The 115343-nt window shown below is 67.8% G+C and carries 100 protein-coding genes and 1 other RNA gene (2 of these 101 running past the window's edge); 64 read left to right on the plus strand and 37 right to left on the minus strand.

The window, feature by feature from the left end; genetic code table 11:
• The 5 genes from rfaE2 to VHP37_10160 form a co-directional block, all read right to left on the minus strand.
• Nucleotides 1–299 carry the 5' portion of a D-glycero-beta-D-manno-heptose 1-phosphate adenylyltransferase gene (gene rfaE2 / locus VHP37_10140; GenBank protein HEX2826694.1) on the minus strand. It extends 202 nt beyond the left edge of the window, so 299 of the gene's 501 nt are visible here — the first part of the coding sequence; its start codon is at nt 297–299; its stop codon lies beyond the left edge, outside the window.
• A gap of 10 nt (nt 300–309) precedes the next feature.
• Complete coding sequence (locus VHP37_10145; GenBank protein HEX2826695.1) at nt 310–882, minus strand: BON domain-containing protein; 573 nt, start codon at nt 880–882, stop codon at nt 310–312.
• Complete coding sequence (locus VHP37_10150) at nt 879–1469, minus strand: phosphoheptose isomerase (protein ID HEX2826696.1); 591 nt, start codon at nt 1467–1469, stop codon at nt 879–881. The genes VHP37_10145 and VHP37_10150 overlap by 4 nt, the downstream gene beginning before the upstream one ends.
• 64 nt (nt 1470–1533) lie before the next feature.
• Nucleotides 1534–1881 carry a YraN family protein gene (locus VHP37_10155; protein ID HEX2826697.1) on the minus strand — a complete coding sequence of 116 codons (348 nt, stop codon included), beginning with the start codon at nt 1879–1881 and terminating at the stop codon, nt 1534–1536.
• Complete coding sequence (locus VHP37_10160) at nt 1878–2972, minus strand: penicillin-binding protein activator (GenBank protein HEX2826698.1); 1095 nt, start codon at nt 2970–2972, stop codon at nt 1878–1880. The genes VHP37_10155 and VHP37_10160 overlap by 4 nt, the downstream gene beginning before the upstream one ends.
• On the opposite strand from VHP37_10160, the gene rsmI reads away from it, so the two are divergent.
• The 3 genes from rsmI to VHP37_10175 all read left to right on the plus strand — a co-directional run bounded on the left by rsmI (nt 2958) and on the right by VHP37_10175 (nt 5615).
• Nucleotides 2958–3839, plus strand: coding sequence for a 16S rRNA (cytidine(1402)-2'-O)-methyltransferase (gene rsmI, locus VHP37_10165; GenBank protein HEX2826699.1), 882 nt, complete (start codon nt 2958–2960; stop codon nt 3837–3839). The genes VHP37_10160 and rsmI overlap by 15 nt on opposite strands.
• 91 nt (nt 3840–3930) lie before the next feature.
• The gene (gene pyrC, locus VHP37_10170; protein ID HEX2826700.1) at nt 3931–4959 is read left to right on the plus strand and encodes a dihydroorotase; all 1029 of its coding nucleotides are present in this window, start codon (nt 3931–3933) and stop codon (nt 4957–4959) included.
• Between the two features lie 32 nt (nt 4960–4991).
• Nucleotides 4992–5615 (plus strand): gamma-glutamylcyclotransferase, encoded by a 624-nt coding sequence (locus VHP37_10175; protein ID HEX2826701.1) that lies wholly within the window; start codon nt 4992–4994, stop codon nt 5613–5615.
• A 90-nt stretch (nt 5616–5705) separates the two neighbouring features.
• Here VHP37_10175 and VHP37_10180 read toward each other — a convergent pair whose 3' ends face one another.
• Nucleotides 5706–6224 (minus strand): DUF1269 domain-containing protein, encoded by a 519-nt coding sequence (locus tag VHP37_10180; GenBank protein ID HEX2826702.1) that lies wholly within the window; start codon nt 6222–6224, stop codon nt 5706–5708.
• A 107-nt stretch (nt 6225–6331) separates the two neighbouring features.
• On the opposite strand from VHP37_10180, the gene rnpB reads away from it, so the two are divergent.
• The 18 genes from rnpB to lpxC all read left to right on the plus strand — a co-directional run bounded on the left by rnpB (nt 6332) and on the right by lpxC (nt 25879).
• An RNA gene (gene rnpB, locus VHP37_10185) (RNase P RNA component class A) lies at nt 6332–6767 on the plus strand.
• A 394-nt stretch (nt 6768–7161) separates the two neighbouring features.
• Nucleotides 7162–7608, plus strand: a complete 447-nt coding sequence (gene mraZ / locus VHP37_10190) for a division/cell wall cluster transcriptional repressor MraZ (GenBank protein HEX2826703.1) — start codon at nt 7162–7164, stop codon at nt 7606–7608.
• Nucleotides 7605–8540, plus strand: coding sequence for a 16S rRNA (cytosine(1402)-N(4))-methyltransferase RsmH (gene rsmH, locus VHP37_10195; GenBank protein ID HEX2826704.1), 936 nt, complete (start codon nt 7605–7607; stop codon nt 8538–8540). Before mraZ ends, rsmH begins: the two co-directional genes overlap by 4 nt.
• A gap of 2 nt (nt 8541–8542) precedes the next feature.
• On the plus strand, nt 8543–8839 hold the full coding sequence (gene ftsL / locus VHP37_10200; protein HEX2826705.1) for a cell division protein FtsL: 297 nt from the start codon (nt 8543–8545) through the stop codon (nt 8837–8839).
• Entirely contained in the window at nt 8836–10560 is a 1725-nt protein-coding gene (locus VHP37_10205; GenBank protein HEX2826706.1) for a penicillin-binding protein 2, read from the plus strand. Before ftsL ends, VHP37_10205 begins: the two co-directional genes overlap by 4 nt.
• On the plus strand, nt 10557–12029 hold the full coding sequence (locus tag VHP37_10210; protein HEX2826707.1) for a UDP-N-acetylmuramoyl-L-alanyl-D-glutamate--2,6-diaminopimelate ligase: 1473 nt from the start codon (nt 10557–10559) through the stop codon (nt 12027–12029). The genes VHP37_10205 and VHP37_10210 overlap by 4 nt, the downstream gene beginning before the upstream one ends.
• On the plus strand, nt 12029–13405 hold the full coding sequence (murF, locus tag VHP37_10215) for a UDP-N-acetylmuramoyl-tripeptide--D-alanyl-D-alanine ligase (GenBank protein ID HEX2826708.1): 1377 nt from the start codon (nt 12029–12031) through the stop codon (nt 13403–13405). Before VHP37_10210 ends, murF begins: the two co-directional genes overlap by 1 nt.
• Nucleotides 13396–14481: a phospho-N-acetylmuramoyl-pentapeptide-transferase gene (gene mraY, locus VHP37_10220; GenBank protein HEX2826709.1), complete on the plus strand. Its 1086-nt coding sequence runs from the start codon at nt 13396–13398 to the stop codon at nt 14479–14481. Before murF ends, mraY begins: the two co-directional genes overlap by 10 nt.
• A complete protein-coding gene (gene murD / locus VHP37_10225; GenBank protein HEX2826710.1) occupies nt 14478–15872 on the plus strand; it encodes a UDP-N-acetylmuramoyl-L-alanine--D-glutamate ligase in 1395 nt (464 codons plus the stop codon). Before mraY ends, murD begins: the two co-directional genes overlap by 4 nt.
• Entirely contained in the window at nt 15869–17047 is a 1179-nt protein-coding gene (gene ftsW / locus VHP37_10230) for a putative lipid II flippase FtsW (GenBank protein HEX2826711.1), read from the plus strand. Before murD ends, ftsW begins: the two co-directional genes overlap by 4 nt.
• Nucleotides 17044–18111: an undecaprenyldiphospho-muramoylpentapeptide beta-N-acetylglucosaminyltransferase gene (murG, locus tag VHP37_10235; GenBank protein HEX2826712.1), complete on the plus strand. Its 1068-nt coding sequence runs from the start codon at nt 17044–17046 to the stop codon at nt 18109–18111. Before ftsW ends, murG begins: the two co-directional genes overlap by 4 nt.
• 28 nt (nt 18112–18139) lie before the next feature.
• Nucleotides 18140–19540, plus strand: coding sequence for a UDP-N-acetylmuramate--L-alanine ligase (murC, locus tag VHP37_10240; protein ID HEX2826713.1), 1401 nt, complete (start codon nt 18140–18142; stop codon nt 19538–19540).
• 4 nt (nt 19541–19544) lie between these two features.
• On the plus strand, nt 19545–20501 hold the full coding sequence (murB, locus tag VHP37_10245; protein HEX2826714.1) for a UDP-N-acetylmuramate dehydrogenase: 957 nt from the start codon (nt 19545–19547) through the stop codon (nt 20499–20501).
• A complete protein-coding gene (locus VHP37_10250) occupies nt 20498–21412 on the plus strand; it encodes a D-alanine--D-alanine ligase (protein HEX2826715.1) in 915 nt (304 codons plus the stop codon). The genes murB and VHP37_10250 overlap by 4 nt, the downstream gene beginning before the upstream one ends.
• The gene (locus VHP37_10255) at nt 21402–22229 is read left to right on the plus strand and encodes a cell division protein FtsQ/DivIB (protein HEX2826716.1); all 828 of its coding nucleotides are present in this window, start codon (nt 21402–21404) and stop codon (nt 22227–22229) included. Before VHP37_10250 ends, VHP37_10255 begins: the two co-directional genes overlap by 11 nt.
• Nucleotides 22226–23464, plus strand: coding sequence for a cell division protein FtsA (ftsA, locus tag VHP37_10260; GenBank protein ID HEX2826717.1), 1239 nt, complete (start codon nt 22226–22228; stop codon nt 23462–23464). Before VHP37_10255 ends, ftsA begins: the two co-directional genes overlap by 4 nt.
• Nucleotides 23465–23633: 169 nt before the next feature.
• Nucleotides 23634–24803: a cell division protein FtsZ gene (gene ftsZ / locus VHP37_10265; protein HEX2826718.1), complete on the plus strand. Its 1170-nt coding sequence runs from the start codon at nt 23634–23636 to the stop codon at nt 24801–24803.
• A 158-nt stretch (nt 24804–24961) separates the two neighbouring features.
• Entirely contained in the window at nt 24962–25879 is a 918-nt protein-coding gene (gene lpxC, locus VHP37_10270) for a UDP-3-O-acyl-N-acetylglucosamine deacetylase (GenBank protein ID HEX2826719.1), read from the plus strand.
• A 49-nt stretch (nt 25880–25928) separates the two neighbouring features.
• Here lpxC and VHP37_10275 read toward each other — a convergent pair whose 3' ends face one another.
• Entirely contained in the window at nt 25929–26519 is a 591-nt protein-coding gene (locus VHP37_10275; GenBank protein ID HEX2826720.1) for a DciA family protein, read from the minus strand.
• 35 nt (nt 26520–26554) lie between these two features.
• Here VHP37_10275 and VHP37_10280 point away from each other — a divergent pair, with 35 nt between their 5' ends.
• The 5 genes from VHP37_10280 (at nt 26555) to VHP37_10300 (ending at nt 33552) form a co-directional block, all read left to right on the plus strand.
• The gene (locus VHP37_10280) at nt 26555–27472 is read left to right on the plus strand and encodes a M23 family metallopeptidase (GenBank protein HEX2826721.1); all 918 of its coding nucleotides are present in this window, start codon (nt 26555–26557) and stop codon (nt 27470–27472) included.
• A gap of 97 nt (nt 27473–27569) precedes the next feature.
• A complete protein-coding gene (gene secA, locus VHP37_10285) occupies nt 27570–30410 on the plus strand; it encodes a preprotein translocase subunit SecA (protein ID HEX2826722.1) in 2841 nt (946 codons plus the stop codon).
• A 67-nt stretch (nt 30411–30477) separates the two neighbouring features.
• A complete protein-coding gene (gene argJ / locus VHP37_10290) occupies nt 30478–31707 on the plus strand; it encodes a bifunctional glutamate N-acetyltransferase/amino-acid acetyltransferase ArgJ (GenBank protein HEX2826723.1) in 1230 nt (409 codons plus the stop codon).
• Nucleotides 31708–31721: 14 nt separating this feature from the next.
• Nucleotides 31722–32597, plus strand: a complete 876-nt coding sequence (locus VHP37_10295) for an ATP-binding protein (GenBank protein HEX2826724.1) — start codon at nt 31722–31724, stop codon at nt 32595–32597.
• Nucleotides 32590–33552 carry a Nudix family hydrolase gene (locus tag VHP37_10300; protein ID HEX2826725.1) on the plus strand — a complete coding sequence of 321 codons (963 nt, stop codon included), beginning with the start codon at nt 32590–32592 and terminating at the stop codon, nt 33550–33552. The genes VHP37_10295 and VHP37_10300 overlap by 8 nt, the downstream gene beginning before the upstream one ends.
• Nucleotides 33553–33606: 54 nt before the next feature.
• Here VHP37_10300 and yacG read toward each other — a convergent pair whose 3' ends face one another.
• The 7 genes from yacG to ccsA all read right to left on the minus strand — a co-directional run bounded on the left by yacG (nt 33607) and on the right by ccsA (nt 39727).
• On the minus strand, nt 33607–33837 hold the full coding sequence (gene yacG / locus VHP37_10305; GenBank protein ID HEX2826726.1) for a DNA gyrase inhibitor YacG: 231 nt from the start codon (nt 33835–33837) through the stop codon (nt 33607–33609).
• Nucleotides 33803–34558, minus strand: coding sequence for a cell division protein ZapD (zapD, locus tag VHP37_10310; GenBank protein ID HEX2826727.1), 756 nt, complete (start codon nt 34556–34558; stop codon nt 33803–33805). The genes yacG and zapD overlap by 35 nt, the downstream gene beginning before the upstream one ends.
• Nucleotides 34559–34633: 75 nt before the next feature.
• Complete coding sequence (coaE, locus tag VHP37_10315) at nt 34634–35242, minus strand: dephospho-CoA kinase (GenBank protein ID HEX2826728.1); 609 nt, start codon at nt 35240–35242, stop codon at nt 34634–34636.
• A gap of 9 nt (nt 35243–35251) precedes the next feature.
• Nucleotides 35252–36124, minus strand: coding sequence for an A24 family peptidase (locus VHP37_10320; GenBank protein HEX2826729.1), 873 nt, complete (start codon nt 36122–36124; stop codon nt 35252–35254).
• Between the two features lie 63 nt (nt 36125–36187).
• The gene (locus VHP37_10325) at nt 36188–37414 is read right to left on the minus strand and encodes a type II secretion system F family protein (GenBank protein ID HEX2826730.1); all 1227 of its coding nucleotides are present in this window, start codon (nt 37412–37414) and stop codon (nt 36188–36190) included.
• A 109-nt stretch (nt 37415–37523) separates the two neighbouring features.
• Nucleotides 37524–38783, minus strand: a complete 1260-nt coding sequence (locus VHP37_10330) for an HlyC/CorC family transporter (protein ID HEX2826731.1) — start codon at nt 38781–38783, stop codon at nt 37524–37526.
• 119 nt (nt 38784–38902) lie between these two features.
• Nucleotides 38903–39727: a cytochrome c biogenesis protein CcsA gene (gene ccsA / locus VHP37_10335; protein HEX2826732.1), complete on the minus strand. Its 825-nt coding sequence runs from the start codon at nt 39725–39727 to the stop codon at nt 38903–38905.
• A gap of 23 nt (nt 39728–39750) precedes the next feature.
• Between ccsA and ffh the strand changes: the two genes are divergently transcribed.
• Complete coding sequence (gene ffh, locus VHP37_10340) at nt 39751–41103, plus strand: signal recognition particle protein (protein HEX2826733.1); 1353 nt, start codon at nt 39751–39753, stop codon at nt 41101–41103.
• A gap of 111 nt (nt 41104–41214) precedes the next feature.
• On the opposite strand, the gene VHP37_10345 is transcribed toward ffh, so the two are convergent.
• Complete coding sequence (locus VHP37_10345) at nt 41215–42063, minus strand: nitroreductase family protein (GenBank protein HEX2826734.1); 849 nt, start codon at nt 42061–42063, stop codon at nt 41215–41217.
• Nucleotides 42064–42242: 179 nt separating this feature from the next.
• On the opposite strand from VHP37_10345, the gene rpsP reads away from it, so the two are divergent.
• From rpsP to VHP37_10370, 5 genes are read left to right on the plus strand one after another with little or no spacing between them, the layout of a single operon-like run.
• Nucleotides 42243–42515, plus strand: coding sequence for a 30S ribosomal protein S16 (rpsP, locus tag VHP37_10350; protein ID HEX2826735.1), 273 nt, complete (start codon nt 42243–42245; stop codon nt 42513–42515).
• Complete coding sequence (gene rimM, locus VHP37_10355) at nt 42475–43029, plus strand: ribosome maturation factor RimM (protein HEX2826736.1); 555 nt, start codon at nt 42475–42477, stop codon at nt 43027–43029. The genes rpsP and rimM overlap by 41 nt, the downstream gene beginning before the upstream one ends.
• 2 nt (nt 43030–43031) lie before the next feature.
• A complete protein-coding gene (trmD, locus tag VHP37_10360) occupies nt 43032–43781 on the plus strand; it encodes a tRNA (guanosine(37)-N1)-methyltransferase TrmD (GenBank protein ID HEX2826737.1) in 750 nt (249 codons plus the stop codon).
• 2 nt (nt 43782–43783) lie between these two features.
• Nucleotides 43784–44194, plus strand: coding sequence for a 50S ribosomal protein L19 (gene rplS / locus VHP37_10365; protein HEX2826738.1), 411 nt, complete (start codon nt 43784–43786; stop codon nt 44192–44194).
• A 31-nt stretch (nt 44195–44225) separates the two neighbouring features.
• Complete coding sequence (locus VHP37_10370; protein ID HEX2826739.1) at nt 44226–45902, plus strand: hypothetical protein; 1677 nt, start codon at nt 44226–44228, stop codon at nt 45900–45902.
• A gap of 139 nt (nt 45903–46041) precedes the next feature.
• Here the strand turns inward: VHP37_10370 and VHP37_10375 are convergent, their stop codons facing one another.
• A complete protein-coding gene (locus VHP37_10375) occupies nt 46042–46800 on the minus strand; it encodes a GntR family transcriptional regulator (protein HEX2826740.1) in 759 nt (252 codons plus the stop codon).
• A 176-nt stretch (nt 46801–46976) separates the two neighbouring features.
• Here VHP37_10375 and VHP37_10380 point away from each other — a divergent pair, with 176 nt between their 5' ends.
• The 14 genes from VHP37_10380 to VHP37_10445 all read left to right on the plus strand — a co-directional run bounded on the left by VHP37_10380 (nt 46977) and on the right by VHP37_10445 (nt 59476).
• Entirely contained in the window at nt 46977–47258 is a 282-nt protein-coding gene (locus VHP37_10380) for a UxaA family hydrolase (GenBank protein HEX2826741.1), read from the plus strand.
• A 107-nt stretch (nt 47259–47365) separates the two neighbouring features.
• Nucleotides 47366–48535: a UxaA family hydrolase gene (locus VHP37_10385; GenBank protein ID HEX2826742.1), complete on the plus strand. Its 1170-nt coding sequence runs from the start codon at nt 47366–47368 to the stop codon at nt 48533–48535.
• A gap of 23 nt (nt 48536–48558) precedes the next feature.
• A complete protein-coding gene (locus VHP37_10390) occupies nt 48559–49284 on the plus strand; it encodes a succinate dehydrogenase/fumarate reductase iron-sulfur subunit (protein HEX2826743.1) in 726 nt (241 codons plus the stop codon).
• Nucleotides 49281–49637 carry a succinate dehydrogenase gene (locus VHP37_10395; protein ID HEX2826744.1) on the plus strand — a complete coding sequence of 119 codons (357 nt, stop codon included), beginning with the start codon at nt 49281–49283 and terminating at the stop codon, nt 49635–49637. The genes VHP37_10390 and VHP37_10395 overlap by 4 nt, the downstream gene beginning before the upstream one ends.
• Nucleotides 49634–49981, plus strand: a complete 348-nt coding sequence (gene sdhC / locus VHP37_10400) for a succinate dehydrogenase, cytochrome b556 subunit (protein HEX2826745.1) — start codon at nt 49634–49636, stop codon at nt 49979–49981. The genes VHP37_10395 and sdhC overlap by 4 nt, the downstream gene beginning before the upstream one ends.
• Before the next feature lie 41 nt (nt 49982–50022).
• Nucleotides 50023–51438, plus strand: coding sequence for a sulfatase-like hydrolase/transferase (locus VHP37_10405; protein ID HEX2826746.1), 1416 nt, complete (start codon nt 50023–50025; stop codon nt 51436–51438).
• A gap of 19 nt (nt 51439–51457) precedes the next feature.
• Nucleotides 51458–52423 carry a tripartite tricarboxylate transporter substrate binding protein gene (locus VHP37_10410; protein HEX2826747.1) on the plus strand — a complete coding sequence of 322 codons (966 nt, stop codon included), beginning with the start codon at nt 51458–51460 and terminating at the stop codon, nt 52421–52423.
• 131 nt (nt 52424–52554) lie between these two features.
• Complete coding sequence (locus tag VHP37_10415) at nt 52555–53430, plus strand: fumarate hydratase (GenBank protein ID HEX2826748.1); 876 nt, start codon at nt 52555–52557, stop codon at nt 53428–53430.
• Nucleotides 53431–53585: 155 nt separating this feature from the next.
• Nucleotides 53586–54200, plus strand: a complete 615-nt coding sequence (locus VHP37_10420) for a FumA C-terminus/TtdB family hydratase beta subunit (GenBank protein HEX2826749.1) — start codon at nt 53586–53588, stop codon at nt 54198–54200.
• Nucleotides 54197–55087 carry an FkbM family methyltransferase gene (locus VHP37_10425; protein HEX2826750.1) on the plus strand — a complete coding sequence of 297 codons (891 nt, stop codon included), beginning with the start codon at nt 54197–54199 and terminating at the stop codon, nt 55085–55087. The genes VHP37_10420 and VHP37_10425 overlap by 4 nt, the downstream gene beginning before the upstream one ends.
• Nucleotides 55084–56808, plus strand: coding sequence for an FAD-binding protein (locus VHP37_10430; protein HEX2826751.1), 1725 nt, complete (start codon nt 55084–55086; stop codon nt 56806–56808). Before VHP37_10425 ends, VHP37_10430 begins: the two co-directional genes overlap by 4 nt.
• The gene (locus VHP37_10435; GenBank protein HEX2826752.1) at nt 56808–57815 is read left to right on the plus strand and encodes an Ldh family oxidoreductase; all 1008 of its coding nucleotides are present in this window, start codon (nt 56808–56810) and stop codon (nt 57813–57815) included. Before VHP37_10430 ends, VHP37_10435 begins: the two co-directional genes overlap by 1 nt.
• A 60-nt stretch (nt 57816–57875) precedes the next feature.
• A complete protein-coding gene (locus VHP37_10440; protein ID HEX2826753.1) occupies nt 57876–58346 on the plus strand; it encodes a cupin domain-containing protein in 471 nt (156 codons plus the stop codon).
• Nucleotides 58347–58531: 185 nt separating this feature from the next.
• On the plus strand, nt 58532–59476 hold the full coding sequence (locus VHP37_10445; GenBank protein HEX2826754.1) for a 2-hydroxyacid dehydrogenase: 945 nt from the start codon (nt 58532–58534) through the stop codon (nt 59474–59476).
• Here VHP37_10445 and VHP37_10450 read toward each other — a convergent pair whose 3' ends face one another.
• Both VHP37_10450 and VHP37_10455 read right to left on the minus strand, forming a co-directional pair.
• On the minus strand, nt 59477–60514 hold the full coding sequence (locus VHP37_10450) for a cysteine synthase A (protein ID HEX2826755.1): 1038 nt from the start codon (nt 60512–60514) through the stop codon (nt 59477–59479). It abuts the gene before it with no gap.
• A gap of 156 nt (nt 60515–60670) precedes the next feature.
• A complete protein-coding gene (locus VHP37_10455) occupies nt 60671–62590 on the minus strand; it encodes a beta-propeller domain-containing protein (GenBank protein ID HEX2826756.1) in 1920 nt (639 codons plus the stop codon).
• 70 nt (nt 62591–62660) lie between these two features.
• Between VHP37_10455 and VHP37_10460 the strand changes: the two genes are divergently transcribed.
• Nucleotides 62661–63452 (plus strand): DUF72 domain-containing protein, encoded by a 792-nt coding sequence (locus tag VHP37_10460; protein HEX2826757.1) that lies wholly within the window; start codon nt 62661–62663, stop codon nt 63450–63452.
• Here the strand turns inward: VHP37_10460 and VHP37_10465 are convergent.
• From VHP37_10465 to VHP37_10475, 3 genes are read right to left on the minus strand one after another with little or no spacing between them, the layout of a single operon-like run.
• Entirely contained in the window at nt 63449–64006 is a 558-nt protein-coding gene (locus VHP37_10465; protein ID HEX2826758.1) for a DUF4124 domain-containing protein, read from the minus strand. The genes VHP37_10460 and VHP37_10465 overlap by 4 nt on opposite strands.
• Nucleotides 64007–64050: 44 nt before the next feature.
• The gene (locus VHP37_10470; GenBank protein ID HEX2826759.1) at nt 64051–64890 is read right to left on the minus strand and encodes an aldo/keto reductase; all 840 of its coding nucleotides are present in this window, start codon (nt 64888–64890) and stop codon (nt 64051–64053) included.
• A gap of 41 nt (nt 64891–64931) precedes the next feature.
• Nucleotides 64932–65897, minus strand: coding sequence for a tripartite tricarboxylate transporter substrate binding protein (locus VHP37_10475; protein ID HEX2826760.1), 966 nt, complete (start codon nt 65895–65897; stop codon nt 64932–64934).
• 95 nt (nt 65898–65992) lie between these two features.
• On the opposite strand from VHP37_10475, the gene VHP37_10480 reads away from it, so the two are divergent.
• Nucleotides 65993–66694 carry an SDR family NAD(P)-dependent oxidoreductase gene (locus tag VHP37_10480; GenBank protein HEX2826761.1) on the plus strand — a complete coding sequence of 234 codons (702 nt, stop codon included), beginning with the start codon at nt 65993–65995 and terminating at the stop codon, nt 66692–66694.
• 101 nt (nt 66695–66795) lie between these two features.
• On the opposite strand, the gene VHP37_10485 is transcribed toward VHP37_10480, so the two are convergent.
• Nucleotides 66796–67092 (minus strand): hypothetical protein, encoded by a 297-nt coding sequence (locus VHP37_10485; GenBank protein HEX2826762.1) that lies wholly within the window; start codon nt 67090–67092, stop codon nt 66796–66798.
• 124 nt (nt 67093–67216) lie between these two features.
• Here VHP37_10485 and VHP37_10490 point away from each other — a divergent pair, with 124 nt between their 5' ends.
• On the plus strand, nt 67217–68410 hold the full coding sequence (locus tag VHP37_10490; protein ID HEX2826763.1) for a CaiB/BaiF CoA-transferase family protein: 1194 nt from the start codon (nt 67217–67219) through the stop codon (nt 68408–68410).
• Nucleotides 68403–69335 carry a PaaI family thioesterase gene (locus tag VHP37_10495; protein HEX2826764.1) on the plus strand — a complete coding sequence of 311 codons (933 nt, stop codon included), beginning with the start codon at nt 68403–68405 and terminating at the stop codon, nt 69333–69335. The genes VHP37_10490 and VHP37_10495 overlap by 8 nt, the downstream gene beginning before the upstream one ends.
• Before the next feature lie 13 nt (nt 69336–69348).
• Here the strand turns inward: VHP37_10495 and VHP37_10500 are convergent, their stop codons facing one another.
• From VHP37_10500 to VHP37_10510, 3 genes are all read right to left on the minus strand, one after another.
• Nucleotides 69349–69921 carry a DUF4124 domain-containing protein gene (locus tag VHP37_10500; protein HEX2826765.1) on the minus strand — a complete coding sequence of 191 codons (573 nt, stop codon included), beginning with the start codon at nt 69919–69921 and terminating at the stop codon, nt 69349–69351.
• 196 nt (nt 69922–70117) lie between these two features.
• Nucleotides 70118–71074 (minus strand): cyclase family protein, encoded by a 957-nt coding sequence (locus VHP37_10505; protein ID HEX2826766.1) that lies wholly within the window; start codon nt 71072–71074, stop codon nt 70118–70120.
• Nucleotides 71075–71146: 72 nt separating this feature from the next.
• Nucleotides 71147–72142: a quinone oxidoreductase gene (locus VHP37_10510; protein ID HEX2826767.1), complete on the minus strand. Its 996-nt coding sequence runs from the start codon at nt 72140–72142 to the stop codon at nt 71147–71149.
• Nucleotides 72143–72170: 28 nt separating this feature from the next.
• Between VHP37_10510 and VHP37_10515 the strand changes: the two genes are divergently transcribed.
• Together VHP37_10515 and VHP37_10520 are read left to right on the plus strand one after the other, a co-directional pair.
• Complete coding sequence (locus VHP37_10515) at nt 72171–73481, plus strand: malonyl-CoA decarboxylase (GenBank protein ID HEX2826768.1); 1311 nt, start codon at nt 72171–72173, stop codon at nt 73479–73481.
• A 26-nt stretch (nt 73482–73507) separates the two neighbouring features.
• Complete coding sequence (locus tag VHP37_10520) at nt 73508–74473, plus strand: tripartite tricarboxylate transporter substrate binding protein (protein ID HEX2826769.1); 966 nt, start codon at nt 73508–73510, stop codon at nt 74471–74473.
• Nucleotides 74474–74570: 97 nt separating this feature from the next.
• Here the strand turns inward: VHP37_10520 and VHP37_10525 are convergent, their stop codons facing one another.
• The 5 genes from VHP37_10525 to VHP37_10545 all read right to left on the minus strand — a co-directional run bounded on the left by VHP37_10525 (nt 74571) and on the right by VHP37_10545 (nt 79542).
• Nucleotides 74571–75587 (minus strand): amidohydrolase family protein, encoded by a 1017-nt coding sequence (locus VHP37_10525; GenBank protein ID HEX2826770.1) that lies wholly within the window; start codon nt 75585–75587, stop codon nt 74571–74573.
• Between the two features lie 141 nt (nt 75588–75728).
• Entirely contained in the window at nt 75729–76583 is an 855-nt protein-coding gene (locus VHP37_10530; protein HEX2826771.1) for an aldolase/citrate lyase family protein, read from the minus strand.
• Between the two features lie 90 nt (nt 76584–76673).
• Nucleotides 76674–77924: a CoA transferase gene (locus VHP37_10535; protein HEX2826772.1), complete on the minus strand. Its 1251-nt coding sequence runs from the start codon at nt 77922–77924 to the stop codon at nt 76674–76676.
• Nucleotides 77925–77941: 17 nt separating this feature from the next.
• Nucleotides 77942–78547 (minus strand): methyltransferase domain-containing protein, encoded by a 606-nt coding sequence (locus VHP37_10540; GenBank protein ID HEX2826773.1) that lies wholly within the window; start codon nt 78545–78547, stop codon nt 77942–77944.
• On the minus strand, nt 78544–79542 hold the full coding sequence (locus tag VHP37_10545; GenBank protein ID HEX2826774.1) for a tripartite tricarboxylate transporter substrate binding protein: 999 nt from the start codon (nt 79540–79542) through the stop codon (nt 78544–78546). The genes VHP37_10540 and VHP37_10545 overlap by 4 nt, the downstream gene beginning before the upstream one ends.
• Before the next feature lie 84 nt (nt 79543–79626).
• On the opposite strand from VHP37_10545, the gene VHP37_10550 reads away from it, so the two are divergent.
• From VHP37_10550 to clpX, 3 genes are all read left to right on the plus strand, one after another.
• Nucleotides 79627–80055, plus strand: coding sequence for a type II 3-dehydroquinate dehydratase (locus VHP37_10550; protein HEX2826775.1), 429 nt, complete (start codon nt 79627–79629; stop codon nt 80053–80055).
• A 20-nt stretch (nt 80056–80075) separates the two neighbouring features.
• Nucleotides 80076–81134 (plus strand): 2-dehydropantoate 2-reductase, encoded by a 1059-nt coding sequence (locus tag VHP37_10555; protein HEX2826776.1) that lies wholly within the window; start codon nt 80076–80078, stop codon nt 81132–81134.
• Nucleotides 81135–81275: 141 nt separating this feature from the next.
• Entirely contained in the window at nt 81276–82271 is a 996-nt protein-coding gene (gene clpX / locus VHP37_10560; protein HEX2826777.1) for an ATP-dependent Clp protease ATP-binding subunit ClpX, read from the plus strand.
• On the opposite strand, the gene VHP37_10565 is transcribed toward clpX, so the two are convergent.
• Entirely contained in the window at nt 82265–83185 is a 921-nt protein-coding gene (locus VHP37_10565; GenBank protein ID HEX2826778.1) for a hypothetical protein, read from the minus strand. The two genes, clpX and VHP37_10565, sit on opposite strands and share 7 nt — an antisense overlap.
• Before the next feature lie 92 nt (nt 83186–83277).
• On the opposite strand from VHP37_10565, the gene VHP37_10570 reads away from it, so the two are divergent.
• Nucleotides 83278–84039 carry an ABC transporter substrate-binding protein gene (locus tag VHP37_10570; protein ID HEX2826779.1) on the plus strand — a complete coding sequence of 254 codons (762 nt, stop codon included), beginning with the start codon at nt 83278–83280 and terminating at the stop codon, nt 84037–84039.
• 207 nt (nt 84040–84246) lie between these two features.
• On the opposite strand, the gene VHP37_10575 is transcribed toward VHP37_10570, so the two are convergent.
• The 6 genes from VHP37_10575 to VHP37_10600 all read right to left on the minus strand — a co-directional run bounded on the left by VHP37_10575 (nt 84247) and on the right by VHP37_10600 (nt 90436).
• A complete protein-coding gene (locus VHP37_10575) occupies nt 84247–84552 on the minus strand; it encodes a cytochrome c (protein ID HEX2826780.1) in 306 nt (101 codons plus the stop codon).
• Nucleotides 84549–86216, minus strand: a complete 1668-nt coding sequence (locus VHP37_10580; GenBank protein HEX2826781.1) for a PQQ-dependent dehydrogenase, methanol/ethanol family — start codon at nt 86214–86216, stop codon at nt 84549–84551. The genes VHP37_10575 and VHP37_10580 overlap by 4 nt, the downstream gene beginning before the upstream one ends.
• 170 nt (nt 86217–86386) lie before the next feature.
• Nucleotides 86387–87037 (minus strand): hypothetical protein, encoded by a 651-nt coding sequence (locus VHP37_10585; GenBank protein ID HEX2826782.1) that lies wholly within the window; start codon nt 87035–87037, stop codon nt 86387–86389.
• 48 nt (nt 87038–87085) lie between these two features.
• Entirely contained in the window at nt 87086–87469 is a 384-nt protein-coding gene (locus VHP37_10590; protein HEX2826783.1) for a hypothetical protein, read from the minus strand.
• A 69-nt stretch (nt 87470–87538) separates the two neighbouring features.
• Nucleotides 87539–88270 carry a Crp/Fnr family transcriptional regulator gene (locus VHP37_10595; protein HEX2826784.1) on the minus strand — a complete coding sequence of 244 codons (732 nt, stop codon included), beginning with the start codon at nt 88268–88270 and terminating at the stop codon, nt 87539–87541.
• Nucleotides 88271–88423: 153 nt separating this feature from the next.
• A complete protein-coding gene (locus tag VHP37_10600; GenBank protein ID HEX2826785.1) occupies nt 88424–90436 on the minus strand; it encodes a bifunctional diguanylate cyclase/phosphodiesterase in 2013 nt (670 codons plus the stop codon).
• Between the two features lie 315 nt (nt 90437–90751).
• Between VHP37_10600 and VHP37_10605 the strand changes: the two genes are divergently transcribed.
• The 8 genes from VHP37_10605 to VHP37_10640 all read left to right on the plus strand — a co-directional run.
• The gene (locus VHP37_10605; protein ID HEX2826786.1) at nt 90752–100594 is read left to right on the plus strand and encodes an Ig-like domain-containing protein; all 9843 of its coding nucleotides are present in this window, start codon (nt 90752–90754) and stop codon (nt 100592–100594) included.
• Nucleotides 100591–102156, plus strand: coding sequence for a sensor domain-containing diguanylate cyclase (locus VHP37_10610; GenBank protein HEX2826787.1), 1566 nt, complete (start codon nt 100591–100593; stop codon nt 102154–102156). Before VHP37_10605 ends, VHP37_10610 begins: the two co-directional genes overlap by 4 nt.
• Nucleotides 102157–102306: 150 nt before the next feature.
• The gene (locus VHP37_10615) at nt 102307–104148 is read left to right on the plus strand and encodes a TolC family outer membrane protein (protein ID HEX2826788.1); all 1842 of its coding nucleotides are present in this window, start codon (nt 102307–102309) and stop codon (nt 104146–104148) included.
• Nucleotides 104149–104155: 7 nt separating this feature from the next.
• Nucleotides 104156–105613, plus strand: coding sequence for an HlyD family efflux transporter periplasmic adaptor subunit (locus VHP37_10620; GenBank protein ID HEX2826789.1), 1458 nt, complete (start codon nt 104156–104158; stop codon nt 105611–105613).
• 3 nt (nt 105614–105616) lie between these two features.
• Nucleotides 105617–107761 (plus strand): PqqD family peptide modification chaperone, encoded by a 2145-nt coding sequence (locus tag VHP37_10625; GenBank protein HEX2826790.1) that lies wholly within the window; start codon nt 105617–105619, stop codon nt 107759–107761.
• Between the two features lie 15 nt (nt 107762–107776).
• Entirely contained in the window at nt 107777–109735 is a 1959-nt protein-coding gene (locus VHP37_10630; protein ID HEX2826791.1) for a prepilin peptidase, read from the plus strand.
• An 11-nt stretch (nt 109736–109746) separates the two neighbouring features.
• Nucleotides 109747–110661 carry an efflux RND transporter periplasmic adaptor subunit gene (locus VHP37_10635; protein ID HEX2826792.1) on the plus strand — a complete coding sequence of 305 codons (915 nt, stop codon included), beginning with the start codon at nt 109747–109749 and terminating at the stop codon, nt 110659–110661.
• A gap of 94 nt (nt 110662–110755) precedes the next feature.
• A protein-coding gene (locus VHP37_10640; protein HEX2826793.1) for a cadherin-like domain-containing protein crosses the window boundary here: on the plus strand, nt 110756–115343 show its beginning. It continues 5567 nt past the right edge of the window; only the first 4588 of its 10155 coding nucleotides appear in the window; the start codon lies at nt 110756–110758; its stop codon lies off the right edge, out of view.

A 115343-nucleotide genomic window follows, 5' to 3' on the forward strand; every position in this document is an offset into this window, starting at 1 on the left:
GAGACCGAGTCCAGCGCCGCCGCGACCGCGGCGCGGTCGGGGAGGGTGTTGACCGGGCGGTCGTCCCCTTTCCCCAGCCGTCGCACCGACGCGTCGGCGTTGAGCGCGAGCACGAGGCTCGCGCCGAGCGCGCGCGCCTGCGCGAGGTACGTGACGTGTCCCCGATGCAGGATGTCGAAGACACCGTTGGTGAAGACGAGGGGGCGGGGAAGAGCGGCGACGCGCGCGATCAGCGCGTCCGGCGCGCAGATCTTGGCTTCGAACGAAGGCGTGCCGTAACGCCGCCCTTCACCCTTCACCCTTCATCCTTCACGGCTGTATTTCGAACAGCCTCACCACCCGCTGCACGCCGCTCGTGGTGCGCGCGAGCTCGGTCGCGTCGTCCGCCTCCTGGCGCTTGACCAGCCCCATGAGATAGACCGTTCCCGACTCGGTCACCACTTTCACGTGGACCGGGTTGAAGCGCCGGCCGTCGAGGAAACGCGTCTTGACCTTGGAGGTGATGTACGAATCGTTGGCGCGCGCCGACAGCGCGGTGGGCGGGCCGACGGTGAGCTCGTTGTAGGTGCCGCGCACGCCGTTGATGCCGCGCACGATACGGTCGGCTTCGGCCTTGGCGGCGTCGTTCGGCACTTCGCCCGAGAGCAGCACCAGCTTGTTGTAAGAGGTCGTGTTGATGTGCGCGTTGGGGAATTTCTCGGCCACGCGGTTCTGCGCGCGCAGCTCGATGCCTTCGTCGTCGGTCATGACGGCACTGGACCGGCGATCCTCGCCGACGAGATAACCGCCGGCGGCCGCGCCGCCGACCGCGGCGGCGACACAACCGTTGAGAACCGGGACGAGGGCGATGGCGCAGGCGGCGAGCAAAAGTCGCATAGTCATTGGACTCCGAGTAAGAGACAGTCGATCGCGTCGCAGATGCAGTGCAGCGCGAGCAGATGCACTTCCTGTATGCGCGCGGTGCTGTTCGCGGGCACGCAGATGTGGATGTCGTTCGGTTCGAGCACTTCGGCCATTCTCCCGCCGTTGCGGCCGGTCAAAGCGACCACGCGCATGTCGGCTTCGTGGGCGACCTCGATCGCGGCGATGACGTTGCGCGAGTTGCCGCTGGTCGAGATCGCGAGCAGCACGTCCTCGGCGTGGCCGAGCGCGCGCACCTGTTTCGCGAAGATCTGGTCGAAGTCGAAGTCATTGCCGATGGACGTGAGCGTCGAAGTGTCCGTCGTGAGTGCGACCGCGGCCAGCGGCGGACGTTCCATCTCGAAGCGATTGAGGAGCTCGGCGGCGAAATGCTGGCTGTCGGCGGCCGAGCCGCCGTTGCCGCACGCGAGGATCTTCCCGTCGCGCTTGAGCGCCTGCACCATGAGCTCCGCGGCATCGGCGATCGGCCCCGCGAGCGCGTCCATGCTCTGCAGCTTCAGGTGCGCGCTCTCCGAGAAGTTCTCGCTGATGCGGCTGATCAAGTCCATGGCGGCATATTGTACAAGGACGATCCGCGGCGGCCGCAAGTGTCTGCGGCCGGAGACACCGCCGTCATGCGCCGAAGGCGTCGCGTATCCAGTCGATGCGGGGCGGGTCGCCTTCGATGAGCAGCGCGTCGAAGCGGCACGCCGGCGTCGTGCGCTGGCGCGAGAGATAGAAGCGCGCGGCGCGCAGGAGCTTGGTGCGCTTGGCGGACGTGATGCTCGCCGCCGCGCCGCCGAAAGCGCGGGAAGAGACGCGCCGGCGCACTTCGACGAAGACGGTCGTATCGCCGTCGCGTGCGATCAGGTCGATCTCCCCGAGGCGGCACTGGAAATTGCGCTCGAGCACGCGCAGGCCTTTGCGCTCGAGGAACGCGGCGGCCATCGCTTCGGCTTCGGCGCCGCGGTGCGGTTTCATTTCGGCGGATCGGGAAGCACGCTGACCTGACCGCCGTTGATGACCGCCACCGGCAGCACCCGGCGTATCTGGCCGTCGGGAGCGAGCGAGAGCCGCCCGGTGACGCCGTCGAGCTCGGCGAGGCGCTTGCCTTCGTACAACGTCTCGGCGATGCGAAAGGCGTCGATGCCGAGGGCGCGCAGGCGCTCGATCTCGTCGGGTCCGCGAGGACCGGGCCGCGAGTAGACCATCACCGCCGGATGGTCGGGCTGGAGCAGCCACGGCATGTCGACGAAGCGCAGGTCGTCGAGGTCGATGAAGTTCGCCGCGTTCGTACCCGGGTCGATCTGCGACGTGCCGTACGCCGGCAGCGTGGAGACCTGCGGGCGTACCGCCCGGGCGCGGCCCGCGTCGAGCGCGAGGAACACCATGTCGACGGCGCCCGTCGCCGCGGCCTGGCGCAGGCGTTCGAGGGTGCCCGCGTCGGTCGCGTACGGATAGTCAGCGATGCGGAAACCGCCGCCGCGCTCGAACTCGTCGACGAAAGCGTCGCGCATGCGGCGGCCGAGCGGCGACGGATCGGTGATGGTCAGCGCCTTGCGGCGCCCGTCCTTGAGCGCGACCTGCGCGATCTGCCGCGCTTCGGACTCGATCTGCAGCGACAGCGTATAGAGATTGGGCGGATTGGCGGCAAGGCCGTCCGCGACGTTGAGCGCGAGCGTGGGCACGGGCAGCGGATTGATCGCGGTCGCGATCGCCGTCACGCCGTTACGCGTGAGCGGCCCCACCACGATACGCGCGCCCGCACCCGCGGCTTCGCGATAGGCGGCGGCGAGCTGCCTGGGATCTTCGGTGACCGGGTAGAGGCGGATCGTCAGCGGAGGGCCGACGTGCTTCTTCGAGGCTTCGGCAAAACCTTCGCGCACCGCATCGGCCGCCTTGCCGAACGCGTCCGAGCCGGTCGGGAGGAGGAGCGCGATGTGCGGCGGCTTGATCGGCTGGGGCGCAGGCTGGAGCGGCGGCAGCGGAGCATCCGTAGCCGCGAAGACGGGCGCCCCGTATATTAGAAAGGCAAACCACCAGAGAATCGATGCGCGATGGCTGCGGAGCATGAGAACACGCGGGGCACAAAGGCCACATTATATGTAGTCGCTACGCCCATCGGTAACCTCGCGGACGTGACGCTGCGCGCGCTCGACGTCTTGCGCCAGGCCGATGTGATCGCCGCCGAGGACACGCGCGTCACGTCGCGGCTCCTCAATCACTACAACATCGACGCGCGGAGGCTGGTGGCGCTGCACGAGCACAACGAGCAGCGCAGCGCGCCGCGCATCGTCGCGGAGCTCGAGGCCGGCCGCTCGGTCGCGCTCGCGAGCGATGCGGGCACGCCTGCATTCTCCGATCCCGGCGCGCGCATCGTGCGCGCCGTGCGCGAAGCGGGCTTCGACGTCGTGCCGATCCCCGGCCCCAACGCGGCTGCGGCCGCACTGTCGGTGAGCGGCTGCGACGGGCCGCGCTTTCTCTTCTGCGGCTTTCTCCCGGCGAAACCGGCGGAGCGGCGCGCCGCGCTCGAAGAGATCGCGCTTCTCCCCTACGCGCTGGTGTTCTACGAAGCGCCGCATCGCGTCGTCGAAGCGGTCGAGGACCTGGCGAAGCACCTCGGTGGGCCGCGCCGCATCGTCATCGCACGCGAGCTGACCAAGCTCTTCGAATCGATCCACGAGTGCGCTCTCGAAGAAGCGGGCGCGTGGCTCGCCGGCAATCCGGACCGGGTGAAAGGCGAGTTCGTGCTGATCGTCGAAGGCGCGCGGCCGGACGCCGACGCCGAAGCGGCCGAAGCCAGGCGGGCGCTGCAGATCCTGCTCGAAGAGCTGCCGGTGAAGCAGGCCGCGGCCCTGGCCGCGAAGATCACCGGCGCGCGGAAGAACGATCTGTATGCGCTGGCGCTGGAGATGAAAGGCGTGAAACGTGAAGCGTGAAACGTGAAATGTGAAACGTGAAACGTTCTAATATGCGGCAGTGCCGTGGCCGCTGGCGGCCCGGCGTTCGGTTCACATTTCACGTTTCACGATGAAGCTCACCCTCATCCTTCCCGACGACTGGCACCTGCACCTGCGCGACGGCGCGCACATGAGCGCGGTGCTGCCGCACACCGCGGCGCGCTTCGGGCGCGCGATCGTCATGCCCAACCTGCGCCCGCCCGTGACCACGACCGAAATGGCGCTCGCGTATCGCGACCGCATCGTGGCGGCGCTGCCCCAGGGCTCGCGCTTCACGCCGCTGATGACGCTGTATCTCACCGACAACACCCGGCCGGAGGAGATCGGCAGGGCGCGCGCGAGCGGCGCGGTCCACGCGGTGAAGTATTACCCGGCGGGGGCGACGACGAACTCGGACTCGGGCGTCACCGATCTCGGGCGCTGCCACGGCGTGTTCGAGGCGATGGCCGAGCACCGCATGCCGCTGCTGGTGCACGGCGAAGTCACCGATCCCGCGGTCGACATCTTCGACCGCGAGCGCGTTTTTCTGGAGCGCATCCTCGAGCCGCTCGCGGCGCGCTTCCCGAAGTTGCGTATCGTCGTCGAGCACATCACCACGCGCGAGGCGGCGGCGTTCGTGCGCGCGGCGCCGGCGAACATCGGCGCGACGATCACCGCGCACCACCTGCTGCTCAATCGCAATGCCTTGTTCGTCGGCGGCGTGCGGCCGCATCACTATTGCCTGCCGGTGATCAAGCGCGAGATCCACCGCGAGGCCTTGCTGGAAGTCGCGGTGAGCGGCGATCGCAAGTTCTTCCTCGGCACCGACAGCGCGCCCCACGCGCGGCACACCAAGGAGACGACCTGCGGCTGCGCCGGCATCTATACCGCGCACGCCGGCATCGAGCTCTACGCCGAGGCGTTCGAAGCCGCGGGCGCGCTCGACAAGCTCGAGAGCTTCGCGAGCCGTTACGGCGCGGAGTTCTACGGGCTGCCCGTGAACGAGACGCGCATCACGCTCGAAAAAGCGGACACGCCGGTGCCCGACGAGGTGCCGTTCGGCGATGATGCGCTCGTGCCGTTCAGGGCGGGAGAGCGCGTCGGCTGGCGGATCGTGTAAGCGATTCGTGAGTCCGCGGCGTTAGCCCTTCCATGGATACCCGCGGCGAGGAGGGCTTTCGAGAAGTCGAGCACGAGTGCTGCCCGAAGCTCCCGTCGGGCGACCTGTGGGTCTTCGGCTACGGCTCGCTCATGTGGGATCCCGGATTCGATTACGTGCGCTCTCAGCCGGCGCTGCTCCGGGGTTATCACCGCGCGTTCTGCGTCACGTCGACGCGCTATCGCGGAACGCCCGAGCGGCCGGGGCTCGTGCTGGGTCTCGATCGCGGCGGGTCGTGCCGGGGCATCGCGTTCCTCGTGCCCGATGCCAACGTGGAACCGGTGCTGCACGCGCTGTGGGAGCGGGAGATGCCGGGCCGCGTGTACAGCCCGCGCGTCGTCTCCATCGATCTGGGCGGCGCAAGAGCGAGCGCGCTCACCTTCGTCGCGGACCGCGGTCAGGACGGGTATATGGGGAGACTGGAAGTCGACGAGATGGCCCGCACGATCGCCGACTGCAGCGGCGCGCGCGGACCGAACGCCGATTATCTCTTCAACACCCTGCGTCACCTCGATGCGGCGGGCATACGCGAGCGCCGGCTGTATGCGCTTGCGCGCGCGGTGCAGGCGCTGCAGAAACCGCGCACTCACACTCCCGAGCGGGGGTGCGAGCGCTAGCGAGCCAAGGGAAAGGAGGCCCCGGAGGGAAACCGTAGGTTTCCCTCCGGGGCGTTCTTCGGCGCGGAAGCGCAGCGCCCGCTAGCGGCGCTACGGGAAAGCGGGAATCGTCGGCTCGAAACCGCCCGCGGCTGCTTCCGGATGCCGGCGCACGATCATGTCGTAGATCTCCTGCTGCTTGCGCATCGGCACGTCGACCATCATCAGGACCTTGCCCGCCTCCATGTCGCGCTCGAACGCCTTGAGCCGGGAGTTCGGGACAGAGCTCGCGACCATGCTCGACACCCACGCGCCGAACGCCGCGCCGCCGAGCGCCACCGCCAGCACGGTCATCAGCGCGAGCGTCGCGCCTTCGGGCGGGAAGAAAACCAGCAAACCGCCCGCGACGGCGCCGACGATGCCGCCGATGCCGATGCCCATCTGGGCGCCGTGCACGATGTCGGTCTTCTGGAGCACGTTCGCCTGCGGCAGATCGTCGGGCAGCGAGCCGCGCCGGGACAGGAAGTGGATGTGCCTGCACTCGATGCGCGCCAGCAACAGGTCGTTCAGCATTTGCCGCGCGCAATCGACGTCCGGTAGTACGAAGTAGAGCCTCCGCCTCATCAGCATGAATCCCTCCTTCGGGCCGGGGAAAGTGCCGGCCCCGTAAGCACCACTCTAATCCCGACAAGACGAGTCGGGAACCATTCGCAGGCCACGCTGTAAAATAAAGCGACGAAGCCGGCCAGGCAGCCGCTGCGTGCGGGTCTTAACCGGTGTGTTGCAAACATCGCTCCGCACGTGGAGGAAAGTCCGGGCTCCACAGGGTACGGTGGCGGGTAACACCCGTCCGTCGAGGTAGGCCGGACTTTGCCGCCGCAAGGCGGCAAAGTCTCGAAGCGTAAGCGGGTGCGGTGACGCGCCCGCGCGCGCGGAGAGAGCCGGCCGCCGAAGACGAGGAATAGGGCCACAGAGACGAGTCCCGTGTCGTTCCGCGCAAGCGGACGGCGCGGGGGTGAAACGCGGCAACCTCCACCGGGAGCAACACCAAATAGGCGAGCGATGACGCGTCCCGCCGAGCTCGCGGGTAGGTGGCTCGAGCCTCCGGAGCAATCCGGGGCCCAGAGGAATGGCTGTCCACGACAGAACCCGGCTTATCGGCCGGCTTCGTTCTTTCCCTGGCGAATCCGTTACTTACGGACTCCGCCTTCTCCCACTCCGGCCGTAGCGCAGGCGCCTCGCCTGCCGGGGCCGTACTCGGAAGTGTCCGCAGGCGTGGGCGCCTGCGCTACGCAAATCTCCCACCTGTCCCGTACTTGAGGTTCTACTTTAAGTACGCAGTACAGCCTATTGCGGTACCAACCCAAAGATTGTGCGCCCGTTCACTTCTGAAAAACTGACGCAGGATTCGCCGGTAAGTGTTTGTCGCCAAACCAGAAAAGTGTACGAAAACGCTTGACCCTCCCTTGTACTTTCAATATAGTGGGACGAAGTGGTAGAAAGTGGGAGAAAGCGCGTTTTCCAGATTTGAGGGAGGCGCCGCCGGGCCCCACGAGTGAGGGAGCTCGTGTTCCGCGGCATTTCGCAATTAAATCTGGACGTTAAGGGCAGGCTGGCCGTGCCGGCGCGGCACCGCGACGCCCTGCTCGAGCGCTGCGCGGGGCACCTCGTCATCACCGCCGACGCCGACCGCTGCCTTCTCGTCTACCCGCTCCCCGACTGGGAGCTCATCCAGCAGAAGCTCGAAGGCGCGTCCAACCTCGACCCCCGAGTTCGCGAGCTGCAGCGCCTGCTCATCGGTTTCGCCGTCGACGTCGACATGGACGGCGCCGGACGGGTGCTGATCTCCCCCGCGCTGCGCGAGCACGCCGGGCTCGACAAAGCGGTGGTCCTGGTGGGGCAGGGCAAGAAATTCGAGCTGTGGGCGAAGGAAACGTGGGAGGCGACGATCGCCAAGGCGAAACCGCTCACGGCCGACAGCCTGCCGCCGCAGCTCGACGGGTTCTCCCTGTGAGCGAAGCCGGGTTTCATGCCCCCGTGCTGCTCGAGGAGGCTGTCGACGCGCTCGCAGTGCGTCCCGACGGCACTTACGTCGACTGTACGTTCGGCCGCGGCGGACACAGCCGCGCGATTCTCGCCAGGCTCGGCGCGGACGGCCGACTGGTCGCGCTCGACCGCGATCCCGAAGCGGTGAGCGCCGCGGCGGCGATCGCCGATCCGCGCTTCACGATCCTGCACGGCGCTTTCGGCCGCGTCGCGGAGCTGCTCGCGGCGCTCGGCCTCTCGCGCGTGAACGGCATCCTGCTCGACGTGGGGATCTCTTCGCCGCAGCTCGACGAAGCGCGTCGCGGATTCTCGTTTCGCCACGACGCGCCGCTCGACATGCGCATGGACACCACAACAGGAACAACGGCGGGGGAGTGGCTCGCAACCGCGAGCGAATCCGAAATCCGGGAGGTCATCAGAGACTATGGCGAAGAACGGTTTGCTAAACAGATTGCAGCAGCGATTGTTGCGGCTCGAGCGCGAGGGCCGCTCGGCACCACACGGCAGCTTGCCGCGCTCGTGGCAGAGGCCGTACCCACGCGCGAGCCACGGCAGGACCCGGCGACGCGCACGTTTCAAGCTCTACGGATTCACGTCAATCGGGAGCTTGAGGAGCTATCGCTAGCGCTGCCGCAATGCGTCGACCTGCTCGAGGCGGGCGGGCGGCTGGTGGTGATCAGCTTCCATTCGCTCGAGGACCGCATCGTCAAGCGCATGTTTCGCGACCAGTCGACGGCGGACAAGCTGCCGCCGCGGCTCGCGGTGCGTGCGCGCGACCTGCCGGAGCCTCGCCTCAAGCTCGTCGGTAGAGCGCGGCGGCCCGCCGAGGCCGAGGTCGCCGCGAACCCGCGTGCGCGCAGCGCGATCATGCGCGTCGCGGAGCGCACTCGCGCCGCATAGGCATGACCAAGCTCAACCTCATCCTGCTCGGCATCCTCGTCGGCTGCGCGCTGATGCTCGTCACCTCGCAGCATCAGGCGCGCAAGCTCTACGTCGAGCTGCAGAAAGAGCAGGAGCTCGCCAAGCAGCTCGACATCGAATGGGGGCAGCTCCAGCTCGAGCAGAGCACGTGGTCGACCCACTCGCGCATCGAGAAGATCGCGGCGCGCAACCTCAACATGCGCATGCCGCCGCCTTCGCGCGTGCAGGTGATCGGGACGATGGCGGGCAACGTGGCGCAGGCGGAGGCCGCGAAGTGAGAGTGTCGTCGCCGCACCTCGCGCTCAAGTTCGCGCCGTGGCGCTCGCGCCTGCTCCTGATCGTCATCGTCGGGTGGTTCCTCGCGCTCGCCGCGCGCGCGATCTACCTGCAGGGGCTGCACAACGACTTCCTGCAGGCGAAAGGCGAGTCGCGGTATTCGCGGCAGCTCTCGCTGGTCGCGACGCGAGGCATGATCGTCGACCGCAACAACGAGGCGCTCGCGATCTCCACGCCGGTCGAGTCGGTCGCGGCGAGCCCGTCGGACATGGACGCGTCGGCCTCGCAGCTCGCGCGCCTCGCGAAGCTGCTCGACATGGAGCCGCGCGAGCTCACCAAGAAGCTCGTCGACACGCGGAAGGACTTCGTCTATCTCAAGCGCCAGCTCCCGCCCGAGGAAGCATCGAAGATCGTCGAGCTCGGCATCCCCGGCGTCTTCCTCCAGCGCGAGTACCGCCGCTACTACCCGGCGGGCGAGGTGATGGCGCACCTCATCGGCTTCACCGACATCGACGACAAAGGCCAGGAAGCCCTCGAGCTCGCGTTCAACGACGCGCTCACCGGCAAGCCGGGCAGCCGCCGCGTGATCAAGGACCGCCGCGGCCACATCGTCGAGGACATGGACAGCATCCGCGAGCCGCAGAACGGCCAGAAGCTCGTGCTGTCGATCGACGCGCGCGTGCAATACCTCGCGTTTCGCGAGCTCAAGCAGGCGGTCGTCGACAACAAGGCGAAAGCCGGCGCGGTCGTGGTGCTCGACACGCAGACCGGCGAGATCCTCGCCATGGCGAACCTGCCGACGTACAACCCCAACAATCGCAGCAAGGTCGACCCGAGCCGCACGCGCAACCGCGCGGTGACCGATCTCTACGAGCCGGGCTCGACGCTGAAGCCTTTCACCGCCGCGGCCGCGCTCGAAGCGGGGAACGTCAGGCCCGAGACGATCATCCAGACCGCGCCCGGCTATCTGACGATCGGCAACCGCACGATCCACGACGCGCACCCGCAGGGCGCGCTCACGGTCTCGCAGGTCATTCAGAAATCGTCGAACGTCGGTGCGGCGAAGATGGCGCTGGCGCTGTCGCCGGAATTCATGTGGACGCTGTTCAAGAATGTCGGGTTCGGCACGCCTCCGCACACCGTGTTTCCCGGCGCCGCATCGGGCAAGCTGCGCGCGTACTCGACGTGGAAGCCGATCGAGCAGGCGACGATGTCGTACGGCCACGGCATCTCGGTGTCGCTGCTCCAGCTCGCGCGCGCCTACACCGTCTTCGCCAACGACGGCGAGATCGTTCCGATCACGCTGGTGAAGCGCGAAGCGCCGCCCGAGCGCACGCGCGTGCTCAAGCCCGAGACCGCGCGCGCGGTGCGCTCGATGCTCGAGCTCGCGGTGCAGCCCGGCGGGACCGCGCCGAAAGCGCAGATCGCCGGCTATCGCGTCGGCGGCAAGACCGGCACCGCGCACAAGCTGATCGGCCGTTCGTACGCGAACAAGTACGTGTCGTCGTTCGTCGGGCTCGCGCCCGCCTCCAACCCGCGGCTCATCGTCGCGGTGATGATCGACGAGCCGTCGGCCGGGGTGTACTACGGCGGCAGCGTCGCGGGCCCGGTCTTCAACCGCATCATGACCGGCACGCTGCGTCTTTTACAGATCCCGCCCGACGCGCCGGTGAACAACGTGGTGCTCCCGCCGCCTTCCGAAGAAGTGAAGGAGGAAGTGTGAGCTCGGGCGTCGAAGCGCTGGACATGAAGCGGCTCGTCACCGACAGCCGTCAGGTCCAGCCCGGCGACACGTTCGTCGCGTATCCGGGCGAGACGCTCGACGGGCGGCGGTTCATCCCGCAGGCGATCGAGCGCGGCGCCGCGTCGGTGCTGTGGGAGCGCCGCGATTTCCGCTGGCGCCCCGCGTGGAAGGTGAAGAACCTCGCCGTCGACGATCTGAAGCGCCACGCCGGCGAGATCGCCGCCGACGTCTACGGCCGCCCCAGCGGCAGGCTGTGGATGGTCGGGATCACCGGCACCAACGGCAAGACGTCGTGCAGCCACTGGGTCGCGCAGTCGCTGACCAGGCTCGGCAGGCGCTGCGGCGTCGTGGGCACGCTCGGCAGCGGCTGGCCGGGCAGGCTCGAGCCGATCGCGAACACCACGCCGGACGCGGTGTGGCTGCAGGGACGTCTACGCGATTTCGTCGCGCAGCGAGCGCGTGCGGTCGCGATGGAAGTGTCTTCGCACGGCCTGGTGCAGGATCGCGTCGCGGGGGTGGAGTTCGACGTCGCGCTGCTGACCAATCTCACGCGCGACCACCTCGACTATCACGGAACGATGCGCAATTACCGCAACGCGAAAGCGCGGCTCTTCCGCGCGCCGGGCCTTCAAACTGCAGTGCTCAACCTCGACGATGCGTTCGGCGTATCCCTCGTCGAGACCACCCGCCGCCGCAAGGTGAACACGATCGGCTACGGCTTCAACCGCGCAACGCCGCCGGCCTTGCGCGGGCGGCGTGTCCCGCGCGTGGTCGGCAGCAATCTGGCGCTGCGCGCGGACGGCGTCGCGTTCGACGTGGCGTCGCCGTGGGGCAGGAGCCGCGTCGAGAGCAGGGTCATCGGCCGCTTCAACGCGGCGAACCTCCTCGGCACGCTGGCGGTGCTGCTGGCGAGCGACCACCCGCTCGACGCATCGGTCGCGGCCTTGCGCAGCGTCACGCCCGTGGCCGGCCGCACCGAGCGCTACGGCGGCGGGCGCAAGCCGCTGGTGGTGGTCGATTACGCGCACACGCCCGACGCGCTCGAGAACGTGCTGAGCACGCTGCGCGATCTGCTCCGTTCTTCGCGCACCGGCGGCAGCCTCGTCTGCGTCTTCGGCTGCGGCGGCGACCGCGACCGCGGCAAACGGCCGCAGATGGGGCGCATCGCGACCACGCTCGCCGACGAGACCGTCGTCACGAGCGACAATCCGCGCAGCGAAAAGCCCGAGGCGATCATCGCCGACATCCTCGCGGGCGTGAACGGACCGGTCGAAGCCATCGAAGACCGCACGACCGCCATCGAGACCGCGGTGAAGCGCGCGCAGGCCGGCGACGTCGTGCTCGTCGCGGGCAAAGGTCACGAGCAGTACCAGGAGATTGCCGGGGTGCGCCATCCGTACAGCGACGCCGCGGTCGTTCGCGCCGCGCTTTCGAGGGCGCGCGGGTGATGACGCTCTCCCAGGCCGCCGCCGCGATCGGTGGGCGCGTGCACGGCGCCGACGTGACCTTCGCGCGCGTCTCGACCGACACCCGCACGCTTCAGGACGGCGACCTCTTCGTCGCGCTGCGCGGCGAGTGCTTCGACGGGCACGCGTTCGTGGCGAAGGCGGGCGAAGCCGGCGCCGTTGCGGCGATGGTCGACGCGCAGAGCGCGGTCGACGTGCAGCACGCGCTGCCGGTGCTCGTCGTCGACGATACGCGTCTCGCCCTCGGCCGCCTCGCCGCGCACTGGCGCAGCCGCTTCGATTTTCCGGTGATCGCGCTCACCGGCAGCAGCGGCAAGACGACGGTGAAGGAGATGATCGCGGCGATCCTGCGTGTAGCGGCCGGATCCGGGGACGCCGTGCTCGCGACGCGCGGCAATCTCAACAACGACATCGGCGTGCCGCTCATGCTGCTCGAGATGAAGGCGGGGCAGCGCTACGCGGTGATCGAGACCGGCATGAATCACGCAGGCGAAATCGACTATCTGGCGAAGCTCGCCGCGCCCGACGTCGTGCTCGTCACCAACGCCGGCCGTGCGCACATCGAATATCTCGGCAGCGAAGAGGCGATCGCGCGCGCCAAGGGCGAGATCTTCGAAGCCGCGCCGGCCGACGCGGTCGCGGTGATCAACGCCGACGATCGCTACGCGCCGCTGTGGCGCGGGCTCGCCGGCTCGCGGCGAACGATCGAGTTCGGCCTGCAGGGCGCAGCGGTCACCGGGACTTACACACTGCGCGACCTCGACAGCGAGATCGTGCTGAAGACGCCCGCCGGCGTAGCGACGACGACCGTCGAGGCGCCGGGCGTGCACAACGTGCGCAATGCGCTCGCGGCCGCGGCCGCGGCGGTCGCCCTCGACATTCCGGTGTCCACGATCGCCCGAGGTCTCGCGCGCTACCGCGGCATCAAGGGGCGGCTCCAGCGCAAGGCCGCGGCGAACGGCGCGGTGGTGATCGACGACACGTACAACGCCAATCCCGAGTCGGCGCGCGCGGCGATCGACGTGCTCGGGCAGGTGGCGGGCACGCGCATCCTCGTGCTCGGCGACATGGGCGAGCTCGGCGCGGATGCGCCGCGGCTGCACGAAGAGCTCGGCGCCTACGCGCGCAGGGCCGGCGTCGATCGACTGCTCGCGCTCGGCGAGCACGCGGCGCTGACCGCGGCTGCGTTCGGCGGCGGGGCGCGGCATTTCACAAAAATAGAAGAGCTCGTCGCCGACGTGCGCGCGGCGCTGGGGAAAGACGTGACGGTACTGGTGAAGGGTTCGAGGTTCATGAAGATGGAGCGCGTCGTCGACTCGATCGCGGCCGACGCCACGGGAGGCCCCGCATGCTCTTAGAGCTCGCCCAGTTGCTCGCGAAAGACATCCGCGCGTTCAACGTCTTCAACTACATCACGCTGCGCGCGGTGCTCGCGTGCCTGACGGCGCTGGTGCTGTCGTTCGTCGTCGGCCCGGCGATGATCCGCAAGCTCACCGCGTACAAGATCGGCCAGGCGGTGCGCGACGACGGCCCGCAGACCCACCTCACCAAGGCCGGGACGCCGACCATGGGCGGCGCGCTCATCCTCGTGTCGGTCATCGTCACCTCGATGCTCTGGGCGGACCTCACCAACCGCCTGGTGTGGGTCGTGCTGGTCGTGACCGTCGCGTTCGGCGCGGTCGGCTGGGTCGACGACTATCGCAAGGTCGTGCATCGCAATCCCAAGGGGCTTTCGGCGAAAGCGAAGTTCTTCTGGCAGTCGGTGTTCGGCCTCGGCGCGGCGTTCTTCCTCGCGTACTCGACCAACCTGCCGGCGCAGACCGAGTTCATCGTGCCGTTCTTCAAGCAGCTCGCCTATCCGCTCGGGACGATCGGCTTCATCGGCATGACTTACTGCGTGATCGTCGGGACCAGCAACGCGGTCAACCTGACCGACGGTCTCGACGGGCTGGCGATCATGCCGACGGTGATGGTCGGCAGCGCGCTCGGCGTGTTCGCCTACGTCGCGGGTCACGCGGTGTTCTCGAAATATCTCGGCTTTCCGTACATCCCCGGCGCGGGCGAGCTCGTCGTGATCAGCGGCGCGCTCGCAGGGGCGGGCCTCGCGTTCCTCTGGTTCAACGCCTATCCCGCCGAAGTCTTCATGGGCGACGTCGGCGCGCTCGCGCTCGGCGCGGCGCTCGGCACGATGGCGGTGATCGTGCGGCAGGAGATCGTGCTGTTCATCATGGGCGGGGTGTTCGTCGTCGAGACGCTGTCGGTGATGCTGCAGGTCGCCTCGTTCAAGCTCACCGGCAAACGCATCTTCCGCATGGCCCCCCTGCATCACCACTACGAGCTCAAGGGCTGGAAAGAGAACCAGGTGGTGGTGCGGTTCTGGATCATCTCGATGATGCTGGTGCTGATCGGGCTGTCGACGTTGAAGCTGCGGTGACCGACTGGAACAACGCGAAGGTGCTCGTGCTCGGACTCGGTGATACGGGACTGTCGATGACGCGCTGGCTGGCGCGCCGCGGCGCGCGCGTGGCCGTGGCGGACAGCCGCGCCGAGCCGCCGCACGCGAAGGCGGTGCGCGCGGAGCTGCCGGACGTGTCCATCGCGGCCGGCGGTTTCGATCGCGCGCTGTTCGAAGGCATCGACGCGATCGCGATCAGCCCCGGCATCGACCCGCGTGAGAAGCCGATCGCCGAAGCGAAAGCGCGCGGGGTGGCGATGATCGGCGACGTCGAGCTCTTCGCGTCCGCGCTCGCGCGCGTGACGTCCGATCGCGGCGCGGCGAGGCCCAAAGTCATCGCGATCACCGGCTCCAACGGCAAGAGCACGGTCACCGCGATGGGCGGTTCGGCCTGTCGCGCGGCGGGGCTGGCGACGGTCGTCGCCGGCAACATCGGCCTGCCGGTGCTGGATGCGATCGCGGACATCGAAGCGGGCGCGGCGCTGCCGGGGGTCTTCGTGCTGGAGCTCTCGAGCTTCCAGCTCGAAACCACCGCGACGCTGGATCCCGACGCGGCGACCGTCCTCAACGTGACCGAAGACCATCTCGATCGCTACGACGGCATGGACGATTACGCCGCGGCGAAAGCGCGCATCTTTCAGGGCGGCGGCGTCCAGGTCCTGAACCGCGAAGATGCGCGCACCCTGGCGATGGCACGCCCCGGCCGCGAGGTCGTCACCTTCGGCGCGGACGCGCCGCACGGCGACCGCGAATGGGGCATCGCCGGTGACGCGCTGCGTCACGGCGAGCGTGTCCTGCTGGGCATCGACGAGCTTCCGGTCGCCGGTCTGCACAACGCGGTGAACGCCCTCGCCGCGCTCGCGCTCGGCAGCGCGGTCGGTATCGATCCTTCGCGCATGGCGCCGGGGCTGCGTACGTACCAAGGTCTTCCTCACCGCCTGGAGAAAGTCGCGCAGATCCGCGGCGTCACGTTCTACGACGATTCCAAGGGCACCAACGTCGGCGCGACCGTCGCGGCGCTCAAGGGCATGACCACGCCCGTCGTGCTGATCGCCGGCGGCGACGGCAAAGGCCAGGATTTCTCGCCGCTCGCGCCCGCGGTCGCGGATAAAGCGCGAGCGGTCGTGCTGATCGGCCGCGACGGTCCCCGCATCGAGGCCGAGCTCAAAGGCGGCCAGGCGCCGCTGATTCGCGCCGACACGTTCGAGCAGGCGGTCGATCGGGCTTACGGCGCGGCGCAGCCCGGTGACGCGGTGCTGCTCTCCCCGGCGTGCGCGAGCTACGACATGTTCAGGAGCTACGTGCACCGCGGCCAGGTGTTCGTCGAGCTGGTGCAGGCGCTCGCGGCGCGGGAAAGGGCGAAGCCGTGAGCGAAGCGAAGTCGATGTACTACCGCGAGACCAAGAAGCGCGCCGCGCAGCCGGAATACGATCGCGCGCTCGTGTGGTGCACCATCCTGCTCCTCGCGCTCGGCCTGGTGATGGTGTATTCGGCGTCGATCGCGATCGCCGAAGGCGGCCGCTCGACCGGCCACAACCCGACGTACTACCTCGTGCGGCACGCGTTCTTCGTCGCGATCAGCCTCGTGCTCGCGGTGGCGGCGTTCCAGGTGCCGCTGCGGCTGTGGCAGCAGGTCGCGCCGATGCTCTTCGTCGCCGGGCTCGTGCTGCTGATACTGGTGCTGATCCCGGGCATCGGCCGCGAGGTGAACGGCAGCCGGCGCTGGATCTCGCTGGGGATCGCGAACCTCCAGCCTTCGGAGATCGTGAAAGTCTTCGTCGTCCTGTACGCGGCCGATTACACGGTGCGCAAAGCCGCGTTCATGCATTCGCTCAAGCGCGGCTTCCTCCCGATGTTCGTGGTCATGCTGCTCACCGGCGGGCTGCTCTTGCGCGAGCCCGATTTCGGCGCTTTCGCGGTGATCTGCGTCATCGCGATGGGCGTGCTCTTCCTCGGCGGCATGAACTGGAAGCTCTTCGCCGGGTTGTTCGTGCTGCTGGTGATCGGCTTCCTGCTGCTCATCTGGAGCTCGCCCTATCGCATGCAGCGCATCGTCGGCTTCATGGATCCGTGGGCCGACCCGTACGGCAAGGGCTACCAGCTCTCGCACGCGCTCATCGCGTTCGGACGCGGCGAATGGCTCGGGGTCGGCCTCGGCGGCAGCGTCGAGAAGCTGTTCTACCTGCCCGAAGCCCACACCGACTTCCTGCTCGCGGTGATCGCCGAAGAGCTGGGCTTCGCCGGTGTCGCGGTGATCGCGCTCCTCTTCGGCTGGATCGTCATGCGCGCGTTCGCCATCGGGCGCCGCGCCAGCATGCTCGAGCGCTATTTCTCCTCGCTCGTCGCCCAGGCGATCGGCCTGTGGATCGGCGTGCAGGTGATCATCAACATGGGTGTGAACATGGGGATACTCCCCACCAAGGGCCTGACGCTGCCGCTGCTGTCGTTCGGCGGCAGCGCGCTCGCGGCGACGTGCGTGGCGCTCGCCATCCTGTTGCGGGTCGACTGGGAGAATCGCCAGTTGGCGCGGGGGCTCACGGTATGAACCGCACCCTCATGATCATGGCGGGCGGCACCGGCGGCCACATCTTCCCCGCGCTCTCGGTCGCGGAGCACGCACAGGCCGCGGGCTGGAAAGTGGTGTGGCTCGGGTCCAAGGCCGGCATGGAAGCGCGCCTCGTCCCTCCACAAGGCTATGAGATGGCGTGGATCCGCTTCTCGGGCGTGCGCCGCAGCGGCCTCGTGCCGATGGTCATGCTGCCGCTCAACCTCCTCGTCGCTTTCTTCCAGAGCGCGCGGGCGATCTTCGCGCACCGTCCCGACGTCGTGCTCGGCATGGGCGGTTACGTCGCTTTTCCGGGCGGGATGATGGCGAGCTTCTTCAAGCGGCCGCTCGTCATCCACGAGCAGAACTCGATCGCGGGGCTGACGAACCGCGTGCTCGCCGGCGTTGCCGACAAGGTCCTCGCGGGCTTCCCGGGCGCGTTCGGCAAGCGCAAGGCGGAGTGGACCGGCAACCCGGTGCGCGCCGACATCGCGGCGATCGCGGCGCCGGCCGCGCGCTACGCCGGCCGCACCGGACCGCTCCGCGTGCTGGTGCTCGGCGGCAGCCAGGGCGCGAAAGCGTTGAACGACACGGTGCCGGCGGCGTTGTCCCTGCTGTCGGAAGGCGAGATGCCGGAAGTGATCCACCAGGCCGGCGCGGCGCATCTCGAAGCGGTCCGCGCGGCTTACGCGAAAGTCGGCGTCCCGGCGACGATCATCCCGTTCATCGACGACATGGCGGCGACGTACGCGGCGGTCGATCTCATGATCTGCCGGGCGGGCGCCTCGACGATCGCCGAGCTCGCCGCGGCGGGCGTGCCGGCGATCCTCGTCCCTTTTCCGTATGCGGTCGACGACCACCAGACGCACAACGCGCGCTTCCTCGCCGAGCGCGGCGGCGCGGTGCTCGTCCCGCAGGGCGAGCTCACGCCCGAGCGTCTCGCCGGGCTGCTGCGCTCGTTCAACCGCGAGAAGCTCGTCGCGATGGCGAGCGCGGCGCGCGCCGCCGGCAAGCCCGACGCGACGCGCGACGTCGCCGAAGCGTGCATGAGGCTCGCGGCATGAGTTACGACAACGAACAAGTGCGGTTCGTATGAAGCACAAAGTCAAACACGTGCACTTCGTCGGGATCGGCGGCATCGGCATGAGCGGCATCGCCGAAGTGCTGCTGAACCAGGACTACAAGGTGAGCGGCTCGGATCTCGCCGAGAACGCGGTCACGCGTCGCCTGCAAAGCCTCGGCGCGACGGTGTTCAAAGGCCACGCCGCCGAGAACATCGGCACGGCGGATGCCGTGGTGATCTCGAGCGCGGTCGCCGAAGACAATCCCGAAGTGCAGGCCGCGCGCGCCAGGCTCGTGCCGGTCGTTCCGCGCGCCCAGATGCTCGCGGAGCTGATGCGCCTGAAGCAGGGCGTCGCGATCGCGGGCACGCACGGCAAGACCACGACGACGAGCCTCACCGCCGCGGTGCTCGCCGAAGGCGGGCTCGATCCGACCTTCGTGATCGGCGGCCGCGTCGAAGCCTTCGGCTCGAACGCGCGCGTCGGCAAAGGCGATTTCATCGTCGTCGAAGCCGACGAGTCGGATGCGTCCTTCCTCTTTCTCCAGCCGTGCCTGTCGGTCGTCACCAACATCGACGCCGACCACATGGCGACGTACGACCATTCGATCGACAAGCTGCGGCAGGCGTTCGTCGATTTTCTGCAGCGTCTTCCGTTCTACGGCGTCGCGGTGCTGTGCATCGACGATCCGGGCGTCCGCGAGATCCTGCCGCGCGTGGCGAAAACCCTCGTCACCTACGGCCTGTCGCCCGAAGCCCAGGTGCGCGCGATCGAGGTCACGCCGAACGGCGGACAGATGGCGTTCAAGGCGGTCGTCGCGGCGAAAGCCGGCCAGCCGGAGCTCACGCTCGACGTGACGCTCAATGTGCCGGGCGTGCACAACGTGCTGAACGCGCTCGCGGCGATCGCCGCCGGCCTCGAGCTCGGTGTGGCGCCGGACCGGATCGCCGCGGCGCTCGCCGGCTTCAAAGGCGTCGGCCGGCGCTTCCAGCGTTACGGCGAGGTCGCGGCCGAAGGCGGCGGCACGTTCACCGTCGTCGACGACTACGGCCATCACCCGGTCGAGATGGCCGCGACGCTCGCCGCCGCGCGCGGCGCGTTCCCCGGCCGGCGGCTGGTGCTCGCGTTCCAGCCGCATCGCTATACGCGCACGCGCGACTGCTTCGACGATTTCGCCAAAGTGCTGTCGACCGTCGACGCGCTCGTGCTCGCCGAGGTCTATCCGGCCGGCGAGGCGCCGATCGTCGCGGCGGACGGCCGGGCGCTCGCGCGCGCGGTGCGCGTGCTCGGCAAGGTCGAGCCGATCTTCGTGGAGACGGTGGGAGAAGTGCCCGACGCGATACGCGCGATCGCGCGCGACGGCGACGTGGTGCTGACCATGGGCGCGGGTTCCATAGGCGGTGTTCCGGGATTGCTGGCGAATGCGGAGTGAAGCGTTGATCCAGACCAGCCCGCTGCGAGGCGAGCTCAAACGTGACGAGGCGATGGCCCGCCACGTGAGCTGGCGCGCCGGCGGCAGCGTCGACCGCGCGTACCGGCCCGCCGATCTCGACGATCTCGCCGCGTTCCTGCGCTCGCTCCCCGCCGCGGAGCCGGTGTACTTCGTCGGGCTCGGCAGCAACCTCCTGGTGCGCGACGGCGGGCTGCGCGGCACGGTCGTCTTCACGCACTGGGCGTTTCGCGAGATCGAGCTGGCCGATTTGAACGAAACCGAAGGCGAGATCCGCGCCGACGCCGGCGTCGCGAGCCCGAAGGTCGCGCGCTTCGCCGCACTGCACGGACTGGTCGGCGCCGAGTTCCTCGCGGGCATACCGGGGACGATCGGCGGCGCGCTCGCGATGAACGCCGGCTGTTACGGCGGGGAGACCTGGAACGTGGTGCGCCGCGTGGTGACGATCGACCGCTCGGGCGAGCTGCACGAGCGCACGCGGGCGCAGTACCGCATCGGCTATCGCACGGTCGTGCGCCGGTGCAGCCAGATCGCGAGCGTGGCGGCGCCCGACGCGATCAAGCGCCGCGCCGGGGTCGACGAGTGGTTCGTCTCGGCGGTGATCGCGCTGCCGCGCGGCGACGGGGACGAGTCGAGGCGGAAAGTCAAAGAGCTGCTCTCGCGCCGCATCGCGACGCAGCCGCTGGGCGAGCCGAACGCGGGATCGGTGTTCCGCAATCCGCCGGGCAGCTACGCCGCGAAGCTCATCGAAGACTGCGGTCTCAAAGGCCGCGCCATCGGCGGGGCGGTGATCAGCGAAAAGCACGCCAACTTCATCGTCAACAAGGGCGGTGCGCGCGCGGCGGACATCGAGGCGCTGATCGAGCTCGCGCAATCGAGCGTGAAGACCAAGTTCGGGATCGAGCTGGAACGCGAAGTCCGGATAGTCGGTGAGGCGGCATGAGCGCGAAATACGGAAAGGTGGCGGTGCTCCTCGGCGGCCGTTCGGCCGAACGCGAAGTCTCGCTCAGGAGCGGCGGCATGGTGCTCGACGCGCTCAAGCGCAAAGGGGTCGACGCGCACGCGTTCGATCCCCGCGACCAGGGGCTGGAACAGCTCATCGCGCAGCGCTTCGACCGCGTGTTCATCGCGCTGCACGGCCGGTTCGGCGAGGACGGCACGGTGCAGGGCGCGCTCGAGTACCTGGGCCTGCCGTATACCGGCAGCGGTGTGATGGCGAGCGCGCTCGCCATGGACAAATGGCGCACCAAGCTGCTGTGGCAGGCGGCCGGAGTGTCGACGCCGCCGTACGAGATGCTCACCCGCGACAGCGATTTTGCCGCGGTGGCGCAGCGTATCGGGCTGCCGCTCATGGTCAAGCCCGCGCGCGAAGGCTCGAGCATCGGCATGAGCAAGGTGCAGACGGTCGAGAAGCTGGAGGCCGCCTACGAGGTCGCGGCGCAGTACGACGACACGATCATCGCCGAGCGCTTCGTCGACGGCTTCGAGGTCACCGCTGCGATCCTCAACGACGAGCCGCTGCCGCTGATCAAGCTCGAGACCCCCCGCGTCTTCTACGACTACGAAGCGAAGTATTTCGCGAACGACACGCGCTACATCTGTCCGTCGGGGCTGCCGGCCGAGCAGGAGCGCGCCATCCAGGCCGAGGTCCTGCGCGCCTTCCGCCTGGTGGGCTGCAAGGGCTGGGGCCGCGTCGACGTCATGGTCGACGGCGCCGGCAAGGCCTACCTGCTCGAGATCAACACGATCCCGGGCATGACCGATCACAGCCTGGTGCCGATGGCGGCCAAGGCACGCGGCCTCTCGTTCGACGATCTGTGCCTCGCGATCCTGGACTCGGCGCATGTGGGATAGGCCCGACCTCCTCAACCGCATCGCGAACGCGCTGGTGGCGACCGCGGTGCTGCTCGCGCTGTTCGGCGCCGGCTGGTACGTCGTGCACCTGCCGGCCTTCGCGCTGCGCGAGCTCGAGATGGTCGGCGACACCGCCCACGTCACGCGCGCGCAGGTCGAGACGATCGTGAAGAACGAGCTGCAGGGCACCTTCTTCACGCTCAACCTGCCGCGCCTGCGCGTCGCGTTCGTGAAGCTGCCGTGGGTGCGCGAAGTCACGCTGCGCCGGCGCTGGCCCGCGAAGCTCGAGGTGTCGATCGCCGAGCACGTGCCGCTCGCGCGCTGGGGCAATTCGGCGCTGGTGAACACGCACGGCGAAGTTTTCGACGCCGCTTACGACGGAAAGCTGCCGATTTTCATCGGACCCTCTGGTACTTCGAAGGAAATCGCGATTCAATACGATTTCTTCAGACGAGTACTGGCGAGCATCGATGCGAAACCGGTCATGGTGCAGGTGACACCGCGGCGCGCGTGGCAGGTGAAGCTCGAGAACGGTCCGACGCTCGAGCTCGGACGCGAAGACGTCGAGGCGCGTCTCGCGCGCTATATCCAGGTGCACGAACGCACCGTCGGCGTGTTGAAGCGCCGCGTCGATTACGTCGATCTGCGCTATCCGAACGGCTTCGCGGTGCGCATACCCGGGCTCAAGGGGGAGCCCGAACCGGGAGCCAAGCCGAAACCTGCGGTGAAACAAAAGAAAGTACGTAGCGCCGAAAGGCGCATAGGGGGGCCGTTAGCGGCCGAAGCGAAGCGAAGGACGGCGTACCTTTATTCATGAGCAGAAGCAAGGACAACAAGAAACTGGTCGTCGGCCTCGACATCGGCACGTCGAAGATCGCGTGCATCGTCGCCGAGATCACGCCCGAAGGGGGTTTCGAGATCGTCGGCATGGGCAACTGCCCGGCCAAAGGCCTGAAGAAAGGCGTCGTGGTCAACATCGAGACCACGGTGCAGGCGATCCAGCGCGCGCTCGAGGAAGCCGAGCTGATGGCCGACTGCAAGATCAAGGACGTCTACACCGGGATCGCCGGCAGCCACATCAAGAGCTTCAACTCGCAGGGCATGGTCGCGATCAAGGACAAGGAGGTCGGCCAGGCCGACATCGACCGCGTCATCGAGACCGCCAAGGCGGTGCAGATCCCGAACGACCAGCAGATCCTGCACATCCTCAACCAGGAATTCATCATCGACGGCCAGGAGGACGTGCGCGAGCCGATCGGCATGTCCGGCGTGCGGCTGGAGGTGAAAGTCCACATCGTCACCGGCGCGGTGTCGGCCGCGCAGAACATCATCAAGTGCGTGCGCCGCTGCGGGCTGGAAGTGAGCGATCTCATCCTCCAGCCGCTCGCCTCGGCGATGGCGGTGGTCTCCGAGGACGAGAAAGACCTCGGCGTGGCGCTCGTCGACATCGGCGGCGGCACGACCGACCTCGCGATCTTCACCCACGGCGCGATCCGCCACACCGCGGTGATCCCGATCGCCGGCGACCAGATCACCAACGACATCGCGATGGCGCTGCGCACGCCGACCAAGGACGCCGAAGACCTGAAGCAGGCCTACGGCTGCGCGCTGTCGCAGCTCGCCGACCCGCAGCAGATGATCGAAGTGCCCGGCATCGGCGACCGCGGCTCGCGCGAGCTGTCGAGGAAGACGCTGGCCGAGGTGATCGAGCCGCGCGTCGAGGAGCTCTATTCGCTGGTGCAGGCGGAGCTGCGCCGGAGCGGTTACGAGGAGCTGCTGTCGTCGGGGATCGTGATCACCGGCGGCTCCAGCCTCATGCAGGGCATGGTCGAGCTGGGGGAAGAGATCTTCCACATGCCGGTGCGCGTCGGCGTCCCGCATTACAACGGCGCGCTCGCCGAAGTGGTCAAGCACCCGCGCTACTCGACCGCAGTGGGGCTGCTCGTCGCGGGCAAGGAGCAGCACCGCCAGCGCGAGCTCGCGCACATGCACATCAGCTCGTTCCAGCAGCTCATCGACAGGATGAAGGCATGGTTTACCGGCAACTTCTAACGGAGAGGTCGCACGCACGCTGGCGCGAGCGACCCGCGCTTCTAGGGGTGCGCTCGCGCGACGCGTCGCGTTCACGAGCGCTGGACGGTTCAGGACACGAAGTCAAAAGCAGCCAGAAAAGCAGATGTACCGATACGGAATCAACACATAAGCGGAAAAGGAGAAGTCCATGATTGAGCTCATCGATGCAGGATCTCAAGAAGCGGTGATCAAGGTGATCGGTGTCGGCGGCTGCGGCGGTAACGCGGTCGACCACATGATCGCGCAGGGTGTCGGCGGCGTGGAGTTCATCGTCGCCAACACCGACGCGCAGGCGCTCAAGCGCAACCAGGCGAAGATCCAGCTCCAGCTCGGCACCGAGGTCACCAAGGGCTTGGGCGCGGGCGCCAACCCCGCCGTCGGCCGCGAGGCCGCGATGGAAGACCGGGACCGGATCTCCGAGCTCATCACGGGCGCGGACATGCTGTTCCTGACCGCCGGCATGGGCGGCGGCACCGGCACCGGCGCGGCGCCGGTCGTGGCCGAAGTGGCCAAGGAGCTCGGCATCCTGACCGTCGCGGTCGTCACCAAGCCCTTCGCGTTCGAAGGCAAGCGCCAGCGCATCGCGCAGGAAGGCCTCGACGAGCTCGCGCAGCACGTCGATTCGCTCATCGTCATCCCGAACGACAAGCTGATGCAGGTGCTCGGCACGCAGGTCACGCTGGACGAGGCGTTCCGCTCGGCCAACGACGTGCTGCACGGTGCGGTGGCGGGTATCGCCGAGATCATCTCCTGCCCCGGCATGATCAACGTCGACTTCGCGGACGTGCGCACCGTCATGGCCGAGATGGGCATGGCGATGATGGGCTCGGCGAAAGCCGGCGGCCCGGACCGCGCGCGTGTCGCCGCGGAACAGGCGGTCGCGTGCCCGCTGCTCGAGGACATCAACATCTCCGACGCGCGCGGCGTGCTGGTCAACATCTCGGCCAACCGCACCAGCTTCCAGCTCCAGGAGATGTACGACGTGATGGAGACGATCAAGGCCTTCGCGGCCGAATCGGCGACAGTCATCGTCGGCACGGTGTACGACGAGGCGCTCGAAGACCAGCTTCGGGTGACGATCGTCGCGACCGGCCTCGGCAAGCCCAGCGTGCGCCAGCAGCCCAAGCCCCAGATCTCGGTCGTCACCCAGCGCACCGGGACCGACAACCACGGGGTCGAGGTCGAGATCGACTACGACGCGCTGGAGCAGCCGGCGGTCATCCGCCGCCGTAACCGCGACGCGACGGTCGAGGCGATGCGGCAGTCGGGGGTGGATATGCTCGATATCCCGGCGTTCCTGCGCAAGCAGGCGGACTGAGGGGGACGTGAAGGGTGAATGTGTGAAGGGTGAAGGGACGGTGTCCCCGCCCTTCACCCTTCACGCCGCTCTTGTAACCACCTGTAAAGCTTTTTGCGGTGCGGCAATTGCACATGCTAAACTTCGCGCCCTAAAAATATGAGTCCAGAGCACTTTTAGTGATCTACCAGCGTACGCTCAAAAACTCGATCCGCGCGACCGGCGTCGGGCTGCATACGGGAGAGAAGGTCTATCTCACGTTGCGGCCTGCCGCGGTCGACACCGGCATCGTGTTCCGCCGCATCGACCTGCCGGATCCGGTCGAGATCAAGGCGGAGCCGTACGCGGTCGGCGATACGCGTCTCTCATCGTGTCTGGTGAAAGACGGCGCGCGCGTCGGGACGGTCGAGCACCTGATGTCGGCGCTGTCCGGGCTCGGCGTCGATAACGCTTACGTCGATCTCACCGCGGCCGAAGTGCCGATCATGGACGGCAGCGCGGGTCCTTTCGTCTTCCTGATCCAGTCCGCGGGCATCGAAGAGCAGAAAGCGTTCAAGCGATTCATCCGCGTCAAAAAGCGCGTCGAGGTGCGGCACGGCGACAAGTGGGTGCGCTTCGATCCGCACAACGGCTTCAGGCTCGACCTCGCGATCGACTTCGATCACCCGGTGCTCGAGCGCACCAAGCAATCCCTCACCGTCGATTTCGCGACGACGTCGTACGTGAAGGAAGTGAGCCGCGCCCGCACGTTCGGCTTCATGCAGGAAGTCGAGTGGATGCGCGAGCAGGGCCTCGCGCTCGGCGGCAGCCTCGACAATGCGATCGTGATGGACGAGTATCGCGTGCTCAACAGCGAGGGCCTGCGCTACGACGACGAGTTCGTGAAGCACAAGATCCTCGATGCGATCGGCGACCTGTATCTCCTCGGCCACCCGCTGATCGGCGCGTTCTCCGGCTACAAGTCCGGCCACGCGCTCAACAACGCGCTGCTGCGCGCGCTGCTGGAAGAGCAGGATGCGTGGGAGTTCGTGAAGTTCGAGCGTCCGGAAGACGCCCCGGCGTTCCTGCCGTGGCAGTCGCACGCCGCTCCGGCCTGACCTCGCGCGGCGCGCCTGACGCGTGCTGGTCCTTCGTTTCGTCGTCGTACTAGGACTGCTTGCGGTCGCGCTTTCGGTCGGCCTTTACTTCTACACCCGCGACCGGCGCTACCTCGCGTGGGCGTGGCGCGTCGTGCAGTTCGCGTTCGTGGTCGTGATCGTCGCGATGCTTCTTTACGTGCTCGAGCGGCTGGTCCTCATCTAGCGCCGCCTGGTGTCGCGCGGCGAGCCGCGCGACCGCCGCCTTCAGAGGGCCCTCCGGCATCGTCTGGGCGAGCGCCCCGAAGCGCCGCACGGTCGCTTCGGAAAGCGGCTTCTTGCGCGACGTAGCAAACGAAACGCCTTGCCGCCCACGAACTTGCACCTCTATCCGGATTTGGTTAATCTCGGCCTCGGTTTCGCGTATCGCGGCCAATAAACGCGGTGCCAGTTGCTTCAGCTTCGCCGCAACCGCCGCATTATCAGCAAAGACAAAAAGCGTTCCCGCCCGGCACCCTTTCACCCGGCTCGAGCCAGCGAGTTCCCGGGGGGCGGTTCTGACATATAACGATTGCAGCTCCGCAAGGCGTTTCACGCGCGCCTTCAGCGCTTTGAGCGTTTCGGTCGTGCCGAACAATTGACCGAACGTGGTGAGCGGCATTTTGGGGAGCGCGGGGTAGTGGGAGGGTCGAGACGATGGACATCATTCTAGTCTCCGGACGACTCGCCAGAGCGAAGACCCTGACGGTAAGCCTGCCCAAGCTCGCGCTTGCGGGGGTGCTGGCGCTGGGTCTCATCGTCACGGCGACGACCGCTGTCAACCTCGTGGCGCTGCGCTACGCCGCCGAACTCAAAGTCCCCTTTGTGAACCGCCTGTTCTCGCTCGCCGAGCCCGGCCAGCCCCAGCGCGAGCTCGACGTCCGCGAGAACCTCAACGCGATGGCGATGCGCCTCGGCCAGATGCAGGCGCAGCTCCTGCGGCTGGACACCCTCGGCGAGCGCCTCGCCAAGCTGGCCGGCTTCCGCCCCCAGGACCTCATGTTCGGCCAGACGCCGGGTCAGGGCGGCGCCCCGTCGACCATCCCCAGCCAGGACCTGTCCTTCGGCGACCTGTCGCGGCAGCTCGACGCGCTCACCCGGGCGCTCGACGACCGCGGCGACAAAATGGGCGTGCTGGATTCGCTGTATACGATGGACAGCGCGAGGAAGAAGCTCATCCCGACGGTGCTTCCGCTGGTGATGGGCGGATGGAACTCGTCGAACTACGGCTGGCGCATCGATCCCTTCAACGGCCAGCGCGCGTTCCACGAAGGCATCGACTTCATCGCGCCCGCGGGCACACCGATACGGGCCGCCGCGGGCGGGGTGGTCGTCTACTCCGACTTCCACCCGCAGTATGGTAATATGGTCGAGATCGACCACGGGAACGAGCTCGTGTCGCGTTACGCGCATGCCTCGAAACGCCTGGTCAAGGTTGGAGACGTCGTATTGAGCGGCGCGCTGATCGCCGAAGTCGGCCGCAGCGGACGCTCCACGGGAACACATCTGCACTTTGAGGTCCGGCACCGCGGCGTTCCGCAGAATCCAGCGCACTTTCTGCGAGCGCCCGGCTAAGCTCAAGGACCATCAACGAACCTAGGGTGGGGCATCTTCCCCACCCTTTTTTTATGAATCCGCGTATGCGCCGCGGGTTGCCAGGCTGGGTCTAGCGATGATTCAAGGAGTCCTCAAGAAGATATTCGGCAGCCGCAACGAGCGCCTGCTGAAGCAGTACGGCCGCATCGTGCGCGAGATCAACGGGCTCGAGCCCGAGATCGCGCGGCTCTCCGACGAGCAGCTTCGCGCCAAGACCGACGAGTTCAGAAAGCGCATCCAGGACCGGCTCGCGAAAGTACAGCCCAAGGCGGCCGAGGACGCGGACGCCGAGGCGGCGGCCACGTCGAAGACCGAGGACGCGCTCGACCGCGCTCGCCGCGAAGCGCTCGACGACATCCTGCCCGAGGCGTTCGCCGTCGTGCGCGAAGCGGGCAAGCGCGTGCTCAACATGCGCCATTTCGACGTGCAGCTGATCGGCGGCATAGCGCTGCACAACGGCAAGATCTCCGAGATGCGCACCGGCGAGGGCAAGACGCTCGTCGCGACCCTGCCGTCGTACCTGAATGCGCTCGCCGGCATCGGGGTGCACATCGTCACGGTCAACGACTACCTCGCCCAGCGCGACTCGGACTGGATGGGCAAGATCCACCGCTTCCTGGGTCTGACCGTCGGCGTCAACCTGTCGCAGATGCCGCACGAGCAGAAGCAGGTCGCCTACGCCGCGGACATCACCTACGGCACCAACAACGAGTTCGGTTTCGACTATCTCCGCGACAACATGGTGTTCCACAACTCGGAGAAAGTGCAGCGCGCCCTCTATTTCGCCATCGTCGACGAGGTCGACTCGATCCTGATCGACGAAGCGCGCACGCCGCTCATCATCTCCGGGCAGGCGGAGGACACCACCGACAACTACGTGCGCATCGACGCGATCGCGCCCAAGCTCATCCGGCAGAAGGAAGAGAAGGGCGAAGGCGATTACTGGGTCGACGAGAAGGCCCACCAGGTCATCCTCTCCGAGCAGGGCCACGAGCACGCCGAGGCGCTGATGGAGCAGGCGGGGCTGCTGCCGGAGAACAGCAGCCTGTACGACGCCGCGAACATCAACCTCATGCACCACCTCAACGCGGCGCTGCGCGCGCACAACCTGTTCCACAAGGACCAGCAGTACGTGGTGCAGGACAACGAGATCGTCATCGTCGACGAGTTCACCGGGCGCCTGATGCCCGGCCGGCGCTGGTCCGAGGGCCTGCACCAGGCGGTGGAAGCGAAAGAGCGCGTCGAGATCCAGAAAGAGAACCAGACGCTCGCGACGATCACGTTCCAGAACTACTTCCGGATGTACAAGAAGCTCTCGGGCATGACCGGCACGGCCGACACCGAGGCCTACGAGTTCCAGCAGATCTACGGGCTGGAGACGGTCATCATCCCGACGCACCGCAAGATGGTCCGCGACGACCGCATGGACCAGGTCTATCGCACCTCGCGCGAGAAGTACCAGGCGATCATCAACGACATCCGCGACTGTCACGAGCGGGGCCAGCCGGTGCTCGTCGGCACCACCTCGATCGAGAACTCGGAGCTCATCTCCGGGATGCTCAAGAAGGAAGGGCTCCCCCACAACGTGCTCAACGCGAAGCAGCACGCGCGCGAAGCCGAGATCGTGGTGCAGGCGGGGCGCCCGAAAGTGATCACGATCGCGACCAACATGGCCGGTCGCGGCACCGACATCGTGCTCGGCGGCAATCCCGCGCCCGAGATCGCGCAGGTCGAGTCCGACGAGGCGCTCGCCGAGGCCGAGAAGCAGCAGCGGATCCAGCAGATCCGCGACAAGTGGCAGGAGCTGCACAACGAAGTCCTGAAGTCCGGCGGCCTGCACATCGTGGGCACCGAGCGCCACGAGTCGCGGCGCATCGACAACCAGCTCCGCGGTCGTTCGGGCCGGCAGGGCGACCCGGGCTCGAGCCGCTTCTATCTGTCGCTCGAGGACCAGCTGCTGCGCATCTTCGCCTCCGACCGCGTCGCCGCGATCATGGACCGGCTGAAGATGCCCGAAGGCGAGGCGATCGAGCACCCGTGGGTGACGCGCTCGATCGAGAACGCCCAGCGCAAGGTCGAGGCGCGAAACTTCGACATGCGCAAGCACCTGCTCGAGTACGACGACGTCGCCAACGATCAGCGCCGCGTGATCTACCAGCAGCGCAACGAGCTGCTCGAAGCCGACGACATCTCCTCGACGATCAAGGGCATGCGTGCCGACGTGATCGGCGGCTACTTCGACGACTACGTGCAGCCCGGCAGCCTCGAAGAGCAGTGGGACATCGCGGGCCTCGAGCGCACGCTCCAGGCCGAGGTGGGGCTCGCGCTGCCGGTCAAGTCGTGGCTCGAAGCCGAAGGCGAGCTCGACGAGAACGAGCTCAAGAAGCGGGTCATCGAGGCGGCGCACCAGCACTACGAGAACAAGATCGCGAACTACGATCTCACCCAGATCCACGGCTACGAGCGCATGGTCATGCTGCAAAGCCTCGACCAGCACTGGCGCGAGCACCTGGCGGCGCTCGACCACCTGCGCCAGGGCATCCACCTGCGCGGCTACGCCCAGAAGAACCCGCAGCAGGAATACAAGCGCGAGGCGTTCGAGCTCTTCACGCTGCTGCTCGAGCAGATCAAGGCCGAGGTCACCAAGGTACTGATGATGGTCGTGTTCAGGAGCCCGCAGGAGCTCGAGCAGATCCAGACCGAGGAGCCCGAGGCGCCGACCCACGTCGAGTACCAGCATCCGGAGTACGGCGACGGCGGCATGGGCGTGTCGCAGGCCGACATGGCCGAAGGCGACGTCGCGGTGCTCGACCGCCCGCAGCCTTATCAGCGCGTCGGCGAGAAGGTCGGCCGCAACGACCCGTGCCCGTGCGGCTCGGGCAAGAAGTACAAGCACTGCCACGGGAAGTTGACTTGATGCGGCCATGCCGCATCAACGTCATCCGGAGGAACGAAGTGACGAAGCAATCCCGAGACGTTCGATAATGCCGGTCAACCTCAGCGCGCCCGATCCGAAGAGCCTGCACGCAATCGCCGGCGTCGAGCTCGGCATCGCCGAGGCGGGCATCCGCAAGGCGAACCGCAAGGACCTTCTCGTCATCCGCCTCGCCGAGCGCGCGCAGGTGGCGGGCGTCTTTACGAAGAACCGTTTCTGCGCCGCGCCGGTGGTCGTGTGCCGCGAGCACCTCGAGGCCGGCGCCCACATCCGCGCGCTCGTCATCAATACCGGCAACGCGAACGCCGGCACCGGCGAGCCCGGGCTGGCCGCGGCGCGCGCGACGTGCGAGGCGCTGGCGAAAGAGCTCGGCTGCGCTCCGCAGCAAGTGCTGCCTTTTTCCACCGGCGTCATCATGGAGCAGCTTCCGGTGGAGCGCATCGTCTCGGCGCTGCCGAGCTGCCTCGGTAACCTGCGCGCGGACGAGTGGGCGAATGCGGCCGAAGCGATCATGACGACCGACACCGTGCCGAAAGCGGCGTCGGGCCGCTATCGGACCCGCGTCGGGGAAATCACCATGACCGGCATCTCCAAAGGCGCCGGCATGATTCGTCCGAACATGGCGACGATGCTCGGTTTCGTTGCGACCGACGCGCGGATCAGCGCCTCGCTGCTGCAGCGGGCGTGCGCCTACGCTGCCGACCGGTCGTTCAATTGCATCACCGTGGACGGCGATACGTCGACCAACGATTCCTTCATCGTGATGGCGACGGGGCGCGCCGATATGCGCGAGATCGCCGATCCGAGCTCGAGCGAGTACGTCGAGTTCCGCGATGCGCTCACCGACATCGCCGAGCGGCTCGCGCACGCGATCATCCGCGACGGCGAAGGCGCGACCAAGTTCATCACCGTCCGCGTCGACGGCGGGCGCGACGAAGCCGAGTGCCGCAAGGTCGCCTATGCCATCGCGCACTCGCCGCTGGTGAAGACCGCGTTCTTCGCCTCCGATCCCAACCTCGGGCGCATCCTGGCGGCGGTCGGCTACGCCGGCATCGAGGACCTCGACGTCGGCACGGTCGACCTCTACCTGGACGACGTGCTCGTCGCCAAGGGCGGCGGGCGCCATGTCGCGTACCAGGAAGCCGACGGCCAGCGCGTGATGAAGCAGAGCGAGATCACCGTGCGCGTGGTGCTCGGCCGCGGCGCCGCGCAGGTCAGCGTGTGGACGTGCGATTTCTCGCACGACTACGTCAGCATCAACGCCGATTACCGCAGCTGACCGCTGCACCGCTCATGAAGGACGTGAACGACCTCATCCTCCGCGCCGAGCGCCTGCTCGCGCGGCTCGAAACGATGCTGCCCGCGCAGCCGGGGCCGGTGGACTGGGACGCGTCGATCGGCTTCCGCTGGCGCCGCAAGGGCAATCACGGAGGAATCGAGCCGGTCGCGCACGTGCATCGCATCGCGCTCGCCGACCTGCAGAACATCGACCGCCAGAAAGCGCTGGTGCAGGAGAACACGCGGCAGTTCGTCGAAGGGCTGCCCGCCAACAACGTGCTCCTCACCGGCGCGCGCGGCACCGGCAAGTCCTCGCTCATCAAGGCCCTGCTGAACGAGTACGCCGCGCAGGGACTGCGGCTCATCGAGGTCGAAAAGCAGGACCTCGTCGACCTGACGGACATCGTCGATCTCATCGCGGGACGGCCCGAGCGCTTCATCCTGTACTGCGACGACCTTTCGTTCGAGGCCGACGAGCCGGGCTACAAGGCGCTGAAAGTCGTGCTCGACGGCTCGATCGCCGCGGCGTCGGACAACTGCCTGGTCTACGCGACCTCCAACCGCCGCCACCTCATGCCCGAGTACATGAACGAGAACCTCGAGTACCGGCACGTCGGCGAGGAGATCCATCCCGGCGAGACCTCGGAAGAGAAGATCTCGCTGTCCGAGCGCTTCGGGTTGTGGTGCTCGTTCTACCCGTTCGACCAGGACGAGTACTTGCGCATCGTCGACGTGTGGATCGCGCGCTTCGGCGTTCCCGGCGCGGGCACCGAGGACGCGCACAAGGCGGCGCTGCAATGGGCGCTGTCGCGAAGCTCGCGCAGCGGCCGCGTGGCGTGGCAGTTCGCGCGCGACTGGGCCGGCAAGCAGCGGATGAAGAAGGTTGAGTAGCGCAGGCGCCTCGCCTGCGGCGCGGCCCCGCGTCGAGGTCGTCGCGGCGGTACTTCAGCAGCCCGACGGTTCGTTCCTCCTCGCCCAGCGTCCCGAAGGCAAGGTCTACGCGGGCTACTGGGAATTCCCCGGCGGCAAGGTCGAGTCCGACGAGACACCCGAAGCCGCGCTCGCGCGCGAGCTGCACGAAGAGCTCTTCATCGACGTTCGGCACGCCTATCCGTGGCTCACGCGCGACTACGATTACGAGCACGCCGCGGTGCGGCTCTTCTTCTATCGCGTCACGGCATGGTCGGGCGAGCTGCACGGCCGCGAGAACCAGGCGTTCGCGTGGCAGCGCATCGACGCGCTGACCGCCTCGCCGCTGCTGCCCGCCAACGGTCCGATCCTGCGCGCGCTGGCGCTGCCGACGTTCTACGGCGTGAGCAACGCGAGCGAAGTGGGTACTCACACATTCCTGCAACGCCTTGAATCGGCGCTGCAAAGCGGTTTGAAGCTCGTACAGCTCCGCGAGAAGGACATGGACGGCGCGGCGCTCTCCGATCTCGCGCGACGTACGTGTGCGCTCGCTCACACCCACGGCGCCAAAGTGCTCGTGAACGGCGACGCGTCGCTGGCATCGAGCGCAGGCGCCGACGGCGTGCACCTCACCGCGCGCGAGCTGGCGCTCAGCGCATCGCGTCCTGATTTCGAGCTCGTCGGCGCGTCGTGCCACGACGAAGCCGAGCTCGCGCGCGCGGCAAGGCTCGGTCTCGACTTCGCGGTGCTCGGCCCGGTCAGGGACACCGCGAGCCATCCGGGCGCGCGCACGCTGGGTTTCGCGCGCTTTCGCGAGCTCGTGCGCAACTATCCGCTGCCGGTGTTCGCGATCGGGGGATTGGGTAAGGACGACCTCGATGCCGCGTGGTCGGCCGGCGCGCACGGGATCGCGGCGATACGAGGCGCCTGGACGTAGGGTGCGTGGTAACGCACCGCTAAAGGCGCGGTGCGCTGGCGCGCACCCTACGTATCAATTACGGGGAGGTTCGCCCTGCGAGTCCTGGTCGAGCGACTCGTCGTCTTCGGCGACCGGGATGCGATACGACTCGTTCGCCCACGCGCCGAGGTCGATCATCTTGCAGCGCTCGGAGCAGAACGGCCGGTAGCGGTTCTGGGGGTCCCACTCGACCATGGTCCCGCACCGGGGACAGGCGACCTTCTTCCGGCTAGAGGTTGCAGAACGTGAGCTCGAACTCGACATCGCCTTCGAACGCTTTGGGACGCTGCATGCCTTCCTGCGTCATGAAGCGGATGTTCAGCGCGTACTTGTTGGCGCTGATCTCCGGGACGCACGCATACGATCTGGCAAGCCGCACGCCTACCATCTGCGCGACGCGGCCGGTCATCATCTGCTGATACGTTCCCTGCTGAGCCACCTGCATGCTGCTCTTGCCGCTCGCGCGTAAAAGCCGCAGCACGATGTCGACCGCGTCACGCACGGGCAGGAAAGGCGCCAGCCACTGCTCGAGATCCTGGCGCTGCTGCTGCGGTTCCTGGTGCAGCCAGTAGTGGTAGGCGGGCAGGTCGAACTCGCAGATTCCGCCGGGGATGTTGGTGCGCTGCTTGATGCTCATCAGCCACTCGTTCTCACGCAGCTCCTGTCCGATTTTCCCGGACGCCTGATAGAGGCGCGAGGCGGCCTGGTCGATCTGAGTGAGGACGTTCTGCAGCGCCTGCTCCGAGATGTCGGGATTGCCGCGCAGCGCTTCGAGCGATTGCTTCTGGCGCTCCAGCTCCTGCAAGAGATCCGATTTGAGATCGGCGCGCGCCGCGACTTCGTAGATTTCGAAGATCAGGAGCAGCGCGGCGTGATGCTCGAGCGCCTCGCCCTTGCCGAGAAAGTAGTCCAGGCGCTCGTACAAGTCCTCCAAGCGGAGCAACGTCCGGATGCGCTCGCTCAGCGGGTACTCATAACTGATCACGCAAAGCCCCGGACGGTTGAATTGGCGAAGTATTCACCAAAAGCCGGCAAAAATAAAGGCTTTCTTCGCGTCGATTCATGGCCTTGCCCGCGCTTCCGAAAGGTATTTTTCATGTAGTTGTGCGACTCGTGCACGCAGCGTCTTTATGTCCGCGTCATTGGCGAGAACGTCGTCGGCGCGCGCCAGCCGCGCGGCCCGGTCGAGCTGCGAACTCATGATGCGCCGCACCTCATGGTCGGCGAGGCCGCTGCGCGCCATCACTCGAGCGACCTGCACCGCTTCGTCGCAGTCGACGACGAGCACGCGGTCGGTGAGATCGCGATAGCTGCCGGTTTCGAGCAGCAGCGGCACGACGAGCACGACGTAGGGCGCGGTCGAAACCCTGATGAGGCGGCGCGATTCCTCGCGGATCAGCGGGTGGAGGATCGCTTCGAGCCGTCGCTTGGAATCGGGATCACCGAACACGAGCGCGCGCATGCGGGTGCGGTCGAGGCTGCCGTCGTCGAGAACGTATTCCGGCCCGAACTCCGCGGCGATGAGGTCCATAGCAACGCCGTGCGGGGCGGTGAGCTCGCGCGAGATCACGTCGGTGTCGACGACCCCGGCGCCGAGCTCGGCGAAGGCGTCGGTCGCCGCGGTCTTGCCGCATCCGATGCCGCCGGTCAGTCCGACGCAGTAAGTCATGTGCGAATCCTAGAAGAGGTCGAGGTAGCGGCGCGTCAGGGCTTCACCTTCAAACAGCGCGATGACGCCCGCGATCGCGAGATACGGGCCGAACGGAATCGGCACGTTGCGGCCGCGCCGCGCGAGCACGATCAAGCCGATGCCGATGAGCGCGCCGACGAACGACGAGAGCAGGATCACCAGCGGCAGGACTTTCCAGCCGAGCCAGGCCCCGATCGCTGCGAGCAGCTTGAAATCGCCGTAACCCATGCCTTCCTTGCCGGTCGCCCACTTGAAAGCCCAGAACACGAGCCACAGCGCGAGGTACCCCGCCGCCGCGCCGATCACCGCCGACGGCAGGTCGGTGTAGACCGCGCCGATATTGAAGAGCAGTCCCGCCCAGAGGAGCGGCAGCGTGATGTCGTCCGGCAGGTAGAAGGTGTCGAAGTCGATGAACGAGAGCGCGACCATGGCCCACACGAAGAGGAGCGCGCCCGCGGTCGAAGCGGACCAGCCGAAGCGCCACGCGGTGTAGCCCGACAGCACGCCGGTCAGCGCTTCGACGACCGGATAGCGCGGCGAGATCCGCGCGCCGCACCCCGCGCATTTGCCGCGCAGCGCGAGATAGCTCACGACAGGGATGTTCTGGAGCGCGGTGATGCGCTGGCCGCACGACGGGCACGCCGAGCGCGGGACGACCAGGTTGTAGCGCTCCACCGCGGGCGGCGTCGCGCCGGGTTTCGCGTCGAGCTCCGCGCATTCGGCCCGCCAGCGCGCTTCCATCATCTTCGGCAGGCGGTGGATGACGACGTTCAGGAAGCTGCCGATGCAAAGCCCGAGCAGCAGGCATGCGGTGACGAGGGCCGCCGGCGAGGTCTGGAGCAGCGAGAGCGCGTCCGTCATGCGCCCTCGCTCGAGCTAAGCATCAGACGACGGCGCCCAGCTTGAACTGCCGGTGTCGTCGCATCAGACGACGGCACCGAGCTTGAAGATGGGGAGATACATCGCGATGACGAGGCCGCCGATGAGCGTGCCCAGCACCACCATGATCATCGGCTCCATGAGCGAGGACAGCGCGTTCACCGCGTCGTCGACTTCCTGCTCGTAGTAGTCGGCGACCTTGCCGAGCATGGTGTCGAGCGAGCCCGCTTCCTCGCCGATCGCGACCATCTGGATGACCATGTTGGGAAAGACGTCGGTGCCCTGCATCGCGCTGTTGAGGCTCGAGCCGGTGGCGACCTCGCCCTGGATGCGCTTGGTCGCGACGTAGTACTCCTGATTGCCCGCCGCCCCCGCGACCGAGTCGAGCGCCTCGACCAGCGGTACGCCGGCCGCGAACGTGGTCGAGAGCGTCCTCGTCCAGCGCGCGATCGCCGATTTGCGGATGAGGTCGCCGAACACCGGTACGCGCAGCATCAGCCGGTCCATCGTGTGCTGCATCGCGGTCGAGCGCTTCCAGGTATAGAAGAAGAACCACAGGCCGCCGAACGTCCCGCCGAAGACCAGATACCAGTACTCGACGAAGAAATCCGATACCGATATGACGAGGAGGGTCAGCGCCGGCAAGTCCGCGCCGAAGTTCGCGAATACCTGCTTGAACGCGGGGATCACGAAAATCATGATGACCGCGGTGATCACGAACGCCACCACGACGATCGCGATCGGATAGAACAGCGCCGACTTGATCTTGCCCTTGATCGCGAGGATCTTTTCCTTGTACTGCGCCAGGCGCTCCAGGACGGTGTCCAGGATACCGGCCTGCTCGCCGGCGCCGATCAGGTTCGTGTACAGCGCCTCGAAGTACAGCGGGTGCTTCTCGAACGCCTGCTTCAGGCTCGAGCCGGTCTCGACGTCGGTGCGGATCGCGTAGATGAGCTTGGACATCGCGGGGTTGGCGTGACCCTTGGCGACGATGTCGAACGCCTGGAGGAGCGGCACGCCCGAGCGCAGCATGGTCGCGAGCTGGCGCGTGAAGAGCGTGATGTCCTTTTCGGTGATCTTGCCGCCGCGGGCGCGGCGCTCGCGCTTGAGCTGGGCGACCTTGATGCCCTGGCGCCGCAGGATCGCGTTGGCCTGAGCTTCACCGGTGGCTCGGAGCTCGCCGCGGACGGTCTTGCCGCCGCGATCCTGGCCGACCCAGGTGAAGTTGAATTCCTTGATCTCGGGCTTTCGTGCCGCGGCTGCGGTCGCCATTGTGAATCCTCTGAAATGCTTCGATTAACCAACGGGTTACGTTGGATACCTCAAAAGATGATGCACTTGCGGCCCCGCATTGTAAAGTGAACGACGGCCGCTTGCTGCTTCATTCGTCCACCGGCTGAGACACGCGAGCCGGAAAGATTCTTACGGCTTTGACGGTGCGGTCCTGCGTCTGGACGATCTCGATCGGGTGATCGGCGATCTTCACGCTCGTCGACGGCTCCGGGATCTCCTGCAGGTGTTCCAGTATGAGGCCGTTGACCGTCTTCGGACCATCGAGCGGAAAGCTGAAGCCGAGCTTGCGATTGAGCTCGCGCAACGAGGTGCTGCCTTCGACCAGCACGCTGCCGTCGGGCTGCGGGTGGTATCCGCCGGTGCGCAAAGGCGAGCTCGTCGTGAATTCCCCGATCAGCTCTTCCAGTATGTCCTCCAGCGTGACGAGGCCGCGCAGGTCGCCGTACTCGTCGACGACGAGCGCGATGCGATCGTGCTGCTCCTGGAAGTTCTGGAGCTGCGAGAAGAGCGGGGTGCCCGACGGCACGTAACACGGCTCGCGCACGAGCTTCTTCAGCCGCTCGCGGGTGAGCCCGCCCTGCTGCACGAGGTTGAGCACGTGCCGCGCGCGGAGCAGGCCGGCGATCTCGTCGGGCTCGCCGGCGTACGCGAGGAGCCGGCGGTGATAGGCGGTGCCCGCCTCCTCGGCGATCGTCTCGAGCGGCGCCTCGATGTCGATGGTCTCGATCTGGTTGCGCGGCACCATCACGTCGTCGACCGTGATCGCCTGCAGGTCGAACAGGTTGAGCAGGATGCTCTGGTGCTTCTGCGGCAGGTAACCCGTCTCCAGGACAAGCGTGCGCAACTCTTCCACCGAAGGCTTGTGCTCTTCGGGGTCGCGCGTCGCCTTCAGATGCAGCACCCGCAGCATGAACTGCACGAAGAGGTCGACGAACCAGACCACGGGACGCATCAGCTTCATCAGCGGCGCGAGCACGAAGCTCGCGGGAAAGGCGATGCGCTCGGGGTAGGTCGCGCCGATCACCTTGGGCGTGATCTCGCTGAAGACGAGGATGACGAAAGCCGCGGCGGCGGTCGCCGCCAGCAGCGCGAGCTCGCTGTCGCCGAGCACCCGTCTCACGATCTCGCCGACCAGCAGCGCGACCGCGGCGTTGATCACGTTGTTGCCGAGAAGCACCACGCCGAGGAAGCGGTCGGTGCGCGCGAGCAGCTCCGAAGCGAGGCGTGCGCCGCGATGCTTGCGCTGCACGAGATGGCGCAGGCGATACCGGTTGAGCGCCATCATGCTGGTTTCGGAGATCGAGAAGAAACCCGAGACGAGGAGCAGGACGACGAGCGCCGCGATCAACGTTCCTAAGGGAATATCGTCCATATAAGTGTTGAATGTTAAGTGTTTAGTGTTTGGTGAAGTGCGGGTTTAACTCAACACTTAACACTCAACCCTGAACACTCGATCGTTCCGGGCCGCTATCGGCCGAGAACGATCTCCAACACGAATTTGCTGCCGATGTACGCGAGCACCAACGTCAGGAAGCCGGCGAGCGTCCAGCGCACCGCGACGCGTCCGCGCCAGCCGTAGACGTGGCGGCCGATCAGGAGCGCGCCGAAGATCGCCCACGAGACGAAACCGAACACCGTCTTGTGGTTGAACGGCGCGGCCTTCCCGAAAAGCTCTTCGGAAAAGATGACGCCGGTCAGAAGCGTCATCGTGAGCAGGACGAACCCGGCCCAGATGATGCGAAAGAGCAGCGCTTCCATCGTCAGCAGCGGCGGCAGCTTCTGCAGCACCTGCGTCATCGAGCCCGCATGCAATCGCTTTTCGAGGAGCGCCATGAGCAGCACGTGCAGCGACGCGATGGTGAGCAGGCTGTACGCGAGCATCGCGATGACGAGGTGCATCTTGAACGCGACGAGATTGCTGTTCGCAAGCGCATGCGCGGGCGGGGTGAGCGCGCTTAAGCCCACCGCGACCGCGGCGAGCGGCAGCACCAGCGCCTGCAGGCCTTCGAGGCGGTAGAAAAAGTTGCCCGTCCAGTAGATGAGCACCGTGAGCCACAGGATCGCCGACAGGGCGTTGCCGAACCCCAGGTGCAGGCCGTCGCCGGCGAAGATCGACTGCGAGAGCAGGAAGGCGTGCAGCGCGAGCGGCACGAACACCGCCACGTTTTCCGCGACCGGCGAAAGCGGCGCTTTGTCCGCGCCGGCCGGACGTGCCGCCCACCGCGTGCGCCAGAAGTAAACGGCGAGCGCCGCGTACCCCAGCGCGGTGAGCGTGTACGTTAAAATTTCCATCCTTCACAGGATACCATTCCCCCATGTTCGACAACCTGACGACCCGGCTCTCGCGCGTGCTGAAAACGCTGCGCGGCGAGGCGCGCATCACCGAGGACAACATCAAGGATGCGCTGCGCGAAGTGCGCATGGCGCTGCTCGAAGCCGATGTCGCGCTGCCGGTCGTGCGCGATTTCATCAATTCGGTGCGCGACAAGGCGCTCGGGCAAGATGTCATCGGCAGCCTGACGCCGGGCCAGGCGGTGGTCGGCGTGGTGCACCGCGAGCTGACCGCGCTGATGGGCGAGCACAACGACGCGCTCGATCTCGCGACCGCGCCGCCCGCGATCGTGCTCATGGCGGGCCTGCAGGGCAGCGGCAAGACGACGACGAGCGGCAAGCTCGCCAAGTGGCTCAGGGAAACGCAGAAGAAAAAGCCGCTGCTGGTGAGCGCCGACGTCTACCGGCCCGCGGCGATCGAGCAGTTGAAGACGCTCGCCGGACAGGTCGGCGCCGACTTCTTCCCGTCGCACACCGGCGAGAAGCCGGTCGACATCGCGACTCGTGCGCTCGACCACGCGCGCCGCCATTACAACGACGTGCTGATCGTCGACACCGCGGGCCGCCTCGCGATCGACGAGGCGATGATGCAGGAGATCAAGGCGCTGCACGCCGCGTTGAAGCCGGTCGAGACGCTGTTCGTCGTCGACGCGATGCAGGGGCAGGACGCGGTGAACGTCGCGAAAGCGTTCTCCGAAGCGCTGCCGCTCACGGGTGTGGTGCTCACCAAGCTCGACGGCGACGCGCGCGGCGGCGCGGCGCTGTCGGTGCGTCACGTCACCGGCAAGCCGATCAAGTTCGCGGGCGTCGGCGAGAAGCTCAACGGCCTCGAGCCTTTCCACCCCGATCGCATGGCTTCACGCATCCTCGGCATGGGCGACGTGCTGTCGCTGATCGAGGACGTGCAGAAGACCGTCGACCGCAAGGAAGCCGAGAAGCTCGCGGCGAAGGTGAAGTCCGGCAAAGGCTTCGACCTCGAGGACTTCAAGCAGCAGATCGTGCAGATGAAGAAGATGGGCGGCGTCGCGGCGCTGATGGACAAGCTGCCGGGCAACCTCGCCGCGATGGCGCAGGGCGCGCCGAACGTCGACGACAAGGCGGTGCGCCGCATCGAAGGCATCATCAACTCGATGACGCCGAAGGAGCGCTCCAAGCCCGAGCTCATCAAGGCTTCGCGCAAGCGCCGCATCGCCACCGGCGCCGGCGTCACCGTGCAGGAAGTGAATCGTCTTCTGAATCAGTTCGAGCAGACGCAGAAGATGATGAAGATGGTCGCCAAGGGTGGGCTGCAGAAGATGATGCGCAGCATGAAAGGCATGTTCCCGGGCATGCGCTGATACCGTCATCGCGAGGAGCGCGTCAGCGCGACGTGGCGATCTCGTGGCGCACGAAACGCCGGACGCTCCGGGATTGCTTCGTCGCGCCGCTCCTCGCAATGACAGCGGGCATCAATCGAGCGTGAATCCCTTCGACCGCACGAACGTCCCCCAATCCGCCCGCTCCGGCCTGCCATACTGCCGCGCCTTGTCTTCCGACCACCCGTAGAACGCCGCCTCGCCCCAGGCTTTGACGCCGCGCTGCTTGCGGTACGGCATGAGCTCGTGACGCCGCCGATCGTAGGCTTCGATCTTCTCGCGCACATTGGATTCGTCGAAGCGGTCGACGTGCACCGTGACGTCCGTCGGCAGCCGCGGCGTGATGCGTCCTTCTTCCGCCGGCCAGCCGACGGTGAGGCCGGCGACGGGAAACACGTTGTCCGGCAGGCCGAGCAGATCGCTGACGGCGTTGGGATGGTTGCGGATCGCGCTGATCGGGCAGCAGCCGAGACCCACCGCTTCGGCGGCGCGGATGAAGGTCGTCATGACGATGCCGGCGTCGACCGCGGCGTTCATGAAGTGATCGAGGTGATCGTTGGCGAAAGGCTTGCCGCGCCATCCGCCGATCTGACGGATGCGGCGGTTGTCGCCGCAGAAGACGAGCACGACGGGCGCCGAGCCGATCCACGGCATGTCGGGGATCAGCTCGACGATGCGCGCCACCTTGCCGCGATCGGCGACGTGTACGATGTCGGCCTGCTGCAGGTCCGATTTCGAAGGCGCCGACAGCGCGCACGCGAAGAGGAGCTCGAGCAGCGAGGCAGCGACCGGCCTGCCGTCGTAGCGCCGGTGCGAGCGGTGCTCGGCGATGCGGGCGAGCTCGTCGAGCCCGGACAAACCGGCGTCGAGGCTGGCCGCCTGCCCGAATCGTTCGGCGAGGGCGGTTTCGATGCGTTCTTTGGCTGTGCGCGCTTCGGGCATGAGTGAGTACTCGCTACGAAAAACGCGCATTGTGCCGCGTGCCGGAGCCGGTGCAAAGAAATCAATGACTTAGCGCGCCGACGCCCCTGCCGACAACCCGCCTTTTCGGTTGCGTGGCGGTTAAAAAGTGTCGTAAAATCACGCCCTTTCGCTATTTCCAACCCGGAAGACATAGACACATGGTCGTGATTCGTTTGGCTCGCGGCGGCGCCAAGAAGCGTCCCTTCTTCAACGTCGTCGTGGCCGATTCGCGCCGCGCGCGCGACGGCCGCTTCATCGAGCGCCTCGGCTTCTACAACCCGATGGCACCGGAAGGCCAGGAACGCCTTCGTATCGACCGCGCGCGCCTGGAGCACTGGCAGTCGCAGGGCGCGATCCTGTCGGACACCGCGTCGCGCCTCGTGAAGCAGCTTGGCAAGCAGCAAGCCGCCGCGCCCGCAGCCGCGCAGTAATACGCCCGAGGATCTCGTGGTGATGGGACGGATCACCGTCCCGTTCGGCGTGAAAGGCTGGGTGAAAGTCCACCCGTTCACCGAGACGCCCGAAAGCCTCGTCGATTACCGCACGTGGTGGGTCGGCCAAGAGGGTCACTGGCAGGCGCTGGAAGTCGAGAGCGCCGAAGTGCACGGCGAAGCGGTGGCGGCGAAGCTTCACGGCTGCGACGATCGCGACGCCGCGGCGCTGTTCCGGGGGCGCGAGATCGCGGTGCCGCGCGAGGCGTTCCCCGAGGCCGGAGAGAACGAGTTTTACTGGGCCGATCTGATCGGCCTCGAAGTGGTCAACGAGCAGGACGAGCGCTTCGGCACGGTGACCGAAGTGTTCGAGACCGGCGCGAATGACGTGCTGGTGGTTGTGGGGCCGGAAGGCGACAAGCGCGAGCGCTTGATACCTTTCCTCGAATCGGTAGTGAAGCAGGTCGATTTGCAGGGTCGTGTGATCCGCGTCGACTGGGGTCTGGACTACTGATGCTGCAGATCGACGTCGTCACGCTGTTCCCGCCGATGTTCGAGGCGGTGACCGAAAGCGGCGTGACGGGCCGGGCGCGCGAGCGTAAGGTCTACGAGCTGGTGGCGTGGAATCCGCGCGATTTCGCCGCCAACGCCTACCGCACGGTCGACGACAGGCCGTACGGCGGCGGGCCGGGCATGGTGATGATGGTCGAGCCGCTGGAGAAGGCGTTGCAGGCGGCGAAGCAGCGGCAGAAGAGCAGCGGTGTCGCGAAACCCCGCGTGCTGCACCTCACGCCGCAGGGCAGGCTCCTCGACCACATGCTGGTGGTAGAGCTGGCGAAGGAAGAAGGATTGGTGATGCTCGCCGGACGCTACGAAGGCGTCGACGAGCGTCTGACGGATCGCGTGATCGACCTTGAGGTCTCGATCGGCGATTACGTGCTCTCCGGCGGAGAGCTCGCGGCGATGGTGGTCATCGACGCGGTGGTGAGACAGTTGCCCGGCGTGTTGGGCGATGCGGAATCGGCGAGCCAGGATTCGTTCGTGAACGGGCTCCTCGATCACCCGCACTACACCCGGCCGGAAGTATACGAAGGCGTCGGTGTGCCGCAGGTGTTGCTCTCGGGCAACCACGCGCACATCGCGAAGTGGAGATTGAAGCAGGCGCTGGGCAGGACGTGGCGGCGGCGCCCGGACCTGCTGGCGAAACGTAACCTGAGCGCTGAAGAGAGCGCGCTGCTGGACGAATTCAAGAAAGAAGGGTCGTGAACATGGACATCATCCAACAACTCGAGCAGGACGAGATCAAGCGTCTCGGCAAGAAGATTCCCGACTTCAACCCCGGCGACACCGTCGTGGTGAGCGTGAACGTCGTCGAAGGCGAACGCAAGCGCGTGCAGGCGTACGAAGGCGTGGTCATCGCCAAGCGCAACCGCGGGCTCAACTCCTCGTTCATCGTGCGCAAGATCTCGTCGGGCGAAGGCGTGGAGCGCACGTTCCAGACCTACTCGCCGATGATCGCGAACGTGGAAGTGAAGCGCCGCGGCGACGTCGGCCGCGCCAAGCTCTATTACCTCCGCCAGCGTTCGGGCAAGGCCGCGCGCATCAAGGAGAAGCTCACCGTCGTGCGCGCGCAGGCGCAGCAGCAGGACAACACCGCGGCCGAGCCCGCGCAGCAGTAACTTGGCGCTCGCAGCGTCGAAGAAGGGCGGCTTGACGGCCGCCCTTTTTTATTTGCTGAGCGCGTCCGCGCACGCCGCGACCGCGGAGGACCCGCTCGCGGTGCGCGCGATGATCAACGCCGGCGCGGTCGAGCTCGCGCTCTCGCGCATCGACGCGCTGCAGCCGCGCGACATGGCGGCCGCGCAATGGGCGGAGTGGGAAGGGCTGCGCTGCGAAGCGCTCGCGCGCCTCAAACGCTTCGACACCGTCTTCGCGCGCGCCAACGCGCTGCCCGGCAGCGTGTCCTCGCCGGCGCTGCACGCCTGCTATGTCGCGGCCGCGCAGGCCGCGGTCGCGCTGAACGAGCCGGCCGCTGCGCGCGCTCACGCGGCGCAGTTGCTCTGGCAGCGCAAGGCGAGCGAGGCCGAAACGCGCGAGGTGCGCCTGGCGGTGATCGACAGCTATCTCGTGGAGAAGCGCGGCGATGAAGCGTTCCGCAGCATGCTGCGCTTCCAGCAGGACTATCAGCCGCTCGATCGCGCGACCGCCGACCGTTTCGCGGCGGCCCTGCTCGATCTTTCGCTCGACCGCGAAGCGCTGAACTGGCTCGGACGCACCGACCAGGTGAGCCCGACGCTCCTGAGGTTGCAGTTGCGCAGCGGCACGCTGACGCCCGACGCGGTGATCTCGCAGGCGCGCGCGGCGCTCGCACGCGATCCCGATCCGCTCTATTTCCGCGCGATCCAGGAGGCGGCCGCGCGCAGCGGCGAGCGTCAGGTACAGGTCGAGGCGCTCGAGCGCATCCTGCAGGCGACCGATCCGCGCAACGCCTCGTCGATCAAGGACGGCGGCGACCGGTTGTGGCAGGCCTACGCGGCGGCGGCGAACGAGGTCGCCAATCGCGAGCAGCTGCTCGTCGGCGACGACGGCGCGTTCGCCGACTACGCCGCGCGCAGGCTCGGGACGAACGCCGTGCTCTCCCGCGCCTTCTACGGCTATCTCGCGCGCCAGGCCGGCAATCCCGCGCTGCGCCGCGACGCGCTGCTCCAGCTCGCGTTCTCGCTGTCTTCCGCCGGGCTCGATCGCACCGCGCTCGCGCTCACGCAGAGCATGGGTCTCGAAACCGATACGCTCGATGCGCAGACGCGCCACCTGCTCGGCACGCTCGCGGCCAGACGCCACGATGCCGCGCTCGCGATGAAACTGTGGAAAGGCCTGCCCGCGCCGCCCAACGTGGACGCGGCCGAATGGCAGCTCACGCTCGCGCGCACTGCGCTGCAGGCGGGCGACGCGGAGGCGAGCGCCGATACCCTGCGGGCGGCGCTCGAAGGCCGCAAGACGCTGACAGCCGATTACGCGCAGCACGTGCTCGACGTCGCGCAGGAGATGCTCGACCTGCGCGCCCTCGACCCCGCGCAGAAGGTCTACGAAGCGCTGGTGCCGGCGACCACCGACGTGCGAGCGCGCGAAGCGCTGTTCGGCCTCGGCCGCGTGAACGAGCTCAAAGGCGATGCGAATGCCGCGGCCGCCGCATACCTGCGATCGGCGCTCCTCATGCAGGCCGCGGCGCCCGACAACCTCGCGTACCAGGCGCGGCTCCTCGCCGCGCTGAATCTCATGCGCGCCGGCCACAAGGACGACGCGCGCGCGCAGTTCGAGTGGCTGCTTCGCAATTCCAAGGACGCCGCGCTCACGGAGGCGGCGAAGCGGGGGTTGGGGCGGCTGTAGACGCAGAAAAAGTGACGGATAAAGCGGTGACGGAAAGAACGGTGACGGATAAAGCGGTGACGAAAGGCGTCGCACTGCTCTGACCCGTCACCGCATGATCCGTCACTGCTTCACCCGTCACCGCTTCATCGTCACCTTTTCACCGCAATCCGTCGTTCTTCCACAGGTCACTCAAATACTCGTGCTTCTCGGTATCCACCCAGCTCACGCGATACTCGACCGGCGTGTCGTCGTAGGTGAACGCGACGCGCTTGATCGCGAGCGCGGGGCTGTCGGCGGGGATGCCGAGCAGGGCCGCGGCGCGGGCGGGGGCGCGGTCGGCGGCGAGGCGCTCGCTGATGCGCAGCACGCTGATGCCGTAGCGCGCCTGGTAGAGGCCGTAGATCGTGCCTTCGCGCTGCGCGAAGACGTCTTCGGAGAGATCGGGGAAGAGCGCCTGCGGCACGGTGATCTCGTCGAAGATCACCGGCTCGCCGCCGAGGTGGAGCAGGTTCTGGATGCGGAATACCGCGGCGCCGCGCTCGAGCCCGAGCTTCTCTTCCTCGATGGCCGTCGCCTTCGCGCGCCGGAAGGAGAGCAGCTCGAGCGTCGGCGGCTCGCGGCTGCCGTCCTTGCCGACGATGTGGAAGAAGTAGAAGAGCGTGCGGTCTTCGGTGTGGGTCGCGACGAACGTGCCGCGGCCCTGCTGGCGCAGCAGGATGCGCTCGGCGACGAGCTCGTCGATCGCCTTGCGGATCGTGCCGATCGAGACATTGAAGCGCTCCGCGAGCTTGGCTTCGCTCGGAATCGCCTTGCCCGGCTTCCAGTCGCCGGCCGCGAGGCCGCGCGTGAGGCGATTCTTGACTTCCTTGTAGAGCGGGCTGAAGGTGAGGCCGCCCGCCGCGAGCGTGTCGCCCATTCGGCGGCTCCCTGAAGTTGTGAAGTCCGCGGGATTCTACACGGTCCTGCCGAATTCATATAGGTCATCTAGTTGACTTTGCCCAAAAGCCCCGATACGATCCGTCCACCCAAGAACGATAATCCCGGTTTTCAACCCTTTCTCAGGTGTCGCCACGACACGCGCAGGAGGCGTCAATGATCCACATACTCGTACACGACAAGAAAGACACGGTCGGTGTGGCCGTCGTCGAAGGCATCAAGACCGGCCAGGAGCTGACGGGCTGGGTGATGGAAGACGATTCCACCATCAAGGTGAAAGCGCTGAACGACGTGCCCATCGGGCACAAGGTCGCCACCAAGGAGATCAAGAAGGGCGACACCATCATCAAGTACGGCTTCGACATCGGCAAAGCGGTCGCCGACATCAAGCTGGGCGAGCACGCCCACGTGCACAACATCAAGACGAAGCGCTGGTAGCGCGCTTGCGCGATGAAACGTGAAACGTGAAATGTGAAACGCGTCCGCGCGCACATCCTTCGCTCACCACGTTTCACGTTTTACGTTTCACATTTCACGGGGTCAAAATGGTCAACGCAAACACGAAATTCTGGGGTTACCGGCGCGAGAACGGCCGGGTCGGCGTCCGCAATCACGTCCTCATCCTCCCGGTGGACGATCTCTCCAACGCGGCTGCCGAAGCGGTCGCCAACAACATCAAGGGCACGCTCGCCATCCCGCACCCCTACGGCCGGCTCCAGTTCGGCGCCGACCTCGACCTGCACTTCCGCACGCTGATCGGCGCGGGCTCGAACCCGAACGTCGCCGCCGTGGTGGTGATCTGCATCGAGGAAGGCTGGGCGAAGCGCGTCGTCGACGGCATCGCCAAGACCGGCAAGCCGGTGATCGGCTTCGGCATCGAAGGCCACGGCGATCACGACACGATCATGCGCGCCTCCAAAGTCGCGAAGGAATACGTGCAGTGGGCGTCCGAGCTGCGGCCGGTCGAGTGCCCGATCAGCGACCTGTGGGTCTCCACCAAGTGCGGCGAGTCCGACACCACGTCCGGCTGCGGCTCGAACCCGACCGTCGGCAGCGCGTTCGACAAGCTCGAGCCGCTCGGCGTGACGATGTGCTTCGGCGAGACCACCGAGATCACCGGCGGCGAGAACATCGTCGCGGACCGCTGCGCCACGCCTGAGGTGCGCGAGAAGTTCATGAAGATGTTCAACCGCTACCAGGACGTCGTCGAGCGCAACAAGGTCGACGATCTCTCCGAGTCGCAGCCGACCAAGGGCAACATCGCGGGCGGCCTCACGACGATCGAAGAGAAAGCGCTGGGCAACATCCAGAAGATCGGCAAGAAGTGCAAGGTCGTCGGCGTGCTCGACAAGGCCGAGACGCCCACCGGCCCCGGCCTGTGGTTCATGGACTCGTCGTCGGCCGCCGCCGAGATGGTCACGCTGGTCGCGGCCGCCGGCTACGTCGTCCACTTCTTCCCGACCGGACAGGGCAACGTGATCGGCAACCCGATCATCCCGGTGATCAAGCTCACCGCGAACCCGCGCACCGCGCGCACGATGTCCGAGCACGTCGACTACGACTGCTCGGGCCTGCTCCAGCGCGAGAAGAACCTCGACCAGACCGGCGACGAGCTGATCGAGATGCTGCTGCGTACGTGCAACGGCCGCCTCACCGCGGCCGAAGCGCTCGGCCATCGCGAGTTCGTCCTGACGCGTCTCTACGAGAGCGCGTGAAGACCGAAGGCGCGCAGGCGTCCTTGCCGGGAAGCACGCTCCGCGTCCGCGTCTGGCGCGGAGGTGAACAGGGGGAGGGGCATTTCGAGGAGTTCGAGGTGCCCCGCCTCGAGAGCCAGACGGTGCTGGATGTGGTCACCCACATCCAGCGCAAGTGCGATCCGACGCTGTCGTACCGCTTCGCGTGCCGCGTCGGCATGTGCGGCTCGTGCGCGATGACCGTCAACGGAAGAGCGCGGTGGACCTGCCGCACGCACGTCTCGGTCGTCGCGGAAGGCGACAGGCTGGAGATCGCTCCGCTGCACAACCTGCCGGTGGTGAAGGACCTCGTCACCGACATGACGCCTTTCTTCGACAAGTGGGCGGCGGCGAAAGGCCAGTTCAAAGGCACCCAAAAGCGCACCGACGATTTCTCGCGCGTGCCGCCGGAGTCGCGCGAGCGCAAGCTCGTCGACGAGAACATCGAGTGCATCGGCTGCGGCGTGTGCTACAGCTCGTGCGACGTCGTGACGTGGAAGCCCGATTACCTCGGTCCGGCCGCGCTCAACCGCGCCTGGACGCTGGTCAACGACGTGCGTGACGTGAACGACCGCGAGCGCCTCGCGGCGGTCGCCGGCGATGCCGGCTGTCACGCCTGCCACACCCAGATGAGCTGCACCGAGCGTTGTCCGAAGCAGCTCAAGCCGACTGCGGCGATCGCCGGGCTGAAGCGCGTCGTGCTCAAGGCGGCATTGAAAGGCGAGCTGTGAGCGCGCGCGCCCTCAGCCCTCGGGCACAAGTGCTGCTGTATGGCGCCCAGCGCGCGTCTGCTGCGGTGCTCGCGATCTGCGTCATCGTCCATCTCGCAACGATCATCTACGCCGTACGCAACGGCCTCACCGCCTCCGAGATCCTGCAGCGCACGTCCGGCAGCATCGGGTGGGCGCTCTTCTACGGCCTCTTCGTGCTGGCGGTCGCGGTGCACGCGCCGATCGGCCTGCGCAACGTGCTGACCGAAGCGTTCGGCTGGCGCGGCCGTGCGTACGAGATCGCGATCCTGCTGTTCGGCGTCGTCCTCGCGCTGTGGGGCTGGCGTGCGGTGTATGCGGTGGTGACGGCATGAAGAACGACGCCCGCGCCCGCAACCATCCCGCGTACTGGGCGTTCCTCGTCCATCGCATTTCCGGCATCGCGCTCGCGCTCTTCCTGCCGCTGCACTTCTGGGCGCTCGCGCAGGCGCTTCAGGGCGAAGCCAGGCTCGACTCGTTCCTGCGCTGGACCGAGCAGCCGCTGGTGAAGCTCGGGGAGGTCGCGCTCGTGGTGCTCCTGGCCGCGCACATGGCGGGCGGCTTGCGCCTGCTCGCGATCGAATTCCTCGCGTGGCGCGACTGGCACAAGAGCCTGCTCGCCGTCGCGAGCGCGGTGACGCTCGCGGTCGGCCTCGCGTTCGCGCTCAACCTGATCTAGCACGCATCACAACAAGCCGCATCGAGCGGCGGAGGAGGGACATGGCGGTACGGCCGAACATCCTCGTGATCCTGATCGACGACCTGCGCTTCGACGAGTTCGGCGCAGGCGGGCATCCGTACATGAAGACGCCGCACATCGACCGCATCGCGCACGAGGGCGCGCTGTTCGACCGCGCGTTCCACACCACGCCGATCTGCTCGCCCAATCGCGCGTCGATCCTCACCGGCCAGTACGCGAGCCGCCACGGCATCATCGACAACGTCGCGCGCGACATGTCGAGCTTCCGCATTCCGAATTACCACGTCGAGCTGCAAAAGCTCGGCTACGAGACCGCGCACATCGGCAAGTGGCACATGGGCAACAGCGGCAGGCCGCGGCCCGGCTACGACTACTGGGTCGCGTACGACGGCCACGGCAGGCTCAACGACCCGCGGCTCAACATCCAGGGCGAGTACGTCCAGCACCAGGGCTACGTCACCGACATCATGAATACGATGGCGGTCGATTTCGTGAAGAAGCAGCATGCCAAGCCGTGGTCGCTGTGGTTCGCCCACAAGGCGGTGCATCCCGATGCCGAGCAGGCGGCCGACGGCACGTTCAAGATGGACGGCTACGTCACTGCCGAGCGCCACAAGGACCTCTACAAAGGCTGCGTCTTCCCGAAGAAGCCCAACATGCTGCCGCCCGAGGTGGTGGTGAAGCAGAAGCCCGCGTGGGCCGAAGCGATGGAGCTTCGCAAGACGCCGGAATCCCGCGAGCTGCTGGACGCGATCCACTCCGGCGAGCAGGAAGAGATACGCCTGCGCGCGGCGATGATGGCGGCGGTCGACGAAGGCGTCGGCATGCTCTTCGACGCGCTCGAAGAGACAAGACAGCTCGACAACACCTTCATCGTCTTCCTCGGCGACAACGGCTACTTCTTCGGCGAGCACTGCATCGGTCCCGAGCGCCGCTTCGCGTACGAGGAAGGCATACGCTCGCCGTTCCTGGTGCGCTATCCGAAGCGGGTCAAGGCCGCTTCGCGCGTCAACGACCTCGTGCTCTGCCAGGACATCGCGCCGACGGTGCTCGAGGTCGCGGGCGGCAAGCCCGGCAAGCACATCCAGGGACGGTCGCTGCTGCCCCTCTTCGCCACCGGACTTCGAGGCGCCGCCTCGAAGCCCGATCAAAAGAGAACCGCGGGCTGGCGCAAATCGATCCTGATCGAATACTGGGCCGAGAACGCCTACCCGTGGCTCGTCAACATGACGTATAAAGCGGTGCGGACCGAGCGCTACAAGTACATCCACTGGGTGAACCGCGCGCGCAACGGCGAGCTCGACGAGCTTTACGACCTGGAGAAAGATCCGTACGAGATCACCAATCTCAGCTCGGCAGCGAGCATGAAGCCGGTCAAGGAGAAGCTTCAGCGCGAGCTGAAGCGCCTCACGACCGAAGCGCTGGGATTACATTAACGATACGAGGAGGATGGACATGCGCAGGACGATTCATGCATTGACCGCGGGCGCGCTGCTGCTCGGCGCGGCATCGGCGCTCGCTCAGACATACCCCGCCAAGCCGGTGCGCGTCATCGTGCCGTTCTCGCCCGGCGGCGCGACCGACATCGTCACGCGCATCGTGGCGCAGAAGCTCTCCGACGCGTGGGGCCTGCAGGTGGTCGTCGACAACCGCGCGGGCGCGAGCGGCAATATCGGCGGGGAACTGGCGGCGAAGTCGTCGCCCGACGGCTACACCGTCTTCATGACCTCGGGATCGATCGTCACCGCGAACCAGCACCTGTTCCGCAAGATGCCGTTCAATCCGGAGAAGGACTTCGCGGCGGTGACCAACGTCGCGAGCGGACCGCAGGCGATCGTCGTGCACCCGACCTTTCCGACCAAGACGCTGAAGGAGTTCATCGCGCTCGCCAAGTCCAAGCCGCGGGAGCTCACGTTCGGCTCCGCGGGCGTGGGTACGCAGACGCACCTGGCGGCCGAGAACTTCCTGTACGCCGCGGGGATCGATCTCGTGCACGTCCCGTACAAAGGCGAAGCGCCCGCGGTCATCGACCTCATGGGCGGGCAGATCTTCATGGTGACGCCCAATCTCTCCGCCGCGATCGAGTTCGTGAAGCAGGGGCGGCTGCGCGCGCTCGCGGTCACGAGCAAGGAGCGCTCGAAACAGCTTCCGAACGTGCCGTCGGCGTCGGAAACGCTCCCCGGTTTCGAAAACCTCGGCTGGTTCGGGTTCATGGTTCCCGCCGCGACGCCGAAGGCGATCGTCGACAAGCTCTACCAGGACACCGCCAGGGTGCTGCAGAGCGGCGACATCAAGACGCGCTTCGAGCAGATCGGCATGGTGCCGGTCGGCAATACGCCCGCCGATTTCGCCAAGGCCATACAAGCCGAGTCGGCGCTGTGGGCGAAAGTGATCAAGCAGCGCAAGCTGCAAGTCGAATGAAAATGCGTGAACGGGTGAACGGGTAACAGGTGAACGGGTGAGCCGGCGGCTGACCCGGATACGTCGGGAGTCGTACCGTTCTTACCCGTCCACTCGTTCACCCGTTCACGCAGTACTGTCAAGGTGGCCCGATGAAAGTTGATCTACGAGAGGTCGAAGAGGCCTGCAAAGAGTTGTATATCCGCGCGCTCAAGCTCCTGCCGCCGGACATCAAGGACGGCTTCAAACGCCTCGACGCGACCGAGACCGATGCGACCGGCAAGGCGATCCTCGGCACGATGATCCGCAACATCAGCGTCGCCGAAGCCAACGACAACCTGCTGTGCCAGGACACCGGCATCCCGATCTACAACGTCGCGATCGGCAGCGGCGTCGAGGTCGACGGCTACGCCCTGAAACAGGCGATCGTCAAAGGCTGCGAGCGCGCGACCAAGGAGCATCCGCTGCGCTCCTCGGTCGTGCACCCGGTGACGCGCAAGAACCAGCACACGTCGAGCGGCCGGCTCGTGCCCGTCATTAACATCGACTTCGTCGCGGATTCCGATTCGCTCTCGATCGAGATGATCCCCAAGGGCTCGGGCTCCGAGAACAACTCGTGGCTCAAGATGGCGATCCCCGCCGACGGCATCGATGCGATCAAGACCTTCGTCGTCGACTGCGTGCTCGACGCCGGCGGCAAGACGTGCCCGCCGACCATCGTGGGCGTGGGCGTGGGCGGCACCGCGGACCTGTGCGTGCATCTGTCCAAAGTGGCCGCGACCCGGCCGCTGGGGAGCCGGTGCGAAGACCCCGAAGGCGCGAAGCTCGAAGCCGATCTGTCGAAAGCGGTGAACCAGCTCGGCGTCGGCCCGCAGGGCCTCGGCGGGGACTCGACGTCGTTCGCGGTGCACGTCGAGACCGCAGCGACGCACATCACGATGAACCCGGTCGCGGTGAACATGCAATGCCACTCCGCCCGCCGCGCGCGCGCGACGTTCACCCCCAGTGGCGTGACCTACGGGTTTTGACGTCAAAAGCTAATTAACCGCCAAGGACGCAAAGGACGCAAAGGAAAAGCAAACGCCAAGCGGGTGGCTGCTCGCCGAGCATCGCGCTCGAGGGATGATCGCCCGTTTCATACCTTTGCGTCCTTGGCGTCCTTTGCGGTTGAAAAGGTTTTCACATGGCCCACTACGACTTCCAGATGCCCATCACCGAAGCGCAGGCGCGCGCGCTGAAGGTGAACGACACCGTGACGCTCAACGGATCGCTCTTCGGCATCCGCGACGCGACGCAGATCCACATGTTCGACCACGGCCGCAAGACGCGCTTCGACCTCAACGGCCACGCGGTGGTGCACACCGCGCCGAACGTCAAATGGGTCGGCGAGACGCCCGATCACCCGTCGGGCTATGCGTCGATCTGCATCGGCACCACGACGAGCGCGCGCATGGAGCGCTTCACGCGGCCGCTGATGGAGCAGTACGGCGTGCGCATCATCATCGGCAAGGGCGGGCTCGCGCAGGGCTCGATGGACGCGTTCCGCGACCTGGGCGGCGTGTATCTCGCCATCGTCGGCGGCGCCGCGGCGCTCGAGACGACGTGGATCGAGCAGATCGAAGAGGTCGACCTCGACGATCTCAATCCCGAGTCGCTGTGGAAGTTCCGCGTCAAAGGATTCGGTCCGCTGCTCGTTTCCATGGACAGCCACGGCGGCAGCCTTTACACGCAGGTGAACAAGGCCGCGCGCGACCGCCGCGCGGCCGCGCTGGCAGCGCTCGGCGTCAAGAGCCCATGAGCGAGGCGTCGGGGGCTCAGGCCTCCGTTCTTTCCGAGCTGCTCGATTACAGCCTGTCGTTCAGCGTGCTGGAGATCGGGGCGCGGCCCGTCGGCGGCGAGCGCGAGCCTTTCCATGCGCTGCTCGACCTGTTTCCCGCCTCGCGCATGTCGGCGCTCGAGATCGACCCGGCGCTTTGCGACGAGCTCAACCGCAACGCGCCGCGCGGGCAGCGCTACTACAGCTGCGCGCTCGGCGGCAGGAACGAATCCCGAACGCTGTACGAGACGGTGCATCCGATGTGCTCTTCGCTGTACGAGCCGGATTCGCGTTATGCCGACCTTTACCAGGCGCTCGAGGTGATGCGCCCGAAAGGCACGAGCACGATACGCACGACGGCCCTCGACGACTTCGTGCGCGACAGCGGCATCGGTCCGGTGGACTTCATCAAGCTCGACATCCAGGGCGCCGAGCTCGAAGTGCTCGAAGGCGGTTCCGGCACGCTGGAGCGCGTGCTCGCCGTGGTCAGCGAGGTCATGTTCGTGCCGCTCTACAAGAACCAGCCGCTGTACGGGGACATCGACGCGTACCTGCGGCGCCAGGGTTTCATGCTCCACAAGTTTCTCGCCATCGCGGGGCGGGTGATGAAGCCGCTCAAGCTTCGCGGCTCCGGCACCCATCCGCTCCAGATGCTATGGACCGACGCGCTGTTCACGCGCGATCTGCGCGACCTCTCCGGTCTCGATCCGGACGCCGTCCTCAAGCTCGCGGTGCTGCTCGACCTCTATGGCAGTCCCGACGCCGTCCACTACCTGCTGCGCCGTTACGACGAGCTCTCCGCGACGCGACTCGCGTCCGAGTATCTCGAAGAGATCAAGACGGCCGGCTCATGGAACATTGCACAATGAAGTCTCTACGAACCGACATCCTCATCCTCGGCTCCGGCGGCGCCGGACTCTTCGCCGCGCTGCACGCGCACCAGGCGAACCCGAACCTCTCGATCACCGTCGCGGTGAAAGGCCTGCTCGGCAAGTGCGGCTGCACGCGCATGGTGCAGGGCGGCTACAACGTCGCGCTCGCCGAAGGCGATTCGGTCGAGCGCCATTTCATGGACACGATCGAAGGCGGCAAGTGGCTGCCCGACCAGGAGCTCGCGTGGAAGCTGGTGTCGGTCGCGGTCGAGCGCATCCACGAGCTCGAGAACGAGCTCGGCTGTTTCTTCGACCGCAACCCCGACGGCACCGTGCACCAGAAAGCGTTCGCCGGCCAGACGTTCGACCGCACCGTGCACAAAGGCGACCTCACCGGGATCGAGATCATCAACCGCCTCGCCGAGCAGGTGTGGGCGCGCGGCATCGACCGCCTGGAAGAGCATCGAGCGGTCGAGCTCATCAAGAACAGGACGGGCGATGCGATCGCCGGCGTGCTGATGATCGACGTGCGCACCGGCGAGTTCGTGATGGTGCACGCGCAGGCGGTGCTGCTGGCGACCGGCGGCGGGCCGACGATGTACAAGTACCACACCCCTTCCGGCGACAAGACCTGCGACGGCATGGCGATGGCGCTGCGCGCGGGGCTCACGCTGCGCGACATGGAGATGGTGCAGTTCCATCCGACCGGGCTGCTCGCCGGCACGCACACGCGCATGACCGGAACCGTGCTCGAGGAAGGCCTGCGCGGCGCCGGCGGCTATCTCCTGAACGGCGCGAAAGAGCGCTTCATGCACAAGTACGATCCCCGCAACGAGCGCGCGACGCGCGACATCGTCTCGCGCGGGATGTACCAGGAGATGCGTGAAGGCAACGTGACGCCGAACGGCGGTCTGTATATCAGCATGGGGCATCTCGGCCCCGCCAAGGTCCGGCACGACTTCAAAGGCATGGTCGAGCGCTGCGACGACTGCGGCTTCGATCTCGCGGGCGGATTGGTCGAAGTGGTGCCGACCGCGCATTACATGATGGGCGGCGTCGTCTTCAACGCCGACTGCACGAGCGAGCTGCCGGGACTCTTCGTCGCGGGCGAGGATTCCGGAGGCGTGCACGGCGCGAATCGCCTCGGCGGCAACGGCGTCGCCAACTCGACCGTGTTCGGCGGCGTCGCCGGCGAATCGATCCCGCGCTGGGTCGCGGCGAACGGGGCGTTCCACGAGCCCGATGCCGCCGCGATCGAAGCGGCCGTCGCGCGCTGCCGCGCGCCGTTCGGCAAGCAGCCCGGCGACATCGGCGCTTTGCGCGAGAAGCTCTACGACATCATGTGGGACGACGTCGGCATCATCCGCGACGCATCCACGCTCGCCCGCGCCGAAAGTGCGCTGGACCGGCTCGAAGCCGAGCTCGACGAGACCGGCGTCGCGGACGCGAACCTCGCGTTCAACCTGACGTGGCACGACTGGCTCAACCTCAAGAGCCTCATCCTCGTGTCCAAGTCGATCCGCGCCGCGGCCGTCGCCCGCGAGGACTCGCGCGGCGCGCACTTCCGCTCGGACTTTCCCGAGGTGCGCGATCTCGAGAACTCGCGCTACACGTGCGTCAATCTCAGGGACGGCCGGTTCGAGATCGGCACGCGGCCGGTGATCTTTACCCGGGTGAAGCCCGGAGAAACATTGCTCACCGAAGCGGTCGCTGCCTGATGTCCACGCTCTCGATCGAAGACCTGACCGACCTCGCCGCGCGCGCGTTGAAGCGCGCCGGCGCCTCGAAATCCATGGCCACGGCCGCGGCCAAAGCGCTCGTTGCCGCCGACACCGAAGGCCTCGCGACGCACGGCGTCTCGCGCGTCGCGCTGTACGCGCAGCACGTGCGCGAAGGCCGCGTCGACGGCAAGGCCAAGGCGAAGATCGTGAAGCGCAAAGGCGCGACCTGCCTGGTCGACGCGCACGGCGGGCTCGCGTACGAGGCGAGCGCGATCGCGGTGAAGGAAGCGATCGCGCGCGCGAAGCGTTACGGCGTCGCGCTCTCGGGCGTGACCAACAGCCATCACTTCGGCGCCGCGGCTTATCACCTCAGGCCCATCGCCGAGGCCGGCCTCGTCGGTCTCGCGTTCACCAACTCGCCGTCGGCGATCAACGCCTGGGGCGGCAGGCGACCGTTCTACGGCACCAACCCGGTCGCCGCTGTTTTCCCGAGGAAAGACGCGCCGCCGATCGTCGTCGACCTTGCGCTCACCGAAGTCGTGCGCGGCAAGATCATGCTGCACGCGAAAGAAGGCAAGCCGATCCCGCTCGGCTGGGCGCTCGACCGCGACGGCAACCCGACGACCGACGCGCAGGCCGCGCTCACCGGCAGCCTGTCGGCGATCGGCGGCATGAAAGGCACCATGCTCGCGCTCGTCGTCGAGGTGCTGTGCTGCGCGCTCACCGGCGCGGCGTTCAGCTTCGAGAACGATTCGTACTTCGAGCCGGGCAACAAGCCGCGCATCGGCCACGCGATCCTCGCGATCGATCCGGAAGCGCTCGCGGGCGCCGGCGTCTATTTCGAGCGCCTCGAGACGATGGCCGCGCGCATGCTCGAAGACGAAGGGGTGAGGCTGCCCGGCGTGCGCCGCCATGGCGCGGTCGCCGCTGCGCAGGAGCGCGGGATCGAGGTTCCCGACGCGCTGCACGAAGAGCTGACGCGGCTGGCCAAGCGAGGGGTGTAGCCGGGATCGAGCCGGAATCTGGCATCATCGGCGAGCCTCGAACAAAACGCAGGAGGAGCGATGAGCGTCGAAGTGAAACCCACGCTGCGGGTGATCAGCGAGAAGGACTGTCCCGGCCGCCGCGGCGTCACCGACGGCCAGACGTACCAGCGGCTGGTGGGCTGGCCCGAGATCCAGAAGACCGACCGCGTGCGCCTCGGCCGCGCGACGTATAAACCCGGGACGTACGAGCAGCTCCACTGGCATCCGATCGAAGCGTGCTACTACGTGATCTCCGGGCACGCCACGGTGCGCAACTTCCACGGCGAGGAATTCGAGGTGAGCGCCGGGTCGATCATCTACGCCCCGGCGGGCATCGCGGGCGCGCACGAGTGGGAAGTGAAGGAGTCGCTCGAGCTCCTCGACATCCGCGCGACGAACGAGACCGACAAGAAGATCCAGTACACCGTCGACAAGGCGACCAAGCGCTCGTACATCGACCTCCAGGACCTGGAGTATCGCGAGGCGATCAGCTTCAAGTCGCATTATTGACGGCCCGCCAGGCGCCGTCATCCCGGACGCGTCCGCGTGAGCGGGACGTGATCCGGGATCCATCTTGACCTTGAAGCCCCAAGAACGGATCCCCGCCTGCGCGGGAATGACGAACGAGGAGGGTTCATGCATCACAGCACCATCGCCGCGTGCGCTGTCGCGGCCGCCCTCGCTATACCTCAAAGGTGAGTAAGCCCGAGATCCTCGTCCTCAAACCCATCTACGCGCCGACGATGGCGGCGCTCGAGCGCGATTACGTCGTGCACAAGGGATGGGAGCCGGCGCGCAGCGACTCGCGCGCGGTGCGTGCGCTCGTCACCACGACCGCCACCGGCTTCACGCGCGAGGATGCGAAGGCGTGTCCGGCCCTCGAGATCGTGGTGTGCTTCGGCACGCCGCGCGCCAACTTCGATTTCGCGGCCGCGAGCGAGCGCGGCCTCGTCGTCGGCGCCACGCCCGACGACATCGCGGCGCCGGTCGCGGATCTCGCGGTCGGCCTGCTGGTCTCGCTCGTGCGCCGCATCGCGGAAGGCGATCGTTTCGTGCGCGCGGGCCAGTGGACGACGCGTGCAGCGGCGCCGGGACGCGATCTCGCCGGCAAGACGTGCGGCATCGTCGGGCTCGGGCAGATCGGGCTCCGGGTGGCCAGGCGCGCGGAAGCGTTCGGCATGCGGATCGAATATCACGGCCCGAATCGCAAGAGCGTCGCGTATCCGTACCATGCCGACATCGTCGCGCTCGCACGCGCGGCCGACTGTCTCGTCGTGACGTGTCCGCTCACCCCGCAAACGCGCGGGCTGATCGACGCGCGCGTGCTCGCAGCGCTGGGCCCCGAAGGCTTTCTCGTCAACGTCGCGCGCGGCGAGGTCGTCGACGAGGGCGCTTTGCTGGCCGCGCTGCAAGGCGCAGGCATTGCGGGCGCCGCGCTCGACGTCTACTGGAACGAGCCGGACGTGCCTCGCGCGCTGACGGACATGGACAACGTGCTGCTGACGCCGCACGTCGGCTCCAACACGCGCGAGGTGCGCGACGAGCGCGGCGCGAAGCTGCTGGCGAATCTCGAAGCGCACTTCGCCGGCAAACCGGTCCCGCACGTCTTTACCGCCGAGATGGCCGCCGGCCGCCGCTGATCATTCGAACGGGGTGGGTACGTCGATGCCGCCGTCGCCTTCGAGCCAGCGCGGCACCGGCAGGTCCCTGGAGCGCAGGAACTCGGGGTTGAAGAGTCGGCTCGCATAGCGCTGGCCGCCGTCGCAGAGCATGGTGACGATGGTGTGGCCGCGCCCCATCTCGAGCGCGAGACGAATCGCGCCGGCGACGTTGACGCCCGTCGACGTGCCGAGCAGCAGCCCTTCGTGCTGCAGCAGGTCGAACACCACCGCGACGCTCTCGGCGTCGGGGATCTGGAACGCGCGATCGACCGGCGCGTTCTCGAGGTTCGCGGTGATGCGTCCCTGACCGATGCCTTCGGTGATCGAAGAGCCTTCGGCCTTGAGCGCGCCGTGGGTGTAGTAGTTGTAGAGCGCCGCGCCCGGCGGATCGGCGAGCGCGACCCGGATCTTGCTGTTGCGGCTCTTCAGGTGCATGCCGACGCCCGCGAGCGTGCCGCCGGTGCCGACCGCGCTGACGAAACCGTCGACGCGGCCCGCGGTCTGCTCCCAGATCTCCGGACCGGTCGTCGCGAAATGCGCTTCCCGGTTCGCGACGTTGTCGAACTGGTTCGCCCAGATCGCGCCGGCGGCGTGCGTTTGCGCGATCGCCTCGGCGAGCCGCCCCGACACCTTCACGTAGTTGTTCGGATTGGAATACGGAACCGCCGGCACCTCGCGCAGGTCGGCGCCGTACTGCCGCAGGACGTCCTTCTTCTCCTGGCTTTGCGTCTCCGGAATGACGATGACCGTGCGATAGCCGCGCGCGTTCGCCACCACGCACAGGCCGATGCCGGTGTTGCCCGCGGTGCCTTCGACGATGACGCCGCCGGGTTTCAGCAGGCCGCGCTCCTCGGCGTCCTTCACGATGTACAGCGCCGCGCGGTCCTTCACCGACCCGCCCGGATTCATGAACTCGGCCTTGCCGAAGATGTTGCAGCCGGTGAGCTCGGAGGCGCGCGTGAGCCGGATCAGCGGTGTGCGACCGATCGCGTCGATCGAGTTGGCGAAGAGGTTCATTGGGGGATTATGGACGAAAGCGGGAAGTGACGGATGAAGCGGTGACGGGTGACGCAGTGACGGGTGAACCGGTGACGGGTTAAGACGGCGCGAACGTTCTTCGTCACCGCCTTATCCATCACCGCCCTATCCGTCACTGTTTCATCCGTCACTTTGTTACCGATCCAGCCACGAAGGCGAGTAGTTGATTCGCCTCAACTCGGCGATCTGTGTGCCGCTAATCCGGCCCTCCACGATCTCATACCCCAGCAGCGCGAACACGCGTTCCTTGATGAACAGCGGGCGCGAGTTCCCGTACCAGTCGACGCAGGAGGCGCGGCAGTTGTCGTCGGCGTTCGAGTCGGTACGGGCGTCGAGCGTGCCGAGCTCGGACAGGTCGAGCGAGCGGTTGCGCAGGAACAGCAGCGATGCCGAGGTGTGACGAAGCTGGCGGTAGGCGCCCTGTCCGCCGCCGATGACCGGCAGGCCGACAAGCCCGTCTGCGGCCGTCTCGGGGCGATAGTAGAAGCCGTGGCTGCGCGTCTCGCCCTGCGACGCGTTCGGCCGCGTGTAGCGGTTCGCGACTTCGGCGCGCGCGCCCAGCCGCACGCTCGTGAAGTGCAGGTCGCGGCCGTCGCTGCCGACCAGCACCGCGTGGGTGCCGAGCGCTTCGATGCGGTCGACGCCGTGCACGAGCGCGATGGCGTCTGCATTCGAGCGCGACGCATAGCGCACCGCATACGCCGGCGTCCCGCGCGCGTCCGCCGTCGGACGCCGCCAGCCTGCGCCGCTTCCGTAGACGAGATACGAGCCGATGTAGCGGTTCTGGAGCGCCCCGCCGGCAGGCGTCGGCAGCGCGCGATACGCGTCGCGCGGCGCGCTGTCCGTGCCGTCGGAGAAGCTCGCCAGCGCCACGCGCAGGAGGCCGAGCTGACCGGTGTTGCGCTCGCCCGCCCACATGCCGTCGCCGCCCGTGCCGGGCGGACGCAGCAGTACGTTGAGATGGCCGTCGTCGCTTTCGAGGAACGAGAACTGGTCGATCGGGCTGCCCGCGGTCTTGAGCATGCTCGGGCTCGCGCCGTCGAGCGGAATGCGGAACACCGCCGAGCCCGCGGCTGCGAAGCCGCCCATCGAGCGCGATACGCTCGTCGTCCACACGTAGACGTTCGCAGCGGACACGTAGAACACGCGCCCCGGCGGCCCCATGACGGCGGTGCTCGTGCACTCCATCTCGGGCCGTGCCAGCTCGCATGTAGTCACGGTGTGCAGCGCCACGCCGTGGTTCGGATCGATCGGATCGAAGGTGCGATAGACGCGATTCGCGGGCGCGATGCGCTTGAAGTCGGCGCTCGTCGCGCCCGACTGCCAGCGGCGCATCGCGGGGAAGCTCGCGAACGGATTGCCGCCCCACGGGTTGAGATAGAGCGGCGTGTAGAAGACCAGCTTGCTGCCGATCAGGCGGCTCGCGTAATTGCGCGACGAGTAGTAGTCGTTCGAGCGCAGGTGGTACGTCGAACGGTACGAAAGCTCTCCGGAATTCGACAGGTCGAAGAGCCCGATCTCGGTGCCGCCGCGCGCGTAGGAATAGCCGATGACGACGACGGTGTCGCCCGAGATCAGCATCTCGTCGTACCATGCACCCTGCGGCTCGATGCCCTTGCCGTAGGCGTCGACCGCCGACACCGGGCGCAACTGCCGGTCACGCACATCGACCGTGAAGAGGCGGCCGCGGCGCAGGATCACCAGATGGTTGCCGTGGAGCTTGACGATGCCGCCTTCGTCGACGCCGGCGTGCTGCACGTTGGTGATCGAATCCGCCTCGGCGGCGGGCGCCGCTGCCGATTTCGCCGCCGCCGTCGCCGGCGGCGCTGCCGGCTGCGGCGCGCTCTCGGCGAGCCGTCGCTCGTCACGCCGGCCGCGCTCGGCCATGCGGCGCTGGTAGTCTTCGTGCCAGCGCGCGAAGAGCTGCGAGATCTCCTGCTCGTTCGCGAACGCTTTCAGCGTCTTGCGCGGCGCGTACGCGCCGGCGCTCGCGCACCCGCTCGCGATTGCGAGCAGCGCGCCGATCACTGCACTGCGGAACAAGATCCGATTCATGGTGCGCCTCCCGTCGGTGATGGGTCCGCGTGCTATAAACGGCGGCATCTTTGCGACGGGGTTAGGCCATATGGCGGGGCGCATCAGGGTCGGCATCGGCGGCTGGACGTACGAGCCGTGGCGCGAGACGTTCTATCCGGAGGGCGTGACGCAGGCGCGCGAGCTCGAATACGCGAGCACGCAGGTCACCGCGATCGAGATCAACGGCACCTTTTATCGTCTCCAGAAACCGGAGACCTTCGCCAAGTGGCGCGACGCGACGCCCGACGATTTCGTGTTCGCGGTCAAGGCGCCGCGGTACTCGACCGTGCGCAAGGTGCTGTCCGAAGCGGGCGAATCGATCGAGCGCTTCGTCGCGAGCGGCGTGGGCGAGCTCGGTCCCAAGCTCGGGCCGATCCTGTGGCAGTTCGCGCCGACCAAGCGCTTCGATGCGGACGACTTCGAAGGCTTCCTGAAGCTGTTGCCGCGCGAGATCGCCGGACGTCCGGCGCGCCACGCGCTCGAGCCGCGGCACGAGAGCTTCGTCACGCCGGCCTTCGTCGCGCTGGCGCGGAAATACCACGCGGCGATCGTCTACGCGGACTCCGACGAGCACCCGACGATCGGCGATCTCACCGCCGACTTCACCTACGCGCGGCTGCAGAAAGCGGAAGCCAAGGTGAAGACGGGTTACAACACCGTCGCGCTCGATGCGTGGGCGAAGATCGCCAAGACGCTCGCGCGCGGCAGCGAGCCGGCGGAGTTTCCGCGCGTCGACAAGCCGGTGAAGAAAGGCAGCGCGCGCGACGTCTTCGTGTTCTTCATCAACGGCGCGAAAGAGCGCGCGCCGGCGGCGGCGAAAGCCTTGCTGGAACGCCTTTAGCGATCGCGCAGCGGCGCGCTCTGCGGTCTCTGCGGCCTGGCCGGAGGCTGCGCGCCGAGGCCGGACTGCGTGGACAACCCCGGCGTAAAGCCGGTGCCGTTGTTGACGTTGCCCGCGGTCGCGCCCGGCGGCAGGTTGGGCTGGATGAGATGCGGCGGGCGATGGCGGCCGGCGAACGCCGGGCTGTGGGTGTAATAGCCGCCGCACGCGACGGGGTCGTAGCCGTTGATGCACGGATCGACCGCGGTGATCGGCGGCGCCGGCAACTGGGCCGGCGCGGGGGACGGCGGACGCTGGTCCACCGCTGCGGTCTGCGGCGGCACCAGGCCGCGCCGTTCGCGCGCGTTCTGCGTCGCCTGCACCACCGCCGGGTCGGCGCTATAGACCGAGACGCGGTCCTCGACGACCGATACGCCTTTCTTCGACTTGCCTTCGGGGGGCGGGCTGTTCGAGTAATTGACCACGCCCTTCTCGTCGGTCCACTTGTAGACCTGCGCGTGCACGAGAGGCGCGGCCGAGAGGGCGAGAACGATCGTGCAGAGGAAAGCGCGCATGGCGTCTCCGGTCTACGCTGTGACCCGCGGCGGCGGCGCCGCGTTCAGTCCCAGGCGGGTGCGCGCCCTTTCGGGTTGGCGATACGCCCGTCCGGGCGCTTCAACGCATGTATGCGCGCCATTTCATCGCCGGTCAACTCGAAGTCGAATACCTGCAGGCTTTCGGCCATGTGCTTCGGATCCGCCGAGCGCGGGATCGCCGCGATGTTGCCTTGCTGCATGAGCCAGCGCAGCGCCACCTGCGCGACGGTGCGCTCCTTCTTTTTCGCGATGTCGCCGAGCACCGGGTCGTTGAAGAGCCGCCCCCGCGCGAGCGGGCAATAGGCGGTGAACACGATGCCGAGCCGGCGGCACGCCGCCAGCACCTTGGTCTGGTCGAGGTAGGGGTGGTACTCGGCCTGGAGCGTGTCGAGCTTCTCGGGGCAGAGGCGGATCGCTTCCTCGACCAGCGCGATGTTGAAGTTGGCGACGCCGATGTGCCGCGCCTGGCCTTTGCGCCTGGCTTCGGCGAGCGCCCCCATCGTCTCTTCCAGGGGGATGTTGTCGACGGTCGGCCAGTGCACGTGCAGCATGTCGACGTAATCGACCTGGAGGTTCTCCAGGCTCTCCTCGACCGATTTCGCGAAATCGGCGGCGCGCAGGTATTCGTGCGACACCTTGGTCACGAGGAAGATGTCTTTGCGGGCTATCCCCGATTGCCGGATGCCGTTCCCCACGCCTTTCTCGGAGCCGTATTTCCACGCGGTGTCGATGTGGCGGTAGCCGAGCTCGATCGCTTTCGCGACGACGTCGCGGCAGTCGCCGAGCTGGGAGGTGCCGAAGCCGATCGCGGGAATGCGCGCGCCGTTGGCGGAGGTGAGCGTCGGGATGGAAGCCGGGTTCATCGCTGCCTCGCTGTCAGGGAGAGGACGGAATGGTAACCCGGCTATTCAGCCTTGATGCCGGCCTCCGCGACGACCTTGCTCCAGCGCGCGAGCTCGGTCTTGAGATACGCCGCGTGCTTCTCCGGCGTGTCCGCGTCGCTCTGGTCGATGCCTTGCTGCAGCATTCTTTTCCTGAACTCGGGCGCATGGGCGACCCTGGAGACGTCGCCGTGGACGCGTTTGACCAGATCGCGAGGGGTCTGCCCCGGAAGGTAGAGCCCGCTCCACGTCGCGGTATCGAAGCCGGGGATGCCCGATTCCGCCACCGTCGGATATTCGGGCGCGAGCGGTGAGCGCTTCAGGCTGGTGATCGCGACCGCTTTGAGGCGCCCCGCCTGAACGTGGGGAAGGACCACCGGCAGGTTCGAGAACATGTACGGAATCTGCCCGCCGAGAAGATCGACGACCCCGGGGTTCTCGCCCTTGTACGGGACGTGCGTCACGCGCACCTTGAGCGACATGTTGAAGAGCTCGCCCGCCATGTGAGGCGTCGACCCGATCCCGCCCGACGCGTACGAAAGAGTCTTCGCGTTCGCTTTGACGAAGCTCGCGAATTCCCTGAAGTTCTTCGGCGGCATCGACGGATGCAGCACGAGGAGCTGGGGCGTCGAGCCGATCACCGCCACCGGCGCGAAATCGCGCGCGGGATCGTAAGGCACTTTCTTCAGTATCAGCGGCGCCACCACCGTGCTCGTCTGCGGCGACACCAGCCACGTGTAGCCGTCCGGCGCCGCTTTGGCCGCGAGGTCCGCGGCGATGACGCCGCTCGCGCCGGGGCGATTGTCCACCACCGCCTGCGTGCCCCAGAGCTTGTTGAGCGCCTCCGCGTAGATGCGCGCGGTGAGGTCGGTCGAGCCGCCGGGCGCAAACCCGACGAGGATGCGCACGGTCTTGGTCGGATATTGCTGGGCTTCACAGGCGCCGGCGGCTGCCAGCGCGCCTGCCACGATCATGGCGAGCTTCTTCAAGTCTCCTCCCTGCTTGTTATGGAACGGGCAGCCGGGCGTTGGCCGCACCGGAGTTGATACCATAACGCGACTTCGAGTTCAGTCGCGAGGACCCCATGAAAGCTCCCGAATACAAGCGCGCGCTCATCGTCGGCGCCGGTTCCGGCCTGTCCGCTTCGCTCGCGCGGCTTTTCACGCGCGAGGGTCTGCAGGTGGCGCTCGCCGCGCGCGATCCGTCCAAGCTCGACGGCCTGTGCAAGGAGATCGGCGCGCGGGCCTACCCGTGCGACGCCACGAATGCCGCGCACGTGCAACGCCTCTTTGCGAGCGTCGAATCGGCGGGGGGCGCGCCGGACGTGGTGGTCTACAACGCGAGCGGCCGCGTGCGCGGACCGGTCGCCGATCTCGACCCGGGCGAAGTCGAGCGCGCGATCGCGGTCAGCGGCTACGGCGGCTTTCTCGTCGCGCAGCAGGCCGCCAAGCGCATGCTGGCCGGCAAGCACGGCGCAATCCTCCTGACCGGCGCCTCGGCGAGCGTCAAGGGCTACGCGCAGTCGGCGGCGTTCGCGATGGGCAAGTTCGCCTTACGCGGGCTCGCGCAAAGCATGGCGCGCGAGCTCCAGCCGCAAGGGATACACGTCGCGCACTTCGTGATCGACGGTGCGATCGCGCGGCCGGACCGCACGCCGCCGTCCGACGCGCCCGATTCGATGCTCGACCCCGACGCGATCGCGCTGACCTATCTCAACGTGCTGCGCCAGCCGCGCAGCGCGTGGACGTGGGAGGTCGAGCTTCGGCCCTGGGTCGAGAAGTTCTGACCTCGTCATTGCGAGGAGCGGCGGCGACGAAGCAATCCGGGGCGTCCGTTGCGTGCGCCACGAGATCGCTTCGGCGCCTGCCGGCGCCTCGCGATGACAACCTACTCGCCCATCGCGTCTTCGGCGCGCGGCATGGCGGCCGCGGGCGCTGCCCCGGCCGGCGCCGCGCCGGATTTCCTGGCCGGACGCCTGCGCGCTTTGCGTGCCGGCGCTTTCCTGGCGGCCGGTTTCTTTGCAGCCTGCCTGCGGCCGGCCTTGCGGGCGGGCGCTTTCTTCTTGCCGCCTTTCTTGACCGCGCGCCGGGTCGTGGTTTTCTTCGTCGCTTTGCGGACTGCTTTCTTCTTCGATGCCTTCTTCTTGGACGCTTTTTTCTTCGACGCTTTTTTCTTCGCTGCCATGGCTATGCCCTCCCGAGTGGACGATTGCAGTTGAAGCATGCACCCAAAGCGCGGCGGATTTCAACGGGTTTGAAGCGTTCCCGGCCTCTTATAATGACGGTCGACATGTGATGGAGGAATGAAGATGCGACCGTTCGAAGGCGTGAAGATACTCGACTGCACGCACGTGCTCGCGGGACCGTTCGCGGCATACCAGCTCGGCGTGCTCGGCGCCGACGTGATCAAGGTCGAGGACCCCAACGAGCCCGACCAGAGCCGCGAGTCGGGCGCCGACATGGCGCTGAACAAGAAGCGCATGGGCACCGGCTTCATCACCCAGGGATCGAACAAGCGCTCGATCGCGCTCAACCTGAAGACGAAGCAGGGGCAGGAAGCGCTCAAGCGCCTGGTGAAGGACTGGGCCGACGTCTTCGTCGAGAACTACCGGCCCGGCGCGCTCAAGGCGCTCGGTCTCGGCTACGAGGATTTCGCGAAGCTCAACCCGAAGCTCGTCTACGCGTCGATGACCGCGTTCGGCCAGGACGGCCCGCGCGGCAACATGACCGCCTACGACCACGCGATCCAGGCGACCTCGGGTATCACGGCCACCACCGGCACCCAGGAAAGCGGCCCGATCAAGGTCGGCGCCCCGGTCATCGATTACGCGGTCGGCACCACCGGCGCGTTCGCGATCTCGGCAGCGCTGTACCAGACGATGCGCACCGGCAAAGGTCAGCACATCGACATGGCCATGCTCGACGTGGCGCTCATCCTCCAGGCCTCGCACATCACCGACTACTTCCACAGCGGCCACGCGACCAAGCGCGCGGGCAACCGGATGCGCTTCCCCGAGTCCTCCATGCACGAGGCGAGCGACGGCCTGGTGCAGCTCGCCGCGTCCAATGCCCGCCAGCATCGCCGTTTCTACGCCGCGATCGGCGAGCACGCCGAAGCCGAGCGCTACAGCCTCGACGAGCGCTACGGGCGCTACGACGAGAAGCACGACATGATCGCGCGCAAGCTCAAGGAGAAGACGGCGCAGGAGTGGGAGGACTACTTCCAGTCCAAGCACGTGCCGGCGACGCGGGTGCGCGAGCTGAAGGAGACGCTCCAGGACCCGCATCTGAAGCATCGCGGGGTGCTCCACCGGCACGAGAACGTGCCCGGCGTCGACAAGCCGATGACCGTCCCGCTCGCGGGCTTCAAGTTCGAGCACGACGGCCCGTCGATCCAGACGCCGCCGCCCACGCTCGGACAGCACACCGACGAAGTGCTGGCGTCGGTCGGCTACAGCAAGGCGGACATCGAAGCGATGCGGAAAGCGGGAGCGGTTGCCTAGACGCGAGTCCGCCCTCTGCGCGCGGGTGGCGCAGGCGCTGCGGGCGAACCGCGCAGCCAAGCTCAATTTCCCCGGCCTGTTCATGGGCCTTTCCGGCCGCCACGTCGGCGACGACGGCATCGATCTCACGTTCGACGACGGCGAGTGGTCGCGCGACGTGCGCGGCGAGCTCAACTGGCCGGCGCTCGGCGTGTTGCTCGACATCGGCCTGGGCGCGGTGACACGGCTCAAGTCGCCGCCGACGCAAAGGCCGGCGACCGTGCAGCTTCAGATGCAGATGACCGGCGTGCCGATGACCGGACACGCCGTCTGCCGGGCGCGCCTGCTCGAGCACGCCGGCGCAGCCGCAGTGAAGCATGCGCTGTCCAGCGGCACGGTCACCTGCGATGAGCGCGTCGTCGCGTACGTGTCGGGCGCTTTCCTCATGCTCGACCTGCCCGAAGGCAGGACGCAGGCGCGCGAGCCGTGGGCGCCGGCGGGTCTCGAGTTCGATCGCGACGCCGAGCTCGACGATTACGAGCGCACCGCGGTGAAGCGCTGCGCCGCGGCAGAGCGTGCGGCTACGCCCGCGCATCCGTTCATCGATCGGTTCTGGTGCGGCATTCCCCAAGGCGGCGACGGCAAAGCGCGTCTCGACGTTCCCGTCGGCCCGCATCTCGGCAACCGCACCGGGCACGTCCACGGCGGGATTCTGCTCGGCATGGCGGTGCAGACCGCCGGCGCGGCCGTGCCGCAGATGGCGCTATCCAACGTCAGCGCGTGGTTCGTGCGGCCGGGCGACGGTGCGCGGCTCAGGGTGCGGTCGAAGGTCGTGCAGCAGGGCCGCACGCTGGCGGTGGTGCGCACGCAGATACTCAGCGCCGAAGGCAAGCTCGTGCTCGAAGCGACCTCGCAACATATTGCCGCCGCGGCGGACGGCGCCTAGTTTCGCGCTTCGCTTAGCGTTTCGCGCTTCCCGGTGCTTCGCTGCCGGGCGGCAGCGCGTAAGCGCTCGCTTTCGGCGCCGTGAGCTTCGGCGGTCCGCCGCCGCCCACCGCGCCACCGGCGCTCGCGCTCGATGTGCTCCCGACCGCCACCGAGCCCGGCGAGTAGCCGCGACCCGGGACGTAGGCCGCCTTGTTCTTCTCGATGCACTTCGGATCGGCGCTGATGAGGCACGGGTCGCGGGTCGCTTCGGTCAGACCCGGAGCGACCGTGGCGCGCGGCGGCGTCGCATTCGCGGGGCCTCGATCGAAGCTGTCGACCACGTCGGCGACCGTCGGCCTGCGCGTATCGTCGGCCGCGCGGGGCGGCGCGGCCGAGCGCTTGTCGTTCGGAACGGTGCCGTCGAGGTTTTCGAGAACGACGGTGAGATCCGTCACCGTGTTCATGTTGCTCGGCAACTGGTTGGAGAAAGTGACCGATCCGTTCGCGTCGAGCCAGCGATACATCTGGGCGTGCCCGGCGGGAGCCGACGCCACGAGCGCCGCGGCGAGGGCGGCGCGCAGCAGGGGGTGCAGGTGCGTGCTCATAATGCCTACCCGGTGCAACGGGCAGGCCCGGAAACGTGAAGGCGGGCGAGCAGGCCGTGGTGTGGCCGCGACGGTGAAGATCACCACCGTCATCGCGAGGCGCCGAAGGCGCCGTGGCGATCCCGTGGCGCACGGAATCCCCCTTCCGGACGCTCCGGGATTGCTTCGTCGCTACCGCTCCTCGCAATGACCGCCATCAACGCACCGCGATCGGCGCGACGGTCGACCCCGTCGCGCCCTGCATCTTGATCGGCTGCATGATGAACGCGAACTCGTAGACCTTCTTCGCCGCGAGCTCGTCGAGCTTCAGGTTCTCCAGCAGGTGGATGCCGTAGACGACCAGCGCGATCTGGTGCACCGGCAGCGAGATCTGCTTGTCGGGATTGGGTGAGATTTCCACCGTGCCGTTGTCCGCGCCGAGCAGTATCGGGTCCTGCCTGGCGAGCCATAGCGCGGCCTGCACGCCGATGCCCGCGTGCCCCGCGAACTGGTAGGTCTTGTTGTCCTTGCCCCAGAGCTTGCCCCAGCCGGTGTGGATGAGCACCGCGTCGCCGGGCTGGATGCGCGTGCCCTGTTTCTGCAGCGCCGCTTCGAGATCGGCCACCGTGATCTCGTAGCCGCCCATGATGACGTCCACGCCTTTCAGCGCCGCGATGTCGAGCAGGATGCCGCGCGTGAAGATCGCGCCGACGTTGTGGATGCCGAACTTGGTGAAGCCGTTGCGTGTCTGGACGTCGTCGAGCTTCACGCAGTTGTAGAAGAGATCCCGATGCATCTGGTGCGCGAAGCCGTCGAACTGCGTGCCGACCTGCCCCATCTCGCTCGTCACCAGCTCTTCGTTCGACCCGCGCTGGTTCGATTGCGGGTTCATGAACGTGCGCTTGGTGTGCAGGTTGTACTGCCGCGTCGCCGACATCGGCATGTTGTTGTTGAGCACGTGGCCGAGCTCGACGATCTCGCCGAGCTGGATGAGCTTGGCGGCGTTCTGGATGAGGGGCGGGCTCTGGAGATTCATCGAGCCTCGCTCGTCTCCGGCGCCCCATCGGGAGGGGCATCGCGCCGAAGGCTCGGGAACGGTCCACGAAGGTTGTTGGGCTTGCGCCGCCGCGGCGGCGAGGACGAGCGACACCAGCACGAAACGCGAGCGAGTCATGACGTATCCCTCCATGTGTAAAACCGGGGTCTGACCCCGATAAGGCCGGGGTCAGACCCCGACCGTGGCGGATCAATCGGTTCTGATGGCGACCAGCGGTTTGCCGATGTTGTGGCGGTGCTCGAGCGCTTCGTGCGCTTCTTCGACGTTGTCCAGAGAGTAGTAACCGCCGATGGCGATCTTCAGCGAACCGTCGACGAGCGCGCCGAAGATGTCGGCGGCGCGGCGGCGAATCTCCTGCGCATTCTGCAGGTGATCGGCGAGGCGGGGGCGCGTGAGATAGAGCGACCCCGCTTCGCCCAGCTCGATGGGATCGAGGTCGCGCACCGAGCCCGAGACGCTGCCGTAGGCGACGATGAGGCCGCGCTTGGCGCAGGCGCGGAAGCTGTCGCGCAGCGTCGCCTTGCCGATCGGATCGAACACCACGTCCACGCCTTCGCCGCCGGTCGCCTCACGCACCGCTTCGGCGAAGCGGCCGCCGTCGTAGAGCATCGTCACGTCGGCGCCGCGCGAGCGTGCGACCGCGGCTTTCTCTTCGCTGCTGGTGGTCGCGAGCACCGTCGCGCCGGCACGTTTCGCGAGCTGGATGAGGATCTGGCCGATGCCGCCCGAGGCGGCGTGGATGAGACACGTCCGCCCCGGCGCCAGCCTGCCGACGTCGTGCGCGAGGTAGTGCGCGGTGAAACCGTGAAACACCGATGCGGCGGCCATGTCGAGCGTCAACGCGTCCGGCACTTTGACCAGGCGCCACGCAGGCACGACCGCGTATTCGGCGTAGCTGCTCCAGACCAGGCAATACGCGACGCGGTCGCCCGGTACGAAATCGGCGACGCCGGCTCCGACCGCTTCCACCGCGCCCGAGCCTTCCATGCCGAGCGTCGTCGGCAGGCGTACGGGATACGTCTGAGAGCCCGCGTATTTGCCCTGGCGGGTGTGAACGTCCATGAAGTTGATCCCCGAGTAGGCGAGACGCACCAGCACCTCTCCCGGGCCGGGTTCGGGAACGTCTACATCGCGCCTGACGATGACTTCGGGGCCGCCGTAGCGGTCGATCTGCACGCTTTTCATGATGGGTACCGGCTATGATAGATATCCGATGATACTCACCAGTCTCTTCCAGCGTTCGGATGCGTCGCGCAGCGCCGCTGCGCTCAAGGACATCCAGCAGCTCTGCTCGCGGCTGCTGTCGGAAGGCGGCACCGCCAACAGCGCGGCGATCGCGGAAGACGTGATCGGCGCCTATGCGAAGCTCAGCCCGGAGGCGCGGCTCGCGTTCTTCCAGTACCTCGACAGCACGCTCGCCCCCGACCGCGAGCGCGTGCTGAAAGCCGCCAAGGCGTACGCCGAGAAACCCGACGCCGAGCACGTGCTCGAGCTGCAGCGCGTGGTCGAGCCGCCGCGGCAGGAGCTCCTGCGCCGCATCAACCGCGCGCCGGGCGGCACCGCGGCGATCATCGGCATGCGGCGCGACCTGCTGAAAGCGCTGAAGGACGACAAGCGCCTGGCCGCGGTCGATTCCGATTTTGCGCACCTGCTCGCCTCGTGGTTCAACCCCGGCTTCCTGCGCCTGCAGCAAGTCGACTGGCATTCACCCGCCGCGCTGCTGGAGAAGATCATCCGCCACGAGGCGGTGCACGCGATCACCGACTGGACCGACCTGCGCCGGCGCCTACAGCCCGACCGCCGTTGCTTCGCCTTCTTCCATCCGCAGCTCCCGGGCGAGCCCCTGATCTTCGTCGAGGTCGCGCTGGTGCACGCGATCCCGCGCTATATCGAGCAGCTCATCCGCGCGCCGGTCGCGAAGGAAAGCTCGGTGCCGCCGCGCGTCGCGGTCTTCTATTCGATCAGCAACTGCGAGCCGGGACTGCGCGGCGTGTCGCTCGGCAACTTCCTGATCAAGCGCGTCGCACAGGAGCTCCAGGCCGAGATGCCGCAGGTGAAGCGCTTCTGCACGCTGTCGCCGATCCCCTCTTTCCGCGCGTGGCTGACCAGGCTCGACGTCGACGCACTTCCGGAGGAGTGGCCCGCGAAGCTGCGCAACCGCGTCGCTTCCGCCGTCAAATCGCTGCGCACGCGCTACGGCGACGACTTCGAAGGATTGGCCGACGTCGCGACCGCCCGCGCGCTGTCGGGCGACGACGAGGCGCGGCTCACGCAATGCGCGGCGGTCTTTCTCGCGCGCACGAGCGCCGCCCGGCACGGCGACCCGGTCGCGCGTTTTCACCTCGACAACGGCGCGCGGCTCGAGCGCATCAATATCGGCGCCGATCTTTCGGCGAAAGGGATGCGCGAATCGCTCGGCCTCATGGTGAATTACCTGTACGATCTGTCCGCCGTCGAAGCCAACCACGAGCGCTACGTCCGCGGCGAGGTCGTCTCGAGCCGCCGTATCGAAAGCATGACCTGATCGAACAACACAAGGGAGGAGACCGAATGAAGCTCAAGACCATCGTTGCCGCCGCGGCGGCCGCGCTCACCGCGCTGCCCGCGGGGGCGCAGAGCTGGCCCGCCAAGCCCGTCATCATGATCGTGCCGTTCCCGCCGGGCGGCGGCACCGAGGCGTTCGCGAGGCCGCTTGCGGCGACGATGAGCAAGCAGATCGGTCAGCAGGTGATCATCGACAACCGCGGCGGCGCCGGGGGCACCCTCGGCGCGAGCATCGCGGCGCGGGGTCCGAAGGACGGCCACTCGATCTTCATGGGCGCCGTGCATCACGCCATCGCGCCGAGCGTCTACAAGAAGCTCGAGTACAACATCGAAAAGGATTTCGTTCCGCTCGCGGTCGTCGCGGTGGTGCCGCAGGTGATCGTGGTGAACGCCAAACGCGTGGCGCAGCGCGATCTGAGGAGCTTCCTCGAGTACGCGAAGAAGAACCCGGGCAAGCTCAACTACGCGTCGGCGGGCAACGGCACCTCGCACCACCTCGCGGGCGAGCTTTTCAAGCAGATTGCCGGGGTCGATCTGGCGCACGTGCCGTACAAAGGCGCGGGGCCTGCGCTGCAGGACCTCATCGCGGGCCAGGTCGACCTCATGTTCGACGGGCTCGGCTCCTCCGCGCAGCACATCAAATCGGGGTCCATCCATCCGCTCGCGGTCGCTTCGGCGACCCGGTCGTTCGCGCTGCCGTACGTACCGACCGCCGCGGAAGCGGGCGTGAAAGGCTACGTGGTGACGACGTGGTATGCGCTGTGGGCGCCGGCCGGCGTGCCGAAGGACGTCCAGGATCGCCTCGTGTCCGAGATCAACAAGGGGCTCGCCGCGCCCGAGGTGAAGAGGGTGTGGGAGTCGCAGGGCGCGACCGTCGGACCGAACAATCCGAAGGACATGGCGGGTTTCGTCACCGCGGAAATCGCCAAGTGGGCCAAAGTTGCCAAGAGCGCAAACATACAGATCGATTAACCAATCGATCTGTATGCGCTCACGCAACTTTGGCCCTGCGGGCCGGATGAACGCCAAGGAGGGAAACCGAGGTTTCCCTCCTTGAACCTCCCTTCCTTTACTTGGCTGACTTCAGTCTTGTGGCGAGCCGCGGATAGACCTTGAGCGCATTGCCGCTGAACACCTTCGCTTTCCGCTCCGCCGACAGCCACTCGACGCCGTCGATATAGCGCCTGGTGTCGTCGTAGTTGAACCCGGTATCGGGGTCGACGCCTTTGACCGCACCGAGGATCTCGGAGGCGAAGAGCACGTTGTCCTCCGGCACGACTTCGAGCAGGAGCTCGATGCCCGGCTTGTGATAGACGCAGGTGTCGAAATAGACGTTCTTCATGAGCGAGGCTATGGGCGGGCGCTTCATGTCCTGCGCGAGCCCCTTGTAGCGTCCCCAGTGATACGGCACCGCGCCGCCGCCGTGGGGGATGATGAGGCGCAGGCCGGGGAAATCCTTGAACAGATGCCCCGTGACGAGCTGCATGAAGGCGGTCGTGTCGCCGTTGATGTAGTGCGCGCCGGTGTGATGGAAGTTCGGATTGCACGACGTCGAGACGTGGATCATCGCCGGCACGTCGAGATCGACGAGCTTCTCGTAGAGCGGATACCAGTATGCGTCGGTGATCGGCGGGCCTGTCCAGTAACCATCCGAAGGATCGGGGTTCAGGTTGCAGCCGACGAAGCCGAGCTCTTCGACGCAGCGTACGAGCTCGGCGATGCAGCCCCTGGGGCTCACGCCCGGTGACTGCGGCAACTGGCACACGCCGGCGAAATTCTCCGGAAAGACCGTGCACACGCGGTGGATCATGTCGTTGCTCGCGCGGCTCCAGTCGAGGCTGGTGCGCTCGTCGCCGACGTGGTGCGCCATGCCGCCCGCGCGCGGCGAGAAGATCGTGAGGTCGACGCCGCGCTCTTTTTGTATGCGGAGCTGGTTGGGCTCGATCGTCTCGCGGATCTCGTCGTCGGAGACCTTGAAGTCGGGCGACAACGCGCGGCCTTCGCCGAACGCCGCGGTCTGGCGCTTGCGGAAGTCGATCAGTCCTTTCGGCTCGGTGGTGTAATGCCCGTGGCAGTCGATGATCATCGTTGATACCTCGTGCTGTCATTGCGAGGAGCGCAGCGGCGAAGCAATCCCGAGGCGCTCGGCAACCATTACGTGCGCCACGAGATCGCCACGTCGCGCTGCCGCGCTCCTCGCGATGACGGCGTAGCGCGCTTTCGCGAGCTACGCCGTCAGTTTGCGTCCCATCGCCAGCGCGGCGTTCGACCGCTCCGGCTTCGGCATGAGCCACTTGAAGCCCTGCTCGATCACCGTCTTCACGTTCTTCTCGTCCACGTGAGGATGGCCGCAGGCGACGTTGTGCTCCTTGCAGATCGCGAGGATCTCGCCGATGGCGCCGGCGACGGTGGGATGATCGTACTGGCGCGGGAAACCGAGGTTCTGCGAGAGGTCGCCTTCGCCGATGACGACCGCGCCGATGCCCGGCACTTCCTCGAGGATCTTCGGCAGGTTCTTCATGCCGACGACGTCCTCGCACATGATGGCGACGAGGACCTCGCCCTTGGGGTCGAGCGGCCAGACGTCGGCGCGCTCGTAGTACTCGGGCTGCGTCAGGCCCCAGTAGCGCGCCGCCGCCGCGGGCGCGTCGCCGCGCTGGCCGCGAGGCTCGAATCTCGGCGCGCCTTCGGGGCGCGCGTAACGGCACGAGGCGACCGCGTTATAGGCTTCCTGCACCGTAGAGACGTGCGGCCACACGATGCCGAACACCCCGCTGTCGAGCACCTGCTTGGCGACCCACTGGTTCATCTCCGAGCCGTTCGGCGGGATGCGCACCATCGGCGTCACCGCCGGCGCGAGCGAGCCCGACTGCACGATCTGGCGGCGGTTGAGCAGGTACTGGAGACAGTGGCGAAGCTGCGCGATGTCGTAGCCGTTGTGCTCCATCTCGAACACGATGCCGTCGTACGGCTCGGTCGCCTGGCTGATCGTGTTGCCGATGTCCGCGGGCGCGAAGCTCACGAAGGTGTTCCTGCCCTGCTCGAGCTGCTTGATGATGCCGTTCAGACGCGGGATTTCCATTGTGAAGTTCCTCCAGTTGGTCGCTAGGGTCCGTAGGGTGCGTGCCAACGCACCGTTAAAGGCGCGGTGCGCTCGCGCGCACCCTACGCATCATTGGGCGGGTTCTTCTTTGGCCGGCGCGCCGTCGCACACCGCGCCCTTCTGCACGAGCGCCTGGTAAGCGGGGCCGTCTACCCCGACTTCCGCGAGCAGCGCGCGGTTGTGCTGCCCGAGCTTCGGCGCGGGCGTGCGTATCGTTCCCGGCGTGCCCGAAAGACGCGGCACGACGTGGTGCATCGGGAAGGTCTGCATGTCCTCGTCGGGATAGTCGGCGATGAGCTCGCGCTCGACGAAATGCGGGTCGTCGACGATCTGCGAGATGTCGTAGATGGGGCCGATCGTCACTTCGGCCTGCTCGAAGAACGCGACGTTCTCGGCCTGAGTCTTCTGCGCGATGAAACCGCCGATGATCTCGTCGAGCTCGGGCGCGTGCTTCACGCGCTCTTCATTGGTGCGGTAGCGCGGATCGTCGACGAGCTCGGGCCGGCCGATCGAGCGGAAGACGCGCTCGGCCATCTTCTGCGTCGACGCCGACAGGCAGACGTAATGGCCGTCCTTGCAGCGGTAGGCGTTGCGCGGGCCGGCGTTGGTCGAGCGGCTTCCGGTGCGCGGCTTCACCTTGTTGGTGAGCCGGTAGTTCGCCGCCTGCGGTCCGAGCACGGCGAACATCGGGTCGAGCAGCGACAGATCGATCACCTGTCCCTTGCCGTCTTTCTGCTCCACTTCGCGTAAGCAGATCATCACCGCGGTCGAGCCGTACAGCCCGGCGAGCGTGTCCGCGAGATACATCGGCGGCAGCACCGGCTCGCGGTCGGCGAAGCCGTTGAACGAGGCGAAGCCCGACATGCCTTCGACCAGCGTCCCGAAACCCGGCCGGCGGCGATAGGGTCCGCCCTGTCCGAAACCCGAGATGCGCACGATGACGAGCTTCGGGTTGCGCGCGAGCAGCACGTCGGGGCCGAGCCCCATCTTCTCCAGGGTGCCGGGCCGGAAGCTCTCGCAGAAGACGTGCGCGGTCTCGACGAGCTTCAGCAGGGCCTCGCGCGCCTCCGCGACGCGCAGCTCCAGGCACAGGCTCTTCTTGTTGCGCGCGTAGATCTTCCAGTTGGTCTCGACGCCTTTGATCTTCCACGCGCGCAGCGTGTCGCCCGCCGGCGGCTCGACCTTGATCACCTCGGCGCCGTAATCGCCGAGCACCTGCGTGAGCTGGTTGCCGGCGACGAGGCGGGAGAGGTCGAGGACGCGCACGCCTTCGAGCGTGCCGCGCGCCTCGGGGGTATAGGTTCTCTTCGTAAGTGCCACTCGTATCACCTCGTGTTCTATTCGCCCGCCGGCAGGCCCCACAGCCGCCGCGCGTAGTCGTCGGGCTCGCCCGCGAAAGCCACCGCGACGATCTCGAGGTCGCGGGTATGGGTGTAGGCGCGCGTAAAGCCGCTGGCGAGGAGCGCCGCGGTCAGCGATTTCACCGTGAAGCCGGTCTTGTGAGCGTAGAAGTCGTTGCCGCTGTGCTCGATCTCGGCGGCGTAACCGTAGATTACGTCGCGCACCGTGATCGGTCCGGCGGGCGACTCGTACAGGAAATCGTCGATGTCGAGCTCTTTCGCCACCACGGTGCGCATCAGCTCGCCCATGTCGGGCACGCGGATGTGCGCGAAGCCGCCGGGCCTCAATACGTGCAGGAAGCCGGCGAGCACGCGCGGCACCTCGTGGCGATGGTAATGCTCGAGATTGTGCGAGCAGTACACCGCGTCGTAGAGATGCGGCGCGAGCTTCGAGAGCTCGCGCGCGTCCCATACCAGGTCGGGCTCGCCGCGCGGGTCGACGTCGAGCACGATCTGCTCCCAGCCCGCGTACTGAGGCGGCAGCGGTATGCTGCGATTGTTGCCGCCGACGTTGAGCACGTGGCGGACCCGCTCCTTCGTCATTCGGGCTTGATGTTCGCCGCCTTCACCACCTTCGTCCACTTCGCGATCTCGGACTTCACGAAGCTGCTGAACGCTTCGGGCGTGGTCGGCTCGGGCTCGGCGCCGAAGTCGGTGAAGACTTTCTTCATCTCGGCCGACGTCAGCGTCTTGTTGATCTCGCCGTTCAGTCGTGCGATCACGTCCTTCGGCGTTTTGGACGGCGCGAAGATGCCCCACCACAGCGTCGCTTCGTAGCCGGGGACGCCGGACTCGGAAACGGTCGGCAGCTCGGGCGCGAAGCTCGTGCGCTTGGGCCCCGTCACGCCGAGCGCGCGCAGGCGGCCCGATTTCATCTGAGCCGCGACCGAAGGCAGGCTCACGATGAGGATCTGGACGTTGCCCGCCATGAGATCGGTCAGCGCCGGCGCCATTCCTTTGTGCGGGATGTGCACGACGTCGATCTTCGCCTGCGCTTTCAGCACTTCCATCGCCATGTGGTTGATGCTGCCGATGCCCGCCGAGGTGTAGTTGAGCTGGCCGGGTTTGGATTTGGCGATCGCGACGAGGTCCCTGGCGGTCTTGGCCGGCAGCGACGGATGGATCACGAGCACCATCGGCCCGTTGCCGACTTTCGACACGCCGGTGAGGTCGTTCACCGGATCGAACGGCTGCTTGGGCGAGATCGCGACGCCCGCGGCGAACGAGGTGGTGGTGATGTAGAGCGTGTGCCCGTCGGGCGCGGCTTTCGCGCACAGGTCCGCTGCGATGAGCTGGTTGGCGCCGGGGCGGTTGTCGACCACGACCGGCTGGCCGAGCGCGGGACTGATGCGCTGGCCGATCGCCCGCGCGAAGATGTCGTTGCTGCCGCCGGGCGGCGCGCCGACGAGGATGCGGACGGGTTTGCCGGGGAAATGCTGGGCGGACGCTTCGGATACGGCAGTGGCGGAAGTCGCGGCGATTGCGACGGCCATCATGCGGACCGACGCGCCGCGTGCGTAAAAGGCACGAGCGCTCATCGGGGTTCCTCGAAGGAAAATCGGACGGAGATTCTAAACGCTCCCGTGTAACATCGGCGAGGACGACCGATAGAGGGGGAAGGCATGGCGAAGGTACTGGTGGTGCACGGCAAGGGCATGGAGATGCGCGGCAAGGAGAAGATCGAGATCTTCGGCACGATGACGCTGCCCGAATACGACGAGCACATCCGCCGCTATGCGAAGGAGCTCGGGATCGACGTCGAGATCTTCCATTCGAACGTCGAGAGCGAGGTGGTCGCGAAGATCGGCGCGGCGAAGGAAAGCGTCGACGCGATCGTCATCAATCCCGCGGGCTACACGACCGGCCATCCCGCGCTCGCCGCCGCGCTCGCGGAGGTGCATGCGCCGACCGTCGAAGTGCATGTGTCTAACCCCGCGCGACGCGGCGGCGTGTCGGAGATCGCGCGCGTGACGCGCAGCGCGCTCGCGGGTTACGGGGTGTTCGGCTATTACCTTGCCTTGCGCGGCACGGTCGAGCTGCTGAAAAGCTAAATACCAAGGAGAGAGGACCGATGGGCAAGAGAATCGCATTCGTCGGCGCCGGTGCGCTCGGCGGCTACGTGGGAGGCTATTTCGCGCATCACGGCCACGACGTGACGCTGATCGACATGTGGCCGGAGAACATCGAGGCGATACGCTCGCGCGGGCTGGAGCTCGACGGCGTGACGCCCGAAGAGAAGTTCACGGTCACCAAGGCGAAGACCATGCACCTCACCGAGGTGCAGTCGCTCGCCAAGCAGAAGCCGATCGACATCGCGTTCGTGTCGGTGAAGTCGTACGACACCGAGTGGGCGACGATGCTGATCAAGCCCTATCTCGCGCCCGACGGCTACGTGGTGTCGCTGCAGAACTGCGTGAACGAGGAGAAGATCGCGGGCATCGTCGGCTGGGGCAAGACCCTCGGCGTTGTTGCCTCGGTCATCTCGGTCGACATGCGCGATGCCGCGAAGATCGTGCGCACCGCCCCCAAGGGCGGCGACAAGCACACGGTGTTCCGCGTCGGTGAAGTGCACGGCACGATCACCAGGCGCGTGCAGGAGCTCGTCGAGATGTTCAAGTGCATCGACAGCGCCAAGGGCACGAACAACCTGTGGGGCGAGCGCTGGTCGAAGCTCTCGCAGAACGGTCTTCGGAACGGCGTCTCGGCGCTGACCAATCTCACCAGCCCGCAGTGCGACATCAACGACGCGGTGCGGCGCTTCTCGATCCAGCTCGGCGGCGAGTCGGTGCGCGTGGCGACCGCGCTCGGCTACCAGCTCGAGAAGATCGGCGGCGCGCGCCCCGAGCTGTGGGATATTGCGGCCGCCGGCAACACCGACGCGATGACCGAGCTCGAGGAGCATCTCATCAGGAAGGCCAAGGACAATCCGCGCGGCGACGAGCAGCGCCCGTCGATGGCGCAGGACATCCGCAAGGGCCGCCGCACCGAGATCGACTTCATGAACGGCTTCATCGTCGACAAGGGCAAGATGCTCGGCATCCCGACCCCGACGCACCAGAAGCTGGTGGATCTCGTGCACCAGGTCGAGCGCGGGGATATCAAACAGTCGCCGACTCACCTCGGCGGCTGACGCTTTTTTATTTGAACCGCAAAGGACGCAAAGGACGCAAAGGAAAAGCAAAACAAACCGAGCATCGCGTCGTCATGCGCTCGCGATGCTCAGTCTTCCTTTGCGTCCTTTGCGTCCTTGGCGGTTAATCGCTTTTAAGAAATGTTAGATCGGAGCATCAAGCCCAGCTCGATCGTGCGGTACTTGGACGACTACGTCGTCGGCCAGGAGGTCGCGAAGAAGACGCTCGCGGTGGCGGTGTACTCGCACTACCGCAAGATCGAGCAGTCGGAGGCGACCTCGGTCGAGATCGCCAAGAGCAACGTCATGCTCATCGGCCCTTCGGGCACGGGCAAGACGCTGATGTGCGAGACGCTGTCGCGCTTCATCGACGTGCCGTTCGTCACCGCCGACGCGACCTCGCTCGCCCAGACGCGCTACGTCAACGAGGAGATCGACGCGATCCTGCAGCGCCTCGTGGACCGCGCGAACGACGACATCGCGCGCGCGCAGAACGGCATCGTCTTCATCGACGAGATCGACAAGCTCAAGGCGCCGCACGGCCAGCAGCGCACGCTCTCGGGCGAGAGCGTGCAGCACGCGCTGCTGAAGATCATGGAAGGCTCGCCGGTCAAGCTGCACAGCGGCAAGTATCTCGACACCACGAACATCCTCTTCATCTGCGGCGGGGCGTTCGTGGGGCTCGAGGAGATCATGTCCAAGACGCACGGCTACGGCTTCATCTCGACGTCGGACACCGACAACCAGAACATCCTCGACCGGCTCAACACGCGGGTGAAGCCGACCGACCTCGTCGAGTTCGGCCTGATCCCCGAGTTCACGGGCCGGCTGCCGATCATCGCGACTTTCCACGATCTCACCCGGCCGATGCTGGTCGAGATCCTCACGGTGCCGCGCAACTCGATCTACAACCAGTTCCGGGCGATCTTCGCCAACGAAGGCGTCGACCTCGAGATCGAGCGCCGCACCTTCGAGCAGATCGCCGAGATCGCCTACGAGTACAAGACCGGCGCGCGATCGTTACGCGGCATCTTCGAGGAGATGATCACGCCGATCCTCTACGAGATCCCCGACCGCCCGGAGGTGAAGAAGGTGCACATCGCCTCCCTCTTCACCGACGCGACGTTCGTTCAGTAAGCGACCTGCCACTCTCCCGCCGGGTTGCGCACCACCACCAGCCGGTCCGGGAACAGGATCGAGAGCACGATCCCGGCGCACATCTGCAGCTCGTTGCCCTTGATCTTGTCGAACGACTTGGTATCCGCGACGGGATAGAGCTCGCCTTTACGGCTCTTCACGACCACTTCGGGATTGCCGGTGGTCTGGAACTCGAGCTGGTCGGGCGCGGTTGACGTGATGCGCACGCCGGCGGCGTAGGCCGCCTCGAGACACTTGTTCCTGCGCACTTCGGCGACGTCGATGCCTTTGACGCCCGAGAGCGTCTTGTAGGCCGCAGCGAAATCGGGCTTCCACACGTCCATGCGCGCGCGAACGAGCGCGGCGAGGCGCTTCTTGTCCTCGTCGCTGAGCGAGGCGACCGCGGGGTAGTGATGCCACGGCCGGTCGGTCGCGAAGTCCGCGACGAACTCGCGCTCGAGCACGACCTTGCCGGTGACCGACTTCACGTCGGCGCCGCCGGCGCCCTGGTTGGTCGAGGTGGACGCGCCCGACGCGCTGGTGCCGCGCGTGACCTGGTCGGTCACCTCGTTCCAGCGCAGCTGCGTCATGTAGGCGGCTTTCGGATCGGTCGGCTCGAACTCGATGCGCACCTTGTTCTTGCCTTTGCGCAGCCCGGGTCCCAACGACTGGCTGGTGATCCAGACCGGCGCCGCGATCTCGCGCGCGTCGAACAGCACCGGCACGGTGTCGCGCTGGACCGGCATTTCGGTGAGCAGCACGTTGTTCACGTAGACCGACGCCTTGCCGGGGACCGTCTGCACCTTGGAGCTCTTGAGGTCGCCGGTGAAAGGCGCGAAGTGAATCTCGACGTTGAGGACCGCCGCCCGCGCGAGCGACGGCAGGAGCAGGAGCATCGCAAGAAGGAACCGCATGATCGCCTCCCTTCAGAGTAGCCGCCGCAGCGGCCGAAGATCCATCGTATGCCTCTATACTTGCGTCAACATTACGACCAAAGGTGAAGGCCATGCCAGACGCAAGCGCCGCAGTGGTCTCCGATCTTGCGCCGACCGGCAAGCTTCGTGTCGGCCTGAACATGTCGAATTTCCTGCTTACGCGCACCGACGAGAAGAGCGGCAAGCCCGCGGGCGTCGCGCCCGATCTGGGCGCAGAACTCGGGCGCCGTCTCGGCGTGCCGGTCGAGCTCGTGCCGTTCCCCAATCCCGGCGCGCTCGCCGACGCCGCGAAGAGCGGCGTGTGGGACGTCGCCTTCCTCGGCGCCGAGCCGCAGCGTGCGAACGAGATCGATTTCACCGCGGCCTACGTCGAGATCGAAGCGACCTATCTCGTGCCCGCGGGATCGAAGATCGGACGCGTGGAAGACGCCGATCGCGCCGGCGTGCGCATCGCGGTGCCGGAGCGCAGCGCCTACGAGCTCTGGCTCACGCGCAACATCAGGAACGCGCGGCTCGTGCGCATCAAGGGCGCGGACGCCGCGTTCAAGCACTTCGTCGACGACCGGTGCGACGCGCTTGCGGGCCTGCGCCCGCGGCTCATCAGCGATCAGGCGAACCTCGCAGGCTCGCGCATCCTCGACGGCAACTTCACCGCCGTGCAGCAGGCGGCGGGCGTTCCCAAGGGCCGCGCCGCGGGTGTGCGCTACCTGCGCGAGTTCATCGAGGAAGCGAAGGAGAGCGGCCTCGTCGCGAAGACGATCGACGCGAACGGCGTGCAGGGCCTCACGGTCGCGGCGGCTTCGCGGGTACAGGACGAGCGCGGCGCGGAATAGGTCGCTGCATGCCCGGGCCCCTCGGAACCGACGCGCACCGGCCGCAGATCGACGCAGGCACGCTGGCGCTCGCCCGCATGCCCGACCCGGCCGGCGGTTCGGCGTGTGGGTCTCGGAGACGCCCCGGGACAGCGCCGCGCAATGATCAGCGAAGAAGAGGCGATCGCGAAGGCCGCTACATCCCGCGATAGCGCTGCTCCGAGCCCGTCATTTGCCCCCGGTCAGCACGTACGCCCACAGCGCAGCGATGTCGTCCGGCTTCAGCACGTCGCCCCACGGCGGCATGTTGTTCTTGCCGTAGGTCACCGAGTCGACGAAGCGCGCGCGGTCGCTCTTCGGGAATTCCCTGAGGTCGGTCGCCCACGGCGGGTCCGCGAGGCGCGTGCCGTGGCACGTCGCGCAGTGCCTGGCGTAAGTCTGTGCGCCGCGCTTCACCGCTTCGTCGTCCTGCGCCCCGACGTTCGCGGCCGCGGCCGCGAACACGAGGGCAACACCGAATCCTGCGAATCTCACTGGCCATCCATCAGCGCGAAGGTCCACACCGAGCCGCCCGCCGGCACGCTGTTGGTGATGAAGCGCCCCGCCACGCTGCCGCCGCGGCCCGAGAGCACCGTCACGTACTGCCTGCCTTTGTAGGTATAGGTGATGGGCGGCGCGTTGACCGACGAGCCGGTCTTGAACTTCCACAGCTGCTTGCCGGTGTCCTGGTCGAGGGCGATCACTTCGCCGGTCAGCAATCCGGTGAAGAGCAGGCCGCCGTCGGTGCCGAGCATCCCGGCCGAGCTCGCGAAGTCCATCAGCGGCGTCTGCCACTTGGTCTTGCCGGTGAGCGGATCGATCGCGATGTGCCAGCCCGCAGGCTCGCCCTTGGGCACGGCCATGCTCGATTCCATGCCGGTGTAGTTGCCGCCCATCTCGAGCTTGGCTTCGACGAACTTCATCAGACGCGGCAGGTTCCAGGTGTTGAGATAGACCAGCCCGCTCCTGCGATCGAACGCGCCGAGCGTCGCATTGGTCCCGCGCGACGGATGGAGCAGCACCTGCTCGCCCTTGACCGCGCGGTCGAGGACGTCGGTGAGCACCGGCCTGCCGGTTTCGAGATCGACTTTCGAGGCCCAGTTCACTTTCACGAACGGGTTCGCCGCGACGAGCTTGCCGTTGGTGCGGTCGATCACGTACAGGAAGCCGTTCTTGTGGGGGTTGATCAGTACCTTGCGCGTCTGGCCGTTCACCGGGATGTCGGCGAGGATGCTCTCGGCGGTCGAATCGAAGTCGAAGCTGTCGTTCGGGAGGTACTGGTAGTACCACGCGATCTCGCCGGTCTTGGGCCTGATGGCGAGGATGCTCGCGGTGTAGAGGCTGTCGTGCGACTCGCGATAGACCGGGTTGTACGGTTCCGCGTTGCCCGTGCCCATGTAGATCAGATCGAGCTCGGGATCGTACGAGAAGGTCTGCCACGTCGAGCCGCCGCCGTATTTCCACGCGTCGGGCTTGGTCTTGTGCGGCCAGGTCTCGGAGCCGGGCTCGCCCGGCGCGGGGATCGTCCAGCGGCGCCACAGCCGCTTGCCGGTCTCGGGATCGTAGCCGTCGATGAAGCCGCGCGTCGTGCTCTCGCCGCCGCCGGTGCCCGCGATCAGCACGCCGTTGGCGATCATCGGCGCGACCACGCCCTTGTAGCCTTCCTTGAAGTCGGCGTATTTCTGGCGCCACACTTCCTTGCCGGTCTTCATGTCGAGCGCGATGACGTGCGCATCGAGCGTCTCGCGGTACAGCCTGCCGTTGTAGATCGTCGCCGGCCCGCGCATGAGCGCGCCGCCGCCCGAGACCCGCAGCGCCGCGCGGTCGTAGGTGACCGGCGTGCGCCAGATCTGCCTGCCGGTCTCGACGTCGAGCGCCATCGTCATGTTGCCGTTCACGACGTACATCACACCGTTGTAGACCGTGGGCTGCGACAGGTCGCCCATGTCGTTCATCGTGCTCGTGCTCCAGACCGGCACGAGGCGCTTCACGTTGGATTTATTGATCTGCTTGAGCGGGCTCCACTGCTTCAGGTCGTAGCCCATGCCGAACGTGGTGACGTTGTCGGTGCTTCCGCTCTTGTTGAGCAGATCGTCGGCGGTCTGTGCGTAGGCGGCGGCGCTCAGCGAGCACAGCGCCGCTGCGAATAGCTTCCTCATGGCGACTCCCTCCTTGTGGTCGAGCGGCGGGCGTGCGTATGGGTTCGGGCGTGACGCCCGAGGTTTACTTTAACGCCAAACAGGGACGATCCCGCGCAAAAGAAAACCCGCCGTCGAGGACGGCGGGTTTTTTCTCGCTTCGGCGCACGGCTGCGCGCCGAAGCGTGCTGCTACCGATTCTCGCCGTGCGAGCGGCGATGGCCCTTGGCCTTGCCGTGGCCGCGCTTGCCCGGACCGTCGCTCATATCCGGCTTCGAGCCGGTCGAGCCGCCGGCGCTGGACGAGGTGCCGCCCTGGCCCGGCGCGGCGCTCACGCCCGGTACGTTCATGTTCTGCGCGCTGTTCGTGTTCTGCGACGCGGTCGTGGACTGGTTGGTCGTCGCCTGCGAGTCCATGAAGATCGCGTTGTGGTCACCGCGGAACTTGGCGCTCGACGACACGCCGGTCGCGGCGCTCGGGTTCACCGACTGCTGGGGACTGGTCTGAGAGGCCTGGCTCGCGCCCGTGCGGCTGGAGCTCTTGCCCGACGTGCCGGGCGCGGCGCTCACGCCCGGGACGTTCATGTTCTGCGCGCTGCCGGTGTTCTGCGATGCGCTGGTCGACTGGTTGGTCGTCGCCTTCGAGTCCATGAAGATGGCGTTGTGGTTGCCGCGGAAGTTGGCGCTCGAGTCGACGCCGGTCGCGGCGCTCGGGTTCACCGACTGGGCGGGATTGGTCTGCGAAGCCTGGCTCGCGTCGGTCGATTGACGCGTCTGCGCGAGCGCGGCGGTGCTGCAAGCGGCGAACACGGCCGCAGCGATGACAGAGTACTGACGGATCATGGTGGTTCTCCTCGAAAGTTGGACACTGCTCCCGGGGAGGTGCAGCTTCTATGCCGACGTCTCGATGTGACTGTCGAGGGCGATCAGGCAGCGCGGAGCTTCGCGCTCGCACTCGTCTCTGGTCAGGAACGCCATGGGAGAAGCGGCCAGCACCTGCCCGGCGTCGTCGACATGCTCCCAGTGCCACAGCCCGTGGCTGTCGGCGTAGACGCGCACACCCGGCGGGCGCGACTTGCGGCGGCCGTTCTTCTGCCGCCTGCCGCCCATCACGGGCAGGCCCTGCGAGCGCGCTTCGGCCTCGCACGGATCCCGCTCCCGATAGCATCGGGACACCGACGCGACGTGACCGTCGTGGGTGACGAGCTCCCAGATCCACTCGCGGTTGATGTTGGTGCGCACGCGAACGTGCGGCTCTGCGATCCGGTATCCCATTCTTATCGACTGTCGGACGATGCCTTACAACGAGCACTCCACATGCCCGCCGGGCAGACGGTTGTGCACTTATGCCTGGGCGGGGCGACGCGCGTCGCCATTGCCGCCATGCGAGGCATGCAGCCTGCGCGCGGCCAGTGAGGAGACCGCTTCCCGGTCGACCACGATCAGCCTGCGGCGGTCGCGGCGAACGATGCCGCCTTCCACCATCCTCTTCACCACCCGGCTGACCATCTCGCGCGACGCGGCGACCATCGACGAGATCTGTTCGGCGCCCACGCGCACATGCCACACGCCGTCCGACTCGACGCTGTGCTCGACGAGCGTGCTGGCGACGCGCTGCTCGACGGTCGTGAGCGCGAGATGCGCGAGCTTCGCGTGCGTCTGACAAAGGCGCGCGGTGATCTTGTCGAGCATGCACATCGCGGCGCGCGCATTCTCCTCGAGGCATTCCAGAACGACCTTGCGCGGGACGAAGAGCGCCCTGCAGCGCGACTCGGCGCGGATGCTGGCGGCGCACGCCTGTCCCTCGAAAAGACCGAGCTCTCCGAAGAACTCGTGCGGCCCGATGCTCGTCACCAGCAGCTGGTGGCCTTCGCCGTCCTCGTGCAGCACCGAGACCTGTCCCTCGAGCAGGATGTAGAGCCCGTCACCTTCCTGGCCCGAATGCTGGATGACGGCGTTGCGCTCGTACGACCGGGTCTCGATCGCCCCCATCGCCCAAGACAACTGGCCGCTGGAAAACCACGAGAACGGCGCAAGCCGTCGTAGCGTCTGGGGGTCTGCGTTATAGCGGGACATGGCGTGGAAAAAGAGCGGGCGACAAAAGCGCGGGACTATAGAGGAATTAGTGCGCCCGGGTTGTGAGAAGGTCCCGCTTCGTTTGTAAGACTTTGTTTCGGTAAACGCAGGTTGCGGCGATGCGGCATGAGATCGAGCGTGACGGCAGCCGCCCTACGCAGCGTCGGCACGCATCGCCGTGTCGGGCGGACACGCCCGCATGAGACTGGAGTACTGCTCGGGCGTGGTGGCGGGACTCCACAGATAACCCTGTCCGATGTCGACGCCGTGGCGCAGCAGGACCTCGCGCTGCTCTTCGGTCTCCACGCCTTCGGCGACGATCTCCTTGCCGAGGCTTTTCGCGATCGCGACGATCGCCGACAGGATGCTGTCGGACCCCGCGTCCTTGCCGATGTCGGAGACGAAGGCGCGGTCGATCTTCAGCACGTCGAAGGGCATGCGCCGCAGGTAGGCCAGCGACGAATAGCCGGTGCCGAAATCGTCGATCGCGATGCGCACCCCTTTGTCGTGCAGCCGCTGCAGCGTGGCGATCGCCTGCGACGAGCTGTCGACCAGCAGGCTCTCGGTGATCTCGAGCTCGAGACAGAACGGACGCATGCCGGTCTCCCCCAGCAGCAACTCGATGCGCGGCACGAAATCGTCGCGCAGGATCTCGCGGCTCGACACGTTGAGCGAGATGCGCAGCGGCGCGACGCCGCTCGCGGACCAGCGCTGGAACTGGCGGCACGCGGTCTCGCGCACGTAGTCCCCCATCGGCTCGATGAGCGCCGTCTGTTCCGCGATGCCGATGAACTCGCCCGGACCGACGGCGCCGCGCTGCGGATGCTCCCAGCGCAGCAGCGCTTCGGCGCCGACGATGCGTCCGGTCGCGAGCTCGACCAGCGGCTGGTAGGCGACCGTCAACTGCCTGTGGTGCACCGCCTGTCTGAGATCGCGCTCGAGCGCCGCGCGGGAAGTGAGCTCGGAATTGATGCGCTCTTCGAAGAACATCACGCGGCCCGAGCCGCTCGCCTTCGCGCGCGACATCGCCACGTCGGCGTTGTGCAGCAGCCGCGTGCTGTCGCGCCCGTCGTCGGGATAGAGCGCGACGCCGATGCTCGCGCCGAGGTGATAGGTCTCGCCTCCGACGACATACGGCTCGGCGAGCACCGCCGCGATCTTCTCGGCCGCCTTGCCCGCGTGCAGGTCCGAAGGGATCGCCGGCAGCAGCGCGAGAAACTCGTCGGCGCCGTAGCGTGCGAGCACGTCCTGCTCGCGCAGGCTGCGCTTCAGGCGCGCCGCCGCTTCGCGCAGCACTTCGTCGCCGCCGGCATAACCCGCACAGTCGTTCACCTTCTTGAATTCGTCGATGTTGATGAACACGAGCGCGAACGCGAGACCGTCGCGCTGCGAGCGCGCGATCTCGGCGCTGAGGCGGTCGGTGAGCGAGCGGCGGTTCGGCAGGCCGGTGAGCGCGTCGTAGTGACCTTCGAGGTAGCGCACCGCGCGGTGGATGCTGGCGGTGAGGGCGACGCCGAGGCGCGCCGCGAAATCGCAGGCGTAGGTGCGGCCCTGGTCGCCGAGGCTGCGGCCCGCGCGCGTGCCGACCGTGAGTACCGCGGTCATGGAAGCGTCGACGAACACCGGGACCAGCAGCACTTCGCGCGCGCCGCGCTCGGCGGCGAAAACGCCGAGCGGGTCGGCGTCGGCGCGCTCCAGCCACAGGCCGTGCGGCTCCACCGCGAGCACTTTGAGGGTGCGGGCGTCGCAGGACGGCCGCAGCTCGGCGGGCGCGGCGTCGCCGTCGTCGAGGAGCGTGATCGCCTGGGGCTGGGTATCGGTCGGGAGCATCGTTACCGCGAACACGTCGCAGCCGATGACGGCGGGCGCCTTGCGCAATACTTCGCGGACGAGGACTTCGGTGCTCGCCGAAGCGAGCACCGCGCGGTCGATCTGCGCGAAAGCTTCCAGCGCGCGGTGCTGGCGCGCCGCGAGCGTGTCGGCGCGGCTTTCGGCGGCGCCGCCGCCCCGCGTGAGCCGGAAAAAGCGACGGGCGACGGCGGCAGCGAGCGCAGCGCCGAATCCGGCGATCCAGGGAGCCCGCGCGCCGAGCGCGAGCGAGGCGAGTAGCGCAGCGCCCGCCGCAGCGATCGCGATCGCTGTGGTCGTGGACTCTCGCGCGTTCATCAACATCGGTCTCCCGGGGCGCCGCAGCTGCCAGGACGCGCCCGCCGGTCCGTGCGGAATTGCGCAGCGCGTACGCGTTTCGTGATGCGTGCGTGCACCAACGTCGTGTCTACGGCACTGCGCTGTGCGGCTTGAGCGGCGTGTGTGCCGTAATGCACGACTGTCGCCTACAGATTCGGTTCCGGATGACGTTAGGTCATCCGAATAGGCGCTACTTTTCCAACCTTTTTCGGGCTTGGAGCGCGCCGTTGCGCGAGCAGAATCGTCAGACGCGACAAAAGGTCGCGGGGCTGCGTGCGCCATTCGGCACGGAAGATGAAACAGCGACGACAACGAGCGCGCCTGTTGGTGGAAGAGGTCGAGCCCCGCATCCTGCATTCTGCGGATGCGGCCGCGCTCGTACCCGTTCCGGCCGCCGCCCAGCTCGTCGAGGTGCGCGTGGTCGATCCCGCGCCGGCGCTTCCGGCGGCCGAGCCGATTCAGACCTCCGAATCGCGCCGCGAGCTCGTCATCGTCGACGGCGCGGTCGGCGACTACCAGGCGCTGGTGGACGCGCTGCAGGCGGGCAGGGACACGCCGCTGGACGTCTACGTGCTCGACCCCGCTGCCGACGGCGTCCGGCAGATCGGCGAGATCCTCGCCGCGCGGCGCGACGTCGCTGCGGTCCACCTCGTCTCGCACGGTTCCGCGGGCGCGCTCGAGCTCGGCTCGACGGTACTCGACAGTGCCGCGCTCCAGCGCGATCGCGACAGCATCGCCGCGTGGCGTGACGCGCTCGCGGCCGATGCGGACTTCCTCATCTACGGCTGCGACGTCGCTTCGGGCGCACAGGGGCAGGCTTTCGTCGGCGCGCTGGCGGCGCTCACCGGCGCCGACGTGGCGGCGAGCACCGATCTCACCGGCAGCGCGGCGCGCGGCGGCGACTGGACGCTCGAATACTCCGCCGGGCGCATCGACGCGGCGCAGCTCTCGGCGGCGGCATGGCAGGGCACGCTCGCCAACGAAGCGCCGAGCGTCACCGATCGCGCGCTCGCCTTCGACGGCACCGACTCGGTCGTCGTCGCCACGCCGGCCACCCTGGTGATGACCTCGACCACGACGATCGAGGTCACGTTCCAGAAGACGGGGCCGGTCGCACCGACCAACGAGATCCTCGTGAACAAGGAAGGGGAATACGAGCTCGGCATCTCGGGCGCGACCGGCAATCTGCAGTGGGCGTTCAAGAGCGCGAGCCCGGGCTGGAACTGGGTCGACACCGGCTACAACGTCACCCCGGACAAATGGCTGCACGTCGCGGTCGCGTACAACGACGGGGTCGTCAACACCTACGTCGACGGCCAGCTCGTCCACACCGACAACGGCTCCGGACCGATCGGCGACGAGTATCCCGGCGAGGACGATTTCACCATCGGCTCGCGACAGCACGCGTCGAACCAGCACTTCGTCGGCCTGATCGACGAAGTGCGCGTGTGGAACGTCGAGCGCAGCGCGGCCGAGGTCCAGGCGAACTATCGCACCAGCCTCGCCGGCAATGAAGCGGACCTTGCAGGCTACTGGCGCTTCGACGAAACCTCGGGCACGACCGCGTTCGATGCCACGGCCAACGGTAACGACGGCGTGCTCGGCAACGGCATCGCGGCGGACGTGCCGGCGCGCACGACCAACCTGGATTACACCGTCGCCGAGGACACGCCGCTCGTCGTCGCGGCGCCGGGCGTGCTGCAGCTCGCGAGCGACGCCGAAGGCTCCGCGGTGACCGCACTGCTCGTCACCGGGCCCGCGCACGCCGCGGCGTTCACGCTGAACGCCGACGGCTCGTTCAGCTACACGCCCACGGCCGACTACAGCGGCAGCGACAGCTTCGTGTTCAGGGCGAGCGACGGGGCAGCGCAGTCCGCGCCGGCCACCGTACGTCTCAGCGTCACGGCGGTGAACGACGCGCCGACGCTCACCGGAACCAACGATGTCGGCGGGATCAACCGGAACCCGACGTCCAACCCGGGAACGCTCGTCGCCGACCTGATCGCCGGCCACATGAGCGACGTCGATACCGGCGCGCTCGGCGGCATCGCGGTCACCGCGGTCGACAACACGAACGGCACCTGGCAATACACGACCGACGGCGGTGCGAGCTGGGCGGCATTCGGCTCGCCCGCTGCCGCCGCCGCGCGATTGCTCGCGGCAGACATCGCGACGCTCGTGCGGTTCGTGCCGAACACGAATTACAGCGGGACCGTCGCCGGCGGTCTGACGTTCAGGGCATGGGATCAGACGAGCGGCACGGCCGGCGCGACCGCCGACGCCAGCGTCGGCGGCGGCGCAAGCGCCTTCAGCGCGGCTGTGGTGTCCGGATCGATCAGCGTCAGCGCAAGCAACACCGCGCCGACGCTGACCGGCAGCAATGCGCTCTCATCGATCGACGAGGATGCCGTCTCGAACGCCGGCACGCTGGTCTCGGCGCTCATCTCCGGGATGGCAGACGACGTCGATCCGGGCGCCGTGACCGGCATCGCGGTCACCAACGTCGACAATGCCGACGGCGCGTGGCAGTACTCGGTCAATGCCGGCTCGACGTGGACGAACTTCGGCGCGCCTTCCGCGGCCGCGGCGCGGCTGCTGGCGGCCGACGCCAATACGTACGTGCGCTTCGTGCCGAACGCCGACTGGAACGGCGCGGTCGCGGGCGGTATCACGTTCAGGGCGTGGGATCGCACGAGCGGCGTCGCGGGTGCGACGGCGGACACGAGCGGGCTGTCTGCAACCTTTCGCGACAACTTCGGGACCGTCTCGTACACGAACAACGACGGTACGCAGGCGTGGGCCGGCGCGTGGGTCGAGAACGACAGCGCGGGCGGCGCCGCGGGCGGCGGCCGCTTCAGGATCGCAGGCGGCGTGCTGTCGCTGCAGGTCGCGCAGGCCGGCGATTTCCTGTACCGCAGCGCCGATCTCTCGGGCGCCGCCGGCGCGACGCTTTCCTTCAACTACCAGAACAACCTCGGCGGCGCCGCGCGCCTCGACGTACAGGTCTCCGGCAACGGCGGTGCGAGCTATACCACCGTCGCGGGCGGCGCGTTCGACACGTCGAACGCGGGGGCCGGCAGCAGGACGATAGACATAGGCGCGTATATCGCCGCCGATACGCGCGTGCGCCTGCTCGTCGTCAGCGGAGAGACCGGCGCGGGCGTGAACGCGTTCTCCCTCGACAACCTTCAGATCCAGGCAATCGGCTCGAACGGCGGCTCGACCGCGTTCAGCACCGCAACGGCCGCGGCCGCGATCGCGGTCAACGCAGTGAACGACGCGCCTGCCCGAACTGCAGGCGCCGTCAACAACCTGACGATGATCGAAGACTCTGCGCCGGCGTCGCTGGGGCTGGGCGCTCTCGCGTACGGCACCGGCGCGGCGGACGAAAGCGCGCAGACGCTCACCTATACGGTCACCGCCGTTCCCGCGCCGGCGCTGGGCACCCTCACCCTCGCGGATGGTGTCACGGCCGTGACGGCGAGCACGACCTATACGCTCGCGCAGCTTCGCGGCATGCAGTTCGCGCCTGCGGCGAATGCGAGCGGCGGCCCGGCGGCGTTCAGCTGGACCGTAACCGATAGCGGCGGCACCGCCGCGGGCGGCAGCGACACGCTCTCCGAGTCGCTCACGATCACGGTGACCGCCGCGAACGACGCGCCGGCGCTCTCGGGCACCAACGATCTGTCCGGCATCAATCGCAATCCGACCTCCAATCCCGGCACTCTCGTCGCGGACCTGACCGCCGGGCACCTCAGCGACATAGACAGCGCCGCCCTCGGCGTCGCCGTCACCGCCGTCGACAACACGAACGGCACGTGGGAGTTCTCGACCAACGGCGGCTCTACGTGGACCGCTTTCGGCAGCCCCGCGGCGGCCACCGCACGACTGCTCGCCGCGGATATTTCCACCTACGTGCGCTTCGTGCCCAACGCCGACTGGAGCGGCACGGTCGCCGGCGGCCTGACCTTCAAAGGCTGGGACGGCACGAGCGGCGCCGCGGGGGCGACCGCGGACGCGAGCGTCGGCGGCGGCGCGACGGCGTTCAGCGCGGCGAGCGCGACCGCGTCGATCACCGTCAGCGCGGCGAATACCGCGCCGGTCCTCAACGGCAGCAACAACCTGGGCGCGATCAACGAGGACGCAACGGGCAGCGCGGGCACGCTCGTGTCCGCGCTGATCGCCGCCATGACCACCGACGCCGATCCGGCTTCGCTCACCGGCATCGCGGTCACCGCGGTCGACAACACCAACGGCACCTGGCAGTACTCGGTCAACGCGGGCGGCGCGTGGACGAGCTTCGGCTCGCCTTCCGCCACGACAGCGCGTCTGCTCGCGGCCGACGCCAGCACCTACGTGCGTTTCGTGCCGAACGCGAACTGGAACGGCACGGTCGCGAACGGCATCACGTTTCGCGCGTGGGACCGCACGAGCGGCGTCGCGGGCGGCACCGCGGATACCAGCGGCACCGCCGGCACGTTCCGCGACGAGTTCCAGACGGCTTCGTACTCGAACAGCAACGGCACGCTCGCGTGGAGCGGCCCGTGGGTCGAGACCGACAGCGGAGGCGGCGGCGCGTCGGGCGGCAACATCCGCATAGGCAGCGGTCTGCTGACGATGGACGCTGCGGTCTCGGGCAACAACATCTACCGCGAGGTCGACCTGTCGGGCTCGACCGGCGCGACGCTCTCCTTCACGTACTTCAACGGCCTGCAGAACGCGGCGCGGTTCGAAGTGCAGGTCTCGAGCAACGGCGGCGCCAGCTATACCACGCTGGCGGGCGGCGTGTTCGACGAGAGCACCAACAAGTTCATCGGCACGCGCACCTTCGACATCAGCGCGTTCATCTCGGCGCAGACGCGCGTGCGCTGGCTCGTCACCGGAACCGATCCGAGCGACAACACGCTCGCGCTCACCGAGCTCCAGATCGCCGGCACGGCGAACAGCGGTGGGTCGACCGCGTTCAGCACGGGCACCGCGAGCGCGAGCGTCGCCGTGAACGCGGTGAACGACGCGCCGATGCGGACTGCCGGCGCGATCCTGCCCCTGGCGCCGTACGAAGACGCGGCGCCGACTTCGCTTGGCCTCGGCGCGCTCGCCTACAGCGCGGGCGGCGGCGCGGACGAAGCGGTGCAGACGCTGACGTATACCGTCACCGCGGTCCCCGCTGCGGCGCTCGGCACGGTCACCCTCGCCGACGGGACGACGGCCGTCACGGCGAGCACGGCCTACACGCTTGCCCAGCTCCAGGGCATGCAGTTCCGGGCCGCGGCGAATGCGAACGGCGGCCCCACGACGTTGTCGTGGACCGTCGCGGACAGCGGCGGCACCGCCAACGGCGGCGTCGACACGCTCGCGCAGTCGCTGACCATCGTGGTGGTCCCGGTCAACGATGCGCCGGCCGGCGCCGACAAGACCGTGACGGTGCTCGAGGACGCTGCATACACCTTCACGACGGCCGACTTCGGTTTCAGCGATGCGCTCGATGGGGACGCCCTCGCCGGCGTGCGCATCGGCGCGGTGCCCGCCGCGGGAACGCTCACGCTGTCGGGCACGGCGGTCACGACGGGACAGACGGTCACGGCGGCGAGCATCACCGCCGGCAACCTGCGGTTCACGCCCGCGCCGGGCGCGAACGGCGCGGCTTACGCGAGCTTCACGTTCCAGGTGCAGGACGACGGCGGCACCGCCTTCGGCGGCGTCAACCTCGACCCGGTCGCGCGCACGATGACGGTCGACGTGACCTCGGTGAACGACGCGCCGACGGGGACGAACAAGACGGTCACGATCGTCGAAGACGCGGTTCACACGTTCGCGGTCGCCGACTTCGGCTACGGCGATGCCGACGGCGACGCGTTCGCGAACGTGAAGATCGCATCGCTTCCGGGCGCCGGCTCGCTGACGTTTCAAGGCGTGACGGTGACCGCGAACCAGCTCGTGTCGGCGGCGAGCATCGCGGCGGGCGATCTCAAATTCGCACCGGCGCCCGATGCGAAAGGCGCCGCCTATGCGGCGTTCACCTTCCAGGTGCAGGACGACGGCGGCACTGCGAGCGGCGGCGCCGACCTCGATGCGACGCCGCGCACGATGACGGTCGCGGTGACCTCGGTAAACGACGCGCCGGCCGGTACGAGCAAGACCATCACCATGCTCGAGGACGGCGCCTACACCTTCAGCGCCGCGGACTTCGGCTTCGGCGATGCCGCGGACGGCGATGCGCTGTCGGCGGTGCGCATTGCAGCGACGCCCGTCGCAGGCGCGCTGACTCTGTCGGGCGTTGCAGTGACGGCAGGCCAATCGATCTCGATCGCGAGCATCACCGCCGGCAACCTCAGGTTCGCGCCGGCGCAGAACGCCAACGGTGCAGGCTACGCGAGCTTCACGTTCCAGGTGCAGGATGACGGCGGCACCGCCGATGGCGGCGTCGATGTCGATCCGGTCGCGCGGACGATGACGGTCGACGTGGTCTCGGTGAACGATGCGCCGACGGGGACGAACAAGACGGTCACGACGTTCGAAGACACCGCTTACACCTTCACCGTCGCCGACTTCGGCTACGGCGATGCCGACGGCGACGCGTTCTCGAACGTGAAGATCGCAACGGTTCCCGGCGCCGGCTCGCTGACGCTGCAAGGCGTGGCGCTGACCGCGAACCAGTTCGTGTCCGCGGCGAGCATCGCGGCGGGCGATCTTAAGTTCACGCCGGCGCCCGACGGCAACGGCGCGCTCTACGCGAGCTTCACGTTCCAGGTCCAGGACGATGGCGGTACGACGAACGGCGGCGCCGACCTCGACGCGACGCCGCCCACGATGACCGTCGCGGTCACTTCAGTGAACGACGCGCCAAGCGGCACCGGCACGACGGTGATCGCGCGCGAAGACACGCCGTACGTGTTCGTGCTCGCCGACTTCGGCTTCGGCGATGCGGGCGACGGCGATGCGCTGCTCGCCGTGAACGTCGGCGCGTTGCCCGCGGCCGGAACGCTCACGCTGTCCGGCGTCGCGGTGACGTCGGGCCAGTCGATCGCCGCCGCGGACATCGCCGCGGGCAGTCTGCGCTACAGCGCCGCGCCGAACGCGAACGGCGCGGCGTACGCGAGCTTCACGTTCAGCGTGCAGGACGATGGCGGCACCGCTGACGGCGGCATCGACACCGATCCGCTTGCGCATACCCTCACCATCGACGTCGCGGCGGTGAACGACGCGCCGGCAGGCAGCGACCACACCGTGACGACGCTGGAAGACACGGCGTACGTCTTCAGCGCCGCGGACTTCGGCTTCGGCGATGCGGTGGAAGCGAACGCGCTGCTCGCCGTGAGGATCGAGTCGATACCGGGGGCCGGTTCGCTCTCGCTGTCGGGCGCGGCGGTGACTTCCGGGCAGACCGTGTCGGCCGCGGACCTCGCGTCGGGCAACCTGCGCTACACGCCCGCGCCCGATGCCAACGGCGCCGCTCATGCGAGCTTCGCGTTCCGCGTGCAGGACGACGGCGGCACTTCGAACGGCGGCGCCGATCTCGATCCGCTCGCCCGCACCCTGACGATCGATGTCGTCGCGGTGAACGACGCGCCGGCCGGCGCCGACCGCACCGTGACGACGCTCGAGGACACGCGGTACACCTTCACCGCCGCCGACTTCGGCTTCGTCGACGCCGCGGACGGCGACGCGTTCGCCGGCGTGCGCGTCGCGGGCGTTCCCGCCGCGGGTTCGCTGACGCTCGCGGGTGTCGCGGTCGCCGCGAACCAGTTCGTCAGCGCCGCGAGCATCGCCGCGGGCGATCTCGTCTACACCCCGGCGGCGAACGCGAACGGCGCTGCTCACGCGAGCTTCGCTTTCCGGGTGCAGGACGACGGCGGCACCGCTGCCGGCGGCGCCGACACCGACGCAACCGCGCGCACGATGACGATCGCGGTGACGCCGGTGAACGATGCGCCGTCGGCCGCGAGCAGCACCGTCACGACACTCGAAGACACGCCGTATACCTTCACTGTGCTCGACTTCGGCTTCACCGATGAGGCCGACGCTGCCGGTTCCGCCGGTGCGAATGCGCTCGCCGCGGTCAGGATCTCGTCGCTGCCGCTCACCGGGACGCTGGTGAACGACTTCGTTCCGCTCGCCGCGGGCGACGTGATCTCCGCCGCGGACATCGCCGCCGGCAAGCTCATGTACATGCCCGCGCTCGACGGCAGCGGCGGCGGTTACGCGAGCTTCGCGTTCGAAGTGCGCGACGACGGCGGCATCGCGAACGGCGGCGCGGATGTCGATGCCAACCTGCGCACGATGACGATCGGCGTTACCGCGGTGAACGACGCGCCATCCGGCGCTGACCGCACGGTCACGACGCTCGAAGACACGGCATACGTCTTCGCCGCCGGCGACTTCGGTTTCAGCGATGCCGCCGACGGCAACGCGTTCGCCGGCGTGCGCATCGCGTCGACGCCGCTCGCCGGGACGCTCACGCTGCACGGCGTGGCGGTCACGCCCAACCAGCTCGTCTCGGCCGCCAGCATCGCCGCCGGCGATCTCGTCTACACGCCCGCCGCCGATGCGAACGGCGCGGCGTACGCGAGCTTCGCGTTCCGCGTCCAGGACGACGGCGGCACTTTAAGCGGCGGCGCCGACACCGACGCGATCGCACGCACCCTGACGATCGCGGTGACGGCGGTGAACGACGCGCCCACGGGCGCCGACAACACCGTGACCACGCTCGAGGACACGCCGTACCGCTACACGCCCGCCGATTTCGGATTCGCCGACGCGCGCGACGGCAACGCGTTCGCGGCGGTGCGGATCGTGACGCCGCCCGGGTCCGGCTCGCTCACGCTGGCCGGCGTCGCGGTGAGCGCGGGGCAGGTGATCCCGGCGGCGAGCATCGCCGCGGGCGACCTCGTCTATGCGCCGCCCGCGAACGCGAACGGCGCCAGCCAGGCGAGCTTCACCTTCCAGGTCGGCGACGACGGCGGCGTTGCCGCGGGCGGCGTCGATTTCGATATCGTCGCGCGGACGATGACGGTCGACGTGACGCCGGTGAACGACGCGCCGGCGGGCGCCGACGCGAGGATCGCGATCAACGAGGGCGGGGCGTATACCTTCGCCGCGGCCGATTTCGGTTACGCCGACGCCGCGGACAGCCCGGCGAACGCGCTCGCCGGCGTACGCATCACCGCGGTCACCGGTTCGGGCACGCTGTTGCTCGGCGGCGCAGCGGTCGGTGCGGGCGAGGTCGTGCCGGTCGCACGCATCGCCGCGGGCGAGCTCACCTTCTCGCCCGGCGCGAGCGGCAGCGGCGCGGCGTACGCGGCCATCGCGTTCCGGGTGCAGGACGACGGCGGTACCTCGAGCGGCGGCGTCGACACCGATGCCGCGGCGCGCACGCTCACGATCGATGTCATGCGCAAGTCCGCTGCGGTGGTCGTGGACCCGGTCGCGTCCGTTCCGCCGCCGCCACCTCCGCCTCCGCCGCCCGCGCCGACGACCGCGGCCGCCGAGACCGGGGCCGAGCAGGCGTCGTCCGAATCGCGCAACAAGACCACGCTCGCGCGCATCGCAGCCGAGCTCGATGCCGCCGCGGCTCAGGCGCTCAAGCTTCCCATGGTCGACACCGGCGGCGAGGTGATCGCGCCGGTGCGCGGCGAGACGCGCGCCGATGCGGTCGCTTCGAGCGCGCCGTCGTCGTCCGCCGCGCGGCGCGACGGCGCCGCCGCCACGGCCGTCGCGGCGCCGATCGTGCTCGACCTGCACGCCGACAGCGCGGCGCCGGCGCAGGTGCTCCCCACCGTGGGGATCGGCGCGCGGCACGCAGCCGCGTCGACCGCCGCCGACGCGACCGACTCGTCGGCGCGGGAGGACGATGCGAAGCGGCAGGCGCACGCCCTCCTCACGCTCGAGAACGGCGTGCGTGCGTCCGCGATCATCGTGTCGGTCGGCGCGGTCGGCTGGACGCTGCACGGCGCCGGCCTGCTCGCGAGCCTGCTCACCAGCGCGCCCGCTTGGCGCCACCTCGACCCGTTGCCGGTGCTGGCGCCGGAATCCGAGAAACCCGACTGGGGCGACGGCGACGGCGACTCGCAGCGTGAGGAAGACGCCGCGGACCGACTGTGGCTGGACGCCGGCCGCAGCACCGCGAGAACCCTGTGAAGAGACTGAAAGACATGCTCAACGCCGTGCGCCGGTTCCGCGTCGGTCCCGCCGCGCGGGTCGCGATCGGACTCACCTCGATCATGATCGCGGGCGTGGTCGCGCTCGATCTTCTGTTCGCGGTGCTGCCCGACCAGACGCCGCTCGTGAAGCAGGTGCGCGAGCGCACCAGCGAGCTGCTCGCGCTGCAGAGCGCCGGCGCGCTCGCGTCGAACGATCCCAAAGCGCTGCCGCTCGCGCTGCACGAGGCTCTGAAGGGCGACGCCGGCGTGCGTTCGGCGGCGCTGCGCCGCGCCGACGGCGAGATCGTCGCGCAGGCGGGCGACCATGGCGCCCACTGGAAGCCCCGGTCGGACAAGGCGTCGGACATCGACAACGTGCGCGTGCCGCTCGCGCTCGGCGATACACGCTGGGGCGACCTCGAGGTGAGCTTCGCCCCGGTGCGCCGCGATTCGCTCGCCGGCTGGGTCTCAGACCCGCGCATCTTCCTCGTCGTCGCGCTCGCGGGGTTCTGCCTCGCGTTCTTCACGCTGTACCTGAAGCGCGTCTTCCATTATCTCGATCCCTCCGCGGTCATTCCCGAGCGGGTGCGCAAGGCGTTCGACGGCTTCACCGAGGGCGTGATGGTCGTCGACAAGGACGGGCGCATCGTGCTCGCCAACGTGACGTTCCGGCGCTGGGTGGAGCGCGCCGGCCCGAACATCACCGGCCAGGCGATCCAGAACATGCCGTGGCTGCGGCGCGAGCTGCCGGCCGATCCGCGCGAATACCCGTGGATGCGCGCGATGCACCTCGGTACCGCCCAGCGCGGCGACCACCTCGCATTCCCGATGGAAGGCGGCGAGCCGGTGCGCACGGTCGTCAACTGCGCGCCGATCCAGGACGCCAACGGCGCGGTGCGCGGCTGCGTGGTCACCTTCGACGACGTCACCGAGCTCGAGCGCATCAACACCCAGCTTCGCCTGGCGATGACCGATCTCGAGCAGTCGCGCGAGAAGATCAACGTCCAGAACGAGGAGCTCAAGCTCCTCGCCATGCGCGACGCCCTGACCGGCTGCTACAACCGCCGCGCGCTGTTCGAGCGCTTCGAGGAGCTCGTGGCGAAGTCGCGCGTCGACGCTTTGCCCTTGTGCTGCATCATGTGCGACATCGACCACTTCAAGAGCATCAACGACACCCACGGCCACGCGACCGGCGACAAGGTGCTCCAGGCGGTCGCCAAGACCCTCCAGTCGGGCCTGCGCGACGCGGACGTGCTGGCGCGCTACGGCGGCGAGGAGTTCTGCATCGCACTGCCGGGGGTCGAAGTCGACGAGGCGCTGGCGATCGCCGAGCGCCTGCGGGCCGAGGTCGAAGGACGGGCCGGCCGGGGCATCCGCGGCGCCCCCGGCGTCAAGGTCACCTCCAGCTTCGGCGTGATGATGCTCACCTCCGGCATGGCCGACGCGGCCGCCCTCATCGACGAGGCCGACAAGGCGCTCTACGTCTCCAAACACAGGGGCCGCAACCGCGTCACCTGCGGCGGCATCCGGCCCGATCCGGTGAAGTCCCCGACCGTCTGACCCCCGCATCCCTACCGTTCGTCGTGCCCATCCGAAATAGGGGCCAAAACCATGCGTATTGTCGCAATCGGTTTTGGGGGGGCTCGCTTACATTACGCAAGCTCAAAAAGCCTGCAGCGCAGGCAGTTGCAAGAAAAACACTGGATTTCGATGAAGCGAACGCTCGTAACCGCCGTGCTGTTGTCGTGCGCCGGGACCGCCGGTGCGGCGGACCTGCTGGAGGTCTATCGTCTTGCCCGCAGCTCGGACCCGACCTACGCCTCCGCCAAGAGCGGCTGGGCGGCCGCCCAGGAGCGCATTCCCCAGGCGCGCGCCGGGCTGCTCCCGCTCGCCCAGGTTGCGGCGTCGACGCAGTACAGCGACCGGACGATCACCTTCCGTGACGACTCGGTGCCGCGCCAGAACACCCAGTTCGGCACGAACAACGTGAGCCTGACCGTCACCCAGCCGCTGTATCGGCGGCAGAACTCGATCGCCTACGAGCAGGCCCGGACCCAGGTGCAGCAGGCCGACGCGCAGCTCGCGCTCGCCGCCCAGGACCTGATCCTGCGCGCGGCGCAGGCGTATTTCGACGTCCTGCTCGCCCACGACAACGTCGCGCTCGCCGAAGCCCAGAAGACCGCCATCGGTCAGCAGCTCGAGCAGGCCAAGCGCAACTTCGAGGTCGGCACCGCGACCATCACCGACACGCACGAAGCGCAGGCGCGCTACGACCTCACCGCCGCGCAGGAGATCGCCGCGCGCAACGATCTCGAGCTGCGCCGCCGCGCGCTCGAGCAGACCATCGGCCGCGCCTCGCCGGAGCTCGCGCCGCTGGGCGCGCGCTTCACCCTCAAGGCGCCCGAGCCCGCCGACATGGGGTCCTGGGTCGAGCTCGCGCTGCAGGCGAACCTGCAGGTGCAGGTTGCGCGCAGCGCCCAGACCTTCGCGCAGCAGGAGATCGAGCGCAACCGCGCCGCGCACCTGCCGACGCTCGACCTGTTCGGGACCCTCTCCAACGTCGGCGCCGGCGCCGGCACGCTGACCTCGGTCGGCAACGACACGCGCACCAGCGGCGTCGGCGTGCAGCTCGCGCTGCCGATCTACTCGGGCGGCCTGGTGAGCTCGCGCGTGCGCGAAGCGATCGCCAACCAGTCGCGCGCTTCCGACGACCTCGAAGCCGCGCGCCGCACCGCCGAATTCAACGCGCGCCAGGCGTATCTGGGCATCACCAGCGGCATCGCACAGGTGCGCGCGCTCGAAGCCGCGCTCGTCTCGACGCAGAGCCAGCTCGATTCGACGCGCGTCGGCCAGGAAGTCGGCGTGCGCACCCAGGTCGACGTGCTCAACGCGCAGCAGCTCCTATTCAGCGCGCAGCGCGACCTGGCGCAATCCAAATACACCTACGTGCTCTCGCTGCTGCGGCTCGAAGCCGCGATCGGCGAGCTCACCGAGTCCGACCTCGTCGCGGTCAACCAGTGGCTCGATCCCCAGGGCGTCGCCGGCAAACAGGCGGTCGTCGCGGTGCCGCCGCCCGCCGAGCCGGTGATCTCGACGGCCAAGCCGATCCCGCCCGCGGTCGTCGCGAAGATGATCGCGAAGCCCGAAGCGAAGGCCGCGGCAAAACCCGAGGCGAAGCCTGTCGACGCGAGCGCCGAAGTGACCCAGGCGGTGCAGGCGTGGGCGCGCGCGTGGGCCGCCAACGACGTCGATCAGTACCTCGCGTTCTACGCGCCCGATTTCGAGACGCCCGGCGGCGTCCCGCGCGAGCGCTGGTCCGCCGAGCGCCGCACGCGCATCCAGAAGCCGCGGACGATCGAGGTCGAAGTGAGTGCGCCGCAGGTCAGGATCGAGAGCGCCGATCGCGCGGTGGCGACGTTCCGCCAGCACTACCGGTCGGGCGCGCTCGACCTCGACAGCGACAAGACGATGGTGCTGGTCAGGCGCGGCGACCGCTGGCTGATCCAGCAGGAGAAAGTGACGGCCGAGTCCCCCAGGACCGCGACGCGTTAGGGAACCCATGGACACGAGCACGCAACGCAAGCCGGCCTTCGACGCGCAGCCGCCCTCGCAGCAGCGCGGCATCTTCTCGCTCATCAACCGCGCTTCGACGCCTGCTCACGCGATGGCCGCACGCGTGCTCGAGCTCCAGGCGACGGTGCTGTCGCACGAATCGTTCGAAGCCGCGGCCGCGGCTTTCGCGGGCGAGGTCGCGCAGCTCCTGGCGTTCGACCGCGCCGCGATCGGTTTCATCAAAGGCAGCCACGTGCGCGTCGTCGCGATGTCCAACACCGCCGAAGCCGACCGCGCGCACGAGCTCAACGATGCGTTCAGCTCGGCGATGGAAGAAGCGATCGACCAGTCGAGCACGATCGTGCTGCCGGTCGAGGCCGGCGCGCGGCCGCTGATCACGCTGGCGAACGCGACGCTTTCCCGGCGTTACGGCGGCGCGGTGCTCACGGTGCCGCTGGTGCGGCGGGGTGTAGCGTTCGGCGCGATGACGCTGGCGCGCGCGGACGGCGAGCGCCCGTCGCGCGAAGACATCGCGCTGGCCGAGCACATCGCCGCGATGACCGGCCCGCTGCTGGAATTGAAGCGCGACGGCGAGAAGTCGTGGCACTCGCGCCTCGGCGACGTGCTCAAGCGCTGCGGCCGCGCGCTGGTCTCGCCCGGCCACACCGCGGGCAAGGCCGCCGCGGTCGGGCTCGGATTGCTCATCGCGTTGCTCTGCTTCGTTCCGGTCTCGTATCGCGTCGGCGCGCAGGCGCGCGTCGAAGGCTCGGTGCAGCGCGCGCTGGTCGCGCCGTCCGACGGCTTCCTGCGCACCGTGAACGTGCGGCCCGGCGACCGCGTGAAAGCCGACCAGGTGCTGGTCGAGATGGCCGGGGAAGACCTCGACGCCGAGCGCCGCAAGTGGCAGAGCGAGCTCACCCAGCACGAGAACGCCGCCTCCGCCGCGCTCGCCCGCAGCGACCGCGCGCAGTACGTGATCAACCAGTCCAAAGCCGACGAAGCGCGCGCCCAGCTCGACCTCGTCGAGCGCCAGCTCGGCCGCGCGCGCGTGGTCGCGCCGTTCGACGGCATCGTCATCAAGGGCGATCTCACCCAATCGCTCGGCGCGCCGCTGCGGCGGGGCGACGTGCTCGTCACCGTCGCGCCCGCGGACCAGTTCCGCCTGCTGATCGAAGTCGACGAGCGCGACATCGGCGACGTGCGCGCCGGCCAGACCGGCAGCGTCGCGCTGGGCGCGATCGACCGCGCCCTGTCGTTCAAGGTCGCGCGCGTGACGCCGGTCGCCACGACCCGGGAAGGCCGCAACTTCTTCGAGGTCGAAGCCGAGCTGGCCGAAGCCGCGCCGCTGCGGCCGGGCCTGCGCGGCGTCGCCAAGATCGATGCGGGCACGAGCTCGATCGCGTGGGCGTGGACCCACCGCCTCGTTCAGTGGGCGCGTCTCACGCTGTTCCAGTGGGGCTTGTAAGCCGTGCGCGAATCGCTCTTCAGCCCGCTGTGGTACAGGGTCGCTGAAAAGCATCCGCACCTCTCGCCCGAGGTGCGCGTGCTGCGCCAGCAGGTGCGCGACGAGCGCTGGTACCTGCTCGTCAATCCCGCCAACGGCCGGCAGTTCCGCGTCAACGCCGAAGCTTGGGCGTTCATCGGGCGCTGCGACGGCAACCTCTCGGTCGAGCAGGTGTGGAACACGCTGCTCGAGCAGTATCGCGACGACGCGCCGACCCAGAACGACGTCATCCAGCTCCTCGCCCAGCTCGACGAGCACGAGCTCCTCGCCTACGAGCACGCGGCCGATCCCGCCGCGCTGGAGCGCCGCCGCAGCGAGCGCGCCAAAGCCAAGGCGCAGGGCTTCGTCAATCCGTTCGCGATGCGCGTGCCGCTCGGCGATCCGTCGAAGTTCCTCCAAAAGTTCGGAGCGCTGCCGCGCTTCCTCTTCAACCGCTACACGTTCGCGCTGTGGACGCTCGTCGTCGTCGCGGCGTTTTTCGCCGCGGCCTCGCACTGGGACGGTCTGTCGAAGCATGCCGGCAGCTACATGGGCACGCCGCGCTACCTGCTGCTGGCGTGGATCGTCTTTCCGATATTGAAAGCGCTGCACGAGCTCGCGCACGCGCTGACGGTGCGCCGCTGGGGCGGCACGGTGCAGGGGATGGGGTTCAGCCTGTTCGTGCTCGTGCCCGCGCCGTACGTCGACGCGTCGGCCGCCGCCGGTTTCCGCTCGCGCTACCAGCGCGTGATCGTCGGCGCCGCGGGCATGATGGCCGAGCTCGTCGTCGCGTCGCTCGCGCTGCTCGTCTGGCTCAACGTCCAGCCCGGCCTCGTCGCCGATCTCGCGTTCGTCACGATGTTCATCGCGAGCGTGACGACGGTGATCTTCAACGCCAACCCGCTGCTGCCGTTCGACGCGTACTTCATCGCGTGCGACGTGCTCGACCTGCCGAACCTCGGACCGCGCAGCCGCACGTGGTGGTCGCGCGCCCTCCTGCGCGGCATCGGCGGCGAGCGCGCGCCCGAGCTGATGGCGTCATCCAGGGGCGAAGCGAAATGGCTCATCGCCTACGCGCCGCTCGCGCTCGTCTATCGCATCGCCCTGTCGATCGGCATCGTGGTGTGGCTCGGCGGGCACTCGACGCTGCTCGCCGCGGCGGGGGCGGTCGCGCTCGTCTTCAGCGTCATCGCCAAACCGCTCTATGCGATGGTCGCGCGCATGCGCGACATGCTGCCGCCGGGCAGCGCGCGCCGCCGCGCGGGCTTCTTCGGCATGGGCGCGGCGGGCGCGCTGCTGGTCGTGATCTGCGCCGTGCCGCTGCCTTTCCACACCATCGCCAGCGGCGTGGTGTGGCCGCCGGAGCACGCGCGGCTGCGTCCCGGCACCGACGGCTTCATCGCCGAGATGCTGGCGCGCGACGGCGACCGTGTGGCCGCCGGCGACGTGCTGGTGGTGCTGGAAGACCCGGCGCTGATCGTCGAGCGCGAGCGCCTCACCAACCGCGTCGAGCAGCTCGAGGCCGGCCGCTACAGCGCGCTCACCGCCAGTCCCGAGCAGGCGAAGAACGCCGAGGAAGAGCTCGTGCGCGTCCAGGAAGACCTGAAGCGCGTGAACGACAAGATCGCCGAGCTCGAAGTGCGCGCGCAGGCGGACGGCGTGCTCGTCATGCCGCAGCAGCAGGACCTGCCCGGCACGTTCGTGCGCAAAGGCGCCACGATCGGCTATGTGCTCGAGCGCCGCGAGATCGGCGTGCGCGCGGCGCTGCCCGAATACGATGCGGCGTTCCTGCGAGGCGGCGCGCGCGGCGTCGAAGTGCGCCTCGCCGGCGACACCGTGACGATACCCGCGAAGATGGTGCGCGATATCCCCGCCGCGACGCACGAGCTGCCGAGCCCCGCGCTCGGCGACAAGAACGGCGGTTCGCTCGCCACCGACCCCGCCGACACCGACGGCGTGAAGACGCAGGAGCCGGTCGTGCTCGTCGACGTGGCGCTGCCCGAGACCGCGCTGGAGCGCGTCGGCAGCCGCGCGTGGGTGCGCTTCGACCACGGCGCGACGCCGCTCGCGGCGCGCTGGTATCGCCAGGCGCGCCAGGTCCTGCTCCAGCACTTCAATCCCGCGGGTTAAAAAATGAGAGCCGACGTGCTGCCGGTGCCAGGCATCGTGCTCGGCGTCTATCCCGAGCGGCGCACCGGCGCACGCGATCCGGTGGAAGCGCTGCTCGCCAAGGCGAAGACGTTCTTGCCGGTGCGCGCGGCTTCCACCAACGACCGCTTCATCGCGGCGGTGAACGCGCACTCGGCGGCGCTCGAGGGCGCCGACGAGGCGTGCATCGCCGAGCGCGTGGTGCAGATCCGCGCGCGCCTCGCGCGCCACGGGCTGGCGGACGACCTCGTCGCCGAAGCCTTTGCGCTGGTGTCGCGCACCTGCGCGCGCACGCTCTCGATGCAGCCTTTCGCGACCCAGCTCATCGCCGCCCGCGTCATGCTGCGCGGCGCGCTCGCCGAAATGGCCACCGGCGAGGGCAAGACGCTGGCCGCGGGCCTCTGCGCCGCGACCGCGGCGCTCGCCGGCATCCCGATCCACGTCATCACCGCCAACGACTACCTCGTCGCCCGCGACGCGAAGATCCTCGAGCCGTTGTATTCGGCGCTGGGGCTCACCGTCGCCGCCGTGACCGGCGCGGTGCCGCCGCACGAGCGCCGCCCGAAGTACGACTGCGACATCGTCTACTGCACGGCCAGCGAGCTCGTCTTCGATTACCTGCGCGACGGCTTGACCCGCAAGGCATCGCGCGGCGACCTCTTCGAGCGCGCCGCCGCGATGGCGAGCGGCAAGGCCGCCGCGCGCAAGACGGTGCTGCGCGGATTGTGCATGGCGCTCGTCGACGAAGCCGACTCGGTGCTGATCGACGATGCGCGGGTGCCGCTCATCCTGTCCGAGCGCGTCGAGAACGCAGGCGAGCAGCGCTACCTCAAAGCGGCGCTGGACGCGGCGCGGCGACTCGTTTCCGAGAAGGATTTCACACTTCATCGCGGCCGCATGGCCGCCGAGCTCACGCCGGCGGGCGCCGACGCCCTCGACGCGATGGGCGGCGACGGCGCCTGGAAGAACCGCCTGCACCGCGACGAGACGGTGTGCACCGCGCTCGCCGCGCTGCACCTCTACGAGCAGGACCGGCATTACCTCGTCCGCCGCGGCGAGGTGACGATCATCGACGAATCGACCGGCCGTCTCGCCGTCGGTCGCGTGTGGTCGCGCGGCCTGCATCGACTGATCGAGCTGAAAGAAGGCCTGGAAGCCGGGATTGAGACGGCGACTGTGGCGCAGATCACTTACCAGAGATTTTTTAAGAGGTATCTTCGCTTAGGTGGGATGAGTGGGACTTTGGCCGAAGCGCGCGCGGAGCTCGCCTCGGTGTACGGCCTCGAAGTGACTCGCATTCCCCTCGGCCGGCCCGCCCTCAGGGTCGTGCTGCCCACCCGGCTCTACCCGGATCGCGAAACGCAGTGGCAGGCGGTAGTGCAGGAAGCGATCGAGACTGCCCGGACCGGGCGTCCGGTGCTGATCGGAACCGATTCGGTCGCGGAATCTGAAGCTTTGTCGCGGCGGTTGGCTCAAGTCGGGCAGCCGCATGCCGTTCTAAACGCACGCCAGGATAGCTCGGAGGCCGAAATCATCGCAGCGGCGGGCCAGCCCGGTCGCATCACGGTCGCCACCAACATGGCCGGCCGCGGCACCGACATCGAGCTCGGGCCCGAAGTCGCCGCGCGCGGGGGTCTGCACGTCATCTGCTGCCAGCACAACGTATCCCGGCGCATCGACCGGCAGCTCGTCGGCCGCTGCGCGCGCCGCGGCGACCCGGGCAGCGTGCGCACGCTGCTCAGCGTCGACAAGCCGCTGATCGCCAAAAGCGCGCCGCGGTTCGTCGCGCGGCGGGTGACGGCGCCGGGGCTGGAAAGGCCGCAACGGCTGGTGCGCTTCCTGGTGACGTGGCCGCAGCGTATCGAGGAGCGGCGGCAGCGTAACGAGCGGCGCGAGCTTTTGAAGCGCGACACGCACGCGGAGCGTGCACTGAGTTTTGGAGCGGCGAAAGAATGAGGACTGCCACCATGAAGAACATCGTAGCGATGCTGACGCTCGCTTTCGCGGCTGTAGCGGCGCCGGCCCACGCGGCCCAGCCCGCGCCGCTGCGCTGCGTGATCGAGCCCGACAGGGTCGCCGAAGTCGGCACGCCGGTGATCGGCGTCGTCGAGCAGGTGCTCGTCGACCGCGGCGACGTGGTGCGCCAGGGCCAGCTCCTCGCGCAGCTGCGCGCCAACGTCGAGCGTGCGAGCGTGGGCGCGGCGGAAGTGCGCGCCCAGGCCGACGCCGACGTCCAGGCCGCCGCCGCCAACTACGACTTCCAGAAGCAGAAGCTCGCGCGCACCGAAGAGCTGATGCTGAAGAAGTTCGTGTCGGCGCAGGCGCTCGACCAGGTCCGCGCCGAAGCGAGCGTCGCCGAGCAGCGCCTCGCCCAGGCCCGCGAGCAGAAGCGCGTCGCGCAGCAGGAGCTGCAGACCGCCCACGCCCAACTCAGCCTGCGCCAGATCCGCGCGCCGTTCTCCGGCATCGTCGCCGACCGCTTCGTCAACGCCGGCGAGCGCGTGGAAGTCAAGCCGCTGTTCCGTATCGCGCGCGTCGATCCGCTGCGCGTCGAGATCGTCGCGCCGGCGGCGCTCTACGGCTCGGTCAAGAAAGGCATGCCCGCGCAGATCCTGCCCGAGCTGCCGAACGCGACCAAGCTCGACACCAAGGTCGTCCTCGTCGACAAGATCATCGACGCGGCGAGCAACACTTTCCGCGTTCGCGCGGAGCTGCCGAACGCCAACGGCGCGGTGCCTTCGGGCCTGCGCTGCCGCGCCGAGCTGCCGGGCGTCGAAGCCGCGGCCCCGGCGCCGGCGTCCGAGAAGCGCGCCGCCGCGAGCGTGCGCCCGCAGCAGGCGTCGCTGCGGGTCGATTCGCGCATGGCCGACGCCAAGAACTAAGGCTCGCGAGACCGTGCCCCCCGCGGGTGTGTTCATGCGCCTCCTGCAGCGTGCGGTGACCCCGCGCGCTGTCGGCGCTTCTGCACCCCGCCGCATGAACGTCGAGGAGGTCGAGCCGCGCATCCTGCACTCGGCGGACCTCGCGCCTTTCGTCACCGCCGACGTCGGTGCCTCGCAGATCGAGATGCGCGTCGTCGAGAGCCCGCCCGTCGCGCAGATGCCGGCGACCCAGCAGCACGACGAGCGCCGCCACGAGCTCGTCGTGGTCGACAGCGCGATTCCGGATTACCAGAAGCTCGTCGACGACATCCTCGCGTCCGGCGACGACACGCGCGACATCGACGTGCTCGTGCTGCGTCCCGGCGACGGCGCGAGGCGCGTCACCGACGCGCTCGCCGGCCGCAGCGACATCGACGCGCTGCACATCGTGTCCCACGGCAAGGACGGCGTGGTCTACCTCGGCCGCGACACGCTCGACCTCGCCGGCATCGCCGCGCGCCGCGACGAGATCGCGCGCTGGGGTGCGGCGCTCGCGGACGATGCAGACATCCTGATCTACGGCTGCGACGTCGCGCAGACGCAGGACGGGCGCGCGATGCTGCAGGAGCTTGCGAAGCTCACCGGCGCGGACGTCGCGGCGAGCACCGACACCACCGGCGCCGCGCAGCTCGGCGGCGACTGGGACCTCGAATACCATGCGGGCGCCATCGAGACCGCGGGTGCGCTGAGCGCGAGCGCGCAATGGCAGGGTGTGCTCGGCTCGGCGCCGGTACTCAACGGCGCGAACCCCTTCACGTCGATAGCCGAGGACGCCGCGACCAACGACGGCACGACTGTCGCGGACCTCATCCTCGGACAGGTGACCGACGGCGATCCGGGCGCCCTGCAAGGCATCGCGATCACCGCGGTCGACAACACCCACGGCACGTGGCAGTACTCGCTCGACAACGGCGGCTCGTGGAATGCGATCTCGGGCGTTACTCCGCACGCCGCGCTTCTGCTCGACGCATCGAACAAGGTGCGCTTCGTGCCGACCGCGAACTGGAACGGCACCGTCGCGAACGGCATCACCTACCGCGCGTGGGACCAGACGAGCGGCACGGTCGGCGGCACCGCTCCGACCGATTTCGTCAGCAATACGGTGAAAGACGCCTTCGACGTCGCGTCGTACGACCAGAACAACGGGACGATGAACTGGAGCGCCGACTGGATCGACAGCGACGGCAGCGCGGCGGGCGGCCAGATCAGCATCAACGGCGGCGCGCTCAGGTTCGACGGCTCGCTCCTTGCCACGAGCAGCATCGCGCGCGAAGTCGACTTGTCCGGCACGAGCGGCGCGACGCTGACGTTCAGGGCCACCAACGCGCTCGTGCTCGCGTCGGTCGCGCTCGACGTCTCCAGCGACGGCGGCGCGAACTACACTTCGCTCACGGGCTCGGTGGCGGCCGGCAATGCGAGCTTCGACCTCTCGGGATTCGCCGCGGTCAACACGCGCATCAAGTTCACGATCAGCGGCGTGCTGGGCGGTGGCGGCAACCTGACCGTGGACGACCTGCAGATCGCCTTCGACCGCCCGGCGAACGGGGGCGATACCGCGTTCAGCAGCGCCACCGCGTCGAGCGCGATCACGGTGCTGCCGGTCGACGATGCGCCGGCGGGCGCCGACAAGACGATCACGATGCTCGAGGACGGCGTGCGCACGCTGACCGCCGCCGATTTCGGCTTCAGCGACGCCGTCGAAAGCGACGCCCTGAAAGCGGTGAAGATCGCAACGCTGCCCGCTGCGGGCTCGTTCACGCGCGACGGCATCGCGGTCACTCTGGGCGAGAGCGTCGACGTCGCCGATATCAACGCGGGCAAGCTCGTATACACGCCGGCCGCCGATGCGAGCGGCGCGGCGTACGCGAGCTTCACCTTCCAGGTGCAGGACACCGGCGGAAACGCCAACGGCGGCGTGGACCTCGACCCCACGCCGAACACGATCGCCTTCGACGTCACCTCGGTGAACGACGCGCCGGGCAGCGCCGATCACACCGTCTCCGCCGTCGAAGACACGCCGTATGTCTTCCTCGCGTCCGATTTCCCGTTCAGCGACGGCGACGGCCATACGCTCGACGCGGTGAAGATCGGCACCGTCTCGGGTGCGGGCGCGCTGCGCTTGAACGGCGCGGCGGTGACCGCGGGCCAGGTCGTGCTCGCGACCGACATCGCCGCCGGCAAGCTCGTGTTTACGCCGGTGGCGAACGCGAACGGCGTGGCATACGCGAGCTTCACCTTCCAGGTGCGCGACAGCGGCGGCACCGCGAACGGCGGCGTCGACCTCGATCCGACGACGCGCACCATGACCATCGACGTCGCGGCGGTGAACGATGCGCCGTCGGGCGCGGCCAAGACGGTCACGGCGATCGAAGACACGCCGTTCGTGTTCTCGGCCGCCGATTTCGGTTTCACCGACGCGATCGATTCGAATGTCCTGCTCGGCGTGAAGATCGGCACGCCGCCGCTCTCCGGAACCCTCGCGCTCAACGGCGTTGCGGTCATCGCGGGGCAGACGATCGACGCGGCCGACATCACGGCCGGCAAACTCGCGTATCAGGCGCCGCTCAACGCGTGGGGCGCGGGCTACGCCAATTTCACGTTCCAGGTACGGGACAACGGCGGCACGAGCAACGGCGGCGTCGACCTCGATCCGACCCCGCGCCTGATGACGATCAACGTGACCGACGTGCAGGACGCGCCGGTGCTCAACGGCGCCAACGATCTCGCTGCGATCAACGAAGACGTGACCAATCCCGCGGGCACGCTCGTGTCGGCGCTCATCTCGGGCAAGGTCGCCGACAACGACGGCGGCGCCGTCGGCGGCATCGCGGTGAGCGCGTGGGACAACACCAACGGCACGTGGCAATACTCGACCAACGGCGGCGGCGCGTGGAACGCGTTCACGACCCTGCCGGCGAACTCGGTGCGCCTGCTCGCGGCGGACGCGAGCACTCTGGTGCGCTTCGTGCCCAACGCGAACTTCAACGGCACGGTGGCCAACGGCCTCACCTTCCGCGCGTGGGATCGCACGACCGGTGTGGCGGGCGGTGTCGCGTCGACCATCGCCAACCCGACGTTCCGCGACAACTTCGACAGCGTCTCGTACTCGAACAGCGACGGCACCCGCGCTTGGGCAGGCTCGTGGGTCGACGGCGACGGCAGCGCGAGCGGCGGACGCATCAAGGTGGCCGGCGGCGAGCTCGAGATCCGCGGCAACGGTCTCGAGAGCATCTACCGCGAGGCGGATCTCTCGTCGGTGACCTCGGCGACGCTGTCGTTCGCGTACCGGAACACGATCCCCGGCGGCGATGCGACCGCCGTCGCGATCCAGGTCTCGAACAACGGCGGATCCAGCTACACCACGCTCGCGAGCTTCACTTCGGCGTCTCTCACCGGAACCGGAACGTATAGCGCGGACCTCACGCCGTACCTCTCGGCGAACACGCGCGTGCGGTTCAACGTCACCGCGACGTCCTCGCCGGTGCGCAGCGTTTTCGTCGACAACCTGCAGATCGCGACCGTCGGCGGCGGCGTCGGCGGCGCGAGCGCGCTCAGCGATGCGACCACGTCGAGCGGCATCGTCGTGAACCCGGTCAACGATGCGCCGGTGGGCACGAGCAACACCGTGACGACGCTGGAAGACTCGCCGTACACCTTCACGATCGCTTCGTTCGGCCTGACCGATCCGGTGGACGGCGGCGCCAACGGCCTGAACGCGGTGAAGATCTCGTCGCTGCCGACGGCGGGCACGCTGACCCTCGACGGCGTTGCGGTCACCTCCGGCCAGTTCGTGAGCGCGGCCGATATCGCCGCGAACAAGCTCAAGTTCAACCCGGTGTCGAACGCGAACGGTACCGGCTACGCGAGCTTCACGTTCCAGGTGCAGGACGACGGCGGCACCGCGAACGGCGGCGTCAACCTCGACGCGGTCGCGCGCACCATGACGGTCGACGTCACCGCGGTCAACGACGCGCCCACCGGCACGAGCACTACGGTGACGGCGAACGAGGACGTGCCGTTCACGTTCACGACCGCGCACTTCGGTTTCGGCGATGCCGCCGATGCGGGCGCGAACACGCTGGCCGCGGTGAAGATCTCGTCGCTGCCCACCGCCGGCACGTTGACGCTCGACGGTGTCGCGGTGACGGCGGGGCAGTTCGTGAGCGCGGCGGACATCACCGCGGGCAAGCTGCGCTTCGCCGCAGCCGCGAACGCGAACGGCGCCGGCTATTCGAGCTTCACGTTCCAGGTTCAGGACACCGGCGGCACCGACAACGCAGGCGTCGATCTCGATGCCACCGCGCGCACCATGACGATCGACGTGACCGCGGTGAACGACGCGCCGACCGGCACGGGCAAAACCGTCACCCTCAACGAAGACACCGCCTTCACCTTCGGAACCGCGGACTTCGGTTTCGCCGACGCGATCGACGCGAACGGTTTCAAGGCCGTGAAGATCACCACGCTATCCACCGCCGGTACGCTCACGCTCGACGGCGTCGCGGTGACCGCGGGCCAGTTCGTGACGGTTGCGGACGTGACTGCGGGCAAGCTCAGGTTCAACCCCGCGGCGAACGCCAACGGCACGGGCTATGCGAGCTTCACCTTCCAGGTGCAGGACGACGGCGGTACGGCCAACAACG

The sequence above is a fragment of the Burkholderiales bacterium genome, assembly GCA_036262035.1.
Taxonomy (GTDB): domain Bacteria; phylum Pseudomonadota; class Gammaproteobacteria; order Burkholderiales; family SG8-41; genus JAQGMV01.

Coding starts and splice junctions, on each gene's coding strand:
- VHP37_10145 (HEX2826695.1), bottom strand. CDS start 882: ATGACTATGCGACTTTTGCTCGCCGCCTGCGCCATCGCCCTCGTCCCG.
- VHP37_10150 (HEX2826696.1), bottom strand. CDS start 1,469: ATGGACTTGATCAGCCGCATCAGCGAGAACTTCTCGGAGAGCGCGCAC.
- VHP37_10155 (HEX2826697.1), bottom strand. CDS start 1,881: ATGAAACCGCACCGCGGCGCCGAAGCCGAAGCGATGGCCGCCGCGTTC.
- rsmI (HEX2826699.1), top strand. CDS start 2,958: ATGGCTGCGGAGCATGAGAACACGCGGGGCACAAAGGCCACATTATAT.
- VHP37_10160 (HEX2826698.1), bottom strand. CDS start 2,972: ATGCTCCGCAGCCATCGCGCATCGATTCTCTGGTGGTTTGCCTTTCTA.
- pyrC (HEX2826700.1), top strand. CDS start 3,931: ATGAAGCTCACCCTCATCCTTCCCGACGACTGGCACCTGCACCTGCGC.
- VHP37_10175 (HEX2826701.1), top strand. CDS start 4,992: ATGGATACCCGCGGCGAGGAGGGCTTTCGAGAAGTCGAGCACGAGTGC.
- VHP37_10180 (HEX2826702.1), bottom strand. CDS start 6,224: ATGCTGATGAGGCGGAGGCTCTACTTCGTACTACCGGACGTCGATTGC.
- ftsL (HEX2826705.1), top strand. CDS start 8,543: ATGACCAAGCTCAACCTCATCCTGCTCGGCATCCTCGTCGGCTGCGCG.
- murF (HEX2826708.1), top strand. CDS start 12,029: ATGACGCTCTCCCAGGCCGCCGCCGCGATCGGTGGGCGCGTGCACGGC.
- mraY (HEX2826709.1), top strand. CDS start 13,396: ATGCTCTTAGAGCTCGCCCAGTTGCTCGCGAAAGACATCCGCGCGTTC.
- murG (HEX2826712.1), top strand. CDS start 17,044: ATGAACCGCACCCTCATGATCATGGCGGGCGGCACCGGCGGCCACATC.
- murC (HEX2826713.1), top strand. CDS start 18,140: ATGAAGCACAAAGTCAAACACGTGCACTTCGTCGGGATCGGCGGCATC.
- VHP37_10250 (HEX2826715.1), top strand. CDS start 20,498: ATGAGCGCGAAATACGGAAAGGTGGCGGTGCTCCTCGGCGGCCGTTCG.
- VHP37_10255 (HEX2826716.1), top strand. CDS start 21,402: ATGTGGGATAGGCCCGACCTCCTCAACCGCATCGCGAACGCGCTGGTG.
- ftsA (HEX2826717.1), top strand. CDS start 22,226: ATGAGCAGAAGCAAGGACAACAAGAAACTGGTCGTCGGCCTCGACATC.
- ftsZ (HEX2826718.1), top strand. CDS start 23,634: ATGATTGAGCTCATCGATGCAGGATCTCAAGAAGCGGTGATCAAGGTG.
- VHP37_10275 (HEX2826720.1), bottom strand. CDS start 26,519: ATGCCGCTCACCACGTTCGGTCAATTGTTCGGCACGACCGAAACGCTC.
- VHP37_10280 (HEX2826721.1), top strand. CDS start 26,555: ATGGACATCATTCTAGTCTCCGGACGACTCGCCAGAGCGAAGACCCTG.
- secA (HEX2826722.1), top strand. CDS start 27,570: ATGATTCAAGGAGTCCTCAAGAAGATATTCGGCAGCCGCAACGAGCGC.
- argJ (HEX2826723.1), top strand. CDS start 30,478: ATGCCGGTCAACCTCAGCGCGCCCGATCCGAAGAGCCTGCACGCAATC.
- VHP37_10295 (HEX2826724.1), top strand. CDS start 31,722: ATGAAGGACGTGAACGACCTCATCCTCCGCGCCGAGCGCCTGCTCGCG.
- yacG (HEX2826726.1), bottom strand. CDS start 33,837: ATGTCGAGTTCGAGCTCACGTTCTGCAACCTCTAGCCGGAAGAAGGTC.
- coaE (HEX2826728.1), bottom strand. CDS start 35,242: ATGACTTACTGCGTCGGACTGACCGGCGGCATCGGATGCGGCAAGACC.
- VHP37_10320 (HEX2826729.1), bottom strand. CDS start 36,124: ATGACGGACGCGCTCTCGCTGCTCCAGACCTCGCCGGCGGCCCTCGTC.
- VHP37_10325 (HEX2826730.1), bottom strand. CDS start 37,414: ATGGCGACCGCAGCCGCGGCACGAAAGCCCGAGATCAAGGAATTCAAC.
- ccsA (HEX2826732.1), bottom strand. CDS start 39,727: ATGGAAATTTTAACGTACACGCTCACCGCGCTGGGGTACGCGGCGCTC.
- ffh (HEX2826733.1), top strand. CDS start 39,751: ATGTTCGACAACCTGACGACCCGGCTCTCGCGCGTGCTGAAAACGCTG.
- VHP37_10345 (HEX2826734.1), bottom strand. CDS start 42,063: ATGCCCGAAGCGCGCACAGCCAAAGAACGCATCGAAACCGCCCTCGCC.
- rpsP (HEX2826735.1), top strand. CDS start 42,243: ATGGTCGTGATTCGTTTGGCTCGCGGCGGCGCCAAGAAGCGTCCCTTC.
- rplS (HEX2826738.1), top strand. CDS start 43,784: ATGGACATCATCCAACAACTCGAGCAGGACGAGATCAAGCGTCTCGGC.
- VHP37_10375 (HEX2826740.1), bottom strand. CDS start 46,800: ATGGGCGACACGCTCGCGGCGGGCGGCCTCACCTTCAGCCCGCTCTAC.
- VHP37_10380 (HEX2826741.1), top strand. CDS start 46,977: ATGATCCACATACTCGTACACGACAAGAAAGACACGGTCGGTGTGGCC.
- VHP37_10385 (HEX2826742.1), top strand. CDS start 47,366: ATGGTCAACGCAAACACGAAATTCTGGGGTTACCGGCGCGAGAACGGC.
- sdhC (HEX2826745.1), top strand. CDS start 49,634: ATGAAGAACGACGCCCGCGCCCGCAACCATCCCGCGTACTGGGCGTTC.
- VHP37_10405 (HEX2826746.1), top strand. CDS start 50,023: ATGGCGGTACGGCCGAACATCCTCGTGATCCTGATCGACGACCTGCGC.
- VHP37_10410 (HEX2826747.1), top strand. CDS start 51,458: ATGCGCAGGACGATTCATGCATTGACCGCGGGCGCGCTGCTGCTCGGC.
- VHP37_10415 (HEX2826748.1), top strand. CDS start 52,555: ATGAAAGTTGATCTACGAGAGGTCGAAGAGGCCTGCAAAGAGTTGTAT.
- VHP37_10420 (HEX2826749.1), top strand. CDS start 53,586: ATGGCCCACTACGACTTCCAGATGCCCATCACCGAAGCGCAGGCGCGC.
- VHP37_10425 (HEX2826750.1), top strand. CDS start 54,197: ATGAGCGAGGCGTCGGGGGCTCAGGCCTCCGTTCTTTCCGAGCTGCTC.
- VHP37_10430 (HEX2826751.1), top strand. CDS start 55,084: ATGAAGTCTCTACGAACCGACATCCTCATCCTCGGCTCCGGCGGCGCC.
- VHP37_10435 (HEX2826752.1), top strand. CDS start 56,808: ATGTCCACGCTCTCGATCGAAGACCTGACCGACCTCGCCGCGCGCGCG.
- VHP37_10440 (HEX2826753.1), top strand. CDS start 57,876: ATGAGCGTCGAAGTGAAACCCACGCTGCGGGTGATCAGCGAGAAGGAC.
- VHP37_10450 (HEX2826755.1), bottom strand. CDS start 60,514: ATGAACCTCTTCGCCAACTCGATCGACGCGATCGGTCGCACACCGCTG.
- VHP37_10455 (HEX2826756.1), bottom strand. CDS start 62,590: ATGAATCGGATCTTGTTCCGCAGTGCAGTGATCGGCGCGCTGCTCGCA.
- VHP37_10460 (HEX2826757.1), top strand. CDS start 62,661: ATGGCGGGGCGCATCAGGGTCGGCATCGGCGGCTGGACGTACGAGCCG.
- VHP37_10465 (HEX2826758.1), bottom strand. CDS start 64,006: ATGCGCGCTTTCCTCTGCACGATCGTTCTCGCCCTCTCGGCCGCGCCT.
- VHP37_10470 (HEX2826759.1), bottom strand. CDS start 64,890: ATGAACCCGGCTTCCATCCCGACGCTCACCTCCGCCAACGGCGCGCGC.
- VHP37_10480 (HEX2826761.1), top strand. CDS start 65,993: ATGAAAGCTCCCGAATACAAGCGCGCGCTCATCGTCGGCGCCGGTTCC.
- VHP37_10485 (HEX2826762.1), bottom strand. CDS start 67,092: ATGGCAGCGAAGAAAAAAGCGTCGAAGAAAAAAGCGTCCAAGAAGAAG.
- VHP37_10490 (HEX2826763.1), top strand. CDS start 67,217: ATGCGACCGTTCGAAGGCGTGAAGATACTCGACTGCACGCACGTGCTC.
- VHP37_10500 (HEX2826765.1), bottom strand. CDS start 69,921: ATGAGCACGCACCTGCACCCCCTGCTGCGCGCCGCCCTCGCCGCGGCG.
- VHP37_10505 (HEX2826766.1), bottom strand. CDS start 71,074: ATGACTCGCTCGCGTTTCGTGCTGGTGTCGCTCGTCCTCGCCGCCGCG.
- VHP37_10510 (HEX2826767.1), bottom strand. CDS start 72,142: ATGAAAAGCGTGCAGATCGACCGCTACGGCGGCCCCGAAGTCATCGTC.
- VHP37_10515 (HEX2826768.1), top strand. CDS start 72,171: ATGATACTCACCAGTCTCTTCCAGCGTTCGGATGCGTCGCGCAGCGCC.
- VHP37_10520 (HEX2826769.1), top strand. CDS start 73,508: ATGAAGCTCAAGACCATCGTTGCCGCCGCGGCGGCCGCGCTCACCGCG.
- VHP37_10525 (HEX2826770.1), bottom strand. CDS start 75,587: ATGATCATCGACTGCCACGGGCATTACACCACCGAGCCGAAAGGACTG.
- VHP37_10530 (HEX2826771.1), bottom strand. CDS start 76,583: ATGGAAATCCCGCGTCTGAACGGCATCATCAAGCAGCTCGAGCAGGGC.
- VHP37_10540 (HEX2826773.1), bottom strand. CDS start 78,547: ATGACGAAGGAGCGGGTCCGCCACGTGCTCAACGTCGGCGGCAACAAT.
- VHP37_10545 (HEX2826774.1), bottom strand. CDS start 79,542: ATGAGCGCTCGTGCCTTTTACGCACGCGGCGCGTCGGTCCGCATGATG.
- VHP37_10550 (HEX2826775.1), top strand. CDS start 79,627: ATGGCGAAGGTACTGGTGGTGCACGGCAAGGGCATGGAGATGCGCGGC.
- VHP37_10555 (HEX2826776.1), top strand. CDS start 80,076: ATGGGCAAGAGAATCGCATTCGTCGGCGCCGGTGCGCTCGGCGGCTAC.
- clpX (HEX2826777.1), top strand. CDS start 81,276: ATGTTAGATCGGAGCATCAAGCCCAGCTCGATCGTGCGGTACTTGGAC.
- VHP37_10565 (HEX2826778.1), bottom strand. CDS start 83,185: ATGCGGTTCCTTCTTGCGATGCTCCTGCTCCTGCCGTCGCTCGCGCGG.
- VHP37_10570 (HEX2826779.1), top strand. CDS start 83,278: ATGCCAGACGCAAGCGCCGCAGTGGTCTCCGATCTTGCGCCGACCGGC.
- VHP37_10580 (HEX2826781.1), bottom strand. CDS start 86,216: ATGAGGAAGCTATTCGCAGCGGCGCTGTGCTCGCTGAGCGCCGCCGCC.
- VHP37_10585 (HEX2826782.1), bottom strand. CDS start 87,037: ATGATCCGTCAGTACTCTGTCATCGCTGCGGCCGTGTTCGCCGCTTGC.
- VHP37_10590 (HEX2826783.1), bottom strand. CDS start 87,469: ATGGGATACCGGATCGCAGAGCCGCACGTTCGCGTGCGCACCAACATC.
- VHP37_10595 (HEX2826784.1), bottom strand. CDS start 88,270: ATGTCCCGCTATAACGCAGACCCCCAGACGCTACGACGGCTTGCGCCG.
- VHP37_10600 (HEX2826785.1), bottom strand. CDS start 90,436: ATGAACGCGCGAGAGTCCACGACCACAGCGATCGCGATCGCTGCGGCG.
- VHP37_10605 (HEX2826786.1), top strand. CDS start 90,752: ATGAAACAGCGACGACAACGAGCGCGCCTGTTGGTGGAAGAGGTCGAG.
- VHP37_10615 (HEX2826788.1), top strand. CDS start 102,307: ATGAAGCGAACGCTCGTAACCGCCGTGCTGTTGTCGTGCGCCGGGACC.
- VHP37_10620 (HEX2826789.1), top strand. CDS start 104,156: ATGGACACGAGCACGCAACGCAAGCCGGCCTTCGACGCGCAGCCGCCC.
- VHP37_10635 (HEX2826792.1), top strand. CDS start 109,747: ATGAAGAACATCGTAGCGATGCTGACGCTCGCTTTCGCGGCTGTAGCG.